Raw genomic sequence first — 115343 nt, forward strand, 5'->3', positions numbered from 1 at the left:
CTTGTTTTTTACCGTTAAGCTGCAGCGTGAACCTGTCTATTCGCTTTGCCTTTGAGTCGGGCAATAGATAACTCAATAATCATAACGGCAATGATCAGTGCTATCACCGTTGGACCAGAGTAGACCCAGTCTATTCTGGCACTCAGAATATCGGGAAAAACAAACAGAATCAGACCGAAGCCAAGAACAATACCTGGCACCAGGGCAAAGAACAGTGCGAAAGTATCACCTCCGGGAATTCTGAAGGGACGTTCAACTTCTGGAGCCACTTTTCTCAGCTTTACAAAAGCGGCCAGCAGGAACAGGTAAGTCACAAAGAGCAGGAAGTTCGCGAAAGCAAACAGAGACCAGAACAGGTCATCTGCTGTGCCTGCCATGAATCCGTAGACAATCAAGGCCCCTGTGGAAACATAACCTGTCATCATGTTTGCGCCATAGGGGGCATCATGCTTGTTTTTAACGGCAAAAATAGCTGGCATTTCACTGTTCTTTGCTGCTTCGGCTGCGGCTCTGGAGGAGGCCATAATCCATGGAATGAGATAGGTAAAGAGGGCAAAGATGGCAATAAGTGACAAGATAATAGTAACAAGGCGCCCCATGCCGGATTCTCCAAACAGAATGGTATACGTTTGCACCATCCCGCCAACAAGGCTGAGTTCCTCAAGTGGTAATGCCAGCATCATCGAGGAAATCCCCGCAGCATAGAGCAGAATGATAATACCAATGGCAATCAGAACTCCCAGGGGCATATCTCTCTTCGGATTCTTCATTGATGTGGTTAGACAGGCAATGGTTTCAACACCAACCAGCATGTAGATAAGGGTAGGAACGTACATGAAAGATGCGTCCATGGAAGGTATCATTGAGGACAGCGTCAGCTCATTTGCAGCCCCATGGCTAGAGGCGTAATACATACCACCACCTGCCATGACAACCAGCAAAAGCACTTTGGAAAGTCCTCCTAGGTTATTCACGAGATGTCCAAAGTCCAGAGAAGCATTCACAATAAGGATGGTTGCCCATACCAGAACGAGTGCAATGGCAATCATTCCCCAGGTTGACATTGCCGGGTAAAACAGTTCGGCCAGCATACCTGCGCAGAGAAGATAAACAGAAGGCATCCAGAAGGGGACATTGATCCAGTAATACCATGCGACACGAGCTGCGTTTTTTTCACCCAGACCTTCCAGTGTCCAGTCGTAGACACCGCCCTCACCAGGATAGGCAGAGCCAAGCTCACAGGTAATCAACACATAGGGCAGGACAAAAAGTATAAGAATGATGGCCCACCAACCAAATACGGAGGGCCCGACCGCTGCGGAAGCGGTCAGGCCGTCGATACCAATTAATCCGGATAAAATAAAAAAAACGATCCCGACAATACCTATGCGGGATTTATTATTGGTGTCCATAACAGCCCCCAGGTGGCCATAAGCAGAAAATGCCGCTTACCCTGAACCATAAAAGCGGCTACAGGCTCTGATTACAGCGACATTTTCATAATAAAAAACGGCATACATCACTGTACGACAGTAGGTAAATATCAAGCCATTGGAACTTGCTGGGTGATACAGTGAATGTTGCCTCCACCCAGTAAAATATCCCTTGCCTCAACGCCAATGATCTCATTGTCTGGGAAGATATCTGCCAATGCTGCCCTGGCTTCCTCGTCACGCCCTTTACACAGCAGTGGGAAGACAATCCTTCGGTTGGTAATCAGGAAGTTTGCATAGCTGCCAGCAAGTCTTACTCCGGAAGCTCGATTCATTCCTTCACAGGCATCAAAACCAATTGCTTCTTCTTCGCGAATATACATGGGTTCAGGTACTGGTATTTTGTGAATTTTTATCTGTCGACCTTGTGCGTCTGTTTCATTCAGTAATACAGACATGGCTTCTCTGGAAATATCATACTGCGGGTCAGAGGGGTCATCACACCAGGAGAGCACAATCTCTCCGGGACGAGGGACATGGATCAGGTTATCGATGTGACCATTGGTATCTACATCGTTATACAGTCCCTGGGGGAGCCAGATTACCTTTGAAACATTGAGGTAGTTGATTAAGTATTCTTCGATTTCTTCTCGGGTAAGGTCAGGGTTACGGCTTGGGTGAAGCAGGCACTCTTCTGTTGTATAAACAGTGCCTTCTCCATCGACATGAATAGAACCACCTTCAAGCACAAGAGGAGCCTGATAGATGTCATCGCCATGAAACTCACAGATTTTCTGTGCTACAGCATCATCAGCATCCCAGGGGAAATACAAGCCATCAACGAATCCTCCCCAGGCATTGAACTGCCAGCTGATGCCTCGGCGCTCACCTTCGCCGTTAATAACATAACTAGGCCCCATATCTCTCATCCATGAATCATTAGTTGTCATTTCTACAACACGAATATGGGGAGGAAGTAACGCTCTGGCATTGGCATATTGTCGGTAGGACACTGCCATATTTACTGGTGTTTCAGCAGCTATCGCCTTGGCAACTTCAACAAATGCTGCCTGGGCCGGCTTGGCCCCCCATTGCCAGCTGTCTGTTCTTTCAGGCCAGGCCATCCAAATTGCCTCTTGAGCCTCATGTTCTCCAGGCATACGAAATCCATCAACTCTGGAATTGGTGTCAAAAACCTTTGCCATGAGACAAAGCCCCCCGGTTAAACGTTAAAGATAAGTCCCCTTGTAAAGGGGTATTCTGACGAAAGGTGATAAAATGATTTTTTAAAAACGGTTTAATGTTCTGATCTTATGAGTAAATTAATAAAATATGACTGACAAAAAAATTTAGTTTTTCCATCCGCTTGTTTAGAAATTCTAAAAAGGAAATAGCTGGTTAATATGTTGACTTTAATCAATAAGCTGAACCGATTATTGCAGAAGGATATGCCTTTTAAGTTTGTGGTTAATTCGTTGTTATGTGCTTTTCATCCTGTGCGTTTTTTCCTGTTTTACCCATAACTAATACTAGTTGTTAATAAATTCCCTGTTAGAGCCTTGCTTGGTTTTAGGATGAAAAGCAAGGCTCTCTTCCGATCAATCAAGAATTTTCAATTATGAAGTCAGATCATCATTGAAAGGTGATATACAGCTAAAAATATGACCAATATTTACTACTTACATCGTGTATCGAGAAACTGTCGAAGTTGACCTTCTGTATATTGACGTAGCCGCTCATTCGCTTCCCGCAGTCGTGGATATAACAACCATGCTAATAGTCCACGCTGGGTGTGCAAACGGTTCTCTGCTTCCTGGAATACAATCGACCGGGTCGGATGGTCCATCACTTCGCTGGTGATCTCTACATCACGATTAGCGGGAAGACAGTGAAGTGCCTTGCAATGGGTGGGAGCCTTGTTGAGAAGTTCCATGTTTAACTGGAATTTTGGCATAAAGGCATCCATTCTATCGGCCTCTTCATTTTCATATCCATAGTAAGTCCATACATCAGGAATAATGAAGTCGGCATCTTTTACTGCATCATCAATGTCGTCAGTTACTCTCAGGGTTCCACCGGTGAGTTCCATTTTGCCCCTGATTTTTCTCTGTTCCAGATCAGACATTGAATAGCGAACAGGAGAGGCTACCGTATATCTCAGACCGAGTGTTGCACACATATGACCTGTTTCTTTGCTCATAATGCCGGTATCTTCACGAGAATCACCAATAAAGACGACGTGAATGTCTTCCAGCTTCTTACCTCTGGGTAAGTGCTCGGACATAGTGAAAAAGTCACAAATGCCCTGGGTTGGGTGATTGTAGTAAGTCATGGCATTGAAAACGGGAACGGTTGCGTGCTCTGCCAGATTCAACATGCATTCGTGCTCTTTACTTCTGAACATAATGCCATGACACATGCTGGATAAAATTTTTGCGGTGTCCTTGATGGCTTCGTGGGAGCCAAAGTGAATCTCACCAGGTTTCAGGTAAAGTGCATGACCGCCAAGGTCGGTCATGGCGGTTTCAAAGGAAACCCGGGTGCGGGTAGAAGGTTCTTCGAAAATCATGGCAAGGGAAGCGCCTTTCAAAATCTGAGGCACGGCACCCTGCATATCTGCAGCTTTTAATTGACGAATGGTCTCGAAAATATCCAGCATTTCCTGCTTTTCCAGGTCGATCGTATCAAGCAGGTGTGTCACTGTTCCGGATGTTCTTGTATTTGCGTACATAGTTTCTTCCCATTCTCATATTTCAATAAACTACACTGACCGTCTGACCTTTCGACCTTTGACGACTGCTGGTAGGTTGCAGTCATATTGACTGACGTTTCTACGGAGTTCGCGGTAGCGACTTCAACAGGGTGTGGGCTTAATGTATTGAAGTTTTGAAGGAGAAAAAATTTAGTTTTTCCGTGGGCTTATTAAGATTTTCTTAATCAATAAAGCCAGCAAGTGCTGGCTTTATTTTTGATTATTTGACCGTTATTTAAACGATGAAATACCCGTTATAATTGTGGCGGTGTACCTTCACAATTAGAAACAACCGCATCAATTTGTACTAGGGCATCCATAGGAATAGCTGAAACGCCAACGATTGTTCTTGCAGGAAGGTCGCTATTGAAGAATGTTGTGTAAACATCGTTTACAGCACCAACATCGGAGACATCTTTCAGCTGGATATTAATTTTAACCACATCGTCCATAACATGGTCGACGCTTTCCACAATGGCCTTGATGTTTTCCAGGCACTGTCTGGCCTGGTCACTGACACCACCGGCTACGATTTCACCGGTTTTCGGGTCTAAAGGTAATTGGCCTGAAATATGGTTGTAATGGGAGAAAGCAACAGTGTGTGAGTATGTAGCTTTTGGTGCATTTTCTGTATTGTTTGCTTCGATAACAATCAAGCGGGCATCTTCAACCAGTTGTGGAGGGGTACCATCGCCATGTGACACAGCAGTATCGATTTGTACCAGGGCATCCATCGGTAAAGCGGCAACGTTAACGGTTGTCCGTGCAGGAACATAGCCCGGGAAAAATTTTGCACAAACTTCGCTTACGGCTTCAATATCCGCGATATCTTTAAGGAATATCGTTGTTTTAACCACATCGTCCATAACATGGTCGATACTTTCTAAAATGGCTTTAATGTTGTTTAAGCACTGCTCAGTCTGCTCTTTCACACCGCCAGCGACGAGTTCACCGGTTTTTGGATCGATAGGTAATTGAGCTGAGAGATTGTTGTAATGAGAAAAAGCAACCGTTTGTGTAGATACAGAACTTATTGGTGCATTTTCAGTATTTCTTGAAACTTTGATAAGAGCGCAAGGATCTTGTGGAGCGGTACCTTCACCGTTTGAAATAAGTGCTTCAATTTGTACCAAAGCATCAGTCATAGGCAGATCCGCAACGGCAACTGTCGTCCGTGTAGGAAGATCGCTTTGGAAGAATGTTTTATAAACTTCGTCTACTGCGGCAATGTCTGAGATATCCTTAAGGAATACAGTGATTTTAACGGCATCGTCCATCACATGGTCGATACTTTCTACAATGGCTTTGATGTTTTTCAGGCACTGGGTTACCTGTTCTTTTACGGCACCAACGACCAATTTACCGGTTTTTGGATCGATAGGTAATTGAGCTGAAATATTGTTGTAATGAGAAAAAGCCACCGTTTGTGTCGATAGAAAACTTTTCGGTGCATTTTCCGTATTTCTTGAAACCTTGATGATGTTGCCACTCATACCAGTAATTATCCTGTATTTTGTCGGTGCTTAATGATTAGGCGTTGAAAATATTCTTGATATTTAAGAAGTAAGATTATTCATAATTCCTGTTTTTTAAACAGGATATGGCTCGGGCTTGTATAGCAGGCAATGTTTTTGGCGACCGTGCCCGTCTGGGAAATCAGGCCTGATGTGTAATACAAAGGTGCAATACAAAGTTCATCAGGCCATGCTTTCAGGGATGGATACGAGTGCCCGTGGTTCGATTCATAACGTCCAGCGCATGATACAAATCACCAATATTACCAATGCCGCCGGTGCTTTCGGCAAATGAGCAGCAGGCATCTACCTTAGGTCCCATGGAGCCAGCGGCAAATTCATAACCTTTCATTTCACTGACGGTTACGTCGGTTAATGCACGCTCATCGGGTTTTCCCCAGTTCACACAAACATGCTGACCATCGGTAAGAATCAATAGTTCCGCCGCGCCGATTTCACGAGCTAGCATTGACGCTGTGGCATCTTTATCGATAACCGCTTCAAAGCCTTCAATATCAGAGCCATTTTTCACAACAGGGGTGCCACCGCCGCCGCCACAAATGACAATATGGTCTCGTTCCAGCAGGCATTTGATGGCATCCGTTTCCATAATCTTTACCGGAGCAGGTGACGGAACCACACGACGCCAGTAGTCTCCATCAGCCTTGATAGTCCAGCCATACTCTTTGGCCAGTTGTTCTGCTGTTTCCCTGTCATAAACCGGGCCAATAAACTTTGATGGATCAGCAATCGAAGGGTCAGTGGCATCTACCATAACCTGCGTGACCAGTGTGCTTACTTCAGTGTGCGGTAGTTCCTTTTTGATGCCCTGCTGCATGAGATACCCGATCATTCCCTGGGTTTCAGCGCCCAGTACATCCATTGGGTAGGGTGGGCAGTCACGATAGGCCAGATTCTGCAGAGCCAGCAAGCCAACCTGTGGGCCGTTGCCGTGTACAATCACCAGGCGATACTGTTCATGTAATTTTGCCAGGGACTGAGCTGTAGCGGCGATACTTTTCCGCTGGTTCTCACAGCTCATTAACTCGCCGCGTTGCAACAGTGCATTACCGCCAATGGCGACAACCAGAATAGGCTTATCCATAGTGCAGCTCTCTTTATTTTTTTATCAGCCACAGTTTTATCAGTGACAAAGGGTTGGCTGATATCAGAAAGAAAAAGGCAGCCTGATCAGGCTGCCGGAGATGTGCTTACATGTGGCTCAGGAAGGTGCCGATGCGATCCTGGTGGAAAGCCAGGATTTCTGCAGTTGGCTCTTCGATATGCTTGTGGGTCAGGTAAACCAGCAGCGCCATTTGAGCGGTCAGGCGGTTTTCCGCTTCGTCGAAGATCACTGAGCGTGGGCCGTCCATGACTTCGCGGGTGCACTCGCGCTGATCGTTAGCAGGCAGGCAGTGCATGAACATGGCATTTTCACCGGCCTTGGCCATCAGTTCTTCAGTGATTACATAGTGAGGAATGAAAGTAGCCAGACGTTCTTCTTTCTCGGCTTCCTGGCCGAACCAGTAGAAGCTGTCAGCCACCAGGATGTCACAGCCTTCTACTTCATTGATGTCGTCAGTCACTGTCAGACGGCCACCGTATGTTTCGCAGTTTTCGGCAGCGATGTCTTGCCACATTTGTGGAGCCTGGTATTTCTTGGGTCCGATGTGTTTGAAGTGCATGCCGAATTTAGTGCAGCAGAACATCAGGTCGGAACAGACGTTAGTGGCATCACCAACGAAGGCAACAGTCAGGTCGTCCATCTTCTTGCCTTCAGGCAGGTGTTCCATCATGGTGAACAGATCAGCCATCATCTGGGTTGGGTGCAGCCAGTCACAAAGGCCGTTGATTACAGGAACAGAGGCGTGTTCAGCCAGGCCTGCAACAGTTTTGTGATCGTCTACACGGGCCAGGATTACGTCACACATACGGGAAAGTACACGGCCAGTGTCTGACAGGCTTTCTTTTGCGCCTAGGTGGATGTCTTTAGGAGAAAGGAACAGGCCATGTCCGCCAAGGATGGTGGCTGCGGTTTCAAAGGAAACGCGAGTCCGGGTGGAAGGCTGTTCGAAGATCATGGCAACGGACTTGCCTTTGAACAGCTGAGGAACCGCATTGGCTTTGCGGGCTTCTTTCAGCATGCCCATCAGTTCAAGAATGTTTTCCAGGTCCTTGCGGGTGTAGTCCTGTGTTTTGAGGAAGTGCTTCAGTTCTGGCTTGTTCAGTTCAGTGGCGCTGGAAGATGGCAGTTTCATTGGAATACTCCTGGTCTTTAATTAAGTGCGTGCTTGGTTCCCCCGATGCAGCGCACTTTGTTTTTTTGGAGCTGATGGCCTCGCCATCAGTTGTTTTCTTAAAAGTGTTATGTCGAGAGCACTGTTGTTGTCGTTGTGCCCCGTCGTTTGAATACACTCTATAAAAACCGATAAATATCTATATTGATCTGAGTCAAGTTTGATATTTATTGGTTCATTGTTTGTTATTTCTTGCTTGCTTTCTGTGCGGATTGGTTGTCTTTATTCATTTATATAGGATTTTTGCCGACATTTCGCGCCGATTATCTGTTGTTTTGTGTTATTTGTTCAAAACACCCTAATTCCTGATATGGATCAATATCGAAAATAATTCGATATTTATCATGTTAGTGAAGTTCAAAATAAATCGACTTTTCGCTAATCCCACGTTCATGACGGGTTGGGTCAGTGTCATTGATCGTCGGGTTCTGTATTGGCCGGAGTCGCCAATAGGGGGAGTACAATAATGTCAAATGCAGCAACCGGAAAAATGGGCCTGACCAGCCTGACGCTATTCAGCGTTTGTGCGGTACTGGTGGTTGATGGCTTAACCGCCAGCGCGTCCATAGGACCTTCATCCATTTCCTGGTGGATTATCACCCTGGTCCTGTTCGTTATACCTTACGGCCTTATTTCATCAGAGCTGGGTACCACCTATCCCGGTGATGGCGGAATATACGACTGGGTAAAGAAAGCGTTTGGCTTCAAGTGGGCGGTACGGACCACCTGGTTTTACTGGATTAACGTTGGTCTCTGGATGCCGGCGGTTTACATCATGTTTGCCGGCATGTTTGCCGAGATGTTTTTCCCGGATCTTAGCCTCTGGTGGCAGATCATTATTTGTATTGCACTGACCTGGTTAACTATCTGGATCTGTAATATTTCCGTCGATGCGGGCGTCTGGGTTACCAACCTTGGTGCGCTATTTAAGGTTACCGTTATTGTGGTTCTTGGCCTGGGTGGCTTCTGGTATGCCAGCCAAAATGGCGTAGCCAATGAATTCACGCTCAGCTCAATGATTCCTTCTGTGGATTCAGGTCTTGGCTTCCTGCCTGTCATCATCTTTAACCTGATGGGATTCGAATTGATTGCCTGTATGGGCGATGAAATCAAAGACCCACGTCGTGATATTCCGAAGTCCATCCTTATCTCTGCGGTTATTGTTACCGGGCTTTATGTGTTTGGCACACTGGGAATTCTGATGGCATTGCCAGTAGAAGAGATTGGTCTGGTAGCCGGTATTGTCTCTACGCTGAGAACCCTCTTTGGTGACGGTGCCTTTGGTCAATTCATGGTGTATGGCATTGGATCTCTGGCCCTGCTGACATTTATTGCCAACATGACAACCTGGACCATGGGCGCCAGCCGTGCCGCGATGGAAGCTGCTCAGGCCGGAGAGTTACCTGCGTTTGTTGCCAAAGAGCATCCCGTGCACAAAACACCGATCGGCGCCAATATGATTACCGGTATCGTGTCCACAGTCGTCATTTTGTTGTACGGCTTGACTTCCGGTGAGAGTGATGAACTGTTCTGGTCCATCTTTGCTTTCTCTTCCTGCATCTTCCTGCTGCCTTACCTCTTTATGTTCCCTGCTTACTTCAAACTGCGGATCAGCGATCCAGACAGGGAACGTCCATACAAAGTACCAGGTGGCATAAAGGCCCAGGCAGCCATCAGTATCATCTGCTTCCTGTTCATTGTTCAGGCCGTGGTGCTCTTCATCTTCCCGGATATCGGTAATGGTACTGTTGACTGGGGATATTCCATGCCCGTAGCGCTGGGGATTGCCATCACCATTGGTATTGGTGAATGGATTCTGGGATTAGCAACAAAACGACTGCAACTGGCTAGTGCGTAATAGCAATAAAACAGCAACATCAAAAAGGAAATAAGGAAATCGACTATGAGTAAGACCTTGCAAACCACACCAAAAAACGACGGATTCCGTATGCCAGCCGAGCATGAGGCTCATGAAGAAATGTGGATGGCTTGGCCGGAAAGAACTGATAACTGGCGTTACGGGGGTAAGCCAGCTCAGCAAGTGTTTGTCAACGTTGCCAAAGCGATTGCCGAAGTAACATCGGTGACCATGGCAGTATCCGCTGAACAATACGACAATGCTCGTCGAATGTTGCCAGAAAATATCCGCCTGGTGGAAATGGCCACTAACGATTCATGGATGCGTGATATCGGTCCAAGCTATGTTGTTAATGATAAAGGTGAAAGACGGGGCGTAGACTGGGAATTCAATGCCTGGGGCGGACTGGTAGATGGCCTGTATTTCCCTTGGGACCGCGATGATCAGGTGGCCAGTAAAATCTGTGAAATCCATCGGGATAATCACTATCGCGCCCCGCTGATTCTGGAAGGCGGCTCCATTCATGTGGATGGTGAAGGCACACTGTACACCACGGAAGAGTGCCTGCTTCATGAAAGCCGGAACCCAGATCTGAGCAAAGCCGAGATTGAGCAGATTCTGGGTGATTACCTGAATGTTGAAAAGGTCATCTGGATTCCACGGGGGCTCTATAATGATGAGACCAATGGTCACGTCGATAACTTGATTCATATTGTTCGTCCCGGTGAAGTGATTCTTTCCTGGTGTGACGATGAGAATGACCCACAGTATGAAATTTCCCAGGAAGCCTATCGGGTTCTGTCTGAAGAGACAGACGCTCGTGGTCGTAAGCTGAAGATCCACAAGATGCACGTACCCGGCCCACTTTATATTCGTGAAGATGAGGCCGGCGGCATTGATGCCTGCAATAGTATGGAGCGCAGTGCTGGCGAGCGTCTGGCAGGGTCTTATGCTAATTACCTGATTACCAATATGCGAATTGTTCTGCCATTGCTTGACCCTGCTTACGATGGCGAAGCAAAAGCGCTGTTGGAAGATCTCTATCCAGGTTATGAAGTTGTCGGTGTTGATGCCCGGGAGATCTTGCTGGGTGGTGGGAATATTCACTGCATTACACAACAAGTACCTGCAGTGTAAAGCTGAAAACGGGCCAGAGCCTTCTGGCCCGTTGTGTAAAAACAAAAATAACCCACATGGTGATCCATGAATACCCGACGATTGACTCGTAAAGATATTACGTTTTTTACCCTCAGTGCAGTACTGACTATAGACGGACTGGCTGCAGCGGCGTCGATCGGGGTTCAATCGTTGACCTGGTGGCTGATTGCCTTCCTCTTTTTCGCCATTCCTTACACACTGATCAGTATCGAAATGGGTACTCGCTGGCCATCCCGTGGAGGGATTGTCCATTGGGTAAAGCTGGCTTTCGGGCCGGCTTGGTCAGCCCGAACCAGCTGGCTCTACTGGGTCAATGTCGCTTTATGGATGCCGGCCACATTTATTATGATGGCAGGTGTTTTTACCAAAATGTTCTGGCCAGAGATGACCTTGGCCAGTCAAATACTGTTTGCTTTGGTAGCCACCTGGCTGACTGTGTTGATTTGTTGCCTGTCACTGGAAACCGGTAAATGGATTCCTAATGCCGGGGCATGTAGCAAAGTTATTGTGGTATTTTTACTAGGTATTGGTGGATTAATGACTGCCTGGAACTCAGGTCTTGCCAATCCAGTGACTCTGCAAACCCTGACCCCCAAACTTGATGAAGGGTTACGATTTTTCCCGGTCATTATCTTTTCGCTGGTTGGTTTTGACCTTGTGAGTTGTATTGGTGACGAGATTAAAGATCCTGAAAAAGATTTACCGGTTGCACAATTATTTGCGGCCGGGCTTATTACCGTTCTTTATCTTTTTGCCGTCTTCGGAATGCTCGCCGCTCTGCCTGTTGAGGAAATTGGCCTGATCAATGGTTTGCTGTCAACGCTGTCCAGAATGATGGCGCCTCTGCCGGGTAGTAACATCATAACCATGGCTCTTGGCCTGTTGATTATGTTCAGTCTGGTTGCCAATATGGTGACCTGGAGTATCGGGGCAAACTATGCTGCCGCCGAAGCTGCCCGTTGCGAAGAGCTTCCTGGCATATTTGGCATTGAGCATGGGAAATACGGCACACCTGTTGGTGCCAGTGTCCTCAGTGGACTTCTGGCATCCTTGGCTATTCTGCTGTACGGCGTTATGGCGGAGTCCGCTGACTCGTTATACTGGTCCCTGTTTTCATTTGCTAATCTGATTTTCCTGCTTCCCTACCTGCTCTTGTTTCCCGCCTACCTGGTGTTGAAAAAGCGATATCCTTTGCCCGTTGATGGGTTGCAAATTATCCAGCGTCGCTGGTTAATTAATTCTGCTGCTCTTGCTCCATGGTTGCTAACGGCAATGGCAGTATTCTTTTTTGTTTTCCCTGTTGGTGTCTATGATCCTTTACATACGTCATCTACAATACTCGGCCTTTTTGTCGTGATTGGTATTGGTGAGTGGATGCGTCTGCATCGTCAGTTTCAGAAGGAGAAGTTAAGTGGCTGTCTTGCTGGCTAAGCCGTCGACCAGTAAAGATGCTGGCGTACCGAAAGGCCGACGTCTTCAGGCCAGAAGTCTGGAGCGGCGCCTGAAAATATTAAATGTAGCCAGAGAGATGATTACTACGGATGCGATTCCCCATCTCTCTCTCTATGATATTGCCCATAAGGCAGGAATTCCTCCATCCTCCCTATACCACTTTTTTCCGAAAACTGAGGTGCTGCTGCAAGCACTGGCGGAAGAAGTGTTTGCTGCCTTCGACGAATGTGTTTCCAGGCCGCTGGTTGATGAGGAAGTCAATCACTGGAGCGATATCAGTCGGATTCTGGAGACCAGAATGCTGGAGTACTACCAGCAAAATGAGATGGCCCGGGCTTTGATACTCGGACAACACCTTCATGTTGATATTCTGGCTTCGGATCATCAACATGATGATGAGATGGGAAAACGCATTGAACAAATTTATCGCCGCTATTTTGAATTACCAAAACTTCCTGAGAGCTACAATATTTTTGCCATCGCCTTGCAAATAGCCGATAAAGTCTATGCAATGTCACATCAGGAGTTTGGTAATATCACGCCCACTATGGCAATGGAAGGTTGGCGTGCTGCCCGGTCTTATCTTGCTCTCTATCTGCCGGAGTGCTTGCAGCGTAGAACTCAGTCATAAAAAGAGGTTTGTGGTAGTGTTGCAGGTAAGAAATAAGAGGGTGACAATACGCTGATGTTGAGATCCTCTCCTATTTTATAAATTTCTATGACAGAGTCTATAAACACCCCTGCTGATGTGCATGAACAGCCCCGTCGGAAACTGCAATCAAGAAGTCTTGAACGCAGGAATACGATTCTCAGTGTTTCTCGCCAGCTGCTGGAAAATACTGCGATTAATGAACTTTCTCTCTACCAGGTGGCTGACAGTGCCGGAATTCCTCCATCCTCTGTTTATCACTTCTTTCCCAAGGTCGATACCATTCTGGAGGTTTTACAAGAGGAAATTTTCCAGGATTTCGAGGCTATCCTGGATCGGCCGTTTGATGATAAAAAAATACATCACTGGTCTGATATTATGCGGCAGTTACAAGCAAGATACGTGGCCTACTACAGGGAACGAAAATACGCTAGGGATTTGATTCTTGGTCAGTATTCCACAGGGTCGCTCCGTCATGCTGACTACAAGCATGATGATGTGTTAGGTTGTCGAATCCGGGCGTGTCATGAAAATTATTACCAGCTTCCGCCTTTGCCTGAGAGTTATAATATTTTCGCAATAGCTATCCAGGTGGCTGATAAGGTTTATTCCATATCCCATCAGGAGCATGGTGATATTACTGATGTGATGGCCCTTGAAGGAGTTAATGCGGCCCTGGCTTATCTTGGAGAGTACATACCAAGGCAGCTGATCAAGGTGTCATAATAGATATTTGTTTGGGAATATCTCTAACCTTGGCCGGTCACATCGGAGGTAAGACTGTAGCAGATAAGGTAGGTTGCTGTAAGCCATGGCCCTGCTACAGCTTTAGGAGAAGTGACAACTCAAGCAGGAACCCTCTGGGTAGAAAAATCAGTTGTCATTTATTTTTTAAAAGCTGGTTATTGGTAGCCCTTGCTATCAGTGACCTCAAGTTGTCACTTCTTTTTTAATCCTCCAGTTAAAAAAAGAAATTTTTAATTTTCAATGTGGTACTGGGTGGCCGCGATAAAATCATGGCCATCCACTCACGAGTATGAAAAAGCCATTAATACCAGTTGTGCCCTCTAAACCTCTATTGTGCTGTTGATCTGAACAGGAAATTTTGTTTTGAAGCTCCTCGTCATTGCTAAGACTATGAGTCACTACTTTCTGCCCAATTCATCTTCATATCAATAGAATTGTTATAGCTCCTGAGAATATTTGAGACGATTGTTTGGGAAATTCTGCAGTCACAGAAAATTGGTCTAAAGATAAATTTTTGCTTGGTGAATAGAGCCTCTGTTCACCGAGTACAACCGAATTTCTACTCCAGATTTTCTTCCATTCTTGTTATAGGCATACTCTTGGGCAACAATCTAAACGCTGGTGACTGCTCGCTCATGTACTCTAATCTCAGGTATGATATGTGGTTCAGAGCAGCTTTGTTGAGGAAATGGTTGCTGTGTAATTGCGCTCCCTGGTTTACGTGCATTTAGAATGTGAACTGAGTGTTTTTTGAGTAATTCAGCTTTTTCGGCTGGATCAACGCTTTGAAGTGGGTGAATAATATGTCCTGCCAGAAAAGCTTCTATATCTTCCTTAGTATATTTTTGCATTAGTTGTTCAAGGTAACCTATTAGTACTTCAGGGCGGGAGTCATCTTTACCGATAGTCTGGCAAAATTGCTTGAGCTCACTCATTTTCTGCTTGGTCTCTTCTGAGCTAACTGCACCGAAGGATACAAGATGTTTAGGCATTTCTTCCCTTACTTTGGCAATTACGTCATTAAAAAACTCTACCTCAGTAGCCTTTGTTGCAGATTTTAACCCTTGCTGTTCTTCTGACAACTGCTGAACCATCGGTAAAACGGTTGACTCTATTCTATTTGCGAGAATTTTTGTTGCTCGATTGAGATTTGGTAAGCCGATTTTTCGCAGGTGATCAAATTTTGGTCTCAAAATCTCATGGATACTCTCTACGCTGCCTGTACTGGAAATTACAGCTTCTTCCATCATATCCCCGATTGCGTTTCGGATGTTTTGTGGACAGTAAAGGCCAATGTTTCCTAATTTGCTGATTGCTAACTCTGCAAGAGGTGAGTCCAGTTTATCCAATAGGCTGAACAGAGTTCTAAGGGTTTCATCGTCAAGTAGCATTGCATATCTTGCAGCAATACCTGTGCTGTCTTTAATGAGATAGGCAATGAATGCTCCCAGTGCTTCCCAATTGATGCTTTGGATTCCCATGTCTCGTTCATGTAATGCTGAATTAGTATACATGGACAAGTTAATTAATTCCTTAATACCCCACAGCAACGTTGACTGCTCAACTTTTTCGCTTGAACGGCCGCCAGAAGTGTAATGGCACAGCAACTCAAGGTCATTCATGTCACGAGGTGTTGTATCATATTTCATGGTTGATCTGGCTTTTTCTGCCATTTTTTTGATTACGTCAGAGTCTCTACCAAACATGTGTTCGACTGTCTCTGCCAATGTCAGGTCTTCATTAAAAATATTTCCAGCCTTATTCAATAATTGTTGCGCCATGCTAATTGGGCTTACTGTATACCAAATCAGGTTCAGTGCTTCCAGAGTGTATATAGCTACCATAGGGGCTATGCCACATACAGTATGCGTTATACAGCTCCATGCTGTAGATACTTCCTGTTCTAATTGCTGGATGTCAGGATCCGGGCCGAGAATACTATTAATCAATACATCTCCATATGTGTTTCTCAGCATGGTAATAGCTGCTGAATCAAGTCGTTTCTGGCCTTGTAGGTCATGAAGCGTTGCAGATAATTTAGTCTCCATGCTTCTCAGGGTGAGGTAATCTGAAATAGATGCTTTTTCATTCAGAGCAATGGGCATGTCCAGTTCTTTGAGAAGAATCAGAAAACCAAGCATGTATGCCTTGGATTTGAAAACATCCATGAATTCTTTTGCTGTATTATATCCACCCATGCGTAGCAGGGTTCCTCCAATTCGGCTATTGGCGGCACTTGCTAGCCGAGTTAGTAGTTCCTGATAAGAGTGGGGGCGTTTTTGAAAGGCCATGGATGCAGGTCGTAAAGCAAGAGTCAGCAAATATACTATTGGCCAAACTTTTTTGCCTTTAATTTTGGGGTTTGGGTCGCAAATCATGAAATCAATGCAGTTTAAAATGCCGTGTTTTAGTTTTTCCAAGCCTGAATAAGCTGTCAACCCAGGATAAATTTCATCTGAATCTTGATTATGGATAGTAAATTGTTGTGATGTTTTTAGCATTAGTGTCTCTGTCATTTCGGATGGTAGGCTTTGGAATGCTAGGGGAATGGTTGAATAATGGTTAACGTCATGAGTGCGGTGATTGACCTCCTGATACCAACCACCTAGGCACGCAGCCAGCCCGGAAGCAATACTGGCAACAGTAGTAATAAGGTTTGCCAGATTGTAATTTGCATCAGGAGGAAATTTTTTTAATCCACCGCTAGGGCAGCCGCCTGTATCTGTTTCTCGAAGATGCTGCTGGAGAGCCTGCGACTCTGTTTCCAGTTGTCTTAGCCCATCTTGCAAACTCATATTGAAGGGGGAATTATTTAGGTTAAACATTCTATCTGAACAGTTGGTAGAGCTAACATTTGAAGAAACGGTGAAAACTCTATCAGAGTGTCCTAACAGTTCTGGTGACTCCTTGCTTAGTTGATCAACTATATCTTTGATTCCAAATATCAGCGTTGATATTTTATCACTTCTTCCTTGGATATCTTTGAGTAGTTCTGTTGCTGTACCTGTGAATATCATACTGGTCACTGCACAACCTACAAAGAACCCAGGTAAAAAAGCTTGCTGTTCTTTCATATAATTCCATGTCTTAAGAGCTAGCTTTCCTAAAGCACCTCTTTTAGAGAATAAGCGTTGAAATTCATGTTGATTGAATAACTCATCAAGTTTCTCATTAAGTGCTTTTAGTTTTTCCTGGTTATCCTTGTCCTCGCTGAATTTTTTTCCTATTTCTGCTAATTTAGTCATTGACTCGTTTTTGGCAACATCCATAACTCGTGAAAAAGTAGTGTCAAGATCTTTCTCTTTAAGATCACTATTCACTCTGTCATTAAAAACAGCATCGGCCATTTGCATGGCCATAGCATCAATGTGATCATTATATCTGCTCAATGCAAATTGATAGCTTTTATAGTTATCCGGACCACTCGTTGTTGCACCTGATTTTAATCCCGCAGCCATCAGAAGATAGCGAACTGTTTCTTTGGCTGGAGGTAGGTTCTGGTGTGCTAATTTTGAATCCATGCAATGCTCAAGAGACTGTTGGTATGTTTCAAATACATCGGCAAGCAAATGCCTAACAGCTGCCTCTTCTTGATTTTTTTGATCGATGTTATGTAAAAAAATATCTCGAAAAGGCCTTGTTTTATGCTCGTGAATTGTTATAAGAGTTTGCCAAGGGGGGGCTGGTTTGCCTGTATCATCCATACCAATGTAGTTTTCTTTAGCAGTGCGGTTAAAATTCTGAAGTATGGAGTTGAAGTTCTCCATTAACTCTTCTCTTAATCTAGAAGTTTGATCGCTACTACTCTCTCCCACGATTGCATCAAAAATCTCCAGAAATCTATCCATGGGGTTACAGGTTCCTGAATCTGTCAGTTTCTGCCTTCTATTAATCATGTTGCTGATTGTGCTATCAACCCTGACTATACGCTCGTCATTGGGGTATTGATCATTTAATTTCAGGCGGGCATGCTGTAATGCAATTTGAGTAAGAGATATTAGGGTCTGATGGTCACTGGCATCCATCTTAATTAAATCACACTGCCGGTGGTTCTCTCTTGCCCGCAGACTTCTTGTTTCACGAGCTATCTCATTATAAAAGCCATGTGTTGAAAAACCCCTTACAGTATGTTTTAACGCGGAAGTAACTCGTGTCCACCCTCCAACGGATGATAAAGCCTGTTCAATCCGTCGGCTATCCCACTCAGAGATTTTTGCTATCCGACTTCTCGACACTTTCCCTGTCTGAGCCTCCCTGAGAATGCCTTGAACAAGATCCTGGGGGGCATGTTTTCTTTCAACACAAGCCTTATGAGCCTTGAGTGTTTTGTATATATCAAAAGCTTCATCAAAAGTTATTCCCCCTTTTGCAGGGAGTAGATTGACTGTGACGTGATTATCATCAGAAGTATTTCCCCCCTGTGTTTTTACTTTCATATCTATATCCTTATAACTTCTGGCGCCTTCTGAGAGAGAGGTTCGTATATCCAGTTTTCCTGCGACATTGGTGACCATTTCAGTGGCTCTTTCATAGCACTTTCTTTTCGTCCGTACTTCTGCATCAAGCTGTTCAAGAGTTCCGGCCACCTTTACCATGTATTCCTTTTGATAGTCTTGGAAGTGATTTAAGATGCTCGATTTTGCCTGAAGAAATTCTGATTCCATGATCTTCAGGTAATCATCAGTAGGACTACTATTGTCAGAAGTGCCCTCAACCTGTGCCAATTGATCAGAAAGCTTATTAGACAAACTGACTACGACTTTTGAAAACACAGGGGTAAGCAGGTCTCCAGCTTCTTCTCTGGCGAGCACTTTTGTCACTTCATTATATAAACTGCAGAAGTGCTTCAGTATCTTAAACCTTATATTCAGTTGTTCCCTGAAGCAGAGGTTTTGCATATGATCTGTAGAAAATCCAAAAATAGAGAGTGTTCGCCTCAAGTCTTTTCGAGCGGTTGCTCTGAGCTCCTCGTTGCCTTGAATGCCCGGGAATAACAATAACTCAGGGGAAAATTCAGTTAGCATTTCATGAATAAGGCGTTCGAAACCTTCGCATATCGCACGCTCCTGATGGCGTGCAGCCTGTCTGAAAATACTTTCTATAGCAGTTGTCTTTTTTTCAGTCTCTTTCTTAATATCAGTCATTATTTCCAACAGTCTGGAATCTATCATTTCAAGCTCTTGTGCTGCTTCATGATCAGTTTTTTCGGTTCTTTTTTGAATATCTTTTTTTTTGGTTTCTAAGACTGATTGCTCGGTTTTTAGTTCTTTGATTCTCTGGTTTGCCTGATCAATTTTTTCTTTTTCATGCCTTCGTTCATCATTGTGTATATCAATTAATTCAGGCAGTCTAAATGCTTCATTTAGTACATGATCGGCGATCATTTTGCGATGAGATGTTTTTAATCCAGAAACTTCTTTCAATACAGAAGTTGGCCTGCCCAATAATTTGTCAAAGAGATCAATTTCTTTGTAGAATTCAACCTTATCCAAAAGGAGGCCATTGTCTGCCATATGCCGGACTACTTTTCCTGTACACTCCAGTATCTTCTGACGGTAAAATGGTTGAAGTTGCTCAAATGACTGGTTTTGTCCAGTCATATTGTTGTATACATAAACAAGATAATCACGTACCTTTCCAGAAAACTCATTTATTCGACGTAGAGGTTTACTGATTGACTTGTCAGAACTTAAGTGAGTATCCAGTGTATGTAAAAATTTTCTGATATCTCTTTTAGGATTATTTGCTGCTTCATGTATTCTATCGAATACGGTTGAGATGTTTTCACTATTGAGCAGTTTCATTGAACAGCGGTATAATATTTCTGTGCTACAGGTTTCTTTTAGCTCTCGAGCATTAATTCTTAGAAAATTTTCTAATGTTGCAACGTCTGTTGTTTCTGGGGTAAAGCAGATGATAAGGCTTGCTCTCATCAAGTCTGGAATAAAAGCTTTGAAATCATTTTGAATAGTTGTAGATTTAGTATCACTTTTTATGGCTCTAATTTTTTCATAAAGTTCTCTTATAATATCTAACTCAGACGAAATTAGATCTGTCATGTGTAGCTGATAGTCGATTTTGTGTTGATATTGTTCGTAATAATCCAGCTTGAACTGAAATGCTCTTAAATGATCGATTATCCATTCTTGAAGTTCAGTACCTCTCAATAATGCCTCTGCGGAATCTGTAGGCAGATTATCTGCTTTACTGCCGAATAATATTTCTAGCCCCTCTCTGAGCTGTGGTATTAATAGTTTGCAGATACCTATGCTGGCGGCTTTGGGAGATATCTGCAGATCAAAAGACTCCGTTAATGTTATTGTTTCTGGAGTTTTTGCTTTGTGGGATTCTGGGCTACCATCATCAACTTGGGTAAATGATGAGCATGAATGATAAATCGCTACTGGTAGGTGCAGCATTCTCTCTCCCAGAGATCTTAACCTCTGTTCCGTTGTTGTTGGTCTAGGAATATTCAAAGCTTTGAAAGGCTGATCAGAGGAGTGGGTAATTTCTAATCCTAAATCCTGAGTGTGATACACTGCTCCTGCTTCAGATGTCGTTGTAAGCATTTATTCTCTCCAATTCATATGTTTATTCTGTTTGAATTTCTTGGTTTCTGATAAATGTTGTTATTTTTTAAAGCATTACTGGGTTGGTATTATTCTCTATTCCAGAGATTGCTTTAAAAACTGCTCATCCACTATCACTAATAAACTGTCTTGTTATTTAATTATTTAATGCTCTTCAATAGAGATTTATTCTCTTGGTATTATTTTTTTGCAAAGACGCATTAACATCAATTAACCTGAGTTTATTTCCTTGTTTTAAAGTTAAAGCAGTTAAACTAAGAATGGATAAGGGGGCTGTAAAGTAAACTGAAGTTGCAATCTGGCTAGAGAATAAAAATGGTTTTTGTTTTCATCTGGTATGTCAGGGCTGTTTAGTCGACTGGCAACAACTATAAGGCCTATTTTTATGCTATTGATTAAAGAGTGTAATAAATTGACAGTGTATTCATCATTTTCAACAAAAATCTTAATAAGTGTCTTTAACACAGCTTTTAATGATCTCATCTGTTGTTTGTTTTCTTTATTTACCGTCGAGTGATGAAGTGGTTTCGAAATAATTCTTTCTAAATCCGGGTCTAATTCTCCTGTAGTTATTGTTGATGATTGACTCTCTTCCTCAGTATTTTGTTTTTTCTGATCATGATTAGTAATCCTGCTTAAATTTGAAAACCTTGTGGTCATTTCACCACTTATGCTGACATTATCCGTTTGATATTTTTGGTGCGATAGCAGGGGAATGTTTTGACTGGATGGAATGGCTGTAGTGTCATGAAAAGCAAATTGTGAGGTTGATCTTTGAGAGGTTTCCTGCCTCCCAGTAAATAGACTAGCAGTTGATGATGGTTCACCTGTAAGTCTATGTCTAGGATTTTCAAATGCAGATTCCATCATATTTAATCCTCAGCATTGTAAAAATTCAGCGTCAAAAATGGAAGATTGATTCAGCAGAATGAATGGGTTTTCTGCTGTCTATGTGATGTAGAATTTATCTTTCTATGTTTTATTTTTCCAAGCCTGAAAATAAAATTTAATTCTTTAAAAGCTGCTGATTTGGACAATTAATTAATATTCTTGATAGTTCTTCAGAAAGACCAGTTGTCAACAGATGATCTTGAGTCACCAGTATATCGGAAATATAACTCCTTACACTTTTCTTAAAGAATAAATAGGAAAAATATACGTTTTTTTTATTTCTCTCTTTACTTTTTGTATACGTTTAAGGATCCTGCATTGTCTATGAGGTATAAGCTATCTCTTATGATTAATTTTCTGTCTATTATTCATTTTATATATATCGATAAAGATTATTGATCTCTTGGTCAAAATATCTGTTCTTAAATTTTCATTGATTCAAATGCCTGAATTTGTCATTTTTTTAGTGAATGCTGGTCTGGGTCGCTTTCATGATGTAGGTGTCACTAATGTTGGGTAGAGTATTTTCAAATATGCGGACATTTTGTGTTACAAGGTCAAATAATAACGTCTTTATAATACCTACAGGCCCCTAGGGGAGCGTCTTAATAGTTTTAGGACTATGACGGATACTTTAGCAAGGTCACCTGTCTAGCAGAGAAAAACGGTGATAAATCCTCTGACAGTGTTGGTAATCCTGCTTTGATTTTATTGTTCTTAATATCATGAGGGTATATTCCCTCATGATATTTATATTCCATTAATAGAGGAATGTTACTTTGAAGAATAATGATTATCTATGATGTAGATCAAATACAGTAACTAAAAATCAATAGAGACGTAACGAATAATTGAATTTGATCATTTTTGTTTTATTAGACTTTTACTATGGAAATGAATATGACCAAATCCTTACATTAATGTTCTATTTTTATTCAAAATTAAATGTATTGAGTTGACTTAATTCTTACAGTTATCCATTTCGCGGAGAGTTAACAGAAAAACTTATAACACTCCATACGGCATGTAATAAAAAAGAAGTTTTTAGCAGACAACCACCTTTGTCTGTCCCAGCTTGAGCTGCTCCATAAGTGGTAGCGGAGGTTGTGCGTCAGTGAACAGCGTATCAATGTCTGCAACATGACCCAGCCGGATCATGGCGCTTCGTCCAAATTTACTGTGATCCGCAATAGTCAGGGTTTTTCGTGCGTTGGACATCATGGCCTGCGCCACACGGACTTCATGGTAATCAAAGTCCAGCAGGGTACCATCCATATCAATACCGCTGATGCCGGTAATCGCAAAATCCATACGGAACTGGCTGATGAAATCCCGGGTAGCTTCTCCAATGATGCCGCCATCCCGGTTGCGTACCTCACCACCGGCAATAATTACTGTGAAATCCTCTCTTGCCAGGAGTATGGAGGCCACATGCAGGTTGTTGGTGACGACTTTGAGATTTCTGTGGTTAACCAGGGCCCTGGCTACCGACTCTGTTGATGTTCCAATATCAATGAATAGAGAAGAGTTGTTGGGAATATACTTTACCAGCTCAATAGCAATTCGATCTTTTTCGGCACTCAGGTGATGCTTCCGCTCGCTGTACTGTGTGTTTTCAATGCTACTGTTAGGCAAGCCGGCTCCACCATGATGGCGGGTAATCTTACCCTGAAGATCAAGCTCATTAAGATCACGGCGAATGGTCTGTGGCGTTACATTAAAATGTTGCACCAGACCTTCAGTGGTAACAAAGCCTTCCTGCTTGATCAGAGTGATGATCATCTCATGGCGTTGGCTCTGAGGGACCTGTTGCTGTGTCTGCAAAAGCTGTGTCGTTTTCTGAGCTTCCATAAGTGTCGAATTCTTAGGCTAATGATTGTGCCATGAGGGTCAGTGGATGCATGACTTGGTGAGGAGTGTTCATTTCTATTTGCATCTTACAGGACTCGCAGTCTGTGACTACATAATCCACATTAAGCGCTTCAATCTGATCAAAGACGCCCTGACCAATGCTCTGAGAGGTTTGATAGTTCTCTTTTTTGAACCCGTAGGTGCCCGACATGCCGCAGCATTTCTGATCCAGCATAATCACTTCCAGCCCGGGGATACTGTTCAGTAACTCCATGGTGTGAATCACACCTCCCTGCTTTATCAGATGGCAGGGGCTATGATACGCAACCCGCAGGTTAACGGGCTTCATGTCTGGTTTATTGCCTTTGGCAAACTCCCTGGTAATGAATGCTGCGGCAAACAGAATACGTTCCCTGATGGCATGGTTATCCACATGAAGCACTTCTAGGTATTCGTCTCGAAGCGTCATTGCACAGCTGGGTTCAGTGGCCAGTACACATTCACTGTCCATTAATGAATCTGAGAACTGACCCATGTTCAGCTCTGCATTTTTGCGTGCTTTATCGAAGAAGCCATTGGCAATCAGTGGGACACCACAGCACTTCTCTTTCTTCAACAGTGTGACACCAATATTCATGGCATTCAGTACTGCGACCAAGTGTTTCCCCACTGTTGGGTCATTGTAGTTGGTGAAACAGCCATGGAAGAAGCTGACTTTTCGCTCAAAGAGGGTCTGTCGTGCTGTTTGCTGTTTGAACCAGCTACGGAATGTCTGGTGAGTGTATTTTGGTAAAGTTTGTCGCTCATCAATTCCCAGCACTTTATCCAGCAGTTTTTTCACAGGTTTTAGCTGAGTTGCGATATTGACGACAGGTGCAGCAGGGGCAGAAAGCGATCCCATCATATCGGTGTGGCTGAGAATAAATTCCCGAGGGCCTTTTTTGAAACCACCGTGTCGGGCCTTTGCCAGTTGAATCACTGTACCCACCTGCACACCTGACGGGCAGGCAACCTCACAGCGTTTGCAGTTGGTGCAGTGTTTCAGGGCTTCATCATACAGCGCCGGGTTTTTAATGCGTAAGCGTTCCCCATCGGGTCCAGCCTGTTTGGGGCCGGGATAATCCGGGTTCACTTCGGCGACCGGACATCGGGTTGTGCAGACGGTGCATTTAATGCAGCTGTCAAAGCTGGTATCAATGATGTTCAGCATGATTTTTCCGCCTGAGACAGGGTTTCAATAATCCGGCTTGCAGCAAACCAGCCAGTACTGATGGCTACGCCACCCGAGCTGGCTTCCTGAACTGGATTGAAACCATTAAGCACTGCACCTGCGCAGTAAAGATTATGGACTTTCTGACCGTTGCGGTATGGATTTAACTGTTCACCGGTCTTAATGCCGAAGTGGCTGAAATGATGCTCGTTGCCATCCATAAAACGACTATTTGACCACTGTTCTCTACTTCCTGAGGTGTCAACATCAAGGCCAAAAACCGGCTCAGTTATCTGATGACGGTTGCTGGCCAGGCCCTGACTGAAAAAGCTGCCTGTGGCCAGAATAAAGTGGCTGGCAGATATTGGCATATCAGGGTTCAGTTTGGTTTTGAGCGAGCGCAGCTGGTTTTCTTCAAAGAAACCAGACAGCACTTCATCACCTTCAAGAAGGATGCCACCCAATTGGCGAAAGCGCTGCTTTAGAGCAGAGGCCATACGCATACCAGGTAGTGATGGTGGTAGTGTTGCCACTTCACAGATACGCAGGCCGGTCAGCGATTCAAGTTGGCGGATTATTTCATTACCACCTTCGACAGCAAGAACGGATGGTATAACCACCAGGTCAGCATCTCGTGCTGCTTTCTGCAAAGCAGACGACAATACATTGATACCATTAGGTTGGCTGAGCAGATCACGCTTAAGAGTCCTGGCTAACTCAAGAGAGCGCAGTTCGTAGGAATTTCTGGCGTTAATGTTCAGGGTTTCCGTTTTGATATCCGCCAGTATGAACTCTACTTCAGAGAATCCAGGCTGTTGCTTCATGCCTGCAGCCATCAGTGCCGGTTGAAAGTCACGAAAGCCTGCGATATTGATGATGGCAACACGGTGTAAGCCTTCTGCAGGAGCGGATAAAGATAGGCTTCGTGAACCTTCCTGGCTCAGCCAGCCTGGGCGAATGGCTCCCAATGCTGTCAGGCGGCCATGATTCTGCTGGTCACTGCTGATCAGCTTAATGCCGGCTTCTGCCATTTGATCGATAAAAAATGCCAGCCCTTTCGGTAAGGACTCTGTCCCCACTTTCTGGTAGGGATGCATGGAAGGCAACTGGCGAATGGCTTCAAATGGAAACTCCACAAGCGCATTATCTTTTTGAATGCCGAGGACATCGATGGAACCGGATGCAAAAGCCAGGGCGCTCTCTCCAGCACTGACAACAACGGTTTTTAAGCCCGCTTCTGAACAGCGGATTGCGCTGGTTAATCCCGCAAGGCCACCACCAATAACAATAACGTCGTATTTCATGCGGCTACCTCTTCCTTTGACACTTTCCTGGGCTCTTCCATGGAGAGCTCAGTAAAAACACTGGCAGCTCTTAGGCTCTGGGAAGTTGTAAGTGCTGATTCATTAGGTTCCAGCTGGCTGTAGCCAAGAAGGTTGTTATACAGCCAGTAGCTAAGATCCGCTTCGCGCATTGCATCCCCCCACAGCACGGGCCTGACTCCCTTCCAGCGTTCCTGCATAAACTCACCAATGCTGTTCAACGCTTTTTCACCGTTATCATTGTGGGTGATTTCGCTGACAATACCCGCAGCCCGGCAGGCGCACATTTTTCCCTGACACGGCCCCATGCCAATACGAGTTCGGCGACGAAGGTCAACCAGATCCATGGCATTCAGGTTATGAACGGCGTATTCGATTTCGCCACGAGTCACCATTTCGCACTCACAGATGACGGCGTTCTGTTTCTTATCATTGGCAAGAAACCTGGCGGCTCTTTCTCCATGGCGGTACTTTGCAGAGCCGGAAACCGGGATAGAAACCTGGGGAGCATAAATATCGGTGTGTTTACCATTGGCACCGGGCAGTGGTCGTATCGCCGTTTCGCAGGGCTTCGTATTTCCCAGGTTTTTTGCGACGGCATCCGTTGCCATTTCCGCCATCAAACGGTAAGTCATCAACTTCCCACCGGTAATGGTAATAAGACCCGGCAAGGCATCCGTTTCGCCATGGTCGAGTAAAACAATACCACGACTGATGTTTCGACCCGATGGGTCATCACCCAGAGAGATCAGGGGACGAACCCCACAATAGGCCCGAAGTACCCGAGTCTTGGCCATAATCGGACAGAGTTTTTCACCCTCAGCTAACAGGACGTCAACCTCGTCTGGGTTCACCCGGATGTTCTCAATGTCACTGTATGGGATTTTTTCAGAGGTGGTACCAATAAGAGAGATGGTGTCCCCGGGAACCAGAATGTCGGCATCGGATGGTTTACGACAACGGTTGATTACCATGCCATTAATTCGGTAATCAACAATCAATAACGAGCCTTTAGCCGGGAACATACGAATGGAAAGATCGGCGTACTCAATGATCTGCTGGCCCCAGATACCGGCTGCATTGACTACCTGCTGAGCATGGATATCAATTTTTTCACCGGTTTTCAGGTTGATGCAGTGAACACCTTGTACCCGGCCATTATTGATGATTAAGCCAACGACTTTGGTATAGCTGAGAAGTCGGCTGCCATACTCTTCTGCGTCAAGAATGTTGGATGCGGTTAAACGAAAAGGGTCTACAGTACCATCTGGAACACGAACGGCACCCAGCAGTTTGGGATTAACATTTGGCTCAATGCGCAGGGCTTCTGCAGGCGTTAATGCGTCGGCTTGTATCCCAGCAGCAGTACAGGCGCTGATGAATTTTTCCTGAAAGGAGAGTTCGTCCTCAGGCAGCGTGATGAATAGGCCGCCTGTTTCTTCAATACAATGGCTTGCCACTTTCCGCAGAATACGATTTTCACTAATGCATTCAATGGCAGAGTGAGGGTCGGTCACTGCGTAGCGGGCACCAGAATGCAGCAGGCCGTGGTTACGCCCAGTGGTACCGTTGGCAATATCATCCTTCTCGACCAGGATGGCACGCATTCCCCGTTGAGCACAGTCGCGAAGAACGCCCGCTCCGGTCGCGCCCCCACCGATGATAACGACGTCGGTCTCTATCTGCCTCATTGAATATGCTCTTACATGTTCGTTTATGTTCGCGACGCGCACTATAAATAAACGGCATTATTTAAAAAATGACATGAATCAACACAAAAACACGAATTTTCATTCGGTCATACAAAAAAGCGAACATCAAAAGTATCTGGTGTTATTGAAAAATGTTCAGTGATTAATCGAAGTCCATGATGTGCATGATAATAAATGTTGTTCTGTTAATGGTTTTTGTGCGTATTTCCCGTAATTCACATTCTTTGTAGGTAATTGCTTGATTCATATCAATCTTTCAGGATTGATAATGTTTGTTTTTGTTTGTAAAAATTCGCCCGCCAACAAGGCATTCGTTGAGTTCTGTATTTTTGGATAAACGACGTTGCCTTAATTAATAATTGTTGACCTGCATGAAGCAGGTGGAAGTAGCCATTATGAGAAAATCATTGCTGGGGGAATGTCTTGCCGAGTTTATTGGCACAGGTCTTCTTATTTTCTTCGGTGTGGGTTGTGTAGCGGCTTTGGTTCTGGCTGGTGTTGATTTTGGTCAGTGGGAAATATCGATCGTCTGGGGTCTGGGTGTGGCAATTGCCATCTATGTTACTGGTGGTATTTCCGGCGCTCATTTGAATCCGGCAGTTACGCTTGCATTGACGGTTTTTAAAGGCTTCGACAAGCAAAAGGTTGTTCCTTTCATTGTTTCCCAGGTGTTGGGTGCCTTCTGTTCTGCAGCCCTCGTTTACTTCCTGTACAGCGGCTTATTCGCTGATTATGAGTTGACCAATAATATTATCCGTGGTTCTGAGGAGAGTCTGGCTACAGCTGGTATTTTCTCGACTTATGCAAACTCTGCACTGACTAACCTGCAGGCCTTCGCTGTTGAGTTCGTCATCACCGCTGTTCTCATGGGCGGAATTCTGGCGATCGGTGATGATAACAATGGTGTTTCCAACGGTGCGCTTTCCGCCCTTCTCATTGGTGTTCTCATTGCTGTGATCGGCGCGTCTTTTGGCCCTCTGACAGGTTTTGCCATGAATCCTGCACGGGACTTTGGCCCGAAACTCTTTGCATTTTTCGCAGGCTGGGGCGAAGTGGCACTGACGGGTGCACGAGCTAACCCCTATTTCTGGGTACCGATTGTTGCTCCTATCTGTGGTGCCATGACCGGCGCATGGCTTTACATCAATGTGCTGGGTAAACAGGTAGAACCTGTTGACTGCGCGACCCCTGGTTGTGAAATCAAAACCGCCTGATCGTTTATTGACCTCTTTTTATGAGAAGGTAGGGGTAAGACCCCTGCCAGTTAAGGAATTAAGGACAGAAGAATGACCACTGAAAAGAAATACATTGTCTCTCTCGACCAGGGTACAACCAGTTCACGTGCAATCATTTTTAACCATGATGGTGAAATCGTAGGGACTTCTCAGCGGGAGTTTACTCAGTATTATCCTCAACCAGGCTGGGTTGAGCACAACCCAATGGAAATCTGGGCGACGCAGAGTTCGGTTCTGACCGAAGTTCTGGCTAAAACCAATATTCGTCCTGATGAGGTGGCCGCTCTTGGTATTACCAACCAGCGTGAGACTACCGTCGTTTGGGATAAAAATACCGGTCAGCCTGTCTATAACGCCATTGTTTGGCAGTGTCGTCGTACAACAGATATCTGTGAACAATTGAAGAAAGCGGGTCTGGAAGGTCATATCCGGGAGACGACCGGTCTGGTTCTGGATGCGTATTTCTCCGGCACCAAAATCAAGTGGATTCTTGATAACGTAGAAGGTGCCCGTGAAAGTGCGGAGAAAGGTGACCTGCTGTTTGGTACTGTGGATACCTGGCTGACCTGGAAGCTCACGAATGGGCGTGCCCATGTTACGGATGTGACCAACGCGTCACGGACCATGCTCTTTGATATCAACCGTCTGGAATGGGATGACACTATCCTGAAGGCGCTCGATATTCCTCGCAGTATGTTGCCTGAAGTGAAGTCCAGTTCTGAAGTTTATGGCAAGACCAACATCGGTGGTAAAGGTGGAACACGGATTCCGGTTGCTGGAATGGCGGGTGACCAGCAGGCTGCCCTGTTTGGCCAGATGTGCCATGAGAAAGGTATGGCCAAGAACACCTATGGCACAGGCTGCTTTCTGTTAATGAATACCGGCGAAGCGCCTGTTAAGTCAGAAAATGGTCTCTTAACCACCATTGCCTTTGGCATTGATGGCAAGGTGCACTATGCACTGGAAGGTTCTGTCTTTATGGGAGGGGCTTCGGTTCAGTGGCTTCGTGACGAACTTGGTCTGGTTCGTGATGCGGCAGATACCGAATACTTTGCCAGTAAAGTACAAGACACGAATGGTGTTTATGTCGTGCCAGGCTTTGTTGGTCTGGGAGCACCATACTGGGACCCTTATGCCCGTGGGGCAATTTTTGGTCTGACCCGTGGTGCCAACCGTAACCATATTGTTCGCGCAACGCTGGAAGCCATTGCTTATCAATCCCGTGATCTGATTGAAGCGATGCAGCAGGATGCCGGCATTGAAATGAAGCAGTTGCGTGTTGATGGTGGTGCAGTAGCCAACAACTTCCTGATGCAGTTCCAGTCGGACATTCTGAATAAAGAAGTCGTTCGTCCAACAGTGACTGAATCAACAGCAGCGGGTTCAGCTTACCTTGCGGGTCTTGCGGTTGGTTTCTGGAAGAGTATTGATGAACTGAAGGACAAGGTCGGTGTTGATCGTGTCTATACCCCGGTTATGGGTGATGAGCAGCGTGCAGGCTTGTACAAAGGCTGGAAGAAAGCGGTAGAACGCAGCCTGAAGTGGGAAGATCAGGAATAAACGAAAGCGTCCTCGGGCTTAGGGGGCGTTCTCAATTAGCCATGAGTCCAGTTGATCACACACGCATTCATGCTGTGTTGAACGGCTTGAACATGGAACCACCATGCCCTGCACCGTTCGCCTTGCCTGAATGCGTGTGTGATCAACCCGAAGGGCCGCCCATGGTTTGTGCCATTCTGCGTTGCGCACTACTTATGTGGAATAACCACACTACGCAGTTCACGCCTTGCCTGGCGCAAACCATGGGTGGCTGGTCACATGTCTAATTGAGAACGCCCCCTAGGGTGTGTTGCACTCTAAGCCCGAACAGTTTGAAGCAAGTGATTATCTGGCATTGGTAGGCGCAGTGAGTACGGCTTTAGCCAATGTATGCTGTAGAATATAAAAGCCAGCCATTGCTGGTGATGCACTACTGTTTACATCCAAATTAGGAATGTCGAGCGCGTAAACGGTAATGTGATAGTTGTGTGGTGCAGCGTTTGGTGGAGGGCATGCACCGCCGTAGCCTTTAAAGCCAAAATCATTTCTCAGCATGCTTGCCCCTTTTGGAAGATTCTTTCCACCCTCCGTACCGGCATTTAACGGCAGGCTTTTGACATTACCAGGAATATTGATCACTACCCAGTGCCACCAACCACTGCCAGTGGGGGCATCCGGGTCATACATGGTCACAGCAAAGCTTTTTGTTCCTTTGGGTATATTGGTCCACTTCAGCTCCGGTGAAGTGTTTTTACCTGTGCAGCCCCACTGGTTGTAAATTTGCTGACTCTGGAAGGATTTGCCGTTGGTTACCTGGTTGCTCATCAACGTCATGATGTCTGAATCGGGCTTTTTCCCCATGCCAGGCGTAGAAAGACTGATGGCCAGTAACCCTATACCAACAAGAGTAACTACACGTTTCATCACTCAACCCTTTTAGATGGTTCCTGTGGAAGATTAGCTGCGGATCATTGAAGCTGCCCAAACTTTTGAGTGAAAGCTGTCGTTTTTTTGAGTGGATTTCAACAAGTAACAAAGAAGGACATTAAGAAACACTGGGTTGCTGTTTCTACTGCATAGCGGTAGGAATATCAGCCTGATTTTCGATGTAATATGCAAAAAAAATAGTTATTTATTCATTTTTTGTTTTTTTTATTAACTCTGGTTTTGGTGGTTTTTTCCTGGTTATTTGTGTGATTTCCCATCTTTTTGGGAAAAATTGCTGATATTTTTGATGCAAAAGTAAATAGGTAATCCCACTGACAAGTGTTGTTAATTACCACTTTGTCAAAAAATCACTTACTATGTGTGCCCTGATTTATGAGAAGGGCTTTTGAGACAGGCTGCCTGTAGCTGGTTTCCATCTTATGAAACAGCTCAATATGCCTGAATTTTTGGTGTGAGAATGACGTCGTGTACTGGCTACTGTGTTACAGGTTCGTGTGATCTTGTCAACGTACAAATCAGGTAAGAATTTCGATCGTTTTCACAGTAAAAGTTCCTGCAGTTTTGATTGGGGTCGGCATTCTGGAAGTGACAAAAGTACATTATGGTTACTTAGTCATGCCCAGGAACGCTGGGTGCTGATGCACTGAACGAAAAGACTATTAATTTAGCTTCCTAGCTAGGTGACCGTTATGCGCATAGGGATCCCTGGAGAGGTCCAGGAAAACGAGAATCGCGTTGCTGCAACGCCCGATACAGTGGGTAAATTGCAGAAGCTCGGTTTTGACGTCGTCGTTGAACGAGGTGCAGGGGTAAAAGCGAGCTTTGAGGATGAAGCATTCACTCAGGCTGGCGCCCAGATAGTTGATCGTGATGATGTCTGGAATTCAGACATTATTTTGAAGGTTAACGCTCCGATTGATGATGAAATTGCACTGCTGAAAGATGGCGCTACCCTGGCCAGTTTCATCTGGCCTGCCCAGAATGAAGAGCTGATGAATAAGCTAAGCCAGCGTAATGTGAACATTCTGGCGATGGACAGCGTACCACGTCTGTCTCGCTCCCAGTCTCTGGATGCCCTGAGTTCGATGGCCAATATCGGTGGTTATCGTGCAGTGGTTGAAGCATCTCATGAGTTTGGCCGCTTCTTTAACGGCCAGATCACGGCAGCAGGAAAAATTCCACCAGCGAAGGTACTGGTTATTGGTGCCGGAGTTGCTGGTCTGGCTGCTCTTGGTGCAGCGGGCAGCATGGGTGCTATCGTGCGTGCATTCGATACCCGGCCTGAAGTAAAAGAGCAGGTTGAGAGTATGGGTGCTGAGTTTCTTGAGCTGGACTATGAAGAAGAGCAGGACTCTTCTGATGGCTATGCCAAGGAGATGAGCCAGGCATTTATTGATGCCGAGATGGCGCTCTTTATGGAACAGGCCAAAGAAGTTGATATCATCATCACTACTGCGCTTATTCCTGGCAAACCGGCACCAAAGCTGATCACAGAAGACATGGTTAAGGCAATGAAGCCTGGCAGTGTTATTGTGGATCTTGCTGCTCAGACCGGTGGTAACTGTGCATGCACCGTCAAAGATCAGATTACGGTTGCTCATGGCGTAAAAGTTATCGGTTATACAGATCTGCCAAGCCGCCTGCCTACCCAGTCATCTCAACTGTACGGCACTAACCTGGTAAATCTGCTGAAACTGCTCTGTCCAAATAAGGATGGAGAGATTGATATCAACTTCGATGATGAAGTTATCCGTGGCTTGACCGTTATCCGTGACGGCAGCATCACCTGGCCACCACCCCCTGTTAAAGTCAGCGCTGCCCCTGCTGCCAAACCAGAACCTGTAGCTGAAAAAGCAGTGAAAGAAGAGGCAAAACCCAAGCCCTGGCTGAAACCCCTGTTGATGTCTGTAGGTGCAGTGTTGTTTGGCTGTATTGCCAATTCAGCGCCAACCGCTTTCCTTGAACATTTCACCGTTTTCGTACTTGCTTCCATCGTAGGCTATTACGTCATTTGGAATGTGACATCAGCGCTGCATACTCCGCTGATGAGTGTCACGAATGCCATCAGTGGCATTGTGGTTGTTGGAGGTCTGGTCCAGATGGGCAGTGATAACAATATTGTACTTGCACTGTCGGGTATTGCCATCACGGTTGCTGTCATCAATATTGTTGGTGGATTCGCTGTTACTCAGCGGATGCTCAAGATGTTCCGTCTGGATTAACAGGAGTCGCTCGCAATGTCTGAAGGATTACTGGTAGCGGCTTATCTGGTCGCTGCATTAATGTTTGTTATGAGCCTTGCCGGGCTTAGCCGACAGGATACGGCAAAAAACGGCAATATATACGGCATCACCGGTATGGTGGTTGCGGTTCTGGCAACCCTTGCTCATGCCCATATTGCCGGTATTACCCTGGTCACTCTGTGCATGATTATTGGTGCAGGCGTAGGTCTTTATCTGGCGATTAAGGTTCAGATGACGGAGATGCCACAGCTGGTTGCCATTCTGAACGGTTTTGGTGGTCTGGCGGCAGTACTGATTGGCTTTGCCAGTGCGCTGGAAGTGAATGACTCGCTGGTGGGCCAGTTTAAAGACTTGGTCATGTCGACTGAACAGCTGATTCACAGCTCTGAAATCTTTATCGGGATTATCATTGGTGCGGTGACGTTCAGTGGTTCGGTTGTGGCTGCGCTGAAGCTTCATGGCAAGATTTCCAGCCGCCCTGTGTCACTGCCTGGAAAGCACTGGACCAACCTGGCCATTCTTGCCCTGGCGGTTTTGATGGGTGTTGTGTATGTACAGCAGCACAGTATTCTGGCGCTATTGCTGGTCACCATCCTGGCATTTGCTTTTGGTGTAACCCTGGTGCTGGGCATTGGCGGCGCGGATATGCCTGTTGTGGTATCCATGCTTAATGCTTACTCAGGTCTGGCAGCTGCCATGACTGGTTTTATGCTGGGCAACAACCTGCTGATCATTACCGGTGCGATGGTAGGTTCATCTGGTGCCATTCTTTCTTACCTGATGTGCTCAGCCATGAATCGTTCGTTTATTTCGGTGATTCTGGGTGGCTTTGGTACCGAAGAAGGTACGATCGTCGAAGGCGGTGATGAGGGTGAGTACACTGAAGTCAGCGCAGAAGAAGTTGCGGAGCGTCTGAAGAACTCCTCCAGTGTGATTATCACTCCAGGCTATGGTATGGCCGTTGCCCAGGCTCAGCACCCTGTTCGTGACCTGGTCAATAAGCTACGGGACCGGGGAATCAAGGTTCGTTTTGGTATCCATCCGGTTGCCGGTCGTCTGCCGGGTCATATGAATGTACTGCTGGCAGAGGCGAAAGTGCCTTATGATATCGTGGAAGAGATGGATGAAATCAACGATGACTTTGCCGATACCGACACGGTACTGGTCATCGGTGCAAACGACACGGTGAACCCGGCTGCTGCCGAAGATCCTAACAGCCCAATTGCCGGCATGCCGGTACTGAGGGTCTGGGAAGCTGGAGAAGTGATCGTATTCAAACGTTCAATGGCCACCGGTTATGCGGGTGTTCAGAACCCACTGTTCTTCCGTGAGAACAGCCGTATGCTGTTTGGTGATGCGACCGACAGTGTTGAGCAGATTCTCAAGCAGTTCTGATAATCCTTCCTCCCTGGCTGGCAGCTAACGCTGCCAGCTGGCACTCTCTTCAAGATTAAAACGACGATGGATATTCCTGCCCTGAAGTCCTGGTGTGATGAACTGTTAGGCATTCGCTTTGATGTTAAATGGGGTGGTGTCGACGTTTACAGTGTCCACAAAACCAAGATGGTCTGTATCTTTTACGACGGCTGTAAGATGGCCTGTAAGGTACCAGATGACCTTTTTCTGATGATGACGGGCATACCCGGTTGTCGACCAGCACCACATCTGGCGAGAGCAGGGTGGGTAGAATTTGGGGACGATTGCCCTTTATCAACAGCAGAGTTACAAGACCTGATTACCCAGTCCTGGAATCTGGTGGTGGATAAGTTACCAAAGTATGTCCAGAAAGCCTTAAGACCAGACTCCTTTATTGCACGTAGCTCAGAGTGAGCGTATTGAACTCTTCACACGCCTGTTTAAGCCAATGCGAAAATACCCGTATTCTTGGGTCAGATTGACTGTTTGGACGACTGACGAGGTAGTAGGAAAAGCTGGATTCCAACACCAGCTCAAAAGGTTTGATCAACAACCCTTTATCCAGGTCATCTTTGACCAGTGATGCCCTGCTCAGTGCAACGCCATGACCTGTTCTGGCCAGGTCCAGTAAAAGTCCAGCGTCTGTTATTTGTGTGCCGTAACGTACGTCAAGCTGGGTACCTCCGGCCTGATCCAGCCACTCCCTCCATGTTATTGCGCCTACCCCGGCATCCTGCAGGAGTGGCACTCCATCCAGCTCATGAATTTCAGGATTATCAGTACTAAAGAAATCAGGCCTGCACACTGGAAACGCCTTTTCTTCCATTAAAAACTCAGTACTCACTCCGGGGTAGTTGCCCGCACCAAATCGAATAGCCAGATCGATATCTTCCTTGGAAAAATCCGTCAGTGCCAGCGAGGGCAATAAGCGAATTTCGATATCAGGGTGTTTTTGAGAAAATTGACCCAGCCTGGGTATAAGCCAGCGTGAGGCGAAGGATGGGAGTACTGATATGTTGAGGTAGTGGTAACGATCAGTACGAACTTTGTTAAGGCCTTTTTCCAGCTCCCTGAACGCTTTCTGTACATGAATAAGCAACCGTTCGCCATTGTCGGATAAGTGCAGTTGGCGGGTTGTCCTTCGAAATAGCGGTATCCCAAGCTCCTCTTCAAGGTTCCGTATCTGCTGGCTGACAGCTGCCTGGGTAATATTCAGCTCATCTGCTGCACGGGTAAAGCTGAGATGTCGTGCAACGACTTCAAAGGTTCGAAGCCCTTTCAGTGAAGGAGGGCGGGCCATGGCGTACCTATTTATTAGTTTTTCTTATAAATGGAGAAAAAATATATCGTTTGTCCGGAGTGAAGATCAACCTTAATTTATAAGCACAGATCAACAACGCTTATGGAAGGAAATAACAACGATGGATACTTCTTTAGATGGAGAGTTCTCTTATCTTGATTTGAGTAAAAAAATAGTCGGGAAATTAAAGTCACTGATCATTACCTGGAAAGTGCGAGCCCAGTCCCGCAAACATCTTGCTGAAATGGATTCACGACTGTTGAAAGACATTGGCTTAACAGAAGCTGATCGCTCTCAAGAAATAATGAAACCCTTTTGGGCAGAATAATTTTTACTTGACCGAAGAGGTCGTTATCCTCCAGTTAAAACTGCAGAGGGATGATGCCAGTAGGCTTCTCGTTCAGGTAATTTTTTTCTCAGTTCCTTAAGCTGCTCTGGTTTCCAGACATTGGTTTGCCAAAATACTTTATTGCTTACCCATAAATAGAGTTTCAGTACGTTGACCAGGAAGTTTTTGAGCTTGGCTTTAAAGCCTTCCCAGCGAGCTCTTCGGCTGGCGTATTTCTCATAGGCTTTTCCTGTTTTGGCAAGTTTTGATCTGGTGGTAGATCCCAGTTTTCTGCCAAGGTCTGCACCAACAACCAGAAAGTTATTCAACGATCGGAAATAGGGTAGAGATGTGGCAGCATCTCCGGCAATGCAGATGAGCTTTCCTGATGGAGTTACATAGTGGACTTTTCTGGCATGGAAAATAGAAAGAGTATAAGGCGTTAATTCCTCTGTGCCAGGAATAGGGATTTCTTGACAGAACTTATGCTTTATAGCCTGCCAGTTTTTTAATTTTTCTTTCAGGAAGTCACTAATTTTAGTGTCAGATAGCTTTCCTGCATTGCCAAGGTTGTAACCAGACAAACTGTCATACTCTTCTTTTGAAATAAAGAAGTCGATGGTGACTTCACTGGTCTTTTCATTGAGTTTGCGAACTCTCTCTTCAACAGGTGATAACATTACTTTAAAGGTTGCATAAGCATAACGGCAAAAATTAAGCCAGCTGTTGGCCAGCTTCTTAGTTGGACCCTGAACCTGGTATTTTATTCTGACTCGATATTGAAGGTCTTTTTTAGCTTGAAACTCACTGTCTTCATCGGTTGATGACAGTTCAGAAAAATCAATATCTTCTCCCTGGTAGTTGGGATTATCTGCCATTTTTAATAAAGCTTTTCTACTTTTTGAATGCGCTCCATCTGCACAGACCAAGGCATCAAACAGGGCCTCTCCTGATTTGAACTTCACTTTACCATCATTAATGGAAGTAACTTCGAAATCACCACCAGTATGCATGGTTATTCCCATTTTTTCTGCAATTAACTTAAGATCCGTTTCAAACTCTTTACAGCTGATATGGCCCTTTTGTTTGATGATTTTCTCCCTGAGCTGGCTTATTCCATCTTTTAAGATTTTATTATCATAATGTTTTAATGATCTGAAGCACTTGTCATCAATACTAACAGTATGGTTTCGAACATATTCTGTTCTTTTCTCGAACATTTCTATCTCAGTACCGGCGCACTTTGCCTTTGTCTGCAATGCACTCCAAAGGGCATTAGGACCCATACCAACATAGACGACTTTGAGGGTGCGATGGTCTAGAGGCTTGCCTATACATGGCATTTGTTCTTTTTTGAGCCCTTTCCTATTTTTACCCAACCCCTCTAATATGGCTATTCCTAGTATTACCTGATCTGCAAATAAGCCTTTATATAGTGTATTCCCATCTGGTATTGCTTCCCGCCTCATGCTTTATCAGCTCCTTCTGTAAAAAACATTTGGTTTCAATAAGTAGAATTGATTTATCTGTTGATAAAAATTTGATGATATGACTTTAAGTTCATTCATCCTTAAGCTTGGACAATTAAGCTAAAAAAACGTTCGTTTAATATTCGGCCAGACTGTAAGATTTCCAGTGAAATACCCTGACGCATAAGAATTTATGCAATATGACGTTTTTAACTTGTTGATTAGATGATGCTTTTTTATTGATGAGGGGTATTGAAAGTTTCAAGTCGCTGTTTGATAGAGGGATAGCGCTCCAGCAGAGAGTCCACTGTTCTCTAATGGAGCCATAAAGCTATGCTGTCATCATTTTCAAAGCTGTAATTTCATCAGCCCAGATTGTCTCATCAATGGTTTCCAGAACCATGGGGATACCATCGAAGCGGCTATCAGTCATGATATAGCGGAATACTTCCCAGCCAATCTCGCCCTGTCCAAGACTGTGGTGCCGGTCTTTTCGTGAGCCCAGTGCGCCTTTTGAGTCATTCAGGTGCATACCTTTCAGGTAGTTAAAACCAATGATTTTTTCGAACTCGGCAAACGTTTTCTGGCAGGCATCCTGGGTCCGAAGGTCGTAACCGGCAGCAAAAGTATGACAGGTATCCAGGCAGACCCCGATCCGGCTTTTGTCTTCAACCTGATCAATGATTTCGGCGATTTCTTCAAACTGCCACCCCAGGTTGCTTCCCTGGCCCGCAGTATTCTCTATCACTGCAATCACGCCCTGGGTTTGTTCGAGAGCAATATTGATGGATTGAGCGATCTTGCTCAGGCAGTCTGCTATATCAATTTTTCTCAGGTGACTGCCTGGGTGGAAATTAAGGCGGTCAAGCCCAAGCTGCATGCATCGTTCCATCTCATCAATAAATGCAAGGCGAGACTTCTCAAGTGCTTCCTGCTCCGGATGACCCAGGTTGATCAGATAGCTGTCGTGAGGAAGAATCTGTTCAGGTTTGAAGTGGTACTTCTCACAGCGTTCTCTAAACAACTCAATGCTCTTCATTGAGAGCGGTTTGGCATTCCACTGTCTCTGATTTTTTGTGAACAGGGCAAAGGCAGTTGCGCCTATTTCATGAGCATTTAATGGAGCATTTTCTACCCCACCGGCTGCACTGACGTGTGCTCCAATATATTTCACAGAGTGCACTCCCTGTATATTGCAGAATAGTTTTATCCGATTTCAGTCAGTTACACTTTATTAGTGTGCTGACTATAGCGATCCTATATTACTGATAATTTAAAAGAAAATATTGTCCTTATTGTTCGTACTGGTTAGGAACTTTTGATATCGACATTCTCTAAAAACGCGTTCTTAATTTGTGTTAGAGAATACAGTTAATGATCGCTAATGGTTCTATTCATAGTCAGTATGTATCGGGAGCTACCCAAGAGCCCCCAACATCTTCTGACTCCAGTAATTGGCTTGGTCGCAGTCTTCGGGTATTAGCTGGTGTAACCTGTTTGGTGTCTGGTGCCATCGCAGCGGTTTCTGCGGCTTCAGGTTTCTATTCTTTGGCCGTAGTATTTGGGCTGGTTTCAGCCGTCTCCGTGCTAGTCATGCTATTTTGTGGCAGTAAAAATGCGGTGGGAGCATTAGAGACAAGTGGGCAGCAACATTGGCAGCCTACTGAATAGTAGCCATAACCCTATTGGAAATGTATCAGGTTTCAGTCCTTCTTATACGGGTTGTTCAACAAGGCTAGCAGAGAGCAGCCAATATGCTCCATTGCCTATACTTAATGTACCCTCCGAACTGGAAGGAATGGTTAGGAAATTCTCTCCGGAGATGCAAAGGCGTATCAGCGCAGTCATGGAAGAAAAGGAATTTCCTGTTTATGAGTATGGGCGTTCAGGATACCAGGAGAACAATGATAAACGTACACTTACTGCAAATGTGACTATCTGTATTGATGGCAGAGAATGTACTAACTCTTATAGCGACATGGAAGTCAATAGAAGTCTTTCTCCTTATGAACCACAACACATGTTTGCCAATGGACGAGAGCGCATTCGGCAGGAGGCGCTTAATAAGGCAGAAAGGTCATTGTTTAAATTGCAGAAGGCTATTGCCCATTTTCCATCATCGGTACACGATAAGATAGTTTTCTATAAATGCCCGAAAAGCCAATTTATAGGGCCACCCTTCGAAGTATGTGTTAATGGTATGTCTGCAAAAGACTTCAAAATACACGCTTATCCAACAACTTTTGATGATGCAATAGAAGTGTTAGAGAAAATTGGTAAAAATTATCAATTAAATGGTGTCTAGAATTAAATGATTCGATAGCCAGCTCATGTACTGCTCCCTGGTTTCCTTCAGCTCATTGGGCAGATGGTGTCGCGCACCTTCCAGCCAGAGTACTTTAGGAGACTGATAGAGTTGGCCCAAAGCTTTAACATTGTATTGCCCGTCGACAGTAGTGTCATCTGTGCCCTGCAGGATAAGGGGGCTTAGGGAAATTTGTACTTGAGATGACTCAATTCTGCGAATCCAGCGGTCTAGAGCAGATACCCACTGTGTTGGCAGAACCCTGGGAGCAAGCGGGTCGTTGTGCGCCAGGTTTAAGAAACTTTTATTCCGACAGTTATCGTTGAACTTTCTGGGGATTTGGCGAATAAAGGGCCTGACCAGGTAGAGCTGAATGCGGCTGAGTTTCCATAACCATGGTCGTACTAGAGGAGCAGACAGAATGACCTGCTCAAAAGGAAGTGGCCTGTCTTTTTTGACATAATGAGCCAGAAGCTCCGTGATAATAGCGCACCCTGTACTTTGACCGTAGGCCAACCAAGGCTTTGGCATCACTGACTCGCAGTAACGCATTACATCCTCAAGAACTATTCGATAGTGCTCAAAATCTTCAATAGTCGCAGGTTTTCCACTAGAAAGACCATGTCCCGGAAGGTCATACGCCAGAACGTTGTAACCTTGTTCCAGAAAGAAACGTATGACATGTCCGAATAAACCAACATGGTCGTAGTAACCGTGCAGGAGGAATACTGAGCCTTTTGCTTCAGGTCTTGTGTATAAGTGGCAGGCAATACGGTAATTGTTGCTGTTTACATACCCAAGGCAGTGATTGACACCCTGAATACTGTTTTCCAGATCTATTTCATAATATTGGAAGTAGGTCGTTTCATGAGGGTGAGGTGCGACCTGGCTATAGGAAAGTGGGCGCATACCTGAGATCAGCTTGAGTTTGTCCATTAACTCTCTTCGGATACTTTCTGTAAGTCTTTAAGTGGAACTTCGATCTGTTTTTTGGCAATAACCTGTTCTTCTATCCCTTCTTTGGTGCGCAGGCTCTCAATAAACTGAATGAGAATGATGCCTCGATCCATGTTAACACCTTTTATAAAGGTACTTTCAAGGTGGCGAAAAAGCGGGTTGTCGTACAGCACTGACTCGCCTTCCCGAAAGCGAATAGAAACGGGCTTCTCATCAGGAATGCAGCCATTGTACTTCCAGACGAATGCTTCGATCTGATCAATCATCTGATCCCCATTGGGGATTGGACTGGGCAGCAACTTGCTCAGTTCACCCTTTGGCAGCTTGCCTTCGTTATAGAGCTTGTGGCTAACCTTGTTAAACCGAACAACCTGTGTGATTCCACGGGTTGAGCGGATTTTGTGATACGACGGGAGATCTTTCTCGCTGAGTCGTATAAAGACATAGCCCGGGAATAATGGAGCACGACAGCTCTTTTCCTGAATCAGTGGGCAATACGCTTCAAACCCCTGGCTCTCAAGGTTGTCCTGAGCTCTGACTTCTGCCCTGTACTTCGCCTTCAGCAAATACCACCCGTGCTTCAAAGCCGTTTCTCTAGATGACATTACAAATCCTTTTGGTGACATTTACCGGAAAAAAACTGGTTGCAGGAAATAGAGGGTTGCATCTTTGGTGACCATTTCCTGAGGCATTTGAGCATCATAAGACTGACAGCTAGTCTGGCAAGCTGCTGATCTGCCGTGCGGAACGCTCTCTCCCTATTGACCGTGGGCAGCATATAACAGTAAAGGCCAGTAAAAGTCCTACGGGCAAGAACGGTGCCAGATGACGTTTTGCTACGGGCACACAGATCATTCTTGGTACCAGTAGGATCGGCTGATCTACAGGTGTTAAACGGGAGCATTCTACAGGACTCTAATATTCAGACAATACTCTGGAAGCAGTAGCATCCTGTAAGGAAAGACTATTTTGGCTGGGAAGCAAGTAGAACAGGGCGTGGGGGGAGGCCAAGAGCCGGAAGAAAATACACTTGCCTCCGGCTTTTGGGTACAGGTGATTAGCGTTTGGCTGCTTCTTCGAGCATCGCTACTGCAGGGAGCACCTTGCCTTCAACGAACTCTAGGAATGCACCGCCACCGGTAGAGATGTACGACACTTTTTCTTTAATTCCGTACTTGTCAATGGCTGCCAGGGTATCGCCACCACCGGCAATAGAAAAGGCATCAGAGTTTGCAATGGCCATGGATAGTGAACGTGTACCTTCACCAAACTGGTCAAATTCGAAAACACCGACAGGGCCGTTCCACAGAATAGTTTTTGCTGCAGTCAGAACATCGGCAAACAACTTCTGGGTTTCAGGGCCAACGTCAAAGATCATGTCATCATCTTCTACTTCATCAACAGACTTGATGATAGCTGGCTCGTTCTCATCGAACTTCTTGCCGCAGACAACATCTGTTGGCATTGGGATATTGCACTTCTCCATCAGTGCTTTAGCCTGAGGGATCAGATCTGCTTCATAGAGCGACTTACCAACATTCTTACCCGCAGCAGCCAGGAAGGTGTTGGCGATACCACCGCCCACGATCAGTTGGTCACAAATGCCTGACAGGGATTCCAGAACGGTCAGTTTTGTGGAGACTTTGGAGCCGCCCACGATAGCAGTCATTGGACGTTGAGGCTTATCCATAGCCTTGCCAAGTGCTTCAAGCTCAGCAGCGAGCAGAGGGCCTGCACAGGCAATAGCAGCAAACTTGCCAACGCCATGAGTAGAGGCCTGGGCACGGTGTGCGGTACCAAAAGCATCCATCACATAGATGTCACACAGGGCTGCCATTTTGCGGGACAGTGCTTCATCGTCCTTCTTTTCACCAAGGTTAAAGCGGCAGTTTTCCAGAATAACCAGTTCGCCAGCGGCAACCTCAAAGCCTCCGTCGACCCAGTCTTTAACCAGACGAACGTCCTTGCCCAGCAACTCGCCAATATAGTCAGCAACAGGCTTGAGAGAGAACTGCTCTTCGTACTCACCTTCGGTAGGACGGCCCAGGTGAGAGGTGACCATTACATGAGCACCTGATTCCAGTGCCAGTTTAATGGTAGGCAGTGATGCCAGAATACGGGCGTCACTGGTGACTTTCCCGTTTTTTACTGGAACATTGAGGTCTTCACGGATCAGTACGCGTTTGCCTGCCAGATCCAGATCGGTCATTTTTAAAACGTTCATGGAGAGCCCTCTTGATATTCACTCGTGGCTGATTTTTTACATATGGCAACATTTTTATTAATGCATACTCGGTAAAAAACAGCCGGGGATAACTTCGGAACAGCGAAAAAACGTCGGGGACAATAGCATATAAATTGCGCTTCAGGTATTCATTGATACGCTCTAATGACTTGAATCAAATGGTATTTCAAGAGTTTTCTAAGGTTTTCAGTATTAAGGTAATGATGTGTTTGCTTTTGTGAAACTCAAGGAGGCATCAAAACCGAGAAACTGAATTATATCAATAGATAAAGTATGTTGCGTTTATGATTCCAAATTCTTGTAATGAACTATTTTCTAATAAAATAATCTAATAGTACTTAAGCGGATAAAATTTATAACCCTTATTACTCAGCTATTTTGTCAGGTTTTTCAGTAAGGAGAATTGGAATATAGAATCAAGATGAAATTAGTTTTACAGGATGGGCTTTTAAAGTTTTCGATTCAGGAATTGTTATCATGGAGTCAATTGGCAATGCAGTCTCTTGTCTGGCTAACATCGTGGGGCAGGTAATTAAGGCTGTTATCTTTCCAGTCAGATTTGTTTTTAACAGAGTAGTGTATGTTGTCTCTTCTGTAGTTTCATATCTTAAGGGTGATAGGGAAAGCTCCGGTAATATCTCAGCCACTGACCAGTCTAAACTTGAAGAGAGAAAGGTCGCAGTTCTGAAAACTTGGGACTTTGCAGCACTTAAACCGATGATTTTAGAACTGAAGTCATTGATGGTAGGGCAAACGGATTTTTTTGAGCAGCAGCGTTCAGGAGGCTTATTTAATATTGAAGAGGGAGAGAGGCTCTTCCGTTGGTGTGTTGGTCGACCTTTTGGAGACGAAAGCGACTCCCTGAAAGCGAAGTTCAACTCCTTTTTTGAGAAGTTACCTGATGGTAATATTATAAAAATCACAAGTGCCAACCTTGAAGGGATGCTTAACCTTGCGTGTTTGACAGAGTCAAGCCTCCATATGATCAGGGTAGGAGAAATATTTAAAACGGCGATTTATCCAAAGACTAAAGAAATGGTCGATAATCACTTGGATAGGGTGTACAAGCTTCGATGCAGTATTCACGAATTGTTAGATAGGCCTAGACCTCAACCCTTGCTACCTTTTGGCAAAGCCAGCCAGTAGCTTGCAATATCCAGCATTCGGTTGGCGAACCCCCATTCATTATCGAACCAGCATAGGAGTCTGACCAGACGATGGCCAGAAACCTGGGTTTGAGTCCCGTCAACGATGCATGAGCGGGTGTCATGGTTAAAGTCAACTGAGGCATGAGGTTCGTTGGTAATACTTAATATACCTTCAAGGCGACCAAAGGTTGCCTTCTCCAGGATGCGGTTAACTTCCACTTTAGATGTATCTCTGCTGACCTGAACAGTGAGGTCAATGCAAGAAACATTAATGGTAGGTACTCGAATGGCGCTGGTTTTAAAGCGGCCTTTGAGTTCAGGCAGCAAACGGTTAATCCCTCTGGCAAGACCCGTATCAACTGGAATGATGGAGTGCAGGGCGCTGCGGGTCAGGCGTAGATCGTTCTGGTGATACGCATCGATGACGGGCTGATCATTCATGGCTGAATGGATTGTGGTCATAGAGCCGTACTCTATTCCCAGGGAGTCATTTAGTGTTTTGAGAACAGGAACAATACAGTTGGTGGTACAAGATGCACTGGAGACAATACGATGCCTGGGGTTTAACTGCTCTTCATTGATGCCATATACGATGGTTGCATCTACATCAGGTTTAGCGGGCTGAGAAAACAGCAGGCGGGATGCCCCTCTTTCAATATGGAGCTCTGCTGTTTCCCGGTCGTTAAATGAGCCTGAGCACTCAAGCAAAAGGTCAATGTCCAGTGCTTGCCAGTCAAGCTGTTGGGGAGAGGGCTCATTGAAAACCCGAATGCGGTCATCACCAATAAAGATGTGGGTGTCATTTGCACTGACCTTACCAGGGAAGCGCCCATGGGTGGTGTCATAGCGAGTCAGGTAAGCCAGTGTTTCAATATTGGCAAGCTCATTGATGGCAACCACTTCCATTCCGTGTAAAGGGTTGTGACGATAGCCATTTTCATAGAGTGCACGCAGCACGCACTGACCAATTCGCCCATACCCATTAATGGCCACCCTGTATGTCATGGCTTCTCTTATTCCAGCTGGTTGTCAAAGCTCGGTATTGTACAGAAATCTTTATGGAATGTGAGCAGGTTTGCTTTAGCCCGGCTTTAATGACTTGGAACTTAATACATTAAATGCACTCTTAAAAGTACATCACAACTCAGAGGGCTGTCTGTTATTGTGAAAAGGTTAAGAGTAGTGATGTTAAGTGGTTGTACTTCATTGAATTTTAAGAGAAAAATTAGAGGCGCTCATGGATTCTGCTGGAGCCGCAGTCAGAAGTATTGTTGACGTTGCCGGACAAGTGCTGATGGCGCCTTTTCGTTTCGGTTGCTGGCTTGGTCGCAAAGTCGTAAGTGCTGTTGCGAGCTTGTGCAACTATTTAACGGGTCACTCAGAAATAAAGTCTAAAAACCAGACTTTCCAAGTGCCTATTGATGATCGTAAGGTGACAACTGTAGATGTTTCTCAGGTGTCAACAGCACCTGAACAGCCTGTTCAGCCTACCTCTGCTTCCTCTGTACAAATGGTTTCAGGTACTTCTTCGCTGGTAAAGGTTGATAATGTTGGGGTTTTTATAGACGCCGTTTCAGCCTTAAACAATGCTTCAGAGTTTTTTAGAACTGCATTAGCTTTCATATCAACCAGTGTTGATAATGGGCCTGCAAGAAAAGAAATTGAGGCTTCTGGGCAGAAACCACAAGATTACTGGCCGCTTTACCTGGCACCTTTAGAAAAACGTCGATCTTCAATTGAGCTGGTTATTCATGATTTAAAAAATTTTGCATTGAAGGTTCAAGGACAGGATGGACATGTCCCTCACTCGAAATTCTCTGTGTTGAGAGTTCAAATGGATGATCTTACTCAGCTTATTCAAGACTGTAAGATTAAACATTGTCGTTTTATAACTGAAGATGAAAATAATTGTTTTATAAGAGCGAAGGCTTTTATTGATGACTGTAAAAAAGCGCTTTCGATGGAGCTCAATACGCCACATTCGGTCAGGGGTTATTAAATTGATATGGCTTCAATTGCGAGTGCTGTTGCATATGCTGCTCATTTAGCCCTGGAGGCTGTAAAGCTACCTTATCGTTTTGGGTACTGGCTTTGTGGAAGAGTGGTAAGCATCGTATCGGACGTATGTAATTACCTGACGGGTGCAAAACGGAATGATGTTTCCGTCTTCTCTCGAGCGAGTATTTCTGATCGCAATGTCTCAGTTTATGTTGGTTCAAGCTGTTACGGCTCTATCAAAGGTGCTGGGGAGCCTGTCATGAATACACGTGATGTAGGAAGCTTTCAGGCTGTGTCTATCTCTGGAATAGGTGATATCTACCTGCATAAAGGTCCTGTGCGGCCTATTGAAATTACGACAGAGCCCAATATACATGACTATCTGGATACTCGCGTTGAGCATGGCAAGCTAATGGTTGGAGTTAAACCGGGTTATTCCATCAGTACTGACAAAGGGGTGACTATTCATGCCTGGTCACCCTCATATGATGCAGCTGAAGGCAGTGGACTTACTAAGATTAAAGTAGTGGATGGGATTGTACAGGATACATTCAGGATTAATGTGTCTGGCTCTGGAGCTTTTGAAGGTGATGTGAATGTTCGGGATTTAAGAACCGACATCAGTTCTCTTGCAAAAGCTAAGCTCACAGGGGGTGCACTTAACCATACTGCTCATGTTTCTGGCTCGGGTGTTCTCGAGGCTAGCGGTTTAAATACATCGCAATGTGATGTTGATATTTCCTCTTTGGGGAGTGCAAATATTAACTGTGACAGGAACCTTGATAGTACAGTTTCCGGAAGTGGTAAGCTCCATGGAAACCTGGCTGTTGAGAGACTGCAGTCCTCAGTTAGTTCACTTGGGAAAGCTACATTCACTGGTCATGCGACGACACATAATATGAAAATTTCCGGTTCAGGATTTGTGAATGCCGGGGAGCTTAGAACCGCTGATAGCACTGCAGAGATCTCGTCTCTTGGTAAAGCTGAAATTTTTTGTGAGCACCGCCTTAAGGCGTCTGTGTCTTCCAGTGGCAGCCTGAAATATAAGGGACAACCGAAAGTTGAAGCGAATATTTCCAGTTTAGGGAAAGTGGAGCCATTTGGTCCAGTTTCTGTACTGGGAGGGTAAATCACTGTTGTGATTGAGTTTGGCTAATTATCGCTACTGTTTTATTTATTAAAAGAAGCCTCTTTACTTGAATTTATTCATTTTTCATAAAAGAAACTTTTTAATCTTTACTCAGTCTAAAAAATCTTATTAATGTCCTAGCTGAATATAACTTTTGATTGCTGATAGCCCAATACATGCTAGGCAAGGTGTGGAAGCTGCTCATGATCATTCGGCAGTTTCTGATTCTGGCAGTTGGCTCGGTCGAGCAATTTTCCTGAGATTCAGTGTCGTGTAGCAGAATGTAGGAGAGTTTTAAGCAAAGCACGCTCCGGAGCTGGGGGGAGTTTTTTTTGATTGAGATAATGGTAACTATCAATAACCTTTTTCTTGCATCAATTACCAACAAGATCTAAAGCCGTAATCTTAAGAACTTTGTTGAATCGAGCTTATCGTTAGTATGAGTGAAGTGGGCTATTTCAGTAGGTAACTTTAACTCTGAAATAGCCTGTTTGAGGTTAACACCACTCCCTTAAGGCTTGTAGTCCAGTTTTGCTATTCGTTTCTTACCCTACAGGTAACGGTTCTTCTATTTCCCCTTCTTTCTTTACCAGTAGCAGGGAAGCAACAGAGAGTATTCCGCAACCTGCCATTACAGCTGCCATGGGTATCGCTGTACCATCGTGAAGATAGCCTACCAGTGCAGAGGCAATCCCCCCCATCGTAAAACGCAGCGCTCCAGCCAGGGCATTTGCAGAACCCGCTGATTTTGGAAAGTGAGCCAGAGCCAGCGCGTTCGAGTTCGGTCCGGTGAAACCAATGCAGGCGATGTAGCAGGCAATGGGAATCATCAGACCTGGCAATCCGCCCAGTCCGGTTGCTGTGTTGAACAGCAGTAGTAGTGCAGAGACAGCCGCAATCAAACTGCCTGCCCGCAGAATCGTAAACAGCTTGAACTGCTCAACCAGACGAATATTCACCATGTTGGTAATACCCATGGCCAGAATATTGATGGCGAACAGAAGCCCGTACTGTTCTGCAGGGATTCCAAACAGCTCGATGTAAACGAAAGGTGAGCCGGAAATAAACGCAAACATGCCGCCAAAGAAAAATGCATGGCAGAGAATACAACCAATGGCCTCGCGATTTTTAAGAATCGTGGTGTAGTTTAAAGCCAGTTGTAACGGAGAGACCATAAGGCGGTCTTCATCTGGCAGTGTCTCTTTAACCCGCAGGAATGCCAGAACTAATGACAGGCAAGCCATAATGGCCAAAAAAATAAACAGGCTCTGCCAGCCGAAGAATTTAAGGATCTGTCCGCCCAATAGTGGTGCGGCCAGTGGTGCAACGGTCATTACCATCAGAATGGATGATAGTGCTTTGGCAACCTGCTCTTTTGGGAAAAGGTCCCGAATCATGGCTGGAATAGTGACCATGATGGCAGCACCGGCCATTGCCTGCAGGACGCGCACAATAATCAGTTGTGTGGCATTGGTGCAGAGTGCGGCAAGAATATTCGTCAAAATATAGAAGATGATCCCGGGGAACATCACGGTTCTCCGGCCGAATCGATCAGCTAAAGGACCATAAACCAGCTGGCTGATAGCAAAGCCAATGGTGTAGGCACTCAGTGTGTACTGTATCCGACTCAGTGGTTCACCCATGCTTTTAGCAATGGCTGGCATGGCGGGTAAATAAAGGTCAATGGCCAGAGGCCCAAGAGCTGTCAGCGCTCCAAGGGTAAGAATCAGGAATAAGCGTTCACTCCTGTCCATGGTTGCAGTTGTCATTATGTCAGGCTCGTATTATTGGGCAGCCAAGAGCCTTTCTGCGTGTTTCAACAGAATCTGGTTTCGTCCCGAAATGGCGGTGGCTGCATTTACGTAAAAATTCTGTGATAGCCAGTACTTCTGGCTTAAGAGCCGAACCGTTGTAGTGCCTTGAGGTATGGACGACATTGGTTTGTCGTTTTTTTTGGAGGAGAGTCTTGTTCGCTAAATCCAGAGAGCAGCGAAAAGGTGACTACATCGATTTATAGTTTATACGGCTATAAATGATTCTTTCATAAAAGCCATAAGTGATAAATAGATGAGTACACTTGTGCAAATAGTACTTACCAAGAATTTACATCAAAAAAAGTGCCTAAGAGGCTTACCAGAAAAGAAAACGGCAGAAGACGTTAATCTTCTGCCGTTTATAGGGTGGGCTGATCTGTTGATTTCAGATATTAGTCGAGCAGCTCTTCTGCTGCCGCCACAATGTTCTCAACCGTAAAGCCAAAGTATGGGAACAGGTCTTCAGCAGGTGCTGATTCACCGTAGGTGGTCATGCCAATAATACGGCCATCCAGTCCAACATACTTGTACCAGAAATCTGCAGCCGCTGCTTCAATGGCAATGCGTGCAGGTACTTCCAGAGGAAGAACAGACTGCTTGTACTGGGCATCCTGAGCATCGAATACATCGGTCGATGGCATAGATACGACACGTACTTTACGTCCCTGTCCAGAGAGCGTTGCTTCGGCGTTCATGGCCAGTTCAACTTCTGAACCGGTAGCAATCAGAATCAGTTCTGGAGTACCTTCGCAATCTTTCAGAACATAGCCACCACGTTCGACCAGGGCTACCTGCTCATCGGTTCTTGCCATGCATGGCAGACCCTGACGGGAGAAGATAAGTGCACTTGGACCATCAATGCGTTCAATGGCGTGCTTCCAGGCAACGGCTGATTCAACCGTATCGCATGGGCGCCAGGCGTTCATGTTTGGTGTCATGCGCAGGCTGGCAATTTGCTCTATAGGCTGGTGGGTTGGACCATCTTCACCCAAGCCGATGGAGTCATGGGTATAAACCAGAATAGAGCGCTGCTTCATCAGCGCAGCCATACGAACGGCGTTACAGGCGTATTCCATGAAGACCAGGAAGGTTGCACCGTAAGGAATAAAGCCACCGTGTAGGGCAATACCATTCATCATGGCGGTCATACCGAACTCACGCACACCGTAGAACAGGTAGTTGCCATCAGCATCTTCACGCTTGATGCCCTTGGAGCCACTCCAGAGGGTCAGGTTGGAACCGGCCAGATCTGCAGAACCACCCAGCAGTTCAGGAAGCATTGGGCCGTACGCGTTCAAGGTATTCTGGGATGCTTTGCGGCTGGCGACTTTTTCACCTTCCTGCTGGCAGGATTTGATGTAAGCCGAGGATTTTTCCACAAAGTCAGCGGGCAGATCACCTTTCTGACGACGGGTAAATTCAGCAGCGAGTTCAGGGTATTCAGCCTGATAGGCAGCAAATTTCTCGTTCCAGGAAGTTTCTTTTGCTGCACCGGCCTCTTTGGCATTCCACTGACTGTAGATCTCTGAAGGTACTTCAAAAGAGGCGTAGTTCCAGCCGAGGCGCTCACGGGTCAGCTTGATTTCTTCATCGCCCAGTGGCGCGCCGTGACAGTCTTCCTTACCTTCCTTATTCGGTGAGCCAAAGCCAATGATGGTCTTGCAGCAGATCAGAGTTGGCTTATCTTTTTCTGCACGAGCGGATTCAATAGCCGCTTTGATGGCTTCAGCATCGTGACCATCAACAGCAGGAATTACGTGCCAGTTATAAGCTTCAAAACGCTTGACGGTATCGTCGGTGAACCAGCCTTCCACTTCACCGTCAATGGAGATGCCGTTGTCATCGTAAAATGCGATCAGCTTACCCAGCCCCAAAGTTCCGGCCAGTGAGCATACTTCGTGGGAGATCCCTTCCATCATGCAGCCATCACCCATGAATGCATAGGTATAGTGGTCAACGATATCATGGCCAGGCTTGTTAAACTGGGCTGCCAGCGCTTTCTCTGCAGCGGCCATGCCTACTGCGTTAGCGATACCCTGACCCAGAGGACCGGTAGTGGTTTCAATGCCTGGTGCATAGCCGTACTCGGGGTGACCTGCGGTTTTTGAGTGTAGCTGACGGAAGTTTTTCAGGTCCTCAATGCTTAAATCGTACCCAGTCAGGTGCAGCAAAGAGTAGATCAGCATGGAGCCGTGGCCATTGGACAGAATAAACCGGTCACGATCGACCCACTCGGGATTGGTGGGGTTATGGTTCATGTAGTCGCGCCAAAGCACTTCAGCAATATCCGCCATACCCATTGGGGCGCCGGGGTGACCGGACTTGGCTTTTTGTACGGCGTCCATGCTGAGGGCGCGGATGGCATTGGCAAGCTCACGACGTGAGGACATGGGAATTAGTGCTCCTGGGGATCTCAGGAGGTTGACAGAGAATAGACTGCCCTACGCGGCAACAGCTCCTGCGTTGCTCTAGCTCCTGCATCCATGCAGTCGTGCGACAATAGCAAGTTGGCATAAAAGTTTGCTTTTATTTGTCAAATAGCGCGCTATTCTCCTCATAAAATCAAATTTTTATTCTCAGCTTTCTGTTGTCCTCGCTACGGGCGCTATTCTCAGCCAATCTCCCGATCTGTTTAAATTCGTGCGCTATTTTAAAGCCTTCACGCACAAACTTAAAACAATATGCACAGTTACGTTCCATACTTTAAATATTGGTAGGATAATCAAGCGATTATGGGGAGTAATTGATAGCCAGTTTTTAAGTGGCAATACATCGTGACTCGGGGCTCATAGGTCCGTTCGTGCATGATAGTGTCTGCCTAGCTTCTTAATGGCTACTAGCCAGAGTGCTATTGCCAGGATGAAAGCACCTGCCAGCCAGGACATTGCAAGGCTGAGTGAGCCAAAAAGAGCGATGAGTATTTGCTGAAAAAATGAGCTTCCGGATTTTCCTACACGGCTGACCACAAGCTCAATAGCTGCCTTTCCTTTGTATTTTCGTTCAGCATCGAGGGGGACAAAGGTAATCTCCTTGGTGGCATCAAAGAGCGTATATTTTGCGGACTTGCCGAGGGCGTGGCAGTACATGCCAATCTGCAGACCAATCATGGGTAGGTCAATACAGCATAGGCCCATGAAATTGATCTGGGTTTTCTGAAACATCGCCAGAAGAAAAAAGGGAAGGGCTGTTGCTGTCAAAATGACGGGGGTTGCAAAGGCTGCAGCCCACCAACTGATATTTAACAGGGTTGGCGTTAGCAGCCCGCATAGCAGGCTACCAATACCGTTAATCAGCGCCACTTTCCCCATGAACATCGAGTAATCCGCCTCACTGGGATACTGTTCAACCAGCTGGCTCTTCCATGCCAATTCGACCATATTAATTGCGACGCAGTATGCCAACATCACCAGGGCGATACTGGCAAGATAGGGGCATCGAAAAAGATACCGGGCGCTGGCCATGAGTGGCAGGTTGGTGGTGGTCTGATTTTGAGAGAGAGATTCGGTTATTTTTTCCGGGGTTAATCGATAGCAGTACTCATTGAGTAACAAGATCAACAGACCAAAAATCACGAAAAGTAATGACAGTATTTTCAGGCTCTCCTGCCATCCGGAACCTGGGGTAGTGACTTCTCTTGAAACACAGTAGTAAAGTAAAGGGCCTGAAATAATGGATGCACTGCTTCCGATCATGGTGATCAGGGGATACTGTCGTGTAGCGCTTTGAGTATTATGAAAATCATTAACGGCCGTCCAGAAAAGAATGCAGATCACCGCTGACCCCCAAAGCTCGGCCAATGCAAAAAAAAGGGTGAGTGGCCAGTAGTAGAGCATGCCAACAATAAACTGGAGGTGTTCCGGAATCAGTGGAGAGAGTAAATCAAGCGCAGACGTAGGGGCGAATGCTTCAAGGTTTGGGTAAATGACAATGGAAAACAGCGGCATCCAAATAAGAAAAGGAATTATCGCTACAATAAAGAGTGTTCTTTTGCTCAGTCTATTGGCAAGAAAGCTGTATGAAATTAAAAATACAAAAGCGACAGGCATAACAACACACAGTTTGATAAAAGGAATAACTTCCGCACCAAGCCGGGTAATTAACAGGGACTCTTTCAGGTTCCAGAGTATGTCAAAGTTAAAAATACAGCAGGACATCATGGCAATTTGCAGATAAAGCATTGAGTTTGAATTGCCAGCAACATCCTTGGAAAACATTTTAGTCATATACAGCTTACTTTCCTTCCTCCCGCTCAGCATGAGGCTGACCGAGAATAGAATACCCTACTGCGGTGGCAGCAAATTGGTCTAAAAGTTCCGTTTTGCTCGGCAAAAAAATTGAACCGCAATTGCACCTTGCAAAACAGAGCTTTTATCCTCAACTTACTGCCATCCCCGCTACGGGCGCTATTCTCAGACAGCCTCCTGGCTGCTAATAATCTACCGGATCTTTCTGACCACTACTGGAAGAAGTCAGGTTTAAGACTGTTTCTATGCTGTATAAGCGAAAGCATTAGTCTCTATCGCAGAAAATCAGTAAATAAGTTCGACAGGCTGCTAGGTCCCCATTTTGGGCAGGTTACTTTATAGGCCTGAGAGCGCAGCATAAATATAGTGCAGAGAATGAGTTTCTTGTGTCTACTGATTGTATATAAAAATATTTTGATATAGGTTTTGGGTCTTGCTAAACTTCATCGTCAGAATACCCAAGTAAATGAGTCAGTGATGTCTTTTTGAGATAAAGGGCGCAGGCGGGTACGAAATGATGGAAAGGATGTCGTGCGTTGATTGAGGCTTTCGAGCAGCTGGCTATGGTGACTAAGGCCAGTGGTGATGTTCTAAGGTTACAGATCCTCCGGGTCTTAAGTACTGAGTCCCTTGGGGTGCTGGAGCTAAGTGGCGTCTTTCAAATGCGCCAGCCAGCAATGAGTCACCATTTGAAAGTATTGTCTCAAGCCGGGTTGGTTTCTACTCGTAAAGAGGGGAACACGGTTTTCTATCGACGTGCTCTGCCGCCTTCTGGTGGCGATGTAGAAGGACTGGAATGGATTGTGCGCTCAGTGTTTCAGGCCGTGGATATCTTGCCGCTGCCTGATGCGCAGTCAGAACGGTTACAAACCATTCGTCAGCAGCGATCAGAGCTCTCTCAAGCTTTCTTTGCCCGAAATACTGAAGAGTTTCGTCAGCACCAGGAATTGATAGCTGAGCACCAGCTTTATGCCGAAACGGTATCAGATCTCATTGCAGCGACGACATTTCCTGCGCTTGACCTTGCGCTTGAGCTTGGGCCCGGGGAGGGTGATTTTCTTGAGGCACTCTCTTCGGTTTTCCAATCGGTTTATGCCGTGGATAACTCAGAAAAAATGTTGAGTTATTCCCGTAAGCGAGCTGACCAGCAAGGGCTGGACAATATTAAGTTTACTCACGGTGAAATTCAGGCTCTGAGTGAAATGTCTGGAGAATTTGACTGTGTGGTTGCAAATATGGTTCTGCACCACGTACCCAGCCCGGCAGATATTTTCCACTACGCTTCAGCGTTGTTGAAACCCGGCGGTAGCCTGTTTATTAGTGAGCTTAGTCACCATGATCAGGACTGGGTGAGAGACTCTTGTGGCGACCTGTGGCTGGGTTTTAATGCCGAAGAACTGACGCAGTGGGCAGATAAAGCAGGGCTGATCAATGGTGAATCCCAGTATCTGGGATTACGGAATGGTTTTCAGATCCAGGTCAGGCGCTTCTTTCTTCCTGAATGATTGATGACCTGGATTTTTGCCGTCGCACTTTATGTTCAACGCTCCCTTTTGTTTGGAGAGCGTTGTGGTAAGTGTACGGAGTTAATTTTTAAGAGGATTATACGGCTATGTCCGAGTATTCACTGTTTACATCCGAGTCTGTATCAGAAGGTCATCCAGACAAAATTGCTGACCAGATTTCTGATGCCATTCTTGATGCCATTATTAAGGATGATCCAGATGCACGTGTTGCAGTAGAAACCATGGTGAAAACCGGCATGGTTGTTGTTGCTGGTGAAGTGCGCACCTCAACTTATGTTGATATTGAAGAGTTGGTTCGCAATGTGGTTATTAACATCGGTTATAATCACGGTGATCTTGGCTTTGATGGGGAATGCGTTGCTGTTCTGAATGCGATCGGTAAGCAGTCCCCGGACATTGCTGTTGGTGTTGATGAAACAGATGAGCGTGAGCAGGGGGCTGGTGATCAGGGACTAATGTTTGGTTATGCTACAAACGAAACTCCCGTTCTGATGCCTGCACCTATCTACTACTCCCATGAACTGGTTAAGCGTCAGGCGCAGCTGCGTAAGAATGGTGTTCTGCCCTGGTTGCGTCCAGATGCCAAAAGTCAGGTGACCATGCGCTATGACCAGAATGGCAAAGTTCAGAGTGTAGATGCTGTCGTTCTTTCTACCCAGCACTCTCCAGAAGTTTCACTGGAAGAGATTCGTCATGAAGTGCTTGAGCAGATTATCAAGCCAGTTTTCCCTGAAGGCTGGCTTCATGAAGAAACCAAGTTCCATATCAACCCGACCGGGATCTTTGTTATTGGTGGACCTGTTGGAGACTGTGGTCTGACTGGACGTAAGATTATTGTTGATACTTACGGCGGTATGGCTCGTCACGGCGGTGGTGCTTTCTCCGGTAAAGATCCTTCTAAAGTTGACCGCTCTGCAGCCTATGCCGGACGTTATGTTGCCAAAAATATTGTTGCAGCGGGGCTGGCTGATCGTTGTGAGATCCAGATTTCCTATGCAATTGGCGTATCTGAGCCCACCTCTATCTCTATCAATACTTTTGGTACTGGCAAGGTTTCAGATGAGCGCGTGGCAGAGCTGGTCCGTGAGTACTTTGATTTGCGAGCGGGCGGTCTGGTGAAAATGCTGGATCTTAAACGCCCCATCTACCAAGCAACGGCTGCTTATGGTCACTTTGGACGTGAAGAGGCTGAATTTACCTGGGAGCGGACAGATAAGGCAGAGCAGCTTCGTAAGGCTGCAGGGCTTTAATCAGTCCTGATTCAGGGGGCCGCAAAGAACTGTCTGTACTTTGTTGCCTCCTGTTCAGGCCAGCTGCCATAATTTGTCAGATTTTTGAAACTTTCATCCAGCTCATCTTGTATCATTTTTGAAATTCATGATGTAAATGGGGATACAAGGTTAGGGGAGTCATAAGTATGGACATAACGCTTTAACGTTTTTGGTAAAGGGAGTTCATCTATACTGAGCTGCAGCCCCTGTTTCGTTTTCTCTCTGTTATCCATAAGATTTTTTCGTACGGTTGAGGCACAAATCAATTTTAATGGTCGGAGGTTTTGAAGGCTTCTTGCGTTTGCTGAGGCAGGCAGATTTGAAATTTGTAGATTATGTAGAGAAATGCTGAGTTTCTCTGAGCCTGGGTGAACCCCTATGAGGAGAAGCTCGTCAACAACTCTGACCATCTCATGCCTGCATGCGTGGTGTAGAGCCTCTGATCCATTTTTCGATTTTTCCTCAGATTTAAGGTCAAGTTCAACGCCGGACGCCAGAAGCGTTAGAGCTATCTCTTCATGATTCGAACTGGTGGCCTCATCGAGGGGGGAGCGTTGATAAGCAAACAGGTTTGGATTGACTCCCCTGTTCAACAACTCATTAACGACTTTGACCATCCCATGCCTGCATGCGTAGTGTAGAGCCTCTGATCCATTTTTCGATTTTTCCTCAGATTTAAGGTCAAGTTCAAGGCTGGACACCAGAAGCGTTAGAGCTATCTCTTCATGATTCGAACTGGTGGCCTCATCGAGGGGAGAACGTTGATAAGCGAACAAGTTTGGATTGACTCCCCTGTTCAACAACTCATTAACGACTTTGGCCATCCCATGCCTGCATGCGTGGTGTAGAGCCTCTGATCCATTTTTCGATTTTTCCTCAGATTTAAGGTCAAGTTTAAGGCCGGACACCAGAAGCGTTAGAGCTATCTTTTCATGATTCGAACTGGTGGCCTCATCGAGGGGAGAACGTTGATAAGCGAGCAGGTTTGGATTGACTCCCCTATTCAACAGCTCATTAACGACTTTGGCCATCCCATACCTGCATGCGTAGTGTAGAGCCTCTGATCCATTTTTCGATTTTTCTTCAGATTTAAGGTCAAGTGCAACGCCGGACGCCAGAAGCGTTAGAGCTATCTCTTCATGATTCGAGCTGGTGGCTTCATCGAGGGGTGAACGTTGATTAGCGAACAGGTTTGGTTTGACGCCCCTGTTCAACAGCTCATTAACGACTTTAGCCATCCCATACCTGCATGCGTAGAGTAGTTCCTTTGATTCATTTTCCCATTCTTCCCGAGAGCCTGAAGGCAAGATCTTTTTATTATATTCACTTAATTTTTTAGGTGCTCCTGCCTGACCTGTCTGATGAATTGGCTCTGTCATTACTGCTTTGCCACGAGCAGGTAATAGTTTCTGTTCATCTGTAGTAATGGCGACTTGTAAGTTATGAAAGCAGCTTTCAATGGGTAACGGTTGGCTGGGCTCTATATCATTATTAGGCTCACCAGAGCCTATTACTGATTGGGCTGACTTGATCGGGGTTGTTGTGTCCATAACTTTATCGATTATTTTTAGAAATTCTTACTTTTAGTACCATTAATCTGCAATAAAGTTCCTTAATCTATATCAAAATTTATTGATATAGATTATTGCCGCTGCTAGACTTTACAGTAATTCGGATAATACGCAGAGTGGGATACAGTTTATGAGTGCTAACCCTGATTTAACTGCTGAATTTCAAGGATCTACTGAGGTACAGGACTACCGGGTGGCTGATATTTCTCTCGCGGACTGGGGAAGAAGCGAGATTCAGATTGCTGAGGGTGAAATGCCCGCATTGATGGCAATTCGGGCTAAATACCGTGATCAGCAGCCTCTGAAAGGTTCGAAAATCATGGGCTGTATCCATATGACCATTCAGACTGCTGTGTTAATTGAGACTCTGGTAGAGCTTGGGGCTGAAGTACGCTGGTCTTCCTGCAATATTTTCTCCACTCAGGATCATGCAGCTGCTGCAATTGCTGCAGCGGGTATTCCGGTATTTGCCTGGAAGGGTGAAACAGAAGAAGAGTTCTGGTGGTGCATTGAACAGACTATTTTGGATGGTGCTGGCAAGCCTTGGCATGCCAACATGGTGTTGGATGACGGAGGTGACCTGACACTGCTGCTACATGACAAGTATCCTGAACTGTTGGATAACATTCATGGTATTTCTGAAGAAACCACCACAGGTGTTCATCGCCTGCTTGAAATGCTGGAAAAAGGAACGCTTAAGGTACCGGCTATCAACGTGAATGATGCGGTCACTAAAAGTAAAAATGACAATAAATACGGTTGTCGTCACTCGCTGAACGATGCGATCAAGCGGGCCACTGACCATTTACTGGCAGGTAAAAAAGCGTTGGTTATCGGCTATGGTGATGTAGGCAAGGGTTCTGCTGCATCCCTCCGTCAGGAAGGTATGATTGTTAAAGTGACAGAAGTTGACCCTATCTGTGCCATGCAGGCTTGTATGGACGGTTTTGAGGTCGTTTCACCCTTTATCAATGGCGCGAATGATGGAACAGAAGCCTGTATTAACAAGGCACTCCTGACTACCACTGATCTCCTGGTCACGACGACGGGTAATGTGCATGTCTGCGACCGCAACATGCTTAAAGCACTGAAAAATGCTTGTGTCGTTTGTAATATTGGCCACTTTGATACTGAAATTGATACTCAGTTCATGCGGGAAAACTGGGAATGGGAAGAAGTTAAGCCTCAGGTACACAAAATTGTCCGAGATGCGTCATCCAACGATCACTTGATTCTTCTCTCTGAGGGGCGCCTAGTTAACCTTGGTAACGCTACAGGACACCCGTCGCGTATTATGGACGGCTCTTTTGCCAACCAGGTGCTGGCTCAGATCCATCTTTATGAAGCCCGGTTTGCGGATCTGCCCGCTGAGCAGAAAACTGAAAATCTGGCGGTAACATTGTTGCCGAAGAAGCTGGATGAAGAAGTTGCAGCTTACATGGTGGAAGGCTTTGGTGGTGTCATCACCCGCCTGACTCAGGATCAGGCTGACTACATCAATGTGCCTGTTGACGGCCCATTCAAAAATAACGATTACAAATATTAAAGGCTGTGCTGGCTGGTGTTTCCTCATCAGCCAGTCTCCTTTCTGCTGGTGAACACCATGGCAAATACAATAATCAATAACACCCCTATCAGCTTTGAGTTTTTCCCCACTAAAACTGAAGATGGAGCCCGAAAGCTGGAGCTGAGTGCTCTCAGCCTTGCTAAGTACCAGCCGGAGTTCTTTTCAGTCACTTATGGTGCTGGTGGTTCAACGCGGGATCGAACTCTTGAAACAGTACTATCCACCCAGAACCAGACCCTTATAGCTACGGCTCCACACCTTTCGTGCGTCGGTGACTCCCGAGAGCAGATTAAAGAACTACTGAATTTTTATCGTACTCAGGGTGTAAAGCGCATCGTTGCCCTGAGGGGGGACCTGCCATCTGGAATGGGGCGTGACAGCGGTGAGCTGCGTTATGCGAATGAGCTGGTTGAGTTTATTCGCGCGGAAACCAATGATCACTTCCATATTGAGGTCGCTGCCTATCCTGAGGTTCATCCGCAGGCTCCGAATATGGAAAAGGATCTGGAAAATTTCAAACGTAAAGTAGATGCGGGTGCAGACTCGGCGATTACCCAGTACTTTTTTAATGCGGACAGCTATTTTTACTTCCTCGAACGTACCCGCGCGTTTGGAATTGACGTTCCTGTTATCCCGGGCATTATGCCGATTACCAATTACACTCGGCTTGCCCGGTTTTCTGATGCTTGTGGTGCTGAGATTCCACGGTGGATTCGTAAGCAGCTGGAAGCCTATGGTGATGACATCACCAGTATTAAAAAGTTTGGTGAAGAGGTGGTAACTCAGCTTTGTGAAAAACTGTTGGAAGGCGGGGCTCCCGGCTTGCATTTCTACACACTTAACCAGGCTACACCCTGTCAGGGCATCTGCGATAACCTGGGTATTTCTGTTTCCTGAGATTTTTTGGAATCACAAAGCGCACAGAGAAAGACTTGTCTTTTTCTTTGTGCACTTTGTGGTCTCTGTGGTTAAACGCTTATAATTCCTCTTTCTTGCATATAAACCTCAGTACCTTCCCATGAGAAATCCCCGTATTTTTTCAGACCAGCCTCTTCAGGCCGGTAGCTCAGTCGGACTTTCAGAAAGTGCGGCCAATCATGTCGGTCGTGTTTTGCGGATGAGGCCCGATGAGCCACTGATTCTGTTCAATGGTCAGGGCGGAGCCTGGCAGGGTACTGTAGAGAGTGTCAGTAAAAAGGCGGTCACTGTTTATCTGGAATCCGTTATCGAAGGTGATGCCCAGTCTCCTTTGATTATTGAGCTTGGACAGACACTCAGTCGTGGCGAACGTATGGACTATGCCATACAGAAGGCAACGGAAGCTGGAGTGACATCAATCACTCCCCTGTGGAGTGAGCGGTGTGAGGTCAAGTTAAATGCTGACCGATTGGATAAGCGAGTCAAGCACTGGCAGCAAGTGGCCATCAGCGCCTGTGAACAATGTGGTCGTAATATAGTGCCTGTAATAAATACGCCCGTGAAACTGGAAGAGTGGTTCTCAACACGTAGCACCGAGCTTAACTTTGTTTTACATCATCGAACTCGGGAAAAGCTAAGTGGTTTTGATCAGCCAACATCTGTATCTCTTCTTATTGGCCCAGAGGGTGGCTTAACCTCTCAGGAAATTGAGCTGGCAGAGAGTCAACAGTTTAATCCTCTGGCGTTAGGTCCCCGGGTTCTAAGAACTGAAACCGCACCGGTGGTTGCCATTTCTCTGATGCAGTACCTCTGGGGAGATTATCAATAGTACTTATTTAGTGAGTATAAGTAGCGAGAGTAAATAGCTGGTCAGCTTGAACAAAAGCCCTATAATTCGCCGTCCTTTTTTGTAAGAGCCTATTGTTATGAAAGTGTCGCCTTTCAGGCTCTTTACTTATTTGGCCTTGGGCGAGCGGCACTTTTGTTCAGGGCTGTTTTGGAGTAAATCATTCATGAAGAAGGTAGCGATTAAAGCTCTGGCTGCTGCTGTTTTTGCTGCATCACTGACTGGCTGTATGGGGCAAATGGGCACCTCCGCGATGGTGACCAAAGCTAACCTGTCTGTTGTTGATAACCGTTATGGTCGTGCCGGACTGTTCATGCTGCTTAGCCCTGTGTACGGTATTGCAGCCACTGCAGACTTTTTCATTTTCAATACCATTGAGTTCTGGACCGGCACTAACCCGATCACCGGTAAGTCTCCAGCAGTCGTTGATATGCCTGTGGATGCTATCTTCAAGGTCAACCACAAGCTGGACAAGTCCATGACTGAAGTGCCTCTGGATGGTGTGGCTTCTACTTCTTTCAAACAGGTTGATGAGAATACTGTTGAAATGCAGGTGACTTATACCGATGGCCAGCAGGCCACGATGCGTGGTGAAAAGTCTGGTGAAGAAGTGAATTTCTTCATGGACGGTGAGTTTGTTGCTACCGCTCAGGTTGCTGAACTGAACGATTATGTTGCTTCCAAGCAGTCTTAATTGATTCCGTTAAAGAAAAAGGGAGCTTAGAGCTCCCTTTTTTTATGGGTTTTCGGTTTTAGACGATGGAACTATAAAAATGAAATACAGTCCAAGTTGGCTTAATATGATACTTGGAATTGATAATGCCAGAAGTTGGAGGAACATCGTCATCAGTTGTTGGGAAAATATTATCAAAATTTGAAGAAGATATTTTAGACCACATAGATACCTATCCTAGGTGGAGTGCAATTGATGGACGCTGCTATTTTGTTGATGGTCTTTCAATGGAAGGTCGGCGTAAATTCATTCCTGAATGTATTTTAGAGGATTTTAAATGCCTCGATAAATTTTCAATAAGAGCATTTGACTGCCACTCATCAAAAGAGTTGATTCATAATTCCAAACACTTTTTTGATCGTAAATTTAAGACTATTGGTCCTGAAGATAGTATTACCCTGCAGAATGATGATAAGTGTGAAGCCTTTATTGTTGGTGGCGATAGTAAGAATAATAGTGCTGAATTATTTGTCGCTGTTAATGATAGGGACCAAATGGTGGCTGGAAAGAAAATGATCCTGACTAACTCTAGTAAGAAAAGTGTTTTACCCTTTGCCAAGGAAAAGGGAGTAAGTTTTGAAAGTCGCCTGAAAGGAAAAAATATTTGGCTGAAACCCTCAGAGTCAGTTCTATTAGAGTTTGAGATAGAAAGAGATAGAAGAGTGTGGAAGGAGGTAGGAAAGAGCATATCTCACAATGTTTTTTTCGATGCTAACCCGCTGGCTCGGCAGTCAGGTCCGGTGCTCCAATATGTGGAAAACGGGAAGAGTCAGGGAGTTAACTATGAATTCGATGGCGAGTTATTTCTTCCTCTGAATGTTATTAATAGGTTATTACAGAGTAGGGTTGATGCAAGTAATGGATCATTTTCCCGGTTCGCTTTTACCAGCAGTGATGCGGAAATTAAGGAATTCCTTGAAGTTGCAAAGACTGAGTTGAAAGAGAGAGAAGCATCTGTGGCCAAGAAGGAATTTATGCTTCGATGTATAGTTTATGAGCACTTGCCAGAGCATCATACTTTGGCTGTTGCTTTCTATATTAAAGCGGACAAAGTGTATTGCTATATCCATGAGACGTTAGGGTGCAAAAGTAATCTGGGCAGGAAAATACGAAGTAAACTATTACAAACTATTCAATCCTGTTTCTCTGGTTATTCAATTATTTGCCTCATACCAAAAGAAGCGATGCAAAAGGATTTTAGTGTTTGTGGCGTTTTTGCTATTAAATTCATAAAATATATCTGCAAAAATCCTGAGGAATGGATCTCCTTGATGGAAGAGCAGGGTGTTCCGGAAAAGCAGTTAGAAACTAGACCCATTCAGGTAGAGATGTTACCTGCTGATTTATTAAAAATGTGCCAAGATGAAAAGCTTGCCTCACAAAAACAGAAAAGTTATCCGGTAGTGGGTAAAAAAAGAGGGGCAAGAACTCTTGAACAATATTGGGCTGCATATTCTGGTAGGAATCAAAGGGGCTCAAAAAGTTGTGCAGCTCTGGTGAAGTTGTGTAAATATTATTCTGAGTATATTGATCTTAAAAAGAAGGCTGAAAAAAGAAAAGTTAAGGCAGCGGGTTGTACCCAAACTTTTGTATCAAGAACTTCTGAAAAAAGGAGCTTGAGAGAATATGATAATAGTTTGTATCAACCAGGACCTAAAAAGGAAAAAATCCGGGATGCCCTTACTGGTCGAACTATATATGTGGAAAAAAGTTGAGGTAGAGCCCTGCTCTGGACTACTACCCATTAGATGTGAGATTAGTGTGTAGCCTCGAGCTTACGCGTAGAAATCACTTCCACAATTTTCTGCTCAAGAAGTAGAAGGTCAGGAATTGACGCTGGAACCTCCCTCAGGATAACTCTGTGCTTTTCCATTGGCCCTTTTTCTTCCGCCGAATTTCTCACCTCTTCACGCACCAGTGTTAATGGTTGCGGAATACCCTGTACCACCATTGCATAGAAGGGTAAGTCATCACTCTTACCGGTACGATGCATAATGGCAATGCGGTTAGTGGCAGAGAACTCTGCAAATCGTCCCCCGTTCAGCCTTTCAAAGGAAACAACCGGGATCTTGATGCCTCGCCAGAGGAGGTCACCCAGCAACCACTCCGTTTCCGGGTAGTTTTGTTCCGGGCGACTGTAGTCTTGAACAGCTGCGATGCATGCTGAAGGGATCAGCAAGGGGCGTTGCTGCATAGGTATCAGTACGGATGAAATTGGCTGATGGCTTCCGGACATGGTTTCCTCTTAATTCTGGTGCTGCGCTATTGAGGACCGCAGAGCTTCTTAAAGAAGCTCTGCTATCAGGCTGTCTCAACCGCAATCAGCTTTTCAATGGCTTCGAGTAATGGACCTTCCTGGAAAGGTTTTCCTATGTACTCATTAACACCAAGGCTGAAGGCCCGGTTGCGATGCTTCTCGCCGGTTCTGGAAGTAATCATGATGATGGGCAGATCCTGAAGCTCCGGATCATTCCTGACAGCACTGGCTACCTCGAAACCATCCATACGCGGCATTTCGATATCCAGAAGCATGATATCCGGTTTGTGCTCTGATAGGAGTGCCATTGCCTCGACTCCATCTCGTGCAGATGTGACCTCGTATCCCTGGCGAGCCAACAGTCGGCTGGTGACTTTCCGCACAGTTACAGAGTCGTCCACAACAAGCACTCTGACCGGCTGATCACTGCTATCGAGCTCATATCTTTCCACTGTGTCAGGCTTGGCTTCCTGTATGGAAATCTGATGCTTGCGGTACAGTGCCGCTGGGTCAAGGATAACCACAACCCGGCCATCACCAAGAATGGTGGCACCGTTAACCCCTGCCAGCCCGGAGAACTGAACCCCCAGACTTTTGGTAATGATTTCCCGGCTACCCACAATGGAGTCAACCTGAACTGCTATATTCTCACTGCCTCTCTGCACCAGTACGACTGGACACTGCCCGTCGCTTATTTTGGGGCTGGCAGTACCGATAAGGGCACCCATATAAATCAGCTGGTGCTCGGTACCATTGCCATAAACGAGAGGGGCTTTGTTTCTGTAACAGTCAGCAAGCATGCTGGATGACACCATGGATATGCCATCAATAGCATGCATGGGAAGTGCGTACAGGCTGTTACCGACTTCTACCATCAATGCACGATTGATGGACAGTGTAAATGGTAGCCTGAGGGAGAAGTGTGTTCCCTGTCCGACTTCAGACTTAATCTGGATACTGCCACCCAGTTGACGAACCGAGTTATTCACAACGTCCAACCCGACACCTCGACCAGAGAGGTGGGTGACGTTAGTTGCGGTGCTGAATCCGGACTTCATGATCAGCTCAATGGCTTCCTGATCTGTTATATGTCCATCCGAACTAATCAGCTTTTGCTCAACAGCCTTGGCTTTAACGGTTTCGATATTGATACCACGACCATCATCGGACAACTCAACCAAAACATCCGCACCGTCCCGGCGGATAGACAGTGAAATCTGGCCAGATTCAGGCTTACCTGATTTTCGTCGTTCTTCCAGTGTGTCTTCGATACCATGACCAATGGCATTTCGCAGCATATGCTCCAGTGGGGCCAGAATTCGCTCGAGCATGGTTCTGTCCATTTCACCCTCGGCATTACTGACCAGTAGCTCGACGGGTTTGCCTAGATCATCGGATACCTGGCGGACAATTTTGCGTAGCCTGGGGACAAGGCGGCTGAAAGACACCATCCGGGCTTTCATCAGCTTTTCCTGCAGCTCAATTTGGGTTCTGGACTGTTGCAGCAGCAGAGTTTCTGTATCCCGGGTTTTCTCCTGCAGAGCTTCACGCAGGTCCATCAGGTCAGATGCAGATTCAACCAGCGAGTGAGAAAGTTGTGACAGTTCTGAGTACTGGTCCATCTCCAGTGGGTCGAAGTCTGGATTATCATTAAAATCGCCCTGGTGACGGGAAATAATCTGGGTCTGTGTTTCTATATCAAGACGCCTTAACTGCTCCCGAACTCGCAGAATGGTTCGATTCATCTCTTCAAGCGTTCTAGTCGCATCTGCTGTCTGCTGCTCAATGCGAGAACGGCTGATGCTGGTTTCCCCAGCGAGGTTAATCAATGTCTCCAGTAGCTCCGATGGGACCCGGACCATTTCACTGGATGTTGTGTGGAGTGTGCTCCCTTCTGTATCAGCGATCGTTTGAGGGGCTACTCTGATGGTGGATACTGGATCCAGTATCAGCTCAGCACTCTGTTCAGATTGCTGTTGCGGCAGATCAGAAAGATCACTTATCCAGTCATCTTCAAATACCTCATGAGTGACAGGCTCGCTGACAGAGGTCTGTCCAAGGTAGTCTGGCAAGACTTCGATATTGGTGACTGTTGAACTATTGGAGTTCAGTCTGTTCTTCCATTGCCTGAGCTCTTCCAGCATGCGCAGAGCATCAGGCGATGATTCCCCTTTACCGAGAGTTTTCAGCGTTACTTCAATGGTGTCGTGAGTGTTCTGTATCAGTGCCAGAGGCGCATTCTCAGGCTCACAGCTGCCATTGATAATGGACTCATAGACATCTTCCAGGGCATGGCTCAGCTCTCCAAGCTCAGTGAGCTCTGCCATCATTGCTCCCCCTTTCAGGGTATGAAGGCATCGTTGAAGCTCATGAACGGGCTGTAACTCGTTTGGCGCACTTAGCCATATTTCAAGAGACTGGGCTGAGTCCTCGAGCAGTTCAAAAGCTTCTTCTATAAACAGCTTACGCAGCTCCTGGTCGGACTCGGTCTCATTGATGAAAGGAGCAAGCAGTGTGCTTTCGGCAGGTGCTATAGGACTTTCAGACCTGATCTCAGATTCTTTAAAGTTCTCGTCCGCAATTGAAGACAGTACAATTTCTTCTTCAGCATCTGAATCCAGGATGAATTCAAAGGACTCATCCTCTGAATTGTGTTCTGCCTTTTGGTCTGGAAAATCATCAGGTTCTCTTGCACTTGATGTCTGCTCAAGCAGTAGGGACTCAAGTGCCTCGCGCAGAGCGCTGAAAACTGTCTGTGGAGACTCTGGTGTTTGCTGGGAAGCAACCTGGTTCATCATTTCGACCAGAGCTTCAAAGCCATCGATAAATGGTGGTAGTAGCTGCTGGGGCAGTGTCGTTTCGTGTGTTTCCAGATAAACGCAGACATCCCGCAATACATCACAGAGCTCTGCCATGGCTGATAGTCCAGCCTCGTTGGCATTCTCGGCCAGCACCTTCAGTTCGAATTTGAACTGATCAAGTTCTTCAAGAGAGATGCTGCTAACCCATGCTTTCAGATGGCTGCTGGCATCAAGTAAAAGGTCAAGATCACTCGCCAGGAAGAGTGCTGCCTGCTGGCCTGGTGGTTGTTTTTCTGGAGAGAGTTCTGCCGTCAACTCATCTTTTAAGCTGTTGCTGAGCAGTTGGTTATGAAGTGCGTTAAGCCAGTTAAGGAAACTATCAACTTTTAGCTCCAGAGACTGAGGAGCTGTTTGAAGTTGCAGCAGTGCGTCTTCAATCAGATCAACGCCCTGTTCCAGCATGCTGATAACCTGGTTGTCAGCAGGAACCAGATGGGCGCGGATTTCCTTGATCGTTTTTTCAATGGCAGCAATCAGCTCAGCCAGGGGTGTGATTTCAGCCATAAATGCACTGCCCTTGAGAGTATGCAGCGCTCTCTGGACAGTATCACTGATCTGGATATTACCACCCAGCTGATAGGAACTTTCGATAAAGCTTTTGACAACGCTCAGATGCCCTCTGGCTTCGCTGTCAAATATTTCAAGTAGTTGCTGGTCGTATTCTGGCTCAGGATCAATGGTGATTGACACTTCTCTTGGAAGGTCGTCACTGACTGCTGCTGTTTCCACAAAACTGGCTGACTCAACGGTGTCACTGCTCTGATCTACTTCAGTCTGACTTTCCTCTATGATGTTGCCAAATAGAATCGCCGGCTCTTGAGTATCAGTCTCTTCAGGCTCATCGCGCTCAATAACAAAGCTGATACCTTTGCCAAGGGCATCCGCCTTTTCCATGCAGATGAGTACTTCAGGGGTGAGCTGTTGGCTATCAGCGGCAAAATCACGCACCAGTTCCGGTAGCATATTGATGACTTCACCCAGCAGCTCAAGCATTGGCTCAGACGTTGCGATGGCTCCATCAATCACGCTGTTAAGCATGTTTTCGATAGACCATGCGAGTTCACCAATAACCTCTGCACCAACCATACGCCCACTTCCTTTCAAAGTATGAAAGGAGCGGCGTATATCGTACATACAGGCTTCATCATTAATATTTCGATACCAAACGGGGAACTGGGCTTCGAGTTGCTGTTGAACTTCGGAGGCTTCTTCTACAAAAATTTCATGAATATCATCATCGCCATCCTCAAACGAAACACTAAAAAACGCTTCAATAGAAGGGGGTTCATTTGTGTGGAGTCGATCGTTGGAAGTTAAGTCTTCGGTGATATCATCTATTTGTAGTGTATCGTTTTCGTTTAAAGGGTGTTTGGTTGGAGAAAGATCATCATTGGATAAGGCGTCTTTAGTAAGGGAAAGACCTTCCAGAGCAGGTAAGTCATCTTCATTTAGAGAGAAATCAATACTCGGCGGTAGACTATCCACCTCTGTTTCTTGACTATCACTGGCTTTTTCGATTGGGAGAAGGCTCTCCAGTTCTGCCAGATTGATAGGAGGAGAAAAGCTTATGTCCTGCTCTTGTATTGACTCTGAAACCGGCGGCTGGCTATCGGTTGTGAATTCAATGGTCGGGCCGTAGTCGACGTCTTTTTCATGGGAATCTGTTATCGCAGCAGACGAAGATACTGGCTCATCATAACGGAACTCAATAACATCGTTTTCAGCAGCCTCTTTTTCCAGAGCTGCTCTTTCTTCATCACTGAGCAGGTGAACGGAAAACGGGTTTACTTTGGCTTTAGATTCGTTTTTCGGTGGTGTTATAGCTACTTCAGGTGTTTCTTTTGACGCTTCAAGTTTATCGAGGCTTTCCTGAGTGATATCCAGCGTTTTCTCTGAGTGTGGCGAAGCTCCACCGCTCAATTGCTCAAGGTAGTACTCGATACTGGACAGTGTATCTGCCAGTGCTTCCAGTTCATCAAGGCTGGGCTTAATGCTCTTTTCCAGCCACTGGCTTTGAATATGTTGAGAGCATCGACTAATTAATTCGGCAACCCGGTTCAGGGGAATAATGGCAAGACCGCCCTGAATGCTTTTTATCAGAGGGAGTAGTTTTGCCAAAAACTCCTGGTTGTGCTGGCTGCCCAGATAGTCAACAACAGTTCCTTTAGCTTGCTCAAGGTTTTCACGAGCCTCATGGATTACTGTTTGATGAATATCATTCATCTGAGCTGATATAGAAGGTTGATCGGTTACAGGGCGGCTGAAGCCCATAAATTGATTCAGTCCTGCTTCAACTTCGAGCAACTGGGCTGCGGTATTGATTAGAGTATCATTAATTTGATCGGGAGTTTGCTCACTGCTTAGAATCGCTTTCAGGTGCTCTGACTCTTTTTGCATGATGCCTTGCAATTTATCGAGGCCAAGCATGCATAGCGTGTCAGAAATTTGCTGACAGGTTGCTAATTGTTCCTGAATTCTGGTCTTGTTGACCTCAGGGTTAAGCAGGTAAAGGTCCAGAGCATCTTTAACATGAGCAAGTTCTTCTTTAATGGCTTTTACCACTGGGGCAGCTGCATCAAAGCTGATTAGACTGACGTCCTGAGGCTCAGATTCAAGAGCCTTGTCCAGTGAATAGCGTCGTTTTAATGAGAGAATCAGTGAGTTGTCACTGTTTGCTTTACCAATACGGTACAGAATCTCCCGCAATAACTCTTCTTGCGGTGGAGTATTCAGGCGCTTGGTTTCTTCATTAGCCAGGCATTTCAACTCATGATCCATCTCACGAAGTATCGTAATGGCATGGTTGTCAATGGCAATGGAGCCTTCTTTAAGTCCTTCAGAGAAAGCGGTGGTGGCATCCCATAGAGGCGATATTGGTGAGTCCCAGCAAAGGTTTTGCAGCTTGGCGAATATCTTGCCAATGATAGCCAGTTGCTGTTCCCGTTGACTATCCCTGAGGACTCCGGCCAGACAGAGCTGATACTTTTGACGTATTTTTCGTACCAAAGGTGCAAAGCCATTACTTTGCAGTTTATCCAGCTGTGCTTCTGAAATCGGTGCTATCGTATGAACGATACTGGGTGTAAAAAAATCAATATCCGATAACGCCCGCTGCCCACGCAGCTGTCGCATTTCACTGAGCAGGTTCTTCAGCAGGCTAGGCGTGTCCTTGCCTGACCTTGATGTGTGGGCAAGGTAGCCCGGAAGCTGGAGCATTCCCTGAATAAGCACGACAAGTTGTTCTTGGGCACTTTCAACCGGAGTGCTTTTCAAACTGTCCAATAACAGCAGAATTTCCCGGGTGAGTAGCCGTGCGCCTTTCTGCTTTAAAATTTTCAGGGTGCTGTGAATCTGCTGGATTTTTGTACGACAGTTATCCAGAAGTGTTAAGTCATCTCGTGAGTCAGCATACTGTTCAAGGTCCAGGCGGGCTTCAGTGAGTGTGCTGTCAATCTCTCCGATAACCCAGTCCAGGCCGATGTAATCACGCTGTTCAATCATCCCTGGCTCCTGTTATCGCTCTCTTTATCAAGAGGGCCTGAACGGTGGGCATCATGCTTGTTCTCATGCTCTCGTCTCTTACGGAGTCAGGATTCTGTGGTTTCAGGTAGCTTGAAGCCAGTAACTGACTGTCTCATCTCCATTGCCATGCCGGCCAGATCACCGATAGATTGAGCGGTAGCCTTGGTTCCTGAAGAGGTCTGGATAGAAATATCCCGGATTGCCACCATGCGACTGGAGATCTGGGATGCGGACTGAGACTGGACCTTGGCCGTTTCAGAAATGTTCCGGATCAGTCCTGCCAGGCTGTTGGATACCTGTTCGATCTCTTCCAGAGCAACACCTGCATCCTGTGCAAGGCGTGCACCATGTACCACTTCCGAAGTGGTCTGTTCCATGGAAATAACCGCTTCATTGGTATCGGTCTGGATGGTAGATACCAGGGCTTCGACCTGCTTGGTCGCTGCAGACACCCGCTCTGCAAGGCGTTGTACCTCATCAGCAACCACAGCGAAACCACGACCTGCTTCACCGGCCATGGATGCCTGAATAGCAGCATTTAGAGAGAGGATGTTGGTTTGGTCAGCAATTTCGTTGATCAGGGAGATAATGTCTCCGATCTCTTGAGATGATTCACCCAGACGCTTGAGACGCTTTGACGTATCCTGAATCTGCTCACGGATAGTGGTCATGCCATCAATAGTATTTCGTACCACCAGACCACCGTTGGCAGCAATCTGTACGGAGCGCTCGGCAACGTCTGCAGACCCGGATGCCTCACTGGATACCTGGTCAATGGACTTCGTCATCTCGTTAACTGACTGGGTAGTTGCGCCAATTTCCTGTGCCTGATGGTCGGAAGCTTCGGCAAGCAGGCGTGCTGTTGCCTGTGTTTCCTGAGCGGCTGCATCTACTTTTACTGCAGTCTGGTTGATGGTGTTAACCAAGGCTCGCAGTTGTTCGATAGAGAAGTTGATGGAGTCTGCAATAGCTCCGGTAAAATCTTCGGTTACACTGGCTTTAACCGTCAGGTCACCGTCTGCAAGATCTGCCATTTCATCAAGCAGTCGCAGAATCGCTTTCTGGTTTGCCGCATTCTGGGCTTCAGTTGCTTCACTCTCAGTTTTGGTTTCTTCAAGTCGACGGCGGGTATCAAGAATAATGGACATTGCTGTTAACAAGACGAACAGCAGTGAGAGCCCACCGGAAATCATAATCGCCAGTTCTAACGTTTTCTGTTCAACGGTGGACGCAGATAGGGTGTCTGCCAGTACCGAGGTTTGCTGCAGCAGCTGCTGTGAGTCAGTAAAAATGGTATCGGATGCTGCACGTACCTGGAAAAGCTCTGGAGAGGTTTCCAGGATTTCGTCCACGCTGCCATCGACAAATTCAAACAGATCAGAAATTTCCATCAGGCGGTCGATGGCTTCATCATCCGTGACCTGACTGATGCGCATGGCAATGTTGCCTTCAAGCATACCGTCCAGTACTCGGCCAAAGAGTTTGGCATCACGACCAAAACTGTCTGCTGCCATGATGGAGTCTTCTCCACCTTCGAGAACCTTGGCAACGCTTCGGATGATGCGTTCTGCCAGCCAGGGCTGGCGCTGAGCCATGGCAATCTGGTCAGAAGGTGCATTGTTCTCAAGCAAAATTTCTACGACTTCATCGTATTCAATCTGCAACTGGGGAATCGTTTCACTCAGTGTCAGGGCAACATCATGCAGTGACAGTACGGTGTCCTGAGCTGAGAGAATACTATCGGCCTCAACTTTCATTTCAGACCAGGCTGATCCCAGGGCCTCGATCTGCTGGGAGGCAGGGCTGTTGGCGGTATCAACAAAAGGCAATACGGAGAGCTTGGCATTATTCAATTCACCGATGTACTGGCCAAACATGGAAGTCGCTTCTTTGAGCAGGGGAAAGGCTTCTTCTTTACCAGAAGCCGCTTCCGAGGCGTTCTTGGCAATCTGCTGGGAAAGAACCCGAAGCTCACCAGCATTGGTTTCATGGGCATGAAGTAGCTGAGACTGTTGATCGTTATAGATAAACGCACCAGTCATGACTGACAGAGACAGCACCAGCATAGTGATCGAAGCGATCGTGGCTCTGTTAGCCTTGCTTCCCTGTCCCCTTTTCGCTTGATTGCCTTTCATCGTTTATTCCCCGATTTCTAACTTGAAATCAAAATCCTGTTTATTCGCTGGCGGCTTTAAGAAAATTATCACTGGTCACGAGGCTATCAACACTGAAAACGACATAGTGTTGATCTTTGGTGTATGAGCCCCGGGTAAATGGGTGAACGCTTTCTGGCAGAGATGCCGGGATTTCGTCAGAGTAGCTATTGGTTGCAAACTGCAGCATGCCTCGAACTTCATCGACAATCAGGCCTACAGAAAGGTCTTTCTTTTCGATGACAAGTATCCGGTTGTTCTGGTTCGGTTTGCTTGGGCTTTGGCTGCCCGGTCCGCCGCTCAGGAACTCTCCCAGGCTGACTATGGGTATCAGTCGCCCCCTGACATTTGCTATTCCTTTGACCCAGCGCTTAACGCCCGGTAGAGGGGTTGTCTGAGGAACCGGAAGAATTTCAGAAATTGAGCCGATCTGTACCATATAGTGCTGACTATTCAGCAGGAAGCTGACACCCTGCCAGTAGTCCAAGTCTGTTTGTTCTTCAGGTGTTGGCGCACTATACAGGGAAACACTCTGCTCAAGTGCTTCAAGATAGTCAAATGGATGAGTGGAGTTCGTCATTTTACTCCTTTCCTTCATGGATCCCTTTGAACGTCAAAGTCAGGAACGTGAGACAACGTTGTAAACCAGAGTTGATCTAACTCAGGCAGCTACATCACTCAGGACTTCGTTGAGGGTTTCCAGCAGGAGGTTTTCCTTTATGGGCTTGGTTAAATAATTCTTTGCACCCTGGCGCATACCCCAGACACGATCAGTTTCCTGATCTTTAGTGGTTACGATAATCACTGGAATATGAACAGTACTACCATCTTTAGAGAGCTGACGGGTGGCTTGGAAACCGTTCAAACCCGGCATGACAATGTCCATTAACACGGCGTCAGGCTGCTCTTCCTTGCAGAGGGCAACACCATCAGCACCGTTGTCGGCGGTCAGTACTGTGTGACCATGCTTCTCAAGCATTGCGCTCAGTTGGTACAGTTCGGTTGGTGAGTCGTCAACAATCAATACCTTAGCCATAAATCCCCCGGTGTTGCCGGCCTTTTGTAATTAACAGTGCAGTAATACAGGCCGGCACCTAATTTGGTTACTTGCTTTAAATTATTTCCTGGTGTCCTTGTGACAACCCCAGAATATAGAGATGCAGACAAGGGCTTTCCATTCAAGGTTGCTTAAACGGCCAGAGCATAGCCAGGGCAGTGGTCTCGAATTGCTCCAAATAGTTCATCGCGACTGAATGGTTTGGTCAGATAGTAATCTGAACCGGCTATCCGCCCTCTGGCACGATCAAACAGCCCATCCTTACTGGATAGCATGATGACAGGAATCTGTTTAAATGCACTATTGTTCTTAATGAGCGCGCAGGTTTGATAGCCATCCAGGCGGGGCATCATGATATCGACAAATATGATGTCTGGTTCGGACTCTGCAATTTTTGCCAATGCATCAAAGCCATCGGTGGCGGTGACCACCTGGCAGCCCGCTTTTTTCAGAAGAGTTTCAGCAGTCCGACGTATCGTCTTGCTGTCATCAATGATCATGACCTTAAGGTCTTTCTCGCCACCTTGCATGTTTTTCCCCTGGCAACCCACAGAAGAAGCGAAAACGGTTCGCTGCCATTCTTTCTTTTCGATCCGATCTCAATGGCTTAATTCTGTTTCAACCGGATATCTGGATCGCTTATTATGCTTTTTTATCATAAGTTGGTCATTGCTGACCAGAAGTGCGAGTGTCACAAATCATGATTTTGCCAACCAGCCATTAAAGTACTCTCAGGAAATGGCGATGTATCTTCATAATAAATCTCAGTTTGAAAGATACAGGGACACTCATGAATCGCTTTCCATTTCTGATGACCGGCTTATTTACAGGTCTTTTTGCATGGAATACTGAAGTGGCTGCTGAAGCTTTGGAAGAAGCACTTGGCAGTGCCTTGCTTTCACATCCCCAGGCAAAAGTAGCCCTTAATCGTTTAAAAGCTGAGCAGGAAACCATCAGTGCGGCGGCCGCTGACTTCTGGCCAACGCTCGATATTGCTGCAGGTATTGGCGGACAGAACAAAGATGTGCCTGATGGATCAAATGATCAGATTGACGAAAAGAGTTTTACTCGACAGGAAGCGTCTTTTTCTGTCAAACAGAACCTCTTTGCAGGCTTTAATACCTGGAATAGTGTAAAAGGCGCCAGGAAAGGGAGTGAGGCTGAGCAGTGGCGTCTCTATTCAACGCTAGAGGACCTTGCCCTGCAGGTGATTAACGTTTATCTGAAAGTGCTTGAGCGCCGTGACCTGGTTGAGCTGGCAGAAGAAAATCTGGAAATTCACAATGAGATTTTTGATCAAATCGAGCGGCGAGCTCGTCAGGGAGTGGCTCGAAGCTCTGACTTAATTCAAGTCGAGGGTCGGCGTGCCAGGGCCAATGCGAACCTGATTAATGCCCGAAATAATCTGATGGACTCTGAAAGTGAATACAGGGCTCTGGTTGGTCGCAGTCCAGATGGTCTTGAATTTCCCGGTTTCGAGCATTTGGAGCTGCCTGAGGACTTAAACAAAGCGATCAAAAATAGTTGGCAGGATCACCCGAATCTCAAAGCAGCTGAGCTTGATGTTGAGTCATCAGAGTACGCATATTCTTCCCGTAAAAGCAGTTATCTTCCGTCGCTGGATGCTGAGCTAGATCAGAGCTGGAAACGGAATGCGGATGGTCAGCTGGGTGATTATCGAGATACCGTAGCCATGGTACGACTCCGTTACAACCTGTTCCGAGGTGGTGGTGACAAGGCTCGATTGATGGAGAGCGCCTATCAGGCAGAGGAAAGCCGGTCTCAGAAAGCGAGAGTCATGAGAGATATAGAAGAAAGAATGCGTATCTCCTGGGCTGCGCTTCAATTCACCGGGGAACAGAGGGAGTATTTATTGCTCCACGAAGAGGCCAGCCGTGAAACGGTTGCAGCCTATCGCGAGCAATTTAATATTGGTAAAAGAACTTTGCTGGATTTGCTGGACAGTGAAAATGAACTGTTTCAGTCCAGTAACAGCTTAACTTCTGCGGTATATCAGGAAACTTATGCCCGTTATCGGGTTCTGGCGGCAGTTGGCAAGTTACTTGAGAATATGGGGTTTACTCTTCCGGAGAATTGGCAGTTAGATGATTAAACGCTTTTAGCTATCTCAATATTTGCATTACATCCACTCATTAACCGGGTTGGGTGGCTTTTTGCTTTTTTAGCCTTTCTCAAGAGGTTGACCAATAACTTCAGAGATAACAGGTCTCTGGTACAGGTAACTTGGGTTCATTCCCACCAATCTAATACTAAACCTCATGATCGGCTCTATTCAGCTGGTTGAGCTAGACGAGGTGAGAGATTAAAAATTTCAAATCCACACTGGTGGAAATCATCTGGATTTCCACCCCAACGCTTAGTTAGCTCTTCTATCAATGCAGTCCTGATCTTTTTTGGGTCTTGACCATTCCTGTCTTTTATAAACTGTAATATGTCCTTTTCAGGCATTAAGTCATTGAGTGCAGTCCTTTCCATGAGCAGATAGTAGCCATCATCTTCAAATGGGGGCAGTTTAGAGATAGCTGGTAATCGTTTCGTCTCTGCTAGCTGCTCTTCTGAAACTTGATCTGTTTTGTATATAGCTTTTGCCAAGTTCTCTGCAATTGCCGGGTCTTTATTATCCGCATGTATTTCTCGTATTTCTGGGTTGTCGTGTGGAATATAAAGCGTTCTCATATCTCCACTGTCTCTGCGATTTAGAAGCCAGTGCGAGCTGTTAATACCGAGAAATATTCTAAAGTCGGCAGCTTGTTCCAGTGACGGCTCACCAGGTGAAGGCAGTGCGGCGTAAATCATATTGATGACTGTCGAATCACTGATGCCTTTCAAAGATCCATGTTCTGTTATGTGGACAGTGAGTGAAGCCTCCAAACGTTCTGAGAATTGATCAATTACTTGTTGGTCAGATTCTGAGTTTGAAGTCGAGCCTTCAACGTATAAAATAAGCTGTGCTACATCATTACTGCCTTCAGTCTCTGGATTTGGAAGCATCTGATATCGTTGGATCGTTGTGTGAACTGGCGGTTGCATCCCGGTACGAGGTCCATTGGATTGCAGGCTGGATTTGCCAAGATGAAGAATGCTTTGGGCAGTTGGTTCATCAAATAGTTGTAACGTGTCTCTGCGCTCTTCAAGATCCTTTTGCGCTTGAGTCTTTGGCAGCCCTGAAATATCTGGCTGTACAGTTTCTTCTGGTGCTTTAGTCTTAACCTCAGAAAATTCCCTGTTATCTTGTGTCCGAAGATCATCTTCCTGTTCTTGTAATTTGGTCATATCTACGTCGGTAAACAAGTCGTGGCCTTCTGTATTCCTTAGTTTGAGTTCGGCATCAAGGTCATCTTCTTCTGGTAAAGGGTCAGTACCTTTATCAGATGGTGTCGTAGAGACGGTCTGTTTGGTTTGTTTTTGTTCGATAACAGCGTCAATATCATCATCTTCATTTAGGGGGATCGTATCTTTATCAGGAGTTAGCCCTGCAGATAGTGGGTTCGTAAGCGGCATTTGTTCCTGCTCTTTCTCTATTGCAGCGTCAAGGTCATCTTCCTCATCTATCAAGGGAGTACTAACTCCTTCGGTGGGACCTTGCTTTGACGATTTACTCTTATCGAATTGTGTAGGCTTCGAACTCTCTTCTTTAGTTACGAATCGTTCAGGTAGCTCAAGGCTTTTTAAAAACCTGCGGTTTTCGGGTAAATCTCTGAGTGCACTTCTGAACCCCAGAAGCGCTTGGTTATCTTCCTCGCTAGTTGGCGATCTCTTAAGCAGTGCTTCATGAGGTAACTCACCGACCCTGAGTGCTGTTACAACGGGGTAAGCGGAGGGTTCTCTGGGGTCTTTGGTTTTGAGCTTTCTTTTTTTCCCAGTCCTGGTATTCGCTATTAAGGAGGCGCTTTCTGCTAATTCGGTGTGCTCTTTGGATTGGCTATAGGCAGCAAAATCTCTTTCCAAGCCTGGGCCCTCTTCATCTAAGGGCCGATCATTGTAACTAAAGGCTTTTTTCTGGTACCTACTTAAGGCGCTCATTACTTCCATATTGGCTTGTTGTAAGCTGTCAGGTGTTATTTGCAACCCTTTATTGGGATACCACAGCACCATAACCTTGTTATGCCTGTTCTCGGAACTATATGGAGACTGGGTGTGGTTTTCAGCAAACACATGTATAAACGTCGTTCCCATAGAGCCTGTCTTGTCACAGAAACACTGACGAATGCATGCTGGGGCGATCTTTCTCAAATCAGCATCAGGCATCGCGCCTGTATCTTTAACTCTATTAAGAAGTGTCGAATGAAGAGCCTGAAACTTGCTACCGTCTTCATCATCGAACATGCTGGTAAGCGCTTTTGGCAAGGCAAATCCAGAGTCGGCATCGCCACTGATGATGGTCGCTGTCGCTTCCTGACTGTTGTCTCCCCGGGGAAGAAATAATGGTGCATCTGACCGCAAAGGTCTTATATTTTTAATACTGGGAAGTTCAAAAATATCAGGCTCTGATGTTAGTTCCTCTTCTGGTGTTGTATCCGGTTTTAAAATGGCTCTTGGGGTGGTTGCGCGCATTTCGGGTTGACTTGGCTTTGGGTTACTACCCGGAGAGTCAAACTTGATTACAAAATTGCCTGTTTCTGAGGCTTCAGAAGCTTTCCAGTCAGGTAAGGCAGCTGTTAGTTCATATCGTCTTGCTTTCTCTGGTGTATAATTAAGTGCTTCAGAATTAGGTGCCAGCTCTTTTAGTTCAGTGTAGGTTGAATTGATTTCTTCTTGAATTTCTTTGAGTGACTCATCTAGCTTTTTGCCATCTTTCCCAAATGCTTTTTCTAACTCGCCAGATTCTTCTGTTTCACCAGGTTTGCCAACCAGTAATTCCAGTTTTCCTAAAAGCTTGCCCAAACGCTTTCCACCAAGTTTTTCATCAGGTGGAAGAATGCTAATTTCTTCACCAGATCTTGAGATAAATGTAATAACAAAGCCGCAGTCTCTATCAAAATCTTTAGGGACTGCCATGAATTTTCGTATTGTTTCAAGCTGTTGAGAGACTTCTTTTCTCTCTTCTAGTTTGGCTTTAAGTTTGCAGTGCTCTTTATACTGCTTTTCAAGGCTATTAATCTCTGCTTTTTTGGAGCTGACGTTAGAAGCTGGTTCCGTGCTTCCAATATGCCTGCTTTTTAGTGGAGGGGCATCATCTTGAGAGCCTGCTCCTGTAGCTGTTTGCTGCCGAGTTTGGTCAGGTGCAGACTCTTCAGGTTTTTCATGAGTAACTGTTAATGGGGATGAAGAAGTTGTTTTATTAATCCCTGCTCCGTCTTGCATGTCCTTTCCCTGGTCAGGCTATCATCCTTTGAGTATAGCCAAACAGTGAGTTAGAGAGAGAAGCTATAAGCATGACGAAGTGTTTTTTGCTGAATCGTAATATAATACGACGCTCCCTATTATGTATTCCTATATAAATCAGTGGCTTGCTTGTATTTGGTCGGTAGTTGTTATGCTGTCGCCAGTTTTTGATAAGCCCGGAACGGAATGTTGCTCATGAGCAGAACTGATAACGCAGTACAGCGCTTTATATTTGAAAATACCGATATTCGTGGTGAAGTCGTTTCCCTCAACAACAGCTATCTTGATGCTTTGGAGGCTCACGAGTATCCAGAGGTTGTCCGACGCTTTTTAGGTGAGCTGGTGGCTTCAGCGGTGTTGTTGAGCTCTACGCTGAAGTTTGAGGGGCTTCTTACCCTTCAGGCCAGAGGCGATGGGCCACTATCTCTGCTGATGGTGGAGTGTACAGACCAGAAGTCATTCCGTGCTGTTGCCCAGTTCAGGGATGATATCGTAGAAGCACCACTTCAAACGCTTTTAGGCAAGGCAAGTTTGTTGATCACTGTAGATCCTGTGAAAGGTAAGCGTTACCAAGGTATTGTTCCCCTGGAAAAGGAAACGCTGGCGGCAAGTCTTGAAGATTATTTTGCTCAGTCCGTTCAGTTGCAGACTCGCCTATGGCTGGCCTGTGATGGTCAGTCTAGCTCTGGTCTACTACTACAGGCACTGCCTGCAAGTGCTGAACTCTCTGCAGATGCGCGTTCTGAGTCCTGGAATCGCATGACTGCATTGGCAGAGACTGTTCAGAGTTCTGAGTTGTTGGATCTTGACCATGAAACACTGCTTGTCAGGCTGTTCCATGAAGAAACGGTTCGTATTTTTGAAAAAGAGCCGGTCCGTTTTATTTGCACCTGTTCTCAGGAAAGAAGTGCAAAGATCATCAGCACACTTGACCGCAAAGAGGTCGAGTCGATTATTGAAGAAGATGGTCAAGTGGCCATGGACTGTCAGTTCTGCAATCACCAGTATGTTTTTGGTAAAGAGGATATAGACTCAATCTTTAACGAAAAGCCACAGATTCATTAAGGTTTTTCTTAGCCCTCCATTTTCTGAATCAAGAGCCCGATAAGGCTCTTGATTAGATTCAGTCATTGTTTTCTTTTGTTTTTCGTTGTTTGTTTTTGTCTTTGCGGCTGGATTTTACCCGCCATTTATGAGTTCATTGCCTTGAGAATATCGATAAGAGTGTGACTTTGTGTTTTCCGTTAATGACCAATGATAAATTTGACTCGGGACAACACTTTTAATCTTACAAAGGTTTAACTTCTTTTATCAGACTCAGTTAACAACAGGGCGTGAAAAAGGGCTCCTATAACCTGAAATTTCAAGGTTATATTTAAATAATAGGTTCAATACCCTATCATAGCGCGCCACAAGAATTATCATAATCTAACAACATGAAACGTTAAGTTGAGCGTATTGCCTTAGGAGAACTTTGCATGGCCCATGTAAACGTAAAGGAAGCTCTGGCTGGAGTCGGAATCAAGGATGTCCTTGATGTAGTTTACAACCCATCCTACGAAGTCCTGTTCGGGGAAGAAACCCGACCGGAGCTGGACGGCTATGAAAAAGGGGTTGTTACCGAAATGGGTGCTGTGTCGGTGGATACCGGTATTTTTACCGGGCGTTCTCCAAAGGATAAGTACATCGTTAAGGATGAAACGACTCGTGATACCATCTGGTGGTCGGATCAGGGTAAGAATGATAACAAAGCCATTTCTGAAGGGGTCTGGGCAGATCTCAAATCACTGGTAACTAATCAGCTTTCTGGCAAGCGTCTGTTTGTTATTGATGGCTTCTGTGGTGCAAACCCCGAAACCCGCCTGAGCGTCCGCTTTGTGACTGAAGTAGCCTGGCAGGCTCACTTTGTTAAGAACATGTTTATTCGTCCAGGTGATGATGAGCTGGTGGGTTTTAAACCAGACTTCATTGTTATGAATGGGGCAAAATGCACCAATCCCAAGTGGCAGGAACACGGCCTTAACTCCGAGAACTTTGTGGCATTCAACCTGACTGAGCGTATTCAGGTGATTGGTGGTACTTGGTATGGCGGCGAGATGAAGAAAGGAATGTTCTCAATCATGAACTACCTTCTGCCGCTGCGCGGTATTGCTTCTATGCACTGTTCGGCCAATGTGGGAGAGCAGGGTGATACCGCAATATTCTTTGGTTTGTCCGGTACCGGCAAAACGACACTGTCTGCAGATCCCAAGCGTGCTCTTATCGGCGACGACGAGCATGGTTGGGATGATGATGGTGTCTTCAATTTTGAGGGTGGCTGTTACGCGAAGACGATTAACCTGAGAGAAGAGAATGAGCCGGAGATTTTCCACGCTATTCGCCGTGATGCCCTGCTGGAAAACGTGACGGTTGATGCTCAGGGAAAAATTGATTTTGACGATGGCTCAAAAACCGAGAATACCCGGGTTTCTTACCCTCTTTACCATATAGATAATATTGTTAAGCCTGTTTCCAAGGCTGGTCACGCCAAAAAAGTTATCTTCCTCACCGCTGATGCTTTTGGGGTATTGCCACCGGTATCACGTTTGACGCCAGAACAAACCAAGTATCATTTCCTTTCCGGCTTTACTGCTAAGTTGGCCGGTACAGAGCGCGGCATTACTGAGCCGACACCAACGTTCTCCTCCTGCTTTGGTGCTGCATTCCTGTCCTTGCATCCAACCAAATACGCAGAAGAGCTGGTTAAGAAAATGGAAGCTCACGGGGCCACCGCTTACCTGGTGAATACTGGCTGGAATGGTACTGGCAAGCGTATCTCCATCAAGGCAACCCGTGCGATCATTGACGCCATTCTGGATGGCTCTATCGATAAAGCAGAAACCAAAACTCTGCCTTTCTTCGGATTGCATGTGCCGCAGAGTGTTGCTGGTGTTGATGACAGTATTCTGAACCCTCAGGATACCTATGAAGATCCAGCTGAATGGGAGCGTAAGGCTCATGATCTGGCCGATCGCTTCATTACCAACTTTGTTAAGTTTACTGATAATGAAGAAGGTAAGGCTCTGATTGCGGCAGGTCCATCACTGAACTGATTCGTATCCTGTTAAGAAAAGCTGCAGTAAATAATCACATTATGTAAGGGAAGCTTTGTCTTCCCTTTTTTAATATCTGATTTCTAGGTTCTGCTGACATAAGGCTCCTTTCTCAGCTCAAGCCAGAATGCTTCTGGTTAAGTGCAAGGACGCAGGAATACCTGTGTCTTTCAAGTTCTTGTAACGACGATAGAAGTATTCGGGCTTGAGTCCTATGGGCAGTGCGTGCCCCGCAGAGCTTGGAACCTTATGTCAACAGAGCCTGCCCTGGAGCAGCCATTTTCCAGTACTTTAAAGGTTTGGTTGCATACAAATGGATCAGTTTCGATATAATTCCCGGTTTTCTCTGGTCATTGCAGTGTCTTTATGGCTTGATCTTTATGACTTGAGTGTGCAGGCCAGGATAGACATTAATTACTGTCTGGATACAGAAATCGTGCTGTTTCTGGGGTATTGTCTGGAAACTATCCTATTGTTTTGATTCCCATGATGAGTGTGTTTTATGCAGAGTATCTCCCAGCGCATAGCTGAAGAGTTGGGTGCCAGAGCTGAACAGGTTGCCAGTGCTGTACAGCTGCTTGATGATGGTTCTACAGTTCCGTTTATTGCCCGTTATCGAAAAGAAATCACCGGAGGTCTGGACGATACTCAGCTGAGAACGCTGGAGGAGCGCCTCCGTTATCTGCGAGAGCTGGAAGAGCGCCGTGATACCATCCTGAAGAGTATTGCAGAGCAGGATAAGCTGACACCTGAACTGGAAAAAGATATCCGCTCGGCTGACACGAAAACTCGCTTGGAAGACCTGTACCTTCCCTATAAACCAAAGCGTCGTACAAAGGCTCAGATTGCTCGTGAGGCTGGTCTGGAACCATTGGCAGACATGTTGTTCGATACGCCGGAAAAAGACCCTGAAGCGGAAGCAGCAGCCTTTGTGGATGCAGATAAAGGTGTAGAGGATGTAAAAGCGGCCCTGGAAGGTGCTCGCTATATCCTGATGGAGCGCTTCAGTGAAGACGCTGAATTACTGGGGCACCTGCGTGAGTTGCTTTGGAATGAAGGCATACTGAGCAGTCGCGGTATTGAAGGAAAAGAAGAAGAAGGCGCGAAGTTCCGGGATTACTTTGAACATGACGAGCCTCTGAAAAGTGTTCCATCTCATCGGGCGCTGGCCATCTTCCGTGGTCGGAATGAAGGCGTTTTGCAGGCCAGCATCCGCCTTGCCAATGAGCCTGAAGACCGTCGTGAAACTCACCCCTGTGAGAAGCTGGTCGCTGATTACTGGAAAGTTGAGCATAAAGGCCGTCCGGCTGATGACTGGCTGAAAGATGTGGTTCGCTGGACTTGGCGGGTAAAGCTGTTGTCTCAGCTGGAAACCGAGTTGATGACGCGTATTCGCGAAAACTCTGAAGACGAAGCAATCAGGGTTTTTGCCAAGAACCTGAAAGATCTTTTGCTGGCAGCTCCGGCAGGGCTCAGACCAACTCTTGGCCTGGATCCTGGCTTGAGAACCGGTGTTAAGGTTGCGGTGGTTGATGGCACTGGAAAGCTGGTAGAGCACACCACTATTTTCCCTCATGCTCCCCAGAAAAAGTGGAAAGAGTCTCTTGGTACTCTGGCTACGCTCTGCTTAACTCATCAGGTTGAGCTGGTCAGCATTGGTAATGGTACGGCATCTCGTGAAACAGACCGACTGGTGGCTGAACTGATGCGCAGTTATCCCAAGCTTGGGTTGACGAAAATTGTCGTCAGTGAAGCGGGTGCATCCGTCTATTCTGCCTCTGAACTGGCTGCCCGTGAGTTTCCGGATCTGGATGTCACTATTCGTGGTGCGGTTTCCATTGCCCGTCGTCTGCAGGATCCGCTGGCTGAGTTGGTGAAAATCGAGCCAAAGTCGATTGGTGTTGGTCAGTATCAGCACGATGTTAGCCAGATCAACCTGTCCCGCTCTCTGGAGGCTGTGGTTGAGGACTGTGTAAACGCGGTAGGTGTTGATCTTAATACGGCTTCAAGTGCTTTGCTGGCTCGTGTATCCGGCCTGAATCGTACGCTGGCAGATAATATTGTTTCTTACCGAAATGAGCATGGTGCTTTCAGAAGCCGTCAGGATCTGCAAAAGGTGACTCGCTTTGGCGCAAAAACATTTGAACAGGCTGCCGGTTTCCTGCGGGTCATGAATGGTGATAACCCCCTGGACAGCTCTGCGGTGCACCCTGAGGCGTATCCAGTGGTTGAGAAGATTGCCGGTCAGTCCAGCCGTGAGGTGCAGGCGCTGATTGGTGACTCTGGCTTTTTGAAGAGCCTGAATGCCGCCGACTTTACCGACGAAACCTTTGGTTTGCCAACCGTTACTGACATCATCAGCGAGCTTGATAAACCCGGTCGTGACCCACGTCCGGATTTCAAAGCGGCTGAGTTCAAGGATGGTATTGAAGATATCCGCGACCTCAAACTGAATATGGAGCTTGAAGGCGTTGTCACCAACGTTACCAACTTTGGTGCGTTTGTGGATGTTGGTGTGCATCAGGATGGTCTGGTACATATCTCTGCGTTGTCCGAAAACTTTGTGAAGGTTCCGAGCGAAGTGGTGAAAGCAGGAGATATTGTTAAGGTCAAAGTGATGGAAGTAGACGTTGCCCGTAAGCGAATTGGCCTCTCCATGCGCATGTCGGATAAGGCAGAAGAGCGTGCAGAAGCTCGTCAGCAACCCCGGCAGGCGCGCTCTGAAAAGCCTGCAGGTCGCAGCAAACCACAGAAAGCCAGTCAATCGGGTAATCGTGGTAAGAAGCAAGACTCTGGAGCTACTTTTGCTGACTTGTTTGCCAATGCAAAGCAGTTACGCAAGTAGGGCTCTGACCGATCGCGTTACTAATTATGTAATAAGGCTGTTAACGACGGTTGTTTGATGAGTAAAAAAAGCCAGACAGGACTTCATGTCTGGCTTTTTTTTAGGGGATTTAGAAAATTCAGGCTGGTATCATACCGTTCGCTGTACGTGATCAGATGCTAAGCTGATTGCTATTTTATCAGGCTACTTATGGCTTTCTTATTTGTTTCCAGAGTAGAGAGCTTTTGCCGTGTTTTCATGGTCTTGGGCACAAACTGTTGCCTGCAATAACCGTGTTTATGAGCAGGCTTTTAGACCTGTACTAATTACTATTGGATCTGTACCTTGGCTACTGAGTATCAGGATCGTCTGGAGCTTTTCCAGCCCAATGCTAACCATTCCGTTCTTCGTGGTATTTGCCATGGTATCGAACGTGAAAGTCTCAGGGTTACTTCAGATGCTCGTCTTTCCCAGAAGCTCCATCCTGAGAAACTGGGACGATCATTAACCCACCCGTACATTACCACCGATTATTCCGAGGCGTTGCTTGAATTTATAACGCCGGTACATTGCCGAATTGATGATACGCTCTCGTTCCTTGAGGAGCTTCATCAGTACACCTGTCAGCATATCGATGGAGAACTGCTCTGGTCGGGTAGTATGCCCCCCTTGCTTGAAGGTGATGACAGCATTCCCATCGCGCAGTATGGAAGCTCCAATATCGGTTTAATGAAAACGGTTTATCGTGAAGGGCTCTGGCATCGTTATGGCAAGCCAATGCAGACTATTGCCGGTATTCACTATAACTTCTCTTTGCCTGAGGAGTTCTGGGACCTTTTACAACAACATTCAAATGAAACAGATGTTGAGTCTCGTGACTTCAGGTCAGCAGGCTATTTTTCACTGATTCGAAATTTTCTTCGTTATTCCTGGTTGCTGATGTATTTATTCGGTGCTTCGCCGGTGGTTAGCAGAAGCTTCTTTGCAGACGGTGGTGAACAGTCAGGTTTACAGGCGCTTGATAGAGACTCTCTATATCTTCCTTATGCAACCTCATTGCGTATGAGTGATATGGGTTACAGTAATCATGCTCAATCCTCTTTGAATATTTGCTATAACACACTGGATGAGTATGTTGATAGTTTGTCCAAGGCTATCCGTACGCCTTACCCTCCTTATGAAGCTATTGGCCTGAAAAAAGAGGGAGAATACCTGCAGTTAAATACCAACCTTCTGCAAATAGAAAATGAGTATTACAGCACTATCCGGCCAAAACGCATTGCTCGCTCTGGCGAAAAGCCAGTGACTGCTTTACGCAATGAGGGCGTAGAATATGTTGAAGTCCGTTGTCTGGATATCAACCCATTTGAACCTCTTGGGCTGAGTGAGGTGGATGCTCATTTCCTTGATGTCTTTCTGATGTATTGTTCACTACAAAACGGGGACTCTATCAATTCCAGCGAGTGCGTTGAAGTCAGTAATAACTTTAAAACAGCCGTAATGGAAGGTCGTCGACCAGGTGTCGAGTTGACGCAGAAAGGTCAGCCCATTACGTTGACAAGCTGGGGTGTGCAGTTATTGGATGAAATGGCTCCGATTGCTGAGTTGTTAGATCAGGCGAATGGCTCATCCATGTTTATGGCAAGCCTGCATGCTCAAAAAGCAAAGCTTGATGATGTCTCTCTGACGCCTTCGGCTCAGTTGCTGAAGGCTATTGAGGCGGAGGGCGTTGGCTACATTGAGCTGATGATGTCGTTGTCCGGGAAACACGCCAGAGGCTTCTCTGAGCACAATCTGAGTGCTGAAAGAGTATCTTACTTTGAACAGGTTGCTCAGCGTTCCATTGCAGATCAGCTGGCAAGGGAAGGAAACGATAAAAAAGGCTTTGATGAATTCCTGAAAGATTATATGGCTGCAGATTAACTGTATTACAGAGATTCACTTTACACATGGAGGCTGGCAGCTATCGCAATAGATAAGAAAAAGGATTTTCTATCTATGCATTGTCATTAATATAAATGATCAGGTTTTTTTTGATTGGAATGAGCCTGTTTTTAATTAATGTGGGCCTACTTAATGACACAATTTCAGCAAAAAAAGAGTTTGTTAGTACTTGGATCAGGTTATTAAAATAATAATTTTTAATTAAACTGTGTTTTTTTAGGTTAAAAAATTGTTATTTATCCGAGAAAATACCCTGAAGCCATTGAATTCATGATGTTCTTGGAAAGCTTGCATTTTAAATGATGTTGTGTTTTGGAAAAATAAACGCTTGCCGCAAAAAATCCACTGTCATAACCTAGCATCTGAGCTGTCTGACATAGGCGCTTACGAGGTCCCATTCACGCAGAAGATATCTAATTGTTAAAGAGGAACTGACTATCATGCTGGAGGGTTGCCAAACGGCCAAAGAACGTTGGGGAGGTGTTTCAGAAATTATTGATCGCTGGCTCAATGAACGTCAGGAGCTGATCGTCCTTTACTGCTCCATCAATGGAATGGATCAATTTGATGATGACAAGCGCCCGGTGGCAAGTAAGTTGAAAGAGTTGTGCCAGATTTTAGTGGATTATGCATCAGCTGGTCATTTTGAGGTCTACGAGCAGTTGATTCAGGAGGCTCGGGAATTTAATGATGGTGGGATTGAGCTGGCCCATGCAATGCTGCCAAAGCTTGAAGAGAATACTTCAAGGTGTTTGAAGTTTAATGATAGCTGCGAATCAATCAGTTCTCTCCAGGGGCTTCAGGATGCAGTATCAGAATTGGGTGAAACACTGGAGGAGCGTTTCAGCCTTGAAGATAAAATGATTGAAATCCTGCATGAGTCCCATCGAGAGAAGCTGATTGACTATGATGTTTGAGCTATATGAGGACAGGCTCTGTTTTATTTTTAATGCTGTAGTTTGTCCTCTTGTTTGAGTTAGCTGCTTTTGTTTACATCTTTGAGTTCTACTTTGAAAATAATTGCTTCATTGGGGCCGATGATTCCCGGAATTCCGTTGGAGCCATAAGCCAGAGTTGGAGGAATAAACAGCTCCCAGGTTGAGCCTTCAGGCATTTTCTGTATTCCCTCTGTCCAGCCCGCAATTACACGGTTTAACTGAAAAGTTGCGGGCTGACTTCGTGTATATGAACTCTCGAACAGAGTCCCATCTATTAGCCGGCCTTCATAATGAACGGTTATGTGGTCAGTAATGGATGGTCTGATGCCACTGCCTTTGGTAAGGATTCGGTATTGAAGACCGCTTTCTAATACTACGATACCTGGTTTTTTACTGTTTTCTGCCAGAAACAGCTGGCTTTTTACGAGCCCCTTCTGAGCTGCTTTTTGATAGTTAATCTGATTCAGGCTCTGTTTTTTAACTTGAGCCAAATCTATAAAGTATGAGACCTGATCCTGCGATAGCTGAAGGTTATGGTTGCCAAGATTATCCTCAAGTCCTTGAATAACGGCATTAACATTGATCCCTTCAAATTGTTTAAGCTGTTCTGCCATGGATACCCCAAGGCTATAACTTAATTTGTCGCCTTCTGTCTCCAAAGCGGCAAATGAGCATAGGGAGTAAGAGAGCAGGGTAACGCTGGCAAGCGCTTTTAATCTCATAAATACACTCTTTCTGATGATTTTTTATGCTGTTTTTCAGCACAGCGGGCTCTGAGGCCTATCATTTAGTAAACCTGTTTTATTGGCAAGCCCAGTTTAACGCTATGGAATGAAAATATGCTTTGTTTAAAGTAATTTTTATGAAAAATAAACGTCTTGTTGTTTGTATTTTTAAAGATAAATATAAAAAAATTATCAAAAAAAACAGGTTAAAAGCTAAAAAATAATTTGCAGATGACGAATAAGCACTCTATGTTGGAATTAAAACTGGGTATAAATTATTCAGTTTTTATTGCGATGTACTAACTACTAGTAGATTGGTTAAATTAAAAACGAGGGACGACCCAATGCCTGCAACAAGGAAGACTGCAGTCAAAAAAAGTGCTAAGAAAGCACCTGCTAAAAAGGCTCCTGCTAAAAAAACTTCTGCCAAGAAGACTGTTAAAAAGGTCGACATGGTGAAAAAGTGGGAAAAAGAAATCGATGCGCTGAAGAAAAAGCTTGAGAAAGCTAAAGAAGCGCTGAAAAAAGCAAAGGCCAATGCAAAGAAAGCTGCAGCTAAGAAACCAGCAGCAAAAAAAGCGACTGCCAAGAAAAAGGTAGCGGCCAAGAAGAAGACTACTGCAAAGAAAGCTACTGTCAAAAAAACGGCAGCTAAGAAAAAGACAGTAGCAAAAAAGAAAGTTGCAGCTAAGAAAAAGGCTCCTGCAAAGAAGGCAGTAGCTAAAAAGAAGCCCGCAGCTAAGAAGAAGGTAGTGGCTAAGAAAAAGCCAGCTGCCAAGAAAAAAGTTGCAGCTAAGAAAAAAGCACCAGCAAGAAAAGCAGTTGCCAAGAAAAAGCCAGCAGCTAAAAAGAAAGTAGCGGCTAAGAAGGCTCCTGCCAGAAAGGCTGCTGCTAAAAAGACTGTAGCTAAGAAAAGAGCGCCAGCCAGAAAAGCAGCAGCAAGAAAGTCACCAGCTAAAAAGAAGTAAGTCAGCTGGTCATTTGATGCTTGAAAAGGGGGAATAATTCTATTCCCCCTTATTATTTTTATACCTTCTATCTTTTCCCTTCTAAAGATATTCGATTTCACAGGGCTTGCTACATATAATGCTCGCCATGATCACATTGAATTCCATCAGCCTTTTAAGGTCTGGCAAACTCCTGTTGGAGAATGCATCTACAACCATCCATTCTGGCCAGCATGTTGGCCTGGTCGGTGCCAATGGGTGTGGCAAATCAAGCCTGCTTGCTTTGTTGACTGGAGACTTACACCCGGATAAGGGTGAGCTTTCGTTCGATAAAGGGCGTGGGCTGGCACATATGGCTCAGGAGATTGATGCCCTTGACCGGAATGCCGTGGACTACGTATTGGATGGTGACATTGAACTCCGTCGAATACAGCAGAGCATTTTTGACGCGGAAGCGTCCGGTGCACATGAAAAACTGGCAGATTTACATGAGCAGTTACTGAGAGCTGATGGTTATACTGCCCGCTCACGGGCAGAACAGCTATTAAATGGGCTTGGCTTTCATCATGATGTGCTGAAAAAGAATGTTAGAGATTTCTCCGGAGGATGGCGAATGCGCTTGAATCTGGCAAAGACGCTTATGTGTCCATCGGACATCCTGCTGCTTGATGAACCAACCAACCATCTTGATTTGGATGCCATTGTCTGGCTTGAAAGTTTTCTAAAACGATACCCCGGAACTCTGTTAGTGATTTCACATGACCGGGATTTTCTGGATGCTATTACTGATCACATACTTCATATAGAACATCAGACGTTGTTTCAGTACCGTGGCAACTACTCGGCTTTTGAGCGTACACGGGCAGAAAGGCTTCAGCAACAGCAGGCAGCGTATGATAAGCAGCAAAAGCTGCGGGCACATATGGAGAAGTTTGTTGAGCGATTCAGGGCTAAGGCAACAAAAGCAAAGCAAGCTCAGAGTCGTCTGAAGGCGCTGGCAAGATTGGAGGATATTTCTGCTGCTCACGTAGATTCTCCATTCTCATTTGTTTTTCCACAAGCAAATAAAATGTCATCCCCTTTATTGGTTTTGGATAAAGCGGAGCTGGGTTATGGAGGTAAGCCATTATTAACATTGAACCTCAACATTCAGCCTGGTAGCCGTATAGGCTTGTTAGGAGCGAATGGAGCAGGTAAATCCACCCTGATTCGTGCCCTTGCGGGAGAGTTGCCGCTTATCTCAGGCCAGGTTCACCAGGGAGAACATTTGAGTATTGGCTACTTTGCTCAGCATCAGCTGGAAAGTCTGGACTTTAATGCCAGTCCTTTACTTCACCTGCAGCGGCTGTCCCCTGATGCCAGAGAGCAGGAACTGAGAAATTTCCTTGGAGGGTTTGGGTTTTATGGTGATAAGGCGCTTGAAACCATTCAAGGCTTTTCTGGCGGAGAAAAAGCAAGACTGGCGTTGGCTATCATTGGCTGGCAAAAACCCAACCTGCTGCTGTTAGATGAGCCTACAAACCATCTTGATCTGGATATGCGCCTTGCGTTAACCATGGCATTGCAGTCATTTGAGGGTGCTATGATCCTGGTTTCCCATGATCGGAATTTGATTCGCAGCACGACAGATGAACTTTACCTGGTTCATGATGGCCGAGTTGAAGAATATATCGGCGATCTTGATGATTACAGTCAATGGTTGGTTCAGTTGCGCAGTAAGGAGCGTAATGAGCAGCGTGAGGATAAAAATGAAGAAAAGGGCGAGGTGGTTAGCTCTGCCCAGCAGAAAAAAGAGATAAGACGTCTGGAGGCTGAAAGACGAAAAGCATTGCGCCCCCTTAAGCAAAAAGCAGAAAAACTCGAAAGTCAGCTTGAAGAGCTGCAATCTTCTCTGGCTGATGTGGATGAGCTTCTTTCTGCACCCTCAATCTATGAAGAAGTAGCGAAGGATCAGCTTAAAGAGTATCTGGCCAGACAGACGGAGCTTAGACGTCAGATTAATGAAGTTGAAGAAGAGTGGATGGAAGCTCTTGAGGACATCGAGAATGCTGAAATGAATTCACCATAATTATAGAGGCACTCCCTCAAAAAACTGAGTGAATGCCTCTCTGTGTGAAGCTGTGGCTTACGCGACAGCTTCCTGCTCTGTAGCTTCTTCTTCCTCGGTAACAATATCCAGTTTGCCTAAAAGCGCAGTTACGCGCTCACCCCAAGCAGTGAGTTCCTGCTTGAGCTGAATATTCTCTTCTTCGAGACGTGTATTAGCAGACCTGAGGTCTTCTACTTCCATTCTTGACAGCTCCAGTTTATCAATCAGGTTCTGGAGTCTTGATTCAAGCTGGCCTAGGGATTCAATAGACATAACGACATTTGCACCGAGAGGTCTGAGAAAAGTATTTAATAGTTTGCACTATTGCGGGGAGTTACGATAGCACGTTTTTATCTGAAGAGTTTACTGTCATTAAGAATACTTGAGTAAAGCCTGACTATACTAGTTTTAATTCAAGATAATCGTTGAATTTATCTGCATCGGTACGGTGTATTTAAAGCAGAGTAATCTGTTGCCTTGCGGGTTCTTCCCAGTGGTGCTGTTTCATTACAGAAAAACTCACCAAAGGAAGAAAAGTACCCAGAAGCAAATTGCTTCGGGAGTTCCAGATGAGCAAGACCTTTCAGCCCTGCGCCAGAATTATTTCAGCCTTGAATGTTGAGGATGAGGCGATTCGGGCTTTCTATACCTCCCTGATTAACAATCAAAGTGTTGATGAATACATTAATGAACGACACCTGCATTTCTGCTCACGACAGATTGAAGGCTTCTTTCTAAGTCATGTTCTGGCGTTGACTGAATTGGCTCTGGAGTTGCACGTTGTCAGATAATCCCCGCAGGATAAGCTGACAAGAAAAAACGAAGCAGATAAACTGCCTGCAATTTCCGGTTCTCTCTTTGCCTGTATGAGGGAGTTTCCCTTTAACGATTAATAACAAGCCTGAATGGTCATGAGTAAAGCAGTCCAGAGCTAAGGTAAGGTTCTGCTGAACTCCACCCTGTGAGGTTGGAGAAGATCTGCCTATACGGTAGTTTCATGGCTAAAAAAGCGAAACAGGAAGTTTATGCCTGAAGTGATTCCTGCCGACTCGGTCGGGCTGGTGGAACCCAAAGCTATCCGCTTCGATCAGTCTTTGCCTCTCAATTGTGGTGAGCAGCTGGACAGTTTTCAGCTCATGATAGAAACCTACGGTGAGCTGAATCCAGCGCGTTCAAATGCTGTGCTGATCTGTCATGCCCTCAGTGGTCACCATCATGCTGCAGGCTATCACAGTATGGAAGACCGCAAGCCCGGCTGGTGGGATAACTGTATAGGGCCGGGTAAGCCTATTGATACCAAGCGTTTCTTTGTCGTAGCCCTCAATAACCTGGGAGGTTGTCATGGCAGCACAGGCCCAACCAGTCATAACCCGAGAACTGGGAAAGCCTATGGACCTGATTTTCCGGTAGTGACAGTAGCGGACTGGGTTAGCAGTCAGGCAATGCTGGCAGACTATTTGGGTATTGAGCAGTGGGCAGCTGTTGTGGGGGGGAGTCTTGGTGGTATGCAGACGTTACAGTGGAGCATTGCTTACCCTGAAAGGCTCCGTCATGCCATCATCATTGCATCAGCGGCTCGTTTGTCGGCTCAGAATATTGCATTTAATGAAGTGGCCCGTCAGGCCATAATGTCCGATGACCAGTTTTTTGGTGGTCGCTATCTGGAAGAAAACAGTATTCCTCGAAAAGGATTGGGGCTGGCTCGAATGGTGGGGCATATCACGTATCTTTCAGATGATGCGATGGGCAGTAAATTTGGCCGTGAGCTGAAAAATGAGGGATTCAGCTACGATTACAATGTTGAGTTTCAGATAGAAAGCTATCTTCGCTATCAAGGGGAGAGCTTTTCAGGAAGCTTCGATGCCAATACCTACCTTCTGATGACCCGGGCATTGGATTATTTTGATCCAGCCAGTGAGTATGAAAACAGTTTGTCGAATGCGCTAAGCCGTTCAACTGCAAAATTTTTTCTGGCCTCATTCTCAACCGATTGGCGTTTTTCTCCAGAGCGATCGAGGGAGATTGTTGATGCTTTGATGGATGCGGGCAAAGACGTAACCTATCTCGAAGTGGATGCTCCCCAGGGACACGATGCTTTCTTAATCGATATTCCCCGTTATATGCGTGGTTTGGCAGCTTATATGAATCGAGTGGCACAGGAGTGTTTATGAGCCGGGGGGATTTTGAGATTATCAGGGATTGGGTTTCACCTGGCAGCAGGGTTCTTGACCTGGCATGCGGAGATGGCCAGTTACTGCATGAGTTGCATAAAGAGAAACAGGTGAGTGGTTATGGCCTTGAAATCAACTCTCAGAATATCGAAGCCTGCATTGAGAAAGGTGTGAATGTTATAGAGCAGAATCTGGATCGTGGGCTGGGTAATTTTAAGCGTGGCAGTTTTGATACGGTTATTATGACTCAGGCTCTTCAGGTGATGCATTTTCCACATCTGGTTCTGGAAGAGATGCTGAGAGTAGGGCGACAATGCATTGTCACTTTTCCAAATTTCGGGCATTGGCGTTGCCGACTTTATCTTTCTGCTTATGGCCGTATGCCCGTATCAAAGTTTATGCCTTATACCTGGTATGACACACCCAATATTCATTTTTGTACCTTCAGGGACTTTGAGTCGCTATGCCGGGAAAAAAATTATCGGGTGTTAAGCCGAATGGTTGTCGATCAATCGTATAAAAGCGGTCTGGCAGGAAGGGTGTGGCCAAATCTGATGGGTGAAGTTGCCATCTACCACTTAACCGCAGGTTAAGCAGTCAATGTAAATTAAAGGGGGGCGTTAATAATGACTTATGTAAGTAATAATAAATCGAGCAGCAGGCGGTTGCTGATGTCTTTTGCTCTGCTCTTTTTAGTGTGGGGAATGGCAAACCCAGTGATCGCGGATAGTATGATTCCTGAAGCCCGAGTCATGGATCAGGAGCCGGTTCAGCTGGGAAGTTACCAGATCTATTTCAGCGCTTTTAACAGCACATTCATCCCGCCCAGTGTCGCTGAACAATATAATCTTCGCCGGGGAGGCCGCTATGGTATTGTAAATATCGCCATTCGGGACGTTGCTGCGGGTGATATGGGTAAAGCGGTTACTGGCAGAATCAGTGGTCATACCATGAACCTGTTGACTCAAAAGACCAACCTTCAGTTTTCTGAAGTTACCGAAGGCAGTGCGATTTACTATCTGGCAGACTTTAAGTTTTCAGATGAAGAGCTGCTAAAATTTGCCATTGATGTTACGCCTCAGGGCAGTTCCCGGAGTGAGACGCTCCGTTTTGAGCAGACTTTTTACAAATAGTGTGCTGAAAGTGTTAATGAGAAGTGTTATGACCAAGGACAATCGTCAGGTAGTGCTTGCCAGTGGCAACAAAGGCAAACTGGCTGAATTTCAGCAGTTGCTGGAGCCCCTGAACATCAGGATGACCCCCCAAAGTGAGTTTGGCATTGGCACAAATTTCCCGGAAGCAGAAGAGACAGGCCTGACATTTATTGAAAATGCCATTCTTAAGGCTCGTTATGCCGCTGGGATATCCGGTTTTCCGGTTATTGCTGATGACTCGGGTCTTGAAGTTGATTATCTCAACGGTGAACCTGGCATATACTCTGCTCGTTATGCAGGGTCAGAGGCTTCTGCTGCAGATAATAACCAGAAGCTGCTGAATCGTTTGCAGGGGGTGAAATCCTCAGAAAGAACCGCTCGTTTCCATTGTGTGCTGGTTTATCTTCGCCATGAAAATGACCCAACACCTATCATTGCCCATGGCAAATGGGAAGGTTATATCATTGAAGAAACTCTGGGCGATCATGGCTTTGGCTACGATCCTCTGTTTCTGGTTCCTGCAGAGCATCGTACGGCGGCAGAGCTGCCATCGGAATTGAAAAACCGGTTAAGCCATCGTGCTCAGGCTTTGCAGCAGCTGGTCGGCTACCTCAAGGAGATGAAACACTGAGACCTTTTTGTTTTCAGTGCTGCCAACATGCTAAGACTTCCCCCTTTAAGTCTATATATTCATGTGCCGTGGTGCGTGAAGAAATGCCCTTATTGTGACTTCAATTCACACCGGGCAACCGGTGATATACCCGAAGAAGCTTACGTAAATGCTTTACTTCATGATTTCCAGAATGAAGTTGAAAGCACTCAGGGGCGTTCTATACACTCAATTTTTATTGGGGGGGGGACGCCAAGCCTTCTGACGGCAAATGCCTATCAGCGGCTGTTCAAAGGCCTTCAGGCGCAGGTGAAGTTCTCGGATGATATCGAGATCACCATGGAGGCCAATCCAGGCACTTATGAGCATGACCGTTTTCAGGCCTACCTGGATGTTGGGGTGAACCGGCTTTCGTTAGGGGTCCAAAGTTTCCAGGATGATAAGTTAGCCGCTCTGGGTCGTATCCATTGTGCCGATGAGGCCCGGCAGGCAGTTGCCTCAATTACCAGCAGTGGCTTCAACAATATTAATATTGATTTGATGCATGGTCTTCCGGGGCAATCTCCTGATGATGCCCTTTACGACCTGAAGCAGGCCATTGATCTTCAGCCAGCGCATATCTCCTGGTATCAGCTGACCATTGAGCCAAACACCGTATTTTATTCGAAAACACCGGTACTACCTCCTGATGATACGCTCTGGGATATTCAGGAAACAGGACAGGCTTTATTGGCTTCAGCTGGTTTTAAACAGTATGAAATTTCTGCTTACAGTCAGCCTGGTCGAGGCTCAAAACATAACCTGAACTACTGGCAGTTTGGCGACTATATCGGTATTGGCGCGGGAGCTCATGGCAAGTTAACGAATCTATCAACTGGCCAGATTTATCGAAACTGGAAAACCCGAATGCCTGCGGATTATCTGGCTGCTGATAACTACATTTCCCATGCCTTTGAGGCAGGACGACGAGTGCTGGAAGTAGATGAATTGCCCATCGAGTTTATGATGAATGTGCTGCGGCTTCATGAAGGAGTTGATGCTCGATTATATGCAGAGCGGACAGGGCAAGCTCTAGATGGGATTAGCAGGCAGTTGAAACTGGCCCAGCAGAAGAGCCTTCTGGAACCTATAGCTTCAGAGAGTAACAGGCTCAATCCTACCCCAACAGGCAGGCTTTTTCTGAATGATTTGCTGGAACTGTTTGCGTAAGTGGTTAGCTTGCTTTTGAGACTTGTTCAGGTCAGTCCGGTGGGCTTCTTCTCCAGAACTCCAGAAGAAGTAGAAACATCTATTTTTAATGTAACAATATTTTCGCGATCAGGTGTTATCTCTTTTACTGCTTCCATAAACTTTTGAACACACTGCTGTACCTGCCCTTTAAATTTAGGAATATCTCTATCGGTCAGGCTATTCAAATTTGCTATTTGGTATTCACGAACTAGCGTATCTAAGCTTCTTTGACTACTACGTAAGGCTTGGGTAGCACTCCATTTGGATTTTGTGTCCCAAGAAAGTTTGTTGTGAGCATCCGCTAAAGCCGTTCGGAGATATTGAAGACCAACGCTAACATCCAAGGTAGCATATTCAATATATCTCTCCATTAATTTTACTAGTATTAAGTCTATAGCTTCAGGAATATGCGGCGCTTTATAGCTTGATTGCAGAGTTATGCCTTGAGAGCTTGAGCGGGTTTCAGACAGACTTCTTTTGTCATTGTGCGTACTGTCAAAAGAAAGTTGAGCCAGAGTTGCTGTAGGAGGTGATCCGCTTAAAGGCGCGAGTTCTTTTTTAAGTTGCCAGCTTCTTGAGTCAAAATCTGAAAAAAATTCTTTACTGCGAGCTTCGCTTTCACTCTTCCACTTAGACATCATTTGCCCCATCTCATCAGGAAGACTTGTCGTCAGAGTAGGTTTAGAGCGAGCTGGTAGTGCGTTATCACTACCACTGGTTGTTGAAGAACTGCTTTTGAGTTGATGAAAGGAGCTACGCTTGGAATCGCCAAAAAGTGTGCCGCGTTTGTTTTCCACCCCGGTCAGAGGTCGGGAAGATGTTTTCGAGGTAAATGAAGAGTATCGGGATGATGTGGAAGTTCTCTCTAGAGGAATGTCAGTTGCTGCTTGTTGCGTAACAGGGGAGTGAGTGTAAGCAAAGCTGCGAGAAGAGCCTTGGCTTTGCTCTTGAATTACCTCTTCTTGTATATTTTTGAGCATTCCTTTTAGAAGTTCGGCTCGCTGTTTTGAAATCTCAAGAGGCTGTTTTCTTGCATTGTCTATCTCTGTTTTTATATAGGCAAGCCGTTGCTTTCTGCTGGCAACGAGCTCCTGTTTCGTGTGTCCTCTGGTATCAAGTATTTCTTTTGTTTGTTTCAACCATTCCCTTTGGTCTAAATCAGCCTGGGTCTGGACACCTTTAACTTGTGGTTCATGAGACATCGATGTGCTAGCAGTCTGCTTACTCTCTCTCGTTATCTTTGTGTTTCCTGTTGTAACAGGAGCAGGACTGACAGGTGGTCGTTGATGATCAGCATTGGAACAATCATAAACTAATGCTAATGACGCGGAAAGTTTGTTGAAAATATCATCTACCGGTGAGGAGTGAGCCACTTTATCGCTAGAGTGCCTAAGAGTTTGTTGGAGAACTTGTTGATTTGCTGCTCTCGAGTTTGAGTGTTCGCTTACAGTGTGATGACTCGAGCCTGTCTTATCACTTGGCTTTAAAGTAACGGTGGTGATGGTGCGTGTCTTGGTGGTTTTCTGTGGTGGTGTTGAAGGCTCAAAGAGCTGGCTGCTTGTTGGTAGAAGCTTATCAGCCATTACTCTCTGATAACCTGGAGGGTGCTCAGGACGAGGCTGTCTTGCCGCTGCTTGGGCTGTAAAGTTTTGGGCTGATTGATACTGGTTTGGATTTAGTGGTCTTGCCATGATAAATACCCATTAAAATCATTCAATGGGTATATAGATTTTGATTTCACAGGATAGTTTTATACCGAGTAGAAGTCCTTGTCCGGCATGAAATCTGGAACAGGCATAACCCTCTCTAGTAGAGGGTTAATGGAGCTATCAGCTTTCACCATTTAGCCGTTAAGTATAGATATCCATAACGTTGACTTAATGGGTGCGTTTAAATAACAAGTCCCAAACACCATGTCCCAACCGATGACCACGTTTTTCAAACTTGGTCAGTGGGCGGAAATCCGGTCTCGGAGAGTAACTGCTGTCAGCCGCCATGTTTTCGAAGCCTTCCGCGGCAGTCATTACTTCCAGCATCTGCTCTGCATAGTTTTCCCAATCTGTAGCCAGATGGATTACACCACCCATTTCCAGTTTTGGGCGCAGCAGCTCAATAAATGCCGGCTGGATCAGGCGCCGCTTGTTGTGACGTTTCTTATGCCATGGGTCTGGAAAGTAGATCTGTACCCGTGAAAGGCTGCCATCAGGCACGCACTGCTTCAGTACTTCAACGGCATCGTCACAATATGTTCTCAGGTTACTGATACCGGCCAGATGAGCTTCGTTCAGAAGGCTGCCCACCCCTGGCCGATGCACTTCAATACCGATAAAGTGCTTGTCGTTCTCATTAGTGGCCATGGTCACCAGAGAGTGTCCCATGCCATAACCAATTTCCATAACCCGTGGAGCTTCATCAGCAAAAGCCTTCAGAAAGCCTTCTGAACCCTGCTCCAGAGTCAGGCCCCAGTCTTGCCAGCACTCATCCCAACCTCGTTGTTGGCCTGTGGTCATACGGCCTGCACGGAGTACAAAGCTTTTGATTCGACGCTTGTGGGGAGCTTCCTGCTGGAGATTGTCATCAGTCTCGTCGGTAGGTTTCACAATATCGTTCATGGACTTCTGGGTTTGTAGAAAATAATCGGCGTAAGATACTGCTCAGGACGTAAAATGCAAATTTCAGGTGCTGGAATAATCCCTGGCAGCAAATATAGCCAACATTAACCAGCCAAGAATGAATGAGATTCCGCCCAGAGGTGTAATCATTCCCAGCCAGCGAATACCGCTTAGACTTAACAGATAAAGGCTACCTGAGAACAGAATAATCCCTCCGAGGAAGAAACCTGCGCTCCACTTCAGTTTTTTTGAGGCCGAGTAGTTCATCCTCAGCAAGGTGATAAACACCAATGCCAGGCTGTGATAAAACTGATAGTCTGCAGCGGTCTGGAATACTTCCATCGCTCTTTCAGATAAGGCTCCATCCAGGGCATGTGCACCAAAGGCACTCAGTGCCACTGCAGTCATACCACTGATGGCACCAATAAACAGAGTATTCATTGTTTATAAATTCTGGGCAAATTGGTGGCACTATCGGCTGCCAGTAACAGGCCTTCCTGGAAATAGCGGGAGCTGGTTTCAAACTCATCCAGATGCCCCAGAAGATGCCCCAGCTCATTGTATACATCGACACTTTTACGGAGCCTTAAGCTGGCTTCAAGGTACTCTTTTGCCTTACCCCAGAGCTCATTTCTCAGTGCCAGTCGACCCAGAGCCAGAAGTAGCTCTGGATCATTGGTGCGTTGGTTTAGCAATGATTCAGCAAACAGCAATTGTTTCTTCAAATCCCTGCCAGGGGTTTTGCCATAGAGGCGGATCAGTGGTTCACTGAAACAATGGTTAAGGTTCTCTCTTAGCAATAACTCTGCTTTTTCCTCTGCACCAAGACGTACCAGGCAATCGCAGTAGCGATAGAGAATAGCCGGGTCTCTTCTCTGGTTATGGCTGAGTCCGGACCAGATATCATCAGCAGGTTTCACTTTTTCCTCTGTAGAGAGACGATTACGTCCATAACTGTACGCTTGTTCGAAGAGTGCTTTAAACGCCTGCTGCTCAAGTTGATGATACTCATCGTCCTTCACCACTTTCTGTTTACGCAGCTTGGGAAGAAGCTTTTCAAGCGATTGCCAGTCATTCAGGCGAATATAGACTTGCTTCAGCATTTTCAGAATGTAGGCATGACGGGGATACTTTTTGTGAAGGTGCTTCAGAGTGGCCAGAGCCTGTTCCAGGTGGTTGCTGGCCAGCTGAAGTTGTGCCTGCGTAATACCAATTGCCATCTCTGCGCCAGGCGCTTTGCTGTCTGCCTGCCTCAACCAGTGGGCGCTGGCTTCATAGTTACCTGCCTCGTGGGCTGCTCTTGCTGCGGCGAGGTAGTTAATTAAGGGAGACTCTCCACTTTTCGCAGCCTGTCCAAGAAGCCGCTCTGCTTTGCGCCAGTGACCTTTGGTAAATTCTGCCAGGCCGCGGTCGAAAAGTTTTCGGGCTTTTGCTTTTCTGGCTCCGGAAGAAAGTGGGTAGATAAAGCTAAACGCTCCGAGCAGTATCCGGAAGGAAATAACGGTTAGCCAGATTAACCCGAGCGAAATCACAACGAGCAGCAATAAGCCCCAGAGGCTGCTTTCAAAGGTCATGCCATCGTATGCGATAAGGACGTAACCATGGTCATTGACCATGATATTAGCCAGTAAAAAACAGGCAGAAATAATGATGAGAAAAAGTGCAAAGCCCTTCATGAAATCTGTACCCCCTGCGATGCAGGCTGATCGGGCTCAGTCACTGTCTCATTATTTTTTCCATCTTCCCTGTCGGGTGTTGCCGGCTTACTCTTCTCTTCAGAATCTGATGAAGGTGCACTTTCCTGCTTTTTTTGTCCTGAAGCACTGGGTTCGAACTGGTGCTCTTTCAGAGCATCCAGTGAGCGATGGATGCTGGGCATTTTAGAGGTGATAGGAAGGCGTTGAAGGGCTGTAAGTTCTTCCGCCAGTTGATTGCTGACACTACCACCCAGCATAAAATAACGATTCAGCCAGGAGTATGCCTGTTCCAGACTGTTTTGATAAACCACCTGCTGTCCTGTAATCAGCGCCAGCTTACTCTGTTCGACTAACAGCAGCATTTTTTGCCGGATTAATTGGTCCTGCTCTGGTGTCAGTAATACCTCAATAGGCTGTTCTCTTTGAGTATTGATCCTGAAAAGCCCGGTGAATCGATGCCAGGTATCAAACAGCATATTTTTGATCGTTTGCTGCCAGTTTCCAGCCTGTTGTGTATCCGTTTTTTCACTGGATAAGGAAGGATGCCCAGACTGAAGAGCGGGTTGCAGGACACTTGCTGCATCCGCAATATGGCCATCATCAAGAATGACCAGTTCGGGGATCAGGTCAGCGACTGCCTGCAACCGTAGCCAGATGCTTTCCTGATTCAGTATCGTTGCGGATTTCAAGACTGCGATATCTTCAGCCAGCGCTTCTCTGACTGAGAAAAGAGTATAGTCATCCAGCTGTGCCAGAATTTGTTCGGCGCTGCCCATTAGCTCCAAGGCTCCCGTAACATCATTGACCGTTAATAGTCGTTGATTGGCAAGACGCAGAAGGTATTCAACTTCAGCAATACGCCATTGGTTGCGAGTAGAGCCTTCCAGTTCTCTGACTTTTGCTGAAAGTGAATCAATTCGGGAAAGGAGTCTGGCCTCACGTTCCTGCAGGTCATTCAACTGCTCTTTCATTGGCGAAGTATTCTGCGCCACTGTCGTCAGTCTGGCCTGCTGGCGTGCAATCTGTGTTTGCAGCTGATCCATCCCTTCACGAAGAATGGGCTGACTCTGCTCCAAAGGCATGGCACGCCATCCAATGTAACCACTAAGCCCCAGGGCACAGGCTGATATCAGCAGGGCGAATCCTGCCAGACCTTTACCAGTGCCTTTGTTTTCATTGCTTGTAGCGGTTTTCTTTTCTGGATTGGATTCGTTTCCAGGGGTTTTGCTGCTATCTTTCTGCACGTCTTCTGGCTTATTTTCCGGTAAACGGTCGGTATTCTGGTCTGTATCGCTCACGCTTGGGCCTTCCGATTGTTCGAGAGGATTGTCCGGGAGAGTGTCGCGATCGTTTTCTGCTCAGAGGACTCGCGACTACTTCTTCAGGCGGCTCCCGCTCACTTTTCAAAAGAGTCAGATTTGGGCTGGGCGGTCGTCTGGAAACGGCCTGCCCTACGCGGCAACCGCTACGGGCGCTATTCCCGGACAGCCTCCAATGCCTGCAACATCACTTCATTGCTGGCTCCACGGGTATTGGTTACCTTCTGGAAACCCAGGCTATGAGCCTGTCTGGCAACCCGTTCACTGGGAACAAGCAGCCTATAGTCGGCTCGATAGGGCATGGGTAAGTAGTACCCAAGATTTGTCAGGGTTTCTCCACTACCACAGAGGATGACATTGATTGAATTGCTTTCCAACTTTTTTACGACCGCATTGCGCTCATAAACTGGGCGGGAACGCTGATAAACCTCCAGAGTCTGGACTCTTGCCCCTAAGTTGTTCAGTTGTTCCTCCAGTAAGCCTCGACCACCGATACCTTTGATTATCAGCAACTTTTCACTTTCCACTTTACTAAAAGTATCCAGCTCCAGAAGTGCTTCACTATCAACTCCATTTTCTGAAAACTGCGACCTGACATCATAATGTCCAAGCTCTGAAGCGGTACTGCTGCCAATGGCAAACCACTGGCTGTGTATGGGTAACTGCGGCCAGTACTGTTCAATCAGTTCCATCCCCAGCTTTGCTGCAGGACGGCTGGTAACAATGATTCGGTCAAACTGATCCAGCGATAACAGACAGTCCCTCATGGCCTGGGTTTCGGGTATGGCATCAATATTGAGCATAGGCATTGACCAGGCTTGGCCATTTGCCTTTTTGATAGCATCGGTCAATGCCTGAGCCTGAGGTTCAGGGCGGGTTACCAGCACCAGGGTGTGCGACAGATTCATTGTTTTCCTTTATACCCAATGGATGTCAAGTTGCTACGCGGTGGCAAATGAGCGAAGCCCTGAGAGCACAGAAATACTATGTGACCGAGCTGGCCTGGCGCCACGGTGAACGAACGTAGCCAACAAAGTAGTAACTTGAAAGGCAGCGGGTATACCGTATGTCCGCAGAACCTGACATGGATCAGTGATGAGCCAGTTCAGCAAGAATTCGGTCAGCACCTTGCTCCAAAAGAGATTCAGCCACCTGAATACCAGCAGACTCATACTCATGGACAACGCACTGCACTTCGCTGCGATAGATGGTCTGACCATCGGGGCTGCCTACCAGCCCTCTCAGAAACAGCTGGTCATCCTTGAGTTCTGCAAACCCACCAATGGGTACCTGACAGCCTCCATTTAGGCGTTTGTTCATGGCGCGTTCGGCACCCACCTTGATTGCGGTCTCTTCGTCATGAAGGGGGGCAATGAGTTGCCTGGTTACTTCATCATCCACCCTCAGCTCAATACCAACGGCACCCTGGCCAGCGGCTGGCAGGCTAATTTTTGTATCAAGGTAAGCCTTGATCCGGTCAGCCATCTCCAGTCGAATCAGCCCTGCGGCTGCCAGTATAATAGCGTCATACTGACCATCATCCAGCTTGCCCAGACGTGTATTTACGTTACCCCGAAGAAAGTTGATAGTCAGGTCAGGGCGTGCTGCCAATACCTGGCACTGTCGACGAAGGCTCGAAGTACCAACAATTGCACCCTGTGGTAATTCATCAAGAGAGGTGTAGTGATTAGAGACGAAAGCATCACGGGGGTCTTCTCTGGAGCAGATCACACCAAGACCCAGCCCCTCTGGAAAATCCATAGGTACGTCTTTCATTGAGTGCACGGCGATGTCTGCCCTGTTTTCCAACAGTGCATTTTCCAGCTCTTTGACGAACAGTCCTTTACCACCAATTTTGGCAAGTGGCGCATCCAGAATACGATCGCCCTGACTGGTCATTTTAACCAGCTCAACCTGAATGTCCGGATGATGGAGCTCCAGCTGTTGTTTGACATATTCTGCCTGCCACAGGGCAAGGGCACTCTTTCGGGTAGCGATGCGAACGGTTTTCACAGAATTGACGGCTTCTATTAGTAAATTAATTACCAGTCAGCTACTGGCAGGTAGTGAGAAGGATAATACGACAGACAGGCTTTAAGAGACAGTTTTAGAGGTCTGGTTCTGGGGCTGGGCCAGGTTGTGAGCCTGGCTATAGAGATTGCATGATTTTCTTGATCAGAGGCACATGCCGTCGGCTGATAGAAAGGGGCTCAGGCACCTGTTTAAGGTGAATGAAACAATGGCCTTTATCATCCCGGGAAAGGCTTTCAATGGCATCACGACGCACCAGCGCATTCCTGTGGATTCGGACAAAATGCTGGCTGTGATCCTCTTCAAGTGATTTGAGAGGGTCATCAATAAGGACTTCACCATGGCGATGGTGAACGGTCACATATTTATTATCTGCCATGAAGTACAGTACATCATTGAGAGGAACCAGCTCTATTCCGCGCAGGGTTTTGGCTGCAATATGCCCCTGCTCTTTGTTTTCTGGCAGATGGTCATTCAGCCAGGCCAGTTGCAGACGGTTCAGTTTACTGGCACGTTGCAGGGACAGGTTCAGGTCTTCCTGCCGAATAGGTTTCATCAGGTAGCCGACTGCTTGAGCATCAAATGCTTCCAGGGCGTGATTGTCATAAGCAGTACAGAAGATGACTGCAGGCGGTTTTTCCATTGAACTGATATGCTTAGCGGCTTCCAAACCGCCCATGACCGGCATGCGAATGTCCATCAGGACAATGTCCGGGTGATACTGACTACAAAGATCAATGGCATCCCGTCCATTGCTGGCTTCATGCTCAAGGACCATAAAGTTATCAATCCGGCCGATCAGATATCGCAGCCTTTCCCGAGCCAGTGGCTCGTCATCAACGATCAGTACATTCATTGTTCCAGTCGTCTGTTCCTGTCAGTAAATTATCGATTGTGTTGTCCCATCGACAGGGATATTGCACCCGTGCAATAAACCATTTGGTGTCGGATTGTTCTTTTATATCCGTGGTCAGACTGGCTTTGCTTCCATAAAGCATCTCCAGTCGTGAACGGATGTTGTTGAGAGCAATCTGATTGCCTTTTGAAATGGTCTCTGTATATGGCATCGGATTTTCTACAGAAATCTGAACCATTTGATCATTAACTTCGATGTTGATGTTGATGCAGCCACCTTCCTCTAATGGCTGGATCCCATGGTATACGGCGTTTTCTACCAATGGTTGTATGGTGAAGGGCGGAATGGTCATTCTTTGTGGAAGCTCGCAGATTCTCCAATCGACCTGCAGGCGATCTCCAAGCCTTTGCTGTTCGATTCGAAGATAGCTTTTACTGATCTGTATTTCTTTGTGAATGGGAACCACCGCGCTTTGGTCCTGGTGGCCGGGGTTTTGCAGGCTGGCTCTGAACAGGTCGGAGAGGTCTTCCACTGCTTGTTCTGCTTTTTCAGGGTTAATCTGAATCAGGCTGGCAATGATGTTCATGCTGTTGAATAAAAAGTGAGGTCGGATATTTGCCTGCAAAGAGTCCAGACGCGCATTGTGAATAACCTGCTGTTGTATATCGACTTCGTACTGAATGTAGAAATAGCGAAGCAGCATGGCGGATATGATCAGTGCGGCCAGCAGGTTGCGGTTCACCTGCTGCCAGTCTGGTATGAAATGAATTGGGGCCAGCAGGGTCTGGGCAAGCAATGTCAACATCAGGGTAATGATTTGAACACCCAGTAGGGAAATCATCACGGACTGCCATGTAGGGAGTTTTTTCAGAAGTGGTCTGGCCAGATAGAGGAATGCGCTACTGGATAGAACAATCCACTGAACGAAGAGCGACAGCATAGCCAGCCGTGTCCAGCTGAAGGCAATATCGCCGGGCAGAGCTAGAATTTGAACCAGTACAAACAGTTCGGAAATTAGCACCAGCATAAAGACGGACTGACCCGAGCTCAAATCGGGTAGGAAAAAGTCATCTTTGTGGTGTCGGGTGTGGATCATAGTTTTTTGGGGCACTCGCTCTTCCATGTATTTTATGGAAATACATACTTTTGTATCTGCAGGCTCTAAGGCTTTTAGAAAAGCTTTCATCAGTGTTATCGGAAGCGGGACTATTCTCTTGTCTTGGAGTCAGGCTTCGTTGAACGGATTTGATGTAGAACCACTCCTGTACTAATTCATCTCGTTGAATGTGGCTTTATGAACCACTGAGTTTGGAACCCTATGTCAACAGAGCCTATCCCTGAGCGATGCAATCGGGTCGCTACACCGATATAATGCCTCCGCTCTCAATGCTCCAATGACGGATTGGCGTTGATTGTACGTTCGTCTTTAAAAAATGAGAACCGGGTGGGGAAGAGATCGATGTCGGCAAGCGATTCAACAGAGAAGGGTGAAAAGAGCAGTAACCAGCAATGGGGGGGGCGCTTCAGTGAAGGCGTTGATGCCTTTGTTGCCCGTTTTACAGCTTCCATTGATTTTGACCGACGCCTGTATCTCCATGACATTCAGGGGTCCGTGGCGCATGCTCAGATGCTGCATCAGGCAGGCATTCTGAGCGAAGACGAACTGAATGCCATTATCTCTGGGCTGGAAGGTATTCTTGAGGATATTGAGCAGGGTCGTATCGACTGGTCCATTGAGCTTGAAGATATCCATATGAATATCGAGGCTCGCTTAACGGATCGAATTGGCGCTGCAGGCAAAAAGCTTCATACCGGGCGCTCCCGAAATGATCAGGTGGCGACAGATATTCGCCTTTGGCTGCGAGATGAAATTGATGCTATTTCCGAAGAGCTAAAGCGATTACAGGAAGGCCTGTTGGATGTTGCCGAGCGTGAATCAGACACTATCATGCCCGGTTTTACCCATCTTCAGACAGCACAGCCTGTGACATTCGGTCATCACCTGATGGCCTGGTACGAGATGTTGGTGCGTGACTATGAGCGTCTTCAGGATTGCCGTAAGCGTGTCAATATCAGCCCTCTGGGGGCTGCAGCACTGGCAGGAACCACCTACCCTATCGATCGGGAGTTCACGGCTTCTGCCCTCGGGTTTGAACGCCCTTCCCGTAACTCTCTGGACTCTGTCAGTGATCGGGATTTTGCCATTGAGTTCTGTGCTGCCGGCGCTCTTATCATGACTCACCTGTCACGCATGTCCGAAGAATTAGTGCTCTGGACTTCCGCTCAGTTTAACTTCATTGACCTTCCAGATCGTTTCTGTACAGGCTCATCTATCATGCCTCAGAAGAAAAATCCGGATGTGCCTGAGCTGGTAAGGGGTAAAACAGGCCGTGTGAATGGTCACCTGGTTTCACTGCTGACCCTGATGAAGTCTCAGCCAATGGCTTATAACAAGGATAACCAGGAAGACAAGGAACCACTGTTTGATACGGTGGATACCCTCAAGGATTGTCTGCGAGCCTTTGCCGATATGGTGCCGCATGTTCAGGCTCGGAAAGAAAACATGCTGGAGGCTGCTCGCAGAGGTTTCAGTACCGCCACAGACTTGGCCGACTACCTGGTTCGCCAGGGAATGCCTTTCAGAAATGCCCACGAAGTGGTGGGTAAGGCTGTGGCCTTCGGCATTCAAGAGGGGCGGGATCTGTCAGAGATGACGCTGGTCGAGCTTCAGGTCTTCTCTGACACTATTAAACAGGATGTGTTCGATGTTCTGACTCTGGAAGGCTCCGTAAGCGCCAGAAATCATCTGGGAGGTACGGCACCGGAGCAAGTCAGACAAGCTGTTTTGAATGCCCGTAATACACTGTAAATGTTTGCAGAAATCGTGAGCTTTGGGGAATCAAAGCTCACCTTCTATTATCAGAAATATCTTTTGGGCTGTTTGTAATTCCATGAGTTTGTTATTACATCAGATCGTGCTGCGGCAGGCTGAGCGTGTCCCTTCCTCGAGGGCTATCGGTTGCAAAGACCAATGGTTCGATTACCAGACTGTTTCCCGCCAGGTTCGATCGGTTGCGGCCGGACTGCAGAAGTTGGGTTTGATTCAGCATGAGCGGGTTGCTATCTATCTGCCAAAAATTCCGGAAGCCGTGTTCAGCTTCTTTGGGGCTACGGCGGCAGGTGGTGTCATGGTGCCTGTTAACCCGGTACTGAAGGCTCCGCAGGTTTTCCACATACTCAAGGACTGCAATGTCAGAGTACTGATTACCAACAAAGCCCGCTACCAGCAGCTCGAAGCAGAAATTCATCAGTGTCATGACCTTATCCACATCATTCTGGTTGATGGCGATTTTGTCGATGCTGATCCTGTGAATAACAGTCCTCTTGATAGCGCTTTTGTTAAAAGCCGGGCAGCCAATACCCTGAATTGGGCGAACTTTCTCCAGCCTTATGCCTGGTGGCAGCCGATAGCGTCCATTGATGCCGATATGGCGGCTATTCTTTACACTTCTGGCAGTACAGGAAAGCCCAAAGGCGTCGTTCTCTCCCATCGAAATATGGTGACTGGGGCCAGCAGTGTTGCCGAGTATCTGGGGAATACACCAGAAGACCGTCTTTTGTGTGTTCTGCCATTTAGCTTTGACTATGGTTTCAGCCAGTTAACAACCGCATTTCTCGTAGGGGCCAGTTGTTATCTGCTGGAATACCTGCTGCCAAGGGATGTCATTAAAACGGTCGAGAAGCAGCAGATCACCGGGCTTGGCCTGGTTCCTCCACTCTGGGTTCAGATTGCTGATCTGCCCTGGCCAGAAGGGGCTGGTGACAGTCTGCGTTACTTCACTAATACCGGTGGAGCAATGCCAACAGCTACGCTGGCTGTGCTACGAAAGCGTTTTCGTTATGCCAAGCCGTATCTGATGTATGGTTTAACCGAGGCATTCCGTTCCTGCTTTCTTCCTCCCGAACAGGTCGACTTGAGAGCCGGGTCTATGGGGAAAGCCATTCCCAATGCTGATGTTATGGTAATTAATGAACTGGGTGAAATCTGTGGGCCCCATGAGCCCGGTGAGCTTGTTCATCGAGGAGCTTTGGTCAGCATGGGATACTGGAATGATTCCGAGCGGACCGCTGAACGCTTTAGGCCTGCCCCCTGCGCTATCCCAGAAATTCCCAATAAGGAGCTGGCTGTTTGGTCGGGTGATATCGTGCGCAAAGATGACGAAGGTTATCTTTATTTTGTGGGTCGTCGCGACGATATGATCAAAACATCAGGTTATCGTGTCAGCCCCACGGAAGTGGAAGAGGTGGTCTACTCATCCGGGCTGGTTGCAGAAGTGGCTGCTATTGGTGTCCCTCACTCTCGATTGGGGCAGGCCATTGTACTGGTGGTAGTGAGCAGTGACAGCAGTGAGATTGATGAACCATCACTGGTCCGCCATTGTCAGCAATGCCTGCCTGCCTATATGGTGCCTATGCGCGTTATTCAGCAACCAGCTCTTTCCAGAAATCCTAATGGCAAAATTGATCGCAAGCCATTACTGGAAGAATACAGGAGGCTTTTTCAGGATGCGTGTCAGGAGGCAGCTGTCTTGTGAAAGGCCCTGTGAAAGAGAATATGAGTAAAGGACATCATCGGCTGGAGGCCCTCCAGTCCAGAAACAATCAATTGCTGATTGCCGGGCATACCGCTTCTGAACTGGTTAATATTGCAGGCTCTTCGCCTTGTTACATCTACGACCGGCAGGCTCTGACACAAAGAGTTGCTCAGTTCCGACAGCAGATGCCAGCAGAGTTGAAGCTTCATTACGCGATAAAAGCCAATCCAATGCCTGCAGTCGTGGGTCATGTGGCGCAGTGTGTTGATGGACTGGATGTTGCTTCCCACCGAGAAATGCTGGTTGCTCTGGGTGCGGGTATGGATGCTGTCAATATCAGTTTTGCTGGGCCGGCAAAGGGCGAGCATGAGCTTAGAGCCGCCGTTGCTGCGGGTATTACCATCAATATTGAGTCTCCCCTTGAGCTACAAAGGCTGTACCTTTGTCATCAGGAAATGGGGATTCGCCCCCGCATAGCATTTCGTGTGAACCCTGACTTTGAATTAAAGACCTCCGGGATGAAAATGGCTGGTGGTCCCAAACAGTTTGGTATAGATGCTGAACAAATACCGTCTATTTTGTCGGAACTTGATTTGGATAAACTGGACTTTCAAGGGTTTCATATTTTCTCTGGATCGCAAAATCTCAAGGCAGAGTCTCTGATTGAGTGCCATCAGCAAACCTTTGAGCTGGCCGCAAGGCTGGCTGATCAGGTTTCTGCCCCGGTAAAGCATATAAATATCGGTGGAGGCTTGGGAATTCCCTATTTCCCCGGAGAACAGACGCTGGGGATCGATGGTATTGCAGAAAACCTGCAATATCTTCTGGATCATCGACCAGAGTCTCTCAAGTCATCAGAGATTGTGATGGAGCTTGGGCGCTGGCTGGTAGGTGAGGCGGGTTATTATATTTGTCAGGTGACGGATAAAAAGGAATCCCGTGGGCAGATGTACCTGATGACCAACGGGGGACTGCATCACCACTTGTCAAACTCAGGTAATTTTGGTCAGGTCATTCGTAAAAACTACCCGGTTGTTCTAGCTCACTGCCTCGAACATGAAGAAAGGGAGGTTGTTGAGGTGGTTGGGCCGCTCTGCACCCCTCTAGATATTGTTGGGGCAAAACTGGCATTGCCAAAAGCTGAGGTAGGGGACTTTATTGTGGTTTTGCAGTCAGGAGCCTATGGCGCAACAGCAAGTCCGCAGAAGTTTCTTGGGCATCCCGAAGTAGTGGAGTTACTCATTTAAACAGAAGAAAGCCAAGCCAGAATATTCTGGCCTGGCAAAAATGACTAAGGCAGTCAGGCTTCTGCTTTAGCAGACCCTATGTACGAAAGAACTGAGCCAACGGTTTCGAATAATTCTGCATCCAGATCATCATCATTCACAGCAATACCAAACGTTTCCTCCATTGCGGTAATCAGTCCTACCACTGCCATCGAGTCGAACTCTGGCAGGGCGCCCAGCAGCTCAGTATTTTCATTGAACTCGCTGACATCCAGCTTGAGAAGATCGGCCAAAATGGCGTTCAGTTGTTCCAGCTTGGTCATTTATCATCCCGAGAGGTAATACCAATTATTTTTCAACCCCCTCCCTAATTGTGCATGGTTAGCGAACCATGCTCATAACAGGGGTTGAGAATTAGATTGGTGAAAAATCGGCAACTTTAGGCATTTTCTAGCCATGGCGCAACTGTGGCCATCTGCAGACTGAAAGCGGAAACTTCTATTGAACAGCTTCATTGTTGTGAACTGCCTGCAGCTGCGTTATTTTTGGTTCCAGAGCCTGCCAAACGAAAGTGGGCGTCATAGGGGCAAAAATCTCGGGGTCTGTTACCGGAAAATCACCGGTTGGACATTGCTCGAGCGTCAGGTGTTTCTGGCCAGTTCCATATGCTCCCACCTTGACGGGGCTGGTGGGGCCATAGAGCGAGACGGCTGGAATTTCCAGTGCAGCGGTTAAATGTCCGAGGCCGGTATCAACAGCGACGGCAGCCTGAGCCTCGCAGATTACTCCTGCAACTTCAGCCAGCGATAGTTTGGGTAGCACTATAGCCTGACTACTTGCACTGGCAATGCGCTCCGCTCTTGCCTTCTCGTTGTTATTACCCCAGGGCAGTACAACATGAAAGCCTGCCTGATTAACGTGTTGTGCCAGTTCGCACCAGTAGTTTTCTGGCCAGTGCTTGGTTGGCCAGGTGGTGCCATGGATAAAAACCACATAAGGCTTCTTATTCACTAGATTTTTGGGAAACTTGTCTTTGTTGAGCAGGAATTGTCCCGGTGTTTTAGGTAGAACGTAGGCTAGGGAATTGGCAAAGAGTTGGCGGACTCGCTCAACGGCATGCTGCTCCAAGGCAACCGGCTGAGGAAATTGATAAAAGCGGCTGGCAATCGGTTCACGGGCAGAGTGCTTATCCAGACCAAATCGAGGACCGTTAGCCTTTCCTGTCAGAAAAGCGCTTTTTAACAACCCTTGTGCATCAATAACTGCATCGTAATTACTGGCACCAATGCGCTTTTTAAATTGCTGCCACTCGCCGGATCTCCAAGTCTGAATCAAGGACTTGCGCCAGCGCCGAACAGCTACCGGAATGACTTGATCGACAGCGGGGTGCCAGCCTGGAATCTCAGAAAAGCTCTCTTCCACTACCCAGTCGAAACGAATACTCGGAATCGTAGCGGTTGCATCGGTCAGTGCTGGCAGGGTGTGGATAACATCCCCCATGGAGGATGTTTTTACCACCAATACATGCTTTGGTTGAGTCAATGAGAGTCACTCCCTTTTTCTACCAGCTTCATTTCAGGATGCTTTTTAGTGTGCTCTTTATGATGGGCAGTCAGGTGAGCAATGGCTGCCAGAACCATTTCTGGAGACAGTTGCTTCATACAGTTCATGTGTCCAAGAGGGCACTCCCGCTGAAAGCATGGACTGCAATCCAGTTTCATTGACAGCGTTTCACTGTTTTTGTTCATGGGCGGCGTATGGTCAGCGGTGGTTGACCCGTAGACAGCAACCAGTGGACGATTTAATGCTGCAGCTATATGCATCAGCCCAGAGTCATTGCTGACGACCGCATTGGCGTAAGAAAGTAGATCAATTGCATCCGCAAGAGAGGTTTCACCCGCCATGTTATGGCAGTGATGTTGTAAAGAGTCAGGCAGGCAATTCTTAATTTCCGTTGTTACCGCCTTATCTTTGGCCGAACCAAACAGCCACACCTGCCAGCCTTGTTCAGAGAGGGAGCGGGCAACTTCTGCATAATAACCTGAAGGCCATTGTTTGGATGGGCCGAACTCTGCGCCGGGACAGAGTGCCAGAATAGGCATATCTGTGTGCATGTTATAGTGGCGGAGTACGTTATTAACCGTATTGTCGTTGACCTGAAGTGCCGGGATTGGCAAAGGCTCTGGCAGTGTGCTTCCTTCCGGGTAGGCCAAGGCGACAAATCGCTCCACCATTAGAGGGTATTTGCTTTTATCAAGCTTGCGAATGTCATTGAGCAGGCCGTAGCGCATCTCTCCACGCCAGCCAATGCGGTGTTTGATGCCAGCCCAGAATGGAACCAGGGCCGATTTGAACGAGTTGGGTAGCGCAATGGAATGGGTATAGCCTTCCTCTCTCAGGCTCTTGCCGAGCTGGTAGCGGGCTTTCAGTCCAAGTTTGCCGTGCCCAAGCGGCATATCAATGCCCCTGCGAACCTCTGGCATGCGCTCTATGATGGGTAGACTCCAGGCTGGAGCAAGTACATCAATAATAGCATCTGGGTGTTGTTGTTTTATGGCAATAAATAGCGGTTGTGCCATTACCATGTCCCCCACCCATGAGGGACCGACGATCAGATATTTCATCCCGTCAGGAATTCCTTATGTTGAATGGGGAGGAATTATAAGCGGTGTTTGGAATATGTAAAAAGTAAGAGACGGTTTTAGTGTATTACCGCGAAAGGCTTCACCCTCTGGAACCAGGGTGAAGCCTTATACTCGTCGCCTTTGACGTTGCTACTTTGTTGGCTGCATTCGCTCACTGGAGCGCCAGCCCAGCTCAGTCATCTAGTTTATCTAAGCTCCTGGGACTTCGTTCACTTGCCACCGCGTAGCAACTCAAAATCCTTTAAATTTGGATCTTTTGAATTTTAAGTAGTTAAGCTTCAGGAATTGCCTTCAGGGTAGCAACCAGTAAATCCCAGAATTTGGCAACACTCTGGATGTGTACCTTCTCATCCGGAGAATGTGGGAAGCGAATGGTTGGGCCAAAGGAGATCATATCCCACTCTGGGTACTTGCTGCCCAGCAGACCACACTCCAGACCGGCATGAACCACTTTTACGCCAGGTGCCTGAGCATACAGCTCAGCATAAACCCGTTTCATAATGGCCAAAATCTGGGAGTCTGGGTCTGGCTTCCAGCCCGGGTAACTGTCGGAGAAGATGACTTCAGCATCCAGCATTCTGAACAGGCCAGCTACCGCATCACTCAGGGCATCATTACAGCTGCCTACCAGACTTCTTGGCAGGATATGGGCTTTGACCTTACCTTCATTGATGGTCAGAACACCCATGTTCAAAGAGGTTTCTACCACGCCTTCAATGGAGTCACTCATTCTCTGAGCGCCATTTGGACAGGCATTCACCGCGGCTACCCACTTGCTCTGATCTTGAAGTGACATCAGCTCAGCAGCAGGCGCTGCATTACTCAGAGTCAGTGTCAGGTTTGGTTCCACAACAGACAATTCTGCAGTCAGCTCATTGCTGCACTGGTCAATAATGTTGTCACAAGCGATCTGTGATGCCTCAGGTATGGCAATCACAGCAGAAGCTTCGCGGGGGATGGCATTGGCCAGGGAACCACCGGTCAGGCTGGCGATACGAACGCCCTCTGCTTCCAGTCGGTGCAGGGCTCTAATCAGCAGCTTGATTGCATTGCCTCTGCCCAGATGAATATCGCATCCGGAATGACCGCCTTTGAGTCCTGAAATAGCCAGAGTTTTAAAGACAAAGTTGTCCACAGGTGTTTCTGTGGCGTACTCTCCGTTTACTTCAATACGGGTACCACCTGCGCAGCCAATGTAGAGTTCACCTTCGTCTTCAGTATCCAGATTCAGAAGGATTTTTCCATCTAAAACACC

The 115343-nt window shown here is 46.4% G+C and carries 86 protein-coding genes (1 of these 86 cut by a window edge); 40 read left to right on the forward strand and 46 right to left on the reverse strand.

What is annotated here, in order from left to right:
• Positions 1–14 precede the first annotated feature (14 nt).
• From GV64_RS02785 to argF (GV64_RS02810), 6 genes are all read right to left on the reverse strand, one after another.
• Positions 15–1412, reverse strand: coding sequence for an APC family permease (locus GV64_RS02785; protein WP_020584690.1), 1398 nt, complete (start codon positions 1410–1412; stop codon positions 15–17).
• Positions 1413–1543: 131 nt separating this feature from the next.
• Positions 1544–2638 carry an agmatine deiminase gene (aguA, locus tag GV64_RS02790; RefSeq protein WP_034843968.1) on the reverse strand — a complete coding sequence of 365 codons (1095 nt, stop codon included), beginning with the start codon at positions 2636–2638 and terminating at the stop codon, positions 1544–1546.
• Positions 2639–3108: 470 nt separating this feature from the next.
• Positions 3109–4164: an ornithine carbamoyltransferase gene (gene argF, locus GV64_RS02795; protein WP_020584688.1), complete on the reverse strand. Its 1056-nt coding sequence runs from the start codon at positions 4162–4164 to the stop codon at positions 3109–3111.
• A gap of 275 nt (positions 4165–4439) precedes the next feature.
• Complete coding sequence (locus GV64_RS02800) at positions 4440–5678, reverse strand: Rid family detoxifying hydrolase (protein WP_020584687.1); 1239 nt, start codon at positions 5676–5678, stop codon at positions 4440–4442.
• Between the two features lie 217 nt (positions 5679–5895).
• Positions 5896–6804, reverse strand: coding sequence for a carbamate kinase (arcC, locus tag GV64_RS02805; RefSeq protein ID WP_020584686.1), 909 nt, complete (start codon positions 6802–6804; stop codon positions 5896–5898).
• Between the two features lie 106 nt (positions 6805–6910).
• Positions 6911–7957 carry an ornithine carbamoyltransferase gene (gene argF, locus GV64_RS02810; RefSeq protein ID WP_020584685.1) on the reverse strand — a complete coding sequence of 349 codons (1047 nt, stop codon included), beginning with the start codon at positions 7955–7957 and terminating at the stop codon, positions 6911–6913.
• Between the two features lie 505 nt (positions 7958–8462).
• Between argF (GV64_RS02810) and GV64_RS02815 the strand changes: the two genes are divergently transcribed.
• The 5 genes from GV64_RS02815 (at position 8463) to GV64_RS02835 (ending at position 13839) form a co-directional block, all read left to right on the forward strand.
• Positions 8463–9854, forward strand: coding sequence for an APC family permease (locus tag GV64_RS02815; protein WP_020584684.1), 1392 nt, complete (start codon positions 8463–8465; stop codon positions 9852–9854).
• A gap of 45 nt (positions 9855–9899) precedes the next feature.
• Positions 9900–10991: an agmatine deiminase gene (gene aguA / locus GV64_RS02820; RefSeq protein ID WP_020584683.1), complete on the forward strand. Its 1092-nt coding sequence runs from the start codon at positions 9900–9902 to the stop codon at positions 10989–10991.
• A gap of 66 nt (positions 10992–11057) precedes the next feature.
• Positions 11058–12443, forward strand: a complete 1386-nt coding sequence (locus tag GV64_RS02825) for an APC family permease (RefSeq protein WP_020584682.1) — start codon at positions 11058–11060, stop codon at positions 12441–12443.
• A complete protein-coding gene (locus GV64_RS02830) occupies positions 12424–13095 on the forward strand; it encodes a TetR/AcrR family transcriptional regulator (protein ID WP_020584681.1) in 672 nt (223 codons plus the stop codon). The genes GV64_RS02825 and GV64_RS02830 overlap by 20 nt, the downstream gene beginning before the upstream one ends.
• 87 nt (positions 13096–13182) lie before the next feature.
• Positions 13183–13839 carry a TetR/AcrR family transcriptional regulator gene (locus tag GV64_RS02835; RefSeq protein WP_020584680.1) on the forward strand — a complete coding sequence of 219 codons (657 nt, stop codon included), beginning with the start codon at positions 13183–13185 and terminating at the stop codon, positions 13837–13839.
• 632 nt (positions 13840–14471) lie between these two features.
• On the opposite strand, the gene GV64_RS02840 is transcribed toward GV64_RS02835, so the two are convergent.
• From GV64_RS02840 to glpA, 6 genes are all read right to left on the reverse strand, one after another.
• Positions 14472–20429, reverse strand: a complete 5958-nt coding sequence (locus GV64_RS02840) for a hypothetical protein (RefSeq protein ID WP_152553905.1) — start codon at positions 20427–20429, stop codon at positions 14472–14474.
• Between the two features lie 270 nt (positions 20430–20699).
• Entirely contained in the window at positions 20700–21320 is a 621-nt protein-coding gene (locus GV64_RS02845) for a hypothetical protein (RefSeq protein WP_020584678.1), read from the reverse strand.
• 1065 nt (positions 21321–22385) lie between these two features.
• A complete protein-coding gene (locus tag GV64_RS02850; RefSeq protein ID WP_051700868.1) occupies positions 22386–23192 on the reverse strand; it encodes a DeoR/GlpR family transcriptional regulator in 807 nt (268 codons plus the stop codon).
• A gap of 13 nt (positions 23193–23205) precedes the next feature.
• On the reverse strand, positions 23206–24402 hold the full coding sequence (glpC, locus tag GV64_RS02855) for an anaerobic glycerol-3-phosphate dehydrogenase subunit GlpC (RefSeq protein WP_020584676.1): 1197 nt from the start codon (positions 24400–24402) through the stop codon (positions 23206–23208).
• Positions 24396–25706, reverse strand: coding sequence for a glycerol-3-phosphate dehydrogenase subunit GlpB (gene glpB / locus GV64_RS02860; protein ID WP_020584675.1), 1311 nt, complete (start codon positions 25704–25706; stop codon positions 24396–24398). The genes glpC and glpB overlap by 7 nt, the downstream gene beginning before the upstream one ends.
• Positions 25703–27415 (reverse strand): anaerobic glycerol-3-phosphate dehydrogenase subunit A, encoded by a 1713-nt coding sequence (glpA, locus tag GV64_RS02865; RefSeq protein ID WP_081622219.1) that lies wholly within the window; start codon positions 27413–27415, stop codon positions 25703–25705. Before glpA ends, glpB begins: the two co-directional genes overlap by 4 nt.
• Positions 27416–27831: 416 nt before the next feature.
• Here glpA and GV64_RS02870 point away from each other — a divergent pair, with 416 nt between their 5' ends.
• Together GV64_RS02870 and glpK are read left to right on the forward strand one after the other, a co-directional pair.
• Positions 27832–28650 carry an MIP/aquaporin family protein gene (locus GV64_RS02870; RefSeq protein ID WP_020584673.1) on the forward strand — a complete coding sequence of 273 codons (819 nt, stop codon included), beginning with the start codon at positions 27832–27834 and terminating at the stop codon, positions 28648–28650.
• A gap of 72 nt (positions 28651–28722) precedes the next feature.
• Positions 28723–30231: a glycerol kinase GlpK gene (gene glpK / locus GV64_RS02875; RefSeq protein WP_020584672.1), complete on the forward strand. Its 1509-nt coding sequence runs from the start codon at positions 28723–28725 to the stop codon at positions 30229–30231.
• 324 nt (positions 30232–30555) lie between these two features.
• Here the strand turns inward: glpK and GV64_RS02880 are convergent, their stop codons facing one another.
• Positions 30556–31134: a YbhB/YbcL family Raf kinase inhibitor-like protein gene (locus GV64_RS02880; protein ID WP_020584671.1), complete on the reverse strand. Its 579-nt coding sequence runs from the start codon at positions 31132–31134 to the stop codon at positions 30556–30558.
• 713 nt (positions 31135–31847) lie between these two features.
• On the opposite strand from GV64_RS02880, the gene GV64_RS02885 reads away from it, so the two are divergent.
• The 3 genes from GV64_RS02885 (at position 31848) to GV64_RS02895 (ending at position 35231) form a co-directional block, all read left to right on the forward strand.
• Positions 31848–33380 carry a Re/Si-specific NAD(P)(+) transhydrogenase subunit alpha gene (locus GV64_RS02885; protein WP_026258586.1) on the forward strand — a complete coding sequence of 511 codons (1533 nt, stop codon included), beginning with the start codon at positions 31848–31850 and terminating at the stop codon, positions 33378–33380.
• A gap of 15 nt (positions 33381–33395) precedes the next feature.
• On the forward strand, positions 33396–34796 hold the full coding sequence (pntB, locus tag GV64_RS02890) for a Re/Si-specific NAD(P)(+) transhydrogenase subunit beta (RefSeq protein WP_020584668.1): 1401 nt from the start codon (positions 33396–33398) through the stop codon (positions 34794–34796).
• A 66-nt stretch (positions 34797–34862) separates the two neighbouring features.
• A complete protein-coding gene (locus GV64_RS02895; protein ID WP_020584667.1) occupies positions 34863–35231 on the forward strand; it encodes an MmcQ/YjbR family DNA-binding protein in 369 nt (122 codons plus the stop codon).
• Here the strand turns inward: GV64_RS02895 and gcvA are convergent.
• A complete protein-coding gene (gene gcvA / locus GV64_RS02900; RefSeq protein ID WP_020584666.1) occupies positions 35209–36117 on the reverse strand; it encodes a transcriptional regulator GcvA in 909 nt (302 codons plus the stop codon). The genes GV64_RS02895 and gcvA overlap by 23 nt on opposite strands.
• A gap of 121 nt (positions 36118–36238) precedes the next feature.
• Here gcvA and GV64_RS02905 point away from each other — a divergent pair, with 121 nt between their 5' ends.
• On the forward strand, positions 36239–36445 hold the full coding sequence (locus GV64_RS02905) for a DUF1127 domain-containing protein (RefSeq protein ID WP_020584665.1): 207 nt from the start codon (positions 36239–36241) through the stop codon (positions 36443–36445).
• Positions 36446–36468: 23 nt separating this feature from the next.
• Here the strand turns inward: GV64_RS02905 and GV64_RS02910 are convergent, their stop codons facing one another.
• Both GV64_RS02910 and nfo read right to left on the reverse strand, forming a co-directional pair.
• Complete coding sequence (locus tag GV64_RS02910; protein WP_020584664.1) at positions 36469–37914, reverse strand: flavin-dependent monooxygenase; 1446 nt, start codon at positions 37912–37914, stop codon at positions 36469–36471.
• Positions 37915–38245: 331 nt separating this feature from the next.
• Positions 38246–39088 (reverse strand): deoxyribonuclease IV, encoded by an 843-nt coding sequence (nfo, locus tag GV64_RS02915; RefSeq protein ID WP_034843972.1) that lies wholly within the window; start codon positions 39086–39088, stop codon positions 38246–38248.
• Between the two features lie 465 nt (positions 39089–39553).
• On the opposite strand from nfo, the gene GV64_RS02925 reads away from it, so the two are divergent.
• Positions 39554–40219: a hypothetical protein gene (locus GV64_RS02925; protein ID WP_152553906.1), complete on the forward strand. Its 666-nt coding sequence runs from the start codon at positions 39554–39556 to the stop codon at positions 40217–40219.
• Here the strand turns inward: GV64_RS02925 and GV64_RS02930 are convergent.
• The 3 genes from GV64_RS02930 to GV64_RS02940 all read right to left on the reverse strand — a co-directional run bounded on the left by GV64_RS02930 (position 40205) and on the right by GV64_RS02940 (position 43400).
• Positions 40205–41155: an alpha/beta hydrolase gene (locus GV64_RS02930; RefSeq protein ID WP_020584660.1), complete on the reverse strand. Its 951-nt coding sequence runs from the start codon at positions 41153–41155 to the stop codon at positions 40205–40207. The genes GV64_RS02925 and GV64_RS02930 overlap by 15 nt on opposite strands.
• The gene (locus GV64_RS23555) at positions 41155–41781 is read right to left on the reverse strand and encodes a transcription termination/antitermination NusG family protein (protein ID WP_020584659.1); all 627 of its coding nucleotides are present in this window, start codon (positions 41779–41781) and stop codon (positions 41155–41157) included. Before GV64_RS23555 ends, GV64_RS02930 begins: the two co-directional genes overlap by 1 nt.
• 452 nt (positions 41782–42233) lie before the next feature.
• Positions 42234–43400 carry a phosphoglycerate kinase gene (locus GV64_RS02940; protein ID WP_020584658.1) on the reverse strand — a complete coding sequence of 389 codons (1167 nt, stop codon included), beginning with the start codon at positions 43398–43400 and terminating at the stop codon, positions 42234–42236.
• A gap of 498 nt (positions 43401–43898) precedes the next feature.
• Here GV64_RS02940 and GV64_RS02945 point away from each other — a divergent pair, with 498 nt between their 5' ends.
• On the forward strand, positions 43899–44567 hold the full coding sequence (locus GV64_RS02945) for a hypothetical protein (protein WP_020584657.1): 669 nt from the start codon (positions 43899–43901) through the stop codon (positions 44565–44567).
• Here GV64_RS02945 and GV64_RS02950 read toward each other — a convergent pair.
• Entirely contained in the window at positions 44531–45574 is a 1044-nt protein-coding gene (locus GV64_RS02950) for a type I glyceraldehyde-3-phosphate dehydrogenase (RefSeq protein ID WP_020584656.1), read from the reverse strand. The genes GV64_RS02945 and GV64_RS02950 overlap by 37 nt on opposite strands.
• A 232-nt stretch (positions 45575–45806) precedes the next feature.
• Between GV64_RS02950 and GV64_RS02955 the strand changes: the two genes are divergently transcribed.
• Together GV64_RS02955 and GV64_RS02960 are read left to right on the forward strand one after the other, a co-directional pair.
• Complete coding sequence (locus GV64_RS02955) at positions 45807–46568, forward strand: hypothetical protein (protein ID WP_020584655.1); 762 nt, start codon at positions 45807–45809, stop codon at positions 46566–46568.
• A 6-nt stretch (positions 46569–46574) separates the two neighbouring features.
• Complete coding sequence (locus GV64_RS02960) at positions 46575–47696, forward strand: head GIN domain-containing protein (protein ID WP_020584654.1); 1122 nt, start codon at positions 46575–46577, stop codon at positions 47694–47696.
• 545 nt (positions 47697–48241) lie between these two features.
• On the opposite strand, the gene GV64_RS02965 is transcribed toward GV64_RS02960, so the two are convergent.
• From GV64_RS02965 to GV64_RS02975, 3 genes are all read right to left on the reverse strand, one after another.
• Entirely contained in the window at positions 48242–49465 is a 1224-nt protein-coding gene (locus GV64_RS02965) for a Bcr/CflA family multidrug efflux MFS transporter (RefSeq protein WP_020584653.1), read from the reverse strand.
• A gap of 437 nt (positions 49466–49902) precedes the next feature.
• Complete coding sequence (gene tkt, locus GV64_RS02970; protein ID WP_020584652.1) at positions 49903–51900, reverse strand: transketolase; 1998 nt, start codon at positions 51898–51900, stop codon at positions 49903–49905.
• A gap of 396 nt (positions 51901–52296) precedes the next feature.
• On the reverse strand, positions 52297–53733 hold the full coding sequence (locus GV64_RS02975; protein ID WP_020584651.1) for an Npt1/Npt2 family nucleotide transporter: 1437 nt from the start codon (positions 53731–53733) through the stop codon (positions 52297–52299).
• A 557-nt stretch (positions 53734–54290) separates the two neighbouring features.
• Between GV64_RS02975 and GV64_RS02980 the strand changes: the two genes are divergently transcribed.
• Together GV64_RS02980 and metK are read left to right on the forward strand one after the other, a co-directional pair.
• On the forward strand, positions 54291–55259 hold the full coding sequence (locus GV64_RS02980; RefSeq protein ID WP_020584650.1) for an ArsR/SmtB family transcription factor: 969 nt from the start codon (positions 54291–54293) through the stop codon (positions 55257–55259).
• A 107-nt stretch (positions 55260–55366) separates the two neighbouring features.
• Positions 55367–56530: a methionine adenosyltransferase gene (gene metK, locus GV64_RS02985; RefSeq protein ID WP_020584649.1), complete on the forward strand. Its 1164-nt coding sequence runs from the start codon at positions 55367–55369 to the stop codon at positions 56528–56530.
• Positions 56531–56655: 125 nt separating this feature from the next.
• Here the strand turns inward: metK and GV64_RS02990 are convergent, their stop codons facing one another.
• Positions 56656–57930, reverse strand: a complete 1275-nt coding sequence (locus GV64_RS02990) for an ankyrin repeat domain-containing protein (protein ID WP_160171761.1) — start codon at positions 57928–57930, stop codon at positions 56656–56658.
• Between the two features lie 322 nt (positions 57931–58252).
• Between GV64_RS02990 and ahcY the strand changes: the two genes are divergently transcribed.
• The 5 genes from ahcY to GV64_RS03015 all read left to right on the forward strand — a co-directional run bounded on the left by ahcY (position 58253) and on the right by GV64_RS03015 (position 63902).
• Positions 58253–59668, forward strand: a complete 1416-nt coding sequence (gene ahcY / locus GV64_RS02995) for an adenosylhomocysteinase (protein WP_020584646.1) — start codon at positions 58253–58255, stop codon at positions 59666–59668.
• Between the two features lie 57 nt (positions 59669–59725).
• Entirely contained in the window at positions 59726–60586 is an 861-nt protein-coding gene (gene metF, locus GV64_RS03000; RefSeq protein ID WP_034844536.1) for a methylenetetrahydrofolate reductase [NAD(P)H], read from the forward strand.
• Positions 60587–60707: 121 nt separating this feature from the next.
• Complete coding sequence (locus GV64_RS03005; protein WP_020584644.1) at positions 60708–61436, forward strand: 16S rRNA (uracil(1498)-N(3))-methyltransferase; 729 nt, start codon at positions 60708–60710, stop codon at positions 61434–61436.
• Positions 61437–61620: 184 nt separating this feature from the next.
• Positions 61621–62148: a DUF3332 domain-containing protein gene (locus GV64_RS03010; RefSeq protein WP_020584643.1), complete on the forward strand. Its 528-nt coding sequence runs from the start codon at positions 61621–61623 to the stop codon at positions 62146–62148.
• A gap of 125 nt (positions 62149–62273) precedes the next feature.
• Positions 62274–63902 (forward strand): hypothetical protein, encoded by a 1629-nt coding sequence (locus GV64_RS03015; RefSeq protein ID WP_020584642.1) that lies wholly within the window; start codon positions 62274–62276, stop codon positions 63900–63902.
• Between the two features lie 41 nt (positions 63903–63943).
• On the opposite strand, the gene GV64_RS03020 is transcribed toward GV64_RS03015, so the two are convergent.
• The 6 genes from GV64_RS03020 to pilG form a co-directional block, all read right to left on the reverse strand.
• Positions 63944–64423 (reverse strand): chemotaxis protein CheW, encoded by a 480-nt coding sequence (locus tag GV64_RS03020; protein WP_020584641.1) that lies wholly within the window; start codon positions 64421–64423, stop codon positions 63944–63946.
• Positions 64424–64488: 65 nt separating this feature from the next.
• On the reverse strand, positions 64489–70806 hold the full coding sequence (locus tag GV64_RS03025) for a hybrid sensor histidine kinase/response regulator (RefSeq protein WP_020584640.1): 6318 nt from the start codon (positions 70804–70806) through the stop codon (positions 64489–64491).
• 86 nt (positions 70807–70892) lie between these two features.
• Positions 70893–72869, reverse strand: a complete 1977-nt coding sequence (locus tag GV64_RS03030) for a methyl-accepting chemotaxis protein (RefSeq protein WP_407919925.1) — start codon at positions 72867–72869, stop codon at positions 70893–70895.
• Positions 72870–73002: 133 nt separating this feature from the next.
• Complete coding sequence (locus GV64_RS03035; RefSeq protein WP_020584638.1) at positions 73003–73560, reverse strand: chemotaxis protein CheW; 558 nt, start codon at positions 73558–73560, stop codon at positions 73003–73005.
• Between the two features lie 81 nt (positions 73561–73641).
• The gene (gene pilH, locus GV64_RS03040; protein WP_020584637.1) at positions 73642–74016 is read right to left on the reverse strand and encodes a twitching motility response regulator PilH; all 375 of its coding nucleotides are present in this window, start codon (positions 74014–74016) and stop codon (positions 73642–73644) included.
• A gap of 152 nt (positions 74017–74168) precedes the next feature.
• A complete protein-coding gene (gene pilG, locus GV64_RS03045; RefSeq protein WP_020584636.1) occupies positions 74169–74567 on the reverse strand; it encodes a twitching motility response regulator PilG in 399 nt (132 codons plus the stop codon).
• A 260-nt stretch (positions 74568–74827) separates the two neighbouring features.
• Here pilG and GV64_RS03050 point away from each other — a divergent pair, with 260 nt between their 5' ends.
• Entirely contained in the window at positions 74828–76150 is a 1323-nt protein-coding gene (locus GV64_RS03050) for a TolC family outer membrane protein (protein WP_020584635.1), read from the forward strand.
• 176 nt (positions 76151–76326) lie between these two features.
• Here GV64_RS03050 and GV64_RS03055 read toward each other — a convergent pair whose 3' ends face one another.
• Positions 76327–79362: a hypothetical protein gene (locus GV64_RS03055; RefSeq protein WP_020584634.1), complete on the reverse strand. Its 3036-nt coding sequence runs from the start codon at positions 79360–79362 to the stop codon at positions 76327–76329.
• Between the two features lie 216 nt (positions 79363–79578).
• Between GV64_RS03055 and hslO the strand changes: the two genes are divergently transcribed.
• The 6 genes from hslO to GV64_RS03080 all read left to right on the forward strand — a co-directional run bounded on the left by hslO (position 79579) and on the right by GV64_RS03080 (position 88160).
• A complete protein-coding gene (gene hslO / locus GV64_RS03060) occupies positions 79579–80448 on the forward strand; it encodes an Hsp33 family molecular chaperone HslO (protein ID WP_020584633.1) in 870 nt (289 codons plus the stop codon).
• Between the two features lie 413 nt (positions 80449–80861).
• Positions 80862–82475: a phosphoenolpyruvate carboxykinase (ATP) gene (pckA, locus tag GV64_RS03065; RefSeq protein ID WP_020584632.1), complete on the forward strand. Its 1614-nt coding sequence runs from the start codon at positions 80862–80864 to the stop codon at positions 82473–82475.
• Positions 82476–82788: 313 nt separating this feature from the next.
• On the forward strand, positions 82789–82956 hold the full coding sequence (locus tag GV64_RS25175; RefSeq protein ID WP_020584631.1) for a hypothetical protein: 168 nt from the start codon (positions 82789–82791) through the stop codon (positions 82954–82956).
• Positions 82957–82977: 21 nt separating this feature from the next.
• Complete coding sequence (locus tag GV64_RS03070; protein ID WP_020584630.1) at positions 82978–85320, forward strand: Tex family protein; 2343 nt, start codon at positions 82978–82980, stop codon at positions 85318–85320.
• Between the two features lie 324 nt (positions 85321–85644).
• A complete protein-coding gene (gene gshA / locus GV64_RS03075; protein WP_020584629.1) occupies positions 85645–87222 on the forward strand; it encodes a glutamate--cysteine ligase in 1578 nt (525 codons plus the stop codon).
• A gap of 461 nt (positions 87223–87683) precedes the next feature.
• Positions 87684–88160, forward strand: coding sequence for an Rsd/AlgQ family anti-sigma factor (locus tag GV64_RS03080; RefSeq protein WP_020584628.1), 477 nt, complete (start codon positions 87684–87686; stop codon positions 88158–88160).
• A 59-nt stretch (positions 88161–88219) separates the two neighbouring features.
• Here the strand turns inward: GV64_RS03080 and GV64_RS03085 are convergent, their stop codons facing one another.
• Positions 88220–88903, reverse strand: a complete 684-nt coding sequence (locus GV64_RS03085) for an FKBP-type peptidyl-prolyl cis-trans isomerase (protein WP_020584627.1) — start codon at positions 88901–88903, stop codon at positions 88220–88222.
• A 347-nt stretch (positions 88904–89250) separates the two neighbouring features.
• Between GV64_RS03085 and GV64_RS03090 the strand changes: the two genes are divergently transcribed.
• Positions 89251–89874 (forward strand): hypothetical protein, encoded by a 624-nt coding sequence (locus tag GV64_RS03090; RefSeq protein WP_020584626.1) that lies wholly within the window; start codon positions 89251–89253, stop codon positions 89872–89874.
• A 127-nt stretch (positions 89875–90001) separates the two neighbouring features.
• Positions 90002–91921, forward strand: coding sequence for an ATP-binding cassette domain-containing protein (locus GV64_RS03095; RefSeq protein WP_026258580.1), 1920 nt, complete (start codon positions 90002–90004; stop codon positions 91919–91921).
• Between the two features lie 57 nt (positions 91922–91978).
• On the opposite strand, the gene GV64_RS03100 is transcribed toward GV64_RS03095, so the two are convergent.
• Entirely contained in the window at positions 91979–92215 is a 237-nt protein-coding gene (locus GV64_RS03100; RefSeq protein WP_034843976.1) for a cell division protein ZapB, read from the reverse strand.
• A gap of 296 nt (positions 92216–92511) precedes the next feature.
• Here GV64_RS03100 and GV64_RS03105 point away from each other — a divergent pair, with 296 nt between their 5' ends.
• From GV64_RS03105 to hemW, 6 genes are all read left to right on the forward strand, one after another.
• On the forward strand, positions 92512–92733 hold the full coding sequence (locus GV64_RS03105) for a hypothetical protein (RefSeq protein WP_020584623.1): 222 nt from the start codon (positions 92512–92514) through the stop codon (positions 92731–92733).
• A gap of 234 nt (positions 92734–92967) precedes the next feature.
• Complete coding sequence (gene metX, locus GV64_RS03110; RefSeq protein WP_020584622.1) at positions 92968–94113, forward strand: homoserine O-succinyltransferase MetX; 1146 nt, start codon at positions 92968–92970, stop codon at positions 94111–94113.
• Positions 94110–94706 (forward strand): methionine biosynthesis protein MetW, encoded by a 597-nt coding sequence (gene metW, locus GV64_RS03115; RefSeq protein WP_020584621.1) that lies wholly within the window; start codon positions 94110–94112, stop codon positions 94704–94706. Before metX ends, metW begins: the two co-directional genes overlap by 4 nt.
• A gap of 78 nt (positions 94707–94784) precedes the next feature.
• On the forward strand, positions 94785–95246 hold the full coding sequence (locus tag GV64_RS03120) for a DUF4426 domain-containing protein (RefSeq protein ID WP_020584620.1): 462 nt from the start codon (positions 94785–94787) through the stop codon (positions 95244–95246).
• Positions 95247–95274: 28 nt separating this feature from the next.
• Positions 95275–95898: an RdgB/HAM1 family non-canonical purine NTP pyrophosphatase gene (gene rdgB / locus GV64_RS03125; RefSeq protein WP_026258578.1), complete on the forward strand. Its 624-nt coding sequence runs from the start codon at positions 95275–95277 to the stop codon at positions 95896–95898.
• 27 nt (positions 95899–95925) lie between these two features.
• Positions 95926–97086, forward strand: a complete 1161-nt coding sequence (gene hemW / locus GV64_RS03130) for a radical SAM family heme chaperone HemW (RefSeq protein ID WP_051087856.1) — start codon at positions 95926–95928, stop codon at positions 97084–97086.
• 26 nt (positions 97087–97112) lie between these two features.
• On the opposite strand, the gene GV64_RS03135 is transcribed toward hemW, so the two are convergent.
• The 9 genes from GV64_RS03135 to GV64_RS03175 all read right to left on the reverse strand — a co-directional run bounded on the left by GV64_RS03135 (position 97113) and on the right by GV64_RS03175 (position 106733).
• Positions 97113–98798, reverse strand: coding sequence for a hypothetical protein (locus GV64_RS03135; RefSeq protein WP_020584617.1), 1686 nt, complete (start codon positions 98796–98798; stop codon positions 97113–97115).
• A 186-nt stretch (positions 98799–98984) separates the two neighbouring features.
• The gene (gene trmB / locus GV64_RS03140) at positions 98985–99719 is read right to left on the reverse strand and encodes a tRNA (guanosine(46)-N7)-methyltransferase TrmB (protein ID WP_020584616.1); all 735 of its coding nucleotides are present in this window, start codon (positions 99717–99719) and stop codon (positions 98985–98987) included.
• Between the two features lie 63 nt (positions 99720–99782).
• Positions 99783–100160: a DUF423 domain-containing protein gene (locus tag GV64_RS03145; protein WP_020584615.1), complete on the reverse strand. Its 378-nt coding sequence runs from the start codon at positions 100158–100160 to the stop codon at positions 99783–99785.
• Positions 100157–101395 (reverse strand): heme biosynthesis HemY N-terminal domain-containing protein, encoded by a 1239-nt coding sequence (locus GV64_RS03150; RefSeq protein ID WP_020584614.1) that lies wholly within the window; start codon positions 101393–101395, stop codon positions 100157–100159. The genes GV64_RS03145 and GV64_RS03150 overlap by 4 nt, the downstream gene beginning before the upstream one ends.
• Positions 101392–102714, reverse strand: a complete 1323-nt coding sequence (locus tag GV64_RS03155) for a uroporphyrinogen-III C-methyltransferase (RefSeq protein WP_020584613.1) — start codon at positions 102712–102714, stop codon at positions 101392–101394. The genes GV64_RS03150 and GV64_RS03155 overlap by 4 nt, the downstream gene beginning before the upstream one ends.
• A gap of 176 nt (positions 102715–102890) precedes the next feature.
• Positions 102891–103643 (reverse strand): uroporphyrinogen-III synthase, encoded by a 753-nt coding sequence (locus tag GV64_RS03160; protein ID WP_020584612.1) that lies wholly within the window; start codon positions 103641–103643, stop codon positions 102891–102893.
• A 181-nt stretch (positions 103644–103824) separates the two neighbouring features.
• Entirely contained in the window at positions 103825–104748 is a 924-nt protein-coding gene (gene hemC / locus GV64_RS03165; protein ID WP_020584611.1) for a hydroxymethylbilane synthase, read from the reverse strand.
• Between the two features lie 136 nt (positions 104749–104884).
• Entirely contained in the window at positions 104885–105622 is a 738-nt protein-coding gene (locus tag GV64_RS03170) for a LytR/AlgR family response regulator transcription factor (RefSeq protein ID WP_020584610.1), read from the reverse strand.
• On the reverse strand, positions 105603–106733 hold the full coding sequence (locus GV64_RS03175) for a sensor histidine kinase (protein ID WP_201772460.1): 1131 nt from the start codon (positions 106731–106733) through the stop codon (positions 105603–105605). The genes GV64_RS03170 and GV64_RS03175 overlap by 20 nt, the downstream gene beginning before the upstream one ends.
• Before the next feature lie 348 nt (positions 106734–107081).
• On the opposite strand from GV64_RS03175, the gene argH reads away from it, so the two are divergent.
• The 3 genes from argH (at position 107082) to GV64_RS03190 (ending at position 111464) form a co-directional block, all read left to right on the forward strand.
• Positions 107082–108491 (forward strand): argininosuccinate lyase, encoded by a 1410-nt coding sequence (argH, locus tag GV64_RS03180; RefSeq protein WP_020584608.1) that lies wholly within the window; start codon positions 107082–107084, stop codon positions 108489–108491.
• Positions 108492–108573: 82 nt separating this feature from the next.
• Positions 108574–110217, forward strand: a complete 1644-nt coding sequence (locus GV64_RS03185; RefSeq protein ID WP_020584607.1) for an acyl-CoA ligase (AMP-forming), exosortase A system-associated — start codon at positions 108574–108576, stop codon at positions 110215–110217.
• A gap of 20 nt (positions 110218–110237) precedes the next feature.
• A complete protein-coding gene (locus tag GV64_RS03190) occupies positions 110238–111464 on the forward strand; it encodes a pyridoxal-dependent decarboxylase, exosortase A system-associated (protein ID WP_051087859.1) in 1227 nt (408 codons plus the stop codon).
• A gap of 53 nt (positions 111465–111517) precedes the next feature.
• On the opposite strand, the gene GV64_RS03195 is transcribed toward GV64_RS03190, so the two are convergent.
• The 4 genes from GV64_RS03195 to GV64_RS03210 all read right to left on the reverse strand — a co-directional run.
• Positions 111518–111766, reverse strand: a complete 249-nt coding sequence (locus tag GV64_RS03195) for an acyl carrier protein (protein WP_020584605.1) — start codon at positions 111764–111766, stop codon at positions 111518–111520.
• Positions 111767–111941: 175 nt separating this feature from the next.
• Positions 111942–112985 carry a lipopolysaccharide heptosyltransferase I gene (gene waaC, locus GV64_RS03200; protein ID WP_020584604.1) on the reverse strand — a complete coding sequence of 348 codons (1044 nt, stop codon included), beginning with the start codon at positions 112983–112985 and terminating at the stop codon, positions 111942–111944.
• A complete protein-coding gene (gene waaF / locus GV64_RS03205; RefSeq protein ID WP_034843979.1) occupies positions 112982–114067 on the reverse strand; it encodes a lipopolysaccharide heptosyltransferase II in 1086 nt (361 codons plus the stop codon). The genes waaC and waaF overlap by 4 nt, the downstream gene beginning before the upstream one ends.
• A gap of 292 nt (positions 114068–114359) precedes the next feature.
• Positions 114360–115343, reverse strand: partial view of an aminoacyl-histidine dipeptidase gene (locus tag GV64_RS03210; RefSeq protein ID WP_020584602.1) — the 3' portion only. The gene runs 471 nt beyond the window's last position; only the last 984 of its 1455 coding nucleotides appear in the window; the start codon falls outside the window, past its right edge; its stop codon occupies positions 114360–114362.

The organism is Endozoicomonas elysicola, assembly GCF_000710775.1.
In the GTDB taxonomy this organism is placed as follows: domain Bacteria; phylum Pseudomonadota; class Gammaproteobacteria; order Pseudomonadales; family Endozoicomonadaceae; genus Endozoicomonas; species Endozoicomonas elysicola.

Coding starts and splice junctions, on each gene's coding strand:
- GV64_RS03195 (WP_020584605.1), bottom strand. CDS start 111,766: ATGACCAAGCTGGAACAACTGAACGCCATTTTGGCCGATCTTCTCAAG.
- argF (WP_020584688.1), bottom strand. CDS start 4,164: ATGTACGCAAATACAAGAACATCCGGAACAGTGACACACCTGCTTGAT.
- metF (WP_034844536.1), top strand. CDS start 59,726: ATGGCAAATACAATAATCAATAACACCCCTATCAGCTTTGAGTTTTTC.
- GV64_RS03170 (WP_020584610.1), bottom strand. CDS start 105,622: ATGAATGTACTGATCGTTGATGACGAGCCACTGGCTCGGGAAAGGCTG.
- GV64_RS03025 (WP_020584640.1), bottom strand. CDS start 70,806: ATGATTGAACAGCGTGATTACATCGGCCTGGACTGGGTTATCGGAGAG.
- gcvA (WP_020584666.1), bottom strand. CDS start 36,117: ATGGCCCGCCCTCCTTCACTGAAAGGGCTTCGAACCTTTGAAGTCGTT.
- GV64_RS03120 (WP_020584620.1), top strand. CDS start 94,785: ATGTCTTTTGCTCTGCTCTTTTTAGTGTGGGGAATGGCAAACCCAGTG.
- hemW (WP_051087856.1), top strand. CDS start 95,926: ATGCTAAGACTTCCCCCTTTAAGTCTATATATTCATGTGCCGTGGTGC.
- GV64_RS02905 (WP_020584665.1), top strand. CDS start 36,239: ATGGATACTTCTTTAGATGGAGAGTTCTCTTATCTTGATTTGAGTAAA.
- GV64_RS03090 (WP_020584626.1), top strand. CDS start 89,251: ATGCCTGCAACAAGGAAGACTGCAGTCAAAAAAAGTGCTAAGAAAGCA.
- GV64_RS02975 (WP_020584651.1), bottom strand. CDS start 53,733: ATGACTAAAATGTTTTCCAAGGATGTTGCTGGCAATTCAAACTCAATG.
- GV64_RS02885 (WP_026258586.1), top strand. CDS start 31,848: ATGCGCATAGGGATCCCTGGAGAGGTCCAGGAAAACGAGAATCGCGTT.
- glpA (WP_081622219.1), bottom strand. CDS start 27,415: ATGAGGCAGATAGAGACCGACGTCGTTATCATCGGTGGGGGCGCGACC.
- GV64_RS03050 (WP_020584635.1), top strand. CDS start 74,828: ATGAATCGCTTTCCATTTCTGATGACCGGCTTATTTACAGGTCTTTTT.
- GV64_RS03020 (WP_020584641.1), bottom strand. CDS start 64,423: ATGTCCGGAAGCCATCAGCCAATTTCATCCGTACTGATACCTATGCAG.
- GV64_RS03100 (WP_034843976.1), bottom strand. CDS start 92,215: ATGTCTATTGAATCCCTAGGCCAGCTTGAATCAAGACTCCAGAACCTG.
- GV64_RS25175 (WP_020584631.1), top strand. CDS start 82,789: ATGGATCAGTTTCGATATAATTCCCGGTTTTCTCTGGTCATTGCAGTG.
- GV64_RS03010 (WP_020584643.1), top strand. CDS start 61,621: ATGAAGAAGGTAGCGATTAAAGCTCTGGCTGCTGCTGTTTTTGCTGCA.
- pilH (WP_020584637.1), bottom strand. CDS start 74,016: ATGGCTAAGGTATTGATTGTTGACGACTCACCAACCGAACTGTACCAA.
- ahcY (WP_020584646.1), top strand. CDS start 58,253: ATGAGTGCTAACCCTGATTTAACTGCTGAATTTCAAGGATCTACTGAG.
- aguA (WP_034843968.1), bottom strand. CDS start 2,638: ATGGCAAAGGTTTTTGACACCAATTCCAGAGTTGATGGATTTCGTATG.
- pilG (WP_020584636.1), bottom strand. CDS start 74,567: ATGCAAGGTGGCGAGAAAGACCTTAAGGTCATGATCATTGATGACAGC.
- GV64_RS03005 (WP_020584644.1), top strand. CDS start 60,708: ATGAGAAATCCCCGTATTTTTTCAGACCAGCCTCTTCAGGCCGGTAGC.
- GV64_RS02910 (WP_020584664.1), bottom strand. CDS start 37,914: ATGAGGCGGGAAGCAATACCAGATGGGAATACACTATATAAAGGCTTA.
- GV64_RS02945 (WP_020584657.1), top strand. CDS start 43,899: ATGGAGTCAATTGGCAATGCAGTCTCTTGTCTGGCTAACATCGTGGGG.
- GV64_RS02990 (WP_160171761.1), bottom strand. CDS start 57,930: ATGACAGAGCCAATTCATCAGACAGGTCAGGCAGGAGCACCTAAAAAA.
- glpC (WP_020584676.1), bottom strand. CDS start 24,402: ATGCTGAACATCATTGATACCAGCTTTGACAGCTGCATTAAATGCACC.
- GV64_RS03015 (WP_020584642.1), top strand. CDS start 62,274: ATGCCAGAAGTTGGAGGAACATCGTCATCAGTTGTTGGGAAAATATTA.
- GV64_RS02800 (WP_020584687.1), bottom strand. CDS start 5,678: ATGAGTGGCAACATCATCAAGGTTTCAAGAAATACGGAAAATGCACCG.
- GV64_RS03160 (WP_020584612.1), bottom strand. CDS start 103,643: ATGAATCTGTCGCACACCCTGGTGCTGGTAACCCGCCCTGAACCTCAG.
- GV64_RS03185 (WP_020584607.1), top strand. CDS start 108,574: ATGAGTTTGTTATTACATCAGATCGTGCTGCGGCAGGCTGAGCGTGTC.
- waaF (WP_034843979.1), bottom strand. CDS start 114,067: ATGAAATATCTGATCGTCGGTCCCTCATGGGTGGGGGACATGGTAATG.
- pntB (WP_020584668.1), top strand. CDS start 33,396: ATGTCTGAAGGATTACTGGTAGCGGCTTATCTGGTCGCTGCATTAATG.
- rdgB (WP_026258578.1), top strand. CDS start 95,275: ATGACCAAGGACAATCGTCAGGTAGTGCTTGCCAGTGGCAACAAAGGC.
- GV64_RS02850 (WP_051700868.1), bottom strand. CDS start 23,192: ATGGAAGCTCAGAAAACGACACAGCTTTTGCAGACACAGCAACAGGTC.
- GV64_RS03135 (WP_020584617.1), bottom strand. CDS start 98,798: ATGGCAAGACCACTAAATCCAAACCAGTATCAATCAGCCCAAAACTTT.
- GV64_RS02960 (WP_020584654.1), top strand. CDS start 46,575: ATGGCTTCAATTGCGAGTGCTGTTGCATATGCTGCTCATTTAGCCCTG.
- metW (WP_020584621.1), top strand. CDS start 94,110: ATGAGCCGGGGGGATTTTGAGATTATCAGGGATTGGGTTTCACCTGGC.
- aguA (WP_020584683.1), top strand. CDS start 9,900: ATGAGTAAGACCTTGCAAACCACACCAAAAAACGACGGATTCCGTATG.
- trmB (WP_020584616.1), bottom strand. CDS start 99,719: ATGAACGATATTGTGAAACCTACCGACGAGACTGATGACAATCTCCAG.
- GV64_RS02835 (WP_020584680.1), top strand. CDS start 13,183: ATGACAGAGTCTATAAACACCCCTGCTGATGTGCATGAACAGCCCCGT.
- GV64_RS03030 (WP_407919925.1), bottom strand. CDS start 72,869: ATGACTGGTGCGTTTATCTATAACGATCAACAGTCTCAGCTACTTCAT.
- GV64_RS03145 (WP_020584615.1), bottom strand. CDS start 100,160: ATGAATACTCTGTTTATTGGTGCCATCAGTGGTATGACTGCAGTGGCA.
- argH (WP_020584608.1), top strand. CDS start 107,082: ATGTCGGCAAGCGATTCAACAGAGAAGGGTGAAAAGAGCAGTAACCAG.
- tkt (WP_020584652.1), bottom strand. CDS start 51,900: ATGTCCTCACGTCGTGAGCTTGCCAATGCCATCCGCGCCCTCAGCATG.
- GV64_RS02845 (WP_020584678.1), bottom strand. CDS start 21,320: ATGATGGAATCTGCATTTGAAAATCCTAGACATAGACTTACAGGTGAA.
- GV64_RS03055 (WP_020584634.1), bottom strand. CDS start 79,362: ATGCAAGACGGAGCAGGGATTAATAAAACAACTTCTTCATCCCCATTA.
- hslO (WP_020584633.1), top strand. CDS start 79,579: ATGAGCAGAACTGATAACGCAGTACAGCGCTTTATATTTGAAAATACC.
- GV64_RS03190 (WP_051087859.1), top strand. CDS start 110,238: ATGAGTAAAGGACATCATCGGCTGGAGGCCCTCCAGTCCAGAAACAAT.
- GV64_RS03150 (WP_020584614.1), bottom strand. CDS start 101,395: ATGAAGGGCTTTGCACTTTTTCTCATCATTATTTCTGCCTGTTTTTTA.
- GV64_RS02825 (WP_020584682.1), top strand. CDS start 11,058: ATGAATACCCGACGATTGACTCGTAAAGATATTACGTTTTTTACCCTC.
- glpB (WP_020584675.1), bottom strand. CDS start 25,706: ATGAAATACGACGTTATTGTTATTGGTGGTGGCCTTGCGGGATTAACC.
- GV64_RS03085 (WP_020584627.1), bottom strand. CDS start 88,903: ATGAGATTAAAAGCGCTTGCCAGCGTTACCCTGCTCTCTTACTCCCTA.
- GV64_RS02815 (WP_020584684.1), top strand. CDS start 8,463: ATGTCAAATGCAGCAACCGGAAAAATGGGCCTGACCAGCCTGACGCTA.
- GV64_RS02785 (WP_020584690.1), bottom strand. CDS start 1,412: ATGGACACCAATAATAAATCCCGCATAGGTATTGTCGGGATCGTTTTT.
- GV64_RS02895 (WP_020584667.1), top strand. CDS start 34,863: ATGGATATTCCTGCCCTGAAGTCCTGGTGTGATGAACTGTTAGGCATT.
- GV64_RS02840 (WP_152553905.1), bottom strand. CDS start 20,429: ATGCTTACAACGACATCTGAAGCAGGAGCAGTGTATCACACTCAGGAT.
- metK (WP_020584649.1), top strand. CDS start 55,367: ATGTCCGAGTATTCACTGTTTACATCCGAGTCTGTATCAGAAGGTCAT.
- pckA (WP_020584632.1), top strand. CDS start 80,862: ATGGCCCATGTAAACGTAAAGGAAGCTCTGGCTGGAGTCGGAATCAAG.
- GV64_RS03105 (WP_020584623.1), top strand. CDS start 92,512: ATGAGCAAGACCTTTCAGCCCTGCGCCAGAATTATTTCAGCCTTGAAT.
- GV64_RS02880 (WP_020584671.1), bottom strand. CDS start 31,134: ATGAAACGTGTAGTTACTCTTGTTGGTATAGGGTTACTGGCCATCAGT.
- GV64_RS02955 (WP_020584655.1), top strand. CDS start 45,807: ATGGATTCTGCTGGAGCCGCAGTCAGAAGTATTGTTGACGTTGCCGGA.
- GV64_RS02940 (WP_020584658.1), bottom strand. CDS start 43,400: ATGAACGTTTTAAAAATGACCGATCTGGATCTGGCAGGCAAACGCGTA.
- GV64_RS02930 (WP_020584660.1), bottom strand. CDS start 41,155: ATGGACAAACTCAAGCTGATCTCAGGTATGCGCCCACTTTCCTATAGC.
- argF (WP_020584685.1), bottom strand. CDS start 7,957: ATGAAACTGCCATCTTCCAGCGCCACTGAACTGAACAAGCCAGAACTG.
- arcC (WP_020584686.1), bottom strand. CDS start 6,804: ATGGATAAGCCTATTCTGGTTGTCGCCATTGGCGGTAATGCACTGTTG.
- GV64_RS23555 (WP_020584659.1), bottom strand. CDS start 41,781: ATGTCATCTAGAGAAACGGCTTTGAAGCACGGGTGGTATTTGCTGAAG.
- GV64_RS03035 (WP_020584638.1), bottom strand. CDS start 73,560: ATGACGAACTCCACTCATCCATTTGACTATCTTGAAGCACTTGAGCAG.
- GV64_RS02965 (WP_020584653.1), bottom strand. CDS start 49,465: ATGACAACTGCAACCATGGACAGGAGTGAACGCTTATTCCTGATTCTT.
- GV64_RS03070 (WP_020584630.1), top strand. CDS start 82,978: ATGCAGAGTATCTCCCAGCGCATAGCTGAAGAGTTGGGTGCCAGAGCT.
- GV64_RS03080 (WP_020584628.1), top strand. CDS start 87,684: ATGCTGGAGGGTTGCCAAACGGCCAAAGAACGTTGGGGAGGTGTTTCA.
- glpK (WP_020584672.1), top strand. CDS start 28,723: ATGACCACTGAAAAGAAATACATTGTCTCTCTCGACCAGGGTACAACC.
- GV64_RS03095 (WP_026258580.1), top strand. CDS start 90,002: ATGATCACATTGAATTCCATCAGCCTTTTAAGGTCTGGCAAACTCCTG.
- metX (WP_020584622.1), top strand. CDS start 92,968: ATGCCTGAAGTGATTCCTGCCGACTCGGTCGGGCTGGTGGAACCCAAA.
- GV64_RS02950 (WP_020584656.1), bottom strand. CDS start 45,574: ATGACATACAGGGTGGCCATTAATGGGTATGGGCGAATTGGTCAGTGC.
- GV64_RS02870 (WP_020584673.1), top strand. CDS start 27,832: ATGAGAAAATCATTGCTGGGGGAATGTCTTGCCGAGTTTATTGGCACA.